This is a genomic window from Paenibacillus oleatilyticus, from assembly GCF_018998565.1.
Classification (GTDB): domain Bacteria; phylum Bacillota; class Bacilli; order Paenibacillales; family NBRC-103111; genus Paenibacillus_G; species Paenibacillus_G oleatilyticus.
On the sequence record NZ_JAHNZO010000008.1, the window covers coordinates 1 to 113,243 of the forward strand.

Here is a 113,243-nt window from a genome sequence, read left to right on the forward strand (position 1 = left end):
CCGCAGCCGGCCGCCGCTGCGCCGGTGGCGGCGCTGGGCGCGTGCCCGCGCGCGGGCTGCCGCGGCAGCATCATCCGCGGCAAGCGCGGCTACGGCTGCAGCGCGTATAAAACCGGCTGTACCTTCGTGATCTGGAAGGACAGCTTCGGGGCTTCGCTGACGGACGCCGCCATCGCGTATCTCCTGAAACACGGACGCACCGCACTGATGAGGCTGGTCGACGAGCAGGGACGGCCGGTCGAAGGGCGGCTCGTGCTGCAGGACCCGAATACGGGGCAGCTTAGGCTGGAAGCAGTATCCTTTTAGAAGTCTTGCCTGCGGCAAGCAGGCGCCGACCAGGCAGACTTCCGATCGAGTAAAGCTATTTTTATCGTGGGGTGAATTCGAGCGCTTATGAAAGAAATTCCCATTCCGTACGTCCGCGCGAACCAGGCTGGCATTGTCCTGCTGGTTGCGCTTGCGGTAGCGCTTCGCCAGCCGGCGCTGATCGCCGCCTTGTGGGCGGTTCAAGTGCTCGGCTTATGGCAGGGCATTCGCGCCAACCTGATCGTGCAGCTCGCCGCCCCGCTGCTTCGCAGCCGTGTCGCAGGAGCCCGCACCGAATCGCGGGAGCTGCTGCGGTTCAACAGCGCCGTAGCCGTCCTGCTGCTGACCTTGTCGCTGCTGGCGTTCTGGGTGAATCCGGGAGGCTGGCTCGGATACGTCCTCGCCGGCATCGTGGCGTTTGCCGCGCTCGCGGCTTTATGCGGTTTTTGCCTCGGCTGCTTCCTGTATTACCGGTTCAAGCGTCTCCGCAAATAACGGCCTCCGCTGAATAAAAAAAGCTTTCACCGCAGCGTCTGCGTGAAAGCTTTTTTGCCGTTATAGACGGCCCGATATTACCAGGGCAGCACGTAGAAATAGACGGAGCAAAAGTGGCAGATGCTTCCTCCCAGCACGAACACGTGCCATACGGTGTGGGCATAAGGGAGCTTGCGCCATAAATAAAAGATCGTGCCGACCGTGTACAGCAGGCCTCCGGCCACCAGCCAGCCGATTCCGGCTGCGGGAAGCTGCTCCTGGAGCGGACGAAACGCGAACATGACCATCCAGCCCATCGCGATATAGAACAGCGTCGAGAGGACATTAAATCGCTTGACGAAAAACAGCTTGAACACAATGCCCAGCAGCGCAAGTCCCCACACGACGCCGAATAAGCTCCATCCCAAAGGGCCGCGAATCGTCACGAGCAAGAAAGGGGTATAGGTGCCTGCGATAAGCACGTAGATGGCCGAGTGGTCCATAATTTCGAACAGATCGATCCAGCGCGCCTTGCGGGCGCTATGCAGCAAGGTGGAGCAGACGTACAGCAGAATGAGCGAGACGCCGAAAACGGTGAAGCTGACGATATGCCAGACCGTGCCGTTCTGCAGCGAATGAAGCAGCAGCAGAACGAGAGCCCCGACGCTGAGCGCGGCGCCGATGCCGTGGCTGATGGCGTTGGCCCGCTCTTCTTTCCAAGACGATAAAGTCAACTTGCATTCATCTCCCGTCGATTGGTGGATTTCTTCCATTATAACCCGCGACCGGAGAAATGACCAACTCTTAGTACCAGCCCGTAATCCGTACCGGAAAGCCTCGGGGCGATTCGTTCCCCCGCTCGTGGGGAATAAGCAGCAGCTCGGGAGTATCGCGGATTCCTTCCGCGAACAGCTCGAACGATACGCGGGGAAAATCCGCTTGCAAGACAACAACGTTACCGTCTGCTTGAATGACGCGGATCGCAAGCTCCAGCGGCTGGCCGCCGGCGACGCAGCGGTAATGCGAAGGCTCTGCGGCGGATTCGGCATCGATACGCTTGCAGAATTCCAGCACGACGAGCTGGCGGTCTGGACGGTGGACCCGCAGCACCCGGGGCGGTTCCCGATACATCGGCAGGCCGATGGAATACTCGTAGGCCGTCCAGAACCGGTAGCCGAGCTCGCCCGACGATTTCGCGAACTCGCGGATCCAGGCCCGGCTGCGTCGCATCCGGGCCTGCGAGCCGATATCCGTCTGGATGCCCAGCGGAATGCCCGGATGAACGGTTCGGATACTTTCCACGAAGGGCCGATAATGTCTTATGTAATCGGGCGGCAGATGCATGCGCATCCAGTCAGGCCAATGGGTCTGGAGGATGTGGGCGTCCGGGCGGACCGTCCGGATCATTTCAACGGCATCCACACCCTGGTACTCGCGAAGCGCTCCGACGGGGTCTTGGCCGGCGTCCACCGCAAGGGACCACGTCGCGATTTTGATATCGGGTCTCGCTTCGCGGACCCCGCCGACTCCGTTGATCAGCTCGTTCAGAAATCCGTTCACCGCCTGAACCCGAAACTCGATCCATAGCAAGTAGCGGCCGCGGTCCTTTTTGTAATACAGGGGCGAGGAGGAGTAACGAAATTCCGGCATGTCGCTGCCGCTGAACTGTTTGAATGCCGCCCTGGCATACGGGCCGACATCGCCGTACACGCCGCTTGCCAGTCCGTTCCATTCGGGAAAATACGGCTCGGCTACCTCAAAGCCCGTAAACGGGTGCGTGCGGACGAGATGGGCGGCCGCCGCTTTTTTCCAGGCCACATAGCGATGGCTGAAAGGAGATAGCCGGGTAAACCCGTCGTTGACCGGCTTCAGCAGCGTCATTTGCCACTCCGGCCAATCTGGAGGCAAATTTTCGGTCGTGTACGTCCCGTTGCCGATCACCATCGCCCAGACGTCCATGCCGCGCTCGCGAAGAGCCGCTACGAGCCTGCCGTTCACCCGGGTTTCATCCGTTACAAAATAGCGCACGGTACGGAATCCGGCCAATTCCAGCTCGGAGGCGACGCTTTCGGGAGAACGGCCGAGATAATAAGCAAAGGTCGGATCGATTTGAATCGTAGGCCGACTCGGAGTTCCGACAGACATGCGTATCCCTCGCTTTCCTTCATACAAGCGGTAATCGCTTAATCGATTTCTTCTTAATTAGAAACGTTTCCTCCCATAGTACGCTTCATGTTCCGCAGATTCAAATTTGAAGTCCGGGGAGCTTACGGAGCATGCTTTCAAAGTCTTCAGAGTTATTTATATGAGCCGGATAGCAGAAAAATTTGCCAAAAGGTTTATTTATTGCCGCCATGCACATATTCCATCGTATAACCCCAAAAAAAGAAACGCCTCTCGCATGCGAGGGCGTTAAGTCCGCGGAGATCGGATGGTTATACGGTGCCGTCTTTCGGTTTGCCATGATCAACAATAATGCCGACGAGAACGAGAACGGCGCCGACTCCATTCGCGATATCGTTAATGAGATTATCGGGGATGTCGTATCCGAAGCTGCCCAAGGCAAGCTTCGCGCCACCAAGAATACCTAGAATGAACGCTGGCTTTTTCCATTTATTACGCATAGGCCCAACCTCCTTTTCGATGGACTCCATATATTCATATGAGTCTTCAAAAAAAAGGAGTGGACTACCGGAGAAACGGGGTATTGTCCAAGTTCATGCCGGCGTCAAGCGCCGGGTCAGTCCCCAGAACAGCAGCGCGAGACCGCTTATGGCGGCGCCCAGCAGACAGACGCCGGTCCAACCGGCCCGCGCGTACATGAGCGTCGAGGAAATCGAGCCGACGGCGCTGCCGATCGAATAGAAGATCATGTACGCCCCGGCGAGACGGCTGCGGGCTTCCGGGCGCACGTTGTAAATCATGCCCTGATTGGTGACGTGCACGGCTTGCACCGCCAGGTCGAGGAGGACCACTCCGGCGATCAGGGCCCAGAGGGAGCGTTCGGTCAGACTGATCGGCAGCCACGAAACCAGCAGCAGCGTCAGCGCGATACCGGTGGTCCGCTGTCCGAAGCCGCGATCTGCGAGCCGTCCCGCACGCGCCGCCGCCAACGCTCCCGCTACGCCTACGAGCCCGAACGATCCGATCACGGTATGGGAAAGCGACAGCGGCGGCGAACTGAGCGGCAGCACAAGCGAGGTCCACAGCACGCTGAACGAGGCGAAAATAAGCATCGCGAGAATACCGCGAATGCGCAGCACCGGCTCCTGCACGAATAAAGCGAATACGGAGCGCAGCAGCTGCGGATACGTCATCGGCACCTTCCCGTGATCTTCCCGCGGCAGCACCCGGAACAGGAGCCCGGCCATGAGCACCGTCAATCCGGCGGAGACGAAATATACCGAACGCCAGCCCGCGAGATCGGTCAGCGTCCCGGCGACGGTTCGGGCGAGCAAAATGCCGATCACCACACCGCTCGTTACCAGACCGACGACCCGGCCCCGCTCGGCAGGCGCCGCCAACGTCGAGGCGTAGGCGACGAGCGCCTGCGTCACGACGGCAAGCAGGCCGACCAACCCCATGCCTGCGAGCAGTACGGCGGCGGTAGAGGCGGTGCCGACCACAATAAGCGCCAATACGGACAACAGCATTTGGCCGACGATCAGCTTCCGGCGGTTCACCAGATCGCCGAGCGGGACGAGCAATAGCAGGCCCAGCGCATAGCAGATCTGAGTGGCCGTGATGACAACCCCTACGGCTGCGCGGTCAATGCCAAGCTCGCTTGCCATCGCGTCGAGCAGCGGCTGCGCATAGTAGACGTTGGCGACAGCGAGCCCGCAGGCGATGGCAAACAATAGCGCGGCGGAACGGGACATCGCCGGCGCAGAAGCCGGTTCTTCTGCGGCCAAGCCTCCATGCGGCGCCTTCGGCCTTGCCCCGCTGCGGTCCTCAGCAAGAACCCCCGCCTTTTTTTCTAGCCTATCCATCGTTTTACCCTCCTGACAAGTAAGAATAATTTGTACCAAAAAGTATATTATACCGATTGGTATGTAATTTGCTTCGTAAATATAACTCTCGCGCAGGCTGCTGTCAAGAGGCCGGTTGTCCGGAGAGCGGGCCGAATTTCTCGGAAAGACTCGTCTGCGGAACGCCGGCCGAATTTGACAACGGCGGTTTCAAGGCCTAAAATTATAATATACTAATCGATATGAAATGAGGCTATTTTTATGGTACGGCCAAGAGCGTTCGATGAAGACAAGGCTTTGAATGCCGCGATGCGGCTATTTTGGGAGAAGGGGTATGAAGCGACTTCTTTAAGCGATCTCACGTCCGGAATGGGCATACAGCGCCCAAGCCTTTATGCGGCCTTCGGAGACAAGAAGGAGCTGTTCGAAGCTGCGCTCCGCAAATATACGCGCGCTCACTCCTCCTACGTCCGGTCCAAGCTGCAAAACGCTTCTTCCGTCAAGGAAGCGTTCCGGTCCTATTTCGAAGGGATTGCGGCGGAAGCGGACGAGGAAGGGCCCAACAAGGGATGCTTCTGTATCAACGTCATGGTGGAGCTTGCGCCGCATGACGTCAAATTCGAGGTTCTCACCAGGGAGCATCAGATGTACCTGGCTGCCCTGTTTCAAGAAACGATCGAACGCGGCATACGGTCGGGAGAGCTGAAGCAAGTCGGCAGCGCCAAGGCGCTGGCTCACACCTTGCTTGTGTCGGTCATCGGACTCACCGTGCTGATGAAATCCCGTCCCGAACGTTCGGTTGCGGACCATTTTATCGCGACGATCCTCGAATTGCTGAAGTAACTTGACCGGTCAAGATTTAATAATAAAAATTACGATTAATTGACAGAGCCGAGCGGACGGAGTAAAATTTGAAAAAAAGTAGGGCAACAACCTAACTTGCGAACATAAACGGAAAGCGGTGTAGCGATTTGAAGAAAGAACGAACGGTTCCGGTTCATATTTTGACCGGATTTTTGGGCAGCGGCAAGACGACGCTGCTGACCCGGGCGCTGGACTATTATAAGCTGAGCGGCAAAAAGCCCGCCGTTCTGATGAACGAGCTGGGCGACGTGAACCTGGACGGGATGCTCGTGGACGAGGACGTGCCGATGACCGAAATGCTCGGCGGCTGCATCTGCTGTACGATTCGCGGCGATCTGGGCATGGAGCTGAAGCAGCTGATCGAGGAGCACCGGCCGGACGTTGTGTTCGTGGAATGCACGGGAGCGGCCAACCCGATCGAGATGCTGGACGGCGTGACGGACGCCTCCCTTCTTACGAAGGTAGAGCTGAAGTCGGTCGTTACGGTCGTCGATGCGGCGCAGCTCAGCGAGCGCTCGCACAATCCCGTGGGCAAGACGTACCGGCTCATGCAGGATCAAATCCGCTGCGCGACGCGCATTTTGCTCAACAAGACGGATCTCGTGCCCCCGGCGGAGCTCGTTCGTCTGGATACGCTGATCCGGGAGCTGAATCCCGCAGCCCCGATCCTGCCGACCGTGCGCTGCGAGATCGAGCTGTCCTTGTTCGACCGCCTCGAAGGCGGCGTAGCGGAGCGGCACCAGGCGGCTTCCGCTTGCGGCTGCGGACATGAGCATGCGGCGGACGAAGGCTGCGGAACCGGAGGTCATGATCATGAGCATGGAAGCGATGCGCATCATCACAGCCACGAGCATGTGATGGTCTATACGCATTACTTCGCACACCCGGTGGATAGCGAGCAATTTGAAGCGCTGATCGGACGGCTCCCGCAGGAAATATACCGGGCCAAAGGCATTTTGCGGTTCACCGATACAGTTAGTCCGTTTTTGTTCCAATACGCGTATCGCGAGATGGATTTCGTGAAAATAGCGCCGAAGGAAGAGCTGCCCAGCGTAGCGGTGTTTATCGGCGAGCACTTTGACCGGTCCTTTCTGAAGGCCGAGCTGGCGGCTCTGGAAGGCCGGTAACCTTGACTCCCGCTGCGGATTCAGGCATTATTAGTAGTATCCGATAGCGTATTCATAGGGAAGAGGTAGGTATGGGAAATCACGAGCATGAGGTTCAGTCGACCGTTCAAGATATTTTGAAGGCCATGTCGGCCAAAGGCTGGCGCATTACCGACCAACGGAAGAGCCTTGCCGCCTTGTTCGCCGAATCGACCGGCTATTTGTCCCCCAAGGACGTTTATGATTATATGAAGCAGCCTTATCCCGGTGTCAGCTTCGATACGGTGTACCGCAACCTGCGCCTGCTGAGCGAGATGGGCGTTCTGGAACAAATTTACTTAAACGACGGACTGAAGTTCCGCGCCCGCTGCCAGTCGCATCATCATCATCATCTTATTTGCATGAACTGCGAGAAAACGGTGCCTTTCGAATTTTGCCCGATGAAGCAGATCGACAATCTGCCGTCCGATTTTCAAATCGTCAATCACCGGTTTGAAATTTTGGGCTACTGCGGCGACTGCGCGCCGGCGGAATCCCGCGAGACAGGAACGCAAAAGCATTAATACAGCCAGGCATCATGGAAGACAGTGTACCCACGAAGGGGCGCTGTCTTTTGTTTGAAGAGAAATGAAAAGGAGAGTGAGTTCGTCTATGCATTTCCGGCATGTGCTCGAATCCGATTACACTTCTGTTATCTCCGTGATCGACGATTGGTGGGGCGGCCGGCCGATGACCGACATGCTGCCAAAGCTGTTTTTTAAGCATTTTCAAGATACAAGCTTTGTAGCAGAACAAGACGGTCAAATCGTCGGCTTTTTAATCGGCTTTGTCTCCCAGACGTACCCGGAGCAGGCCTATATCCACTTTATCGGCGTGCATCCGGAGCATCGGAAAGACGGCGTCGCCAAGCGGCTGTACGGGATGTTCTTCGACAAGGCTCGTGAGAAGGGATGCCAGATCGTGCGCTGCGTCACCTCGCCGGTAAACAAAACGTCCATTGCCTTTCACACCCGCATGGGCTTCCGGATGGATCAGGGAACCAGCGAAGTAGACGGAGTGCAGGTGACGGCCGATTATGACGGAAAAGGGCGTGACCGGGTGTTGTTTGTCAAGGAATTGCAGCCGTAAAAGCGGAATTGCAGGGACTGGAAGGGGAAGCGGACTTGTCATTGTATTGCGATTATCCGAAGCATTCACGGCATAACGTATTTTCGCGGGATGCGAAGGGGAACTATTTTGCATATTTGTCCAATCGGGGAAAATGCCTGTCCTATCTTTCGGACGATCTAAGCGATTTTGATTACCACAACCTTGAGTTGTCCAAAGCGATGCCTATGGGGTACACCGGGCTGACGATCTTGGAACGGGCATTTTTGATGGATTCGGACGGGCATCAAGGGTGGTCTGTGAACCATACGGGAGAAATGTACGTTCTCCGGAACGAAGCCGTGCCTATGGAATATTGGAAGCCGGAAACACAAGAATACCATCTACACTTGGCGTCCTTTTCAGGCCCGACGGGAGCTGCCGAGGCGAAAAACTATTGCGCAGCAATACTTGAAAAGATGAGTCGGAGCCAGATCGATTTAAATGGTGCAATCTTGGTAGGGGCTGTCGTTGTGGAGCAATATTATTGGCACTAGTCTGGAAAGAGCGGCAGCACAGGGACGATTCCAAAATTTCAAAGTTCAAGGGGAACGGGGAGCAATCTGGCTCCTCTTTTTTTATGCCTAAACAGTGAAAAAATCCCAAAAAAATCGATTGACAGGACACAGGGCCGATGCTAATATACTGACATAACTAAGTAAGTTTATCGGAATTATTAGTTAGTCACCGGACAACCGGAACGCCATATAATGTGCTGTGGGCGATTGACCCGCCCCTCCGATCCGATAAACGGAAATTATAAGCAGAATTGATAAATGGGGAGAGAAAAGGTTATGCGCGCACACACAAATCACGTGCTACGGTTGTTCGGTAAATGGTCATTATTCAGCGTACTTACGATATCGCTCGTCGGGCTGACGGCTTGCGGCGGAGCCAAACCGGATTCGGGCGGAGCTGCCCCGGCTTCTGGTGACGGCACGAAGCCTGCGGCTTCTGCGGCAAAGCCGATCGAACTGCTTAACGTCTCGTACGACCCGACGCGCGAGCTGTATCAAAGCTACAATAAAGCGTTCGCCGCCTATTGGAAGAAGACGAAAGGGCAGGACGTCACCTTCAAGCAATCGCACGGCGGCTCCGGCAAACAGGGCCGTTCGGTCATCGACGGGCTGGAAGCGGATGTGGTGACGCTTGCGCTGGCCTACGACATCGACGCGGTTCAGCAAGCGGGGCTGATTCAAGCGGATTGGCAGAAAAAGCTGAAAAACAATAGCTCCCCGTATACTTCGACCATCGTCTTCCTCGTGAAGAAAGGCAACCCGAAGGGCATCAAGGATTGGGACGATCTGATCAAGCCGGGCGTGCAGGTCGTTACGCCGAACCCGAAAACGTCCGGCGGCGCCCGTTGGAACTATGTGGCCGCTTGGGGCTACGCCTACCAGAAGAACAATAAAGACGAAGCCAAGGCAAAGGAATTCGTGCAGCAGTTGTTCAAAAACGTCCCAGTGCTCGATTCCGGCGCTCGCGATGCGACCACAACCTTCGTCCAGCGCGGCATCGGCGACGTGCTGATCGCCTGGGAGAACGAAGCGTATCTGTCCATCAACGAGTTCGGCAAAGACAAATTCGAGATCGTCACGCCATCGATCAGCGTGCTTGCCGAGCCTCCGGTCGCCGTCGTCGACAAAGTGGTCGACAAGAAAGGCAGCCGGGAAGTGGCGCAGGCGTATCTGGACTATTTGTACTCGGAGGAAGGGCAGGAGATTGCGGCCAAAAACTATTACCGTCCGCGTCTGGAGTCGGTTGCGAAGAAATACGAGAACCAGTTCTCCAAAGTAAACCTGTTTACCATCGATGACGAGCCGTTCGGCGGCTGGGCGAAAACGCAAAAGACGCATTTTAGCGACGGCGGCGTATTCGACCAAATCTATAAACCGTAACAGACAGGGAGAGAATAGACGATGGCCAAAGCTTGGAAAAAGCGCAGTATTTTACCCGGATTCGGTTTATCGATGGGTTTTACTGTTTTGTACTTGAGTTTAATCGTTCTGTTCCCTTTGTCGGCCATCTTCATTAAAAGCTCCGGGATGGGCTGGGAGGCGTTCTGGCATACGATTTCCGACCCTCGGGTCATCGCTTCCTATAAGATCAGCTTCGGCACGGCGTTCGGCGCCGCCCTTGTGAATTCGGTTTTCGGCTTCATCGTCGCTTGGGTGCTGGTCCGGTACTCGTTTCCGGGCAAAAAAATCGTCGACGCGCTCGTCGATTTACCTTTTGCGCTGCCGACGGCCGTCGCCGGGATCGCCCTGACGACGATCTATTCGCAGAACGGCTGGGTCGGCAAGCTGCTGGAGCCGCTGGGGATCAAAATCGCCTTTACGCCGCTCGGCATCATGCTTGCGCTGACGTTCATCGGCATTCCGTTCGTCGTCCGGACGCTTCAGCCGGTGATGGAAGAGCTGGAGAAGGAGGTCGAGGAGGCGGCGGTGAGCCTCGGCGCGAGCCGCTGGAAGACGTTCGTCCGCATCCTGTTCCCCGAGCTGCTGCCTGCGCTGCTGACCGGTTTTACGTTGGCGTTCGCCCGGGCGGTGGGAGAGTACGGTTCGGTCGTGTTCATCTCCGGCAATATGCCGATGAAGACCGAGATCGCGCCGCTCCTGATCATGACGAAGCTGGAGCAGTACGATTACGCCGGTGCGACGGCAATCGCCTTGGTCATGCTGGTCATTTCCTTCGTGACGCTGCTCATCATCAATCTGCTGCAATGGCGGGCGAACCGCCATGTCACATCGGCATAAGCCGGGGAGGAGAGGAAGACTATGGCCGGTTACGTAGCCACCGCAGTGAAATCGGGTTCGGCCGCCGCCGAACGTCCGCGTCACATTACCGAGCCCCGGATCGTGAAATGGGCGCTCATTACCGTCGCGTTGTTGTTTTTGGGATTTCTGCTCATTCTGCCTTTGGTCAGCGTCTTCGTCGAAGCGTTCCGCAAAGGCTGGGAGGTGTATGCGGCTTCGCTGATCGAGTCCGATGCGGCCGCTGCCATTCGTTTGACGCTGCTCGTTGCCGTCATCGCAGTGCCGCTTAACCTGCTGTTCGGGCTAGCCGCAGCATGGGCGATCACGAAGTTCCAATTTAAAGGGAAAAATCTGCTGATCACGCTCATCGACCTGCCGTTTGCGGTGTCCCCGGTGATTTCGGGCCTGATCTTCGTCCTGCTGTTCGGCGCGAAAGGCTGGTTCGGCCCGTGGCTGCAGGAGAACGATCTCAAGATCATTTTCGCATTGCCGGGTATCGTGCTCGCCACGGTATTCGTTACCTTCCCGTTCGTCGCCCGGGAGCTGCTGCCGCTGATGCAGGCTCAAGGGACGCTGGAGGAAGAGGCGGCGGTGACGCTCGGTGCCAAAGGGTGGCGCATCTTCTGGAAGATCACGCTCCCCAACATCAAGTGGGGGCTGCTGTACGGAGTTATCCTGTGCAACGCCCGCGCCATGGGAGAATTCGGCGCCGTGTCGGTTGTCTCCGGTCATATTCGCGGATCGACGAACACGATGCCGCTGCATATTCAGATCTTGTACAACGAATATAATTTTGCCGGCGCGTTCGCCATGGCGTCTTTGCTCGTCCTGCTTGCGGTGGTCACTCTGGTCGTCAAAAGCGTCATCGAGTGGAAGCACCATCAGCAGCAGCTCAGCCGGGAAGGAGAGACCTGATCATGCATATTGTGGCCAAACATTTGACGAAAAGCTTCGGCAGCTTTCAAGCGACCAAAGATGTCAGCTTTGAGATTGAAAAAGGGAAGCTGATCGGTCTGCTCGGACCGAGCGGAGGAGGGAAAACGACGATCCTTCGCATGCTCGCCGGACTGGAGGAGCCGGATTCGGGCGACATCCTCTTTCACGGGCAGAAGGTCAACTCGCTTCCGCCGCAAGCGCGCGGCATCGGCTTCGTGTTCCAGAGCTACGCGCTGTTCCGACACATGAGCGTATTCGACAACATCGCCTTCGGGCTGACGGTTCAGAAGCGCAGCAAGGCTCAGATCAAGCAGCGCGTGCAGGAACTGATCGAGCTGACCGGCTTGGGAGGGCTTGAGAAGCGGCTGCCGCACCAGCTTTCCGGCGGACAGCGGCAGCGTGTCGCTTTTGCCCGCGCCATCGCACCCGAGCCGCAGCTCCTGCTGCTGGATGAGCCGTTTGCCGCCATCGACGCCAAGGTACGCAAAGAACTGCGTACCTGGTTGAAGGAAATGATCGACCGCGTCGGCATTACGACCATCTTCGTCACGCACGACCAGGAGGAAGCCGTCGAGGTGGCCGATCAGATCATGATTATCAATCAAGGCCGTCTGGAGCAGCAGGGCACGCCGATTGAAATTTACAAGCAGCCGGAAACGCCGTTTGTGGCGAATTTCATCGGCGAATCGAATCAGCTCGAAGATGCCACGGCGCTCAAAGGCTTTCCGGCTGCCGGGGCGATCGAGGGCGCGAAAGCGATTATCCGCCCGGAATTTATCGAGGTCGGTTTGCCCGGCGAGCTGCCTTTCCCGTCCGCAGCCGAGCAGGGCGTCGTCAAGAACGTCTACTTCCGCGGAACGAATTGGCAGATCGAAGTGGCGCTCGGCAGCGAGAAGCTGTTCGCTTACCGCTCGCTGGAGCTGCCGCAGCTTCATGCCGGAAACCGGGTGAGCGTGTTGATTCACCGCTTGTACCTGTTCAACGAAGAGGAACATTTGACATTGGAAAACACTTTGAAAACCGACCCGATGCCGGTGCATATTTAATTGAAAGAGGTCCGCAGAAAGGGGTAGTCGATGATGGAACACCACATTACGATACGAAGCGAACAATACGAACTGGCGGCCACCCTCCATTATCCGTCGGCGGAAGAGGAGGGCGGAAAAGGGTGCGGTTCGGGCCGTTATCCGATCATCGTCATATGCCACGGGTTCGTCGGCACGCGAATCGGCGTCGACCGCTTGTTCGTCCTGGCGGCGCGGGAATTTGCCCGTCATGGCTACATGGTGCTCCGTTTCGACTACGGCGGCTGCGGCGAAAGCACGGGCGACTACGGCGCCGGAGGGCTGAACGCATTGATCGACCAGACACGTACCGTCCTCGATTACGCACTCGATATCGACTGCGTTGACCCGCAGCGGGTCGTGCTGCTCGGACACAGCCTCGGCGGAGCCGTCGCCATCCTGACCGCCGCCCGGGACAAACGGGTGAAATCGCTCGTGCTCTGGTCGGCCGTCGCGTATCCGTTTAACGATATCGTGAACATCACCGGAAAGAAAACGTACGAGACGGCCGTTCAATGCGGCTCGGCGGATCACCTCGGGTATGCGCTGCAGCCGGTTTTCTTCGAATCCTTGTCGCAGCACCAGCCATTCGAGCAGCTTCGCAAATTTAACGGCGACGTCCTGCTCGTTCACGGTACGGCAGATGACGTGATTCCCGTCGATTACTGCTTTTTGTACCAGAAGCTGTTCTGGCTGCGCAGCCAGGGACAGTGCGAGAAAGAAGTTATTTTCCAGGCCGATCATACGTTTACGGGCAGTCTGGCCAAAGAGCAGCTGTTGACCAAAACAAGGGATTGGCTGCTGTACATCGACAAACGCAAAAACGAGTGGAACGATTGGACGATTTGACGGGTATGCGCATTTTTTTAACATACAAAACCTACTTAACACATAGGAATAAAAAACATTAAATCTGGAGGGATTAGGATGGCTAAACCGCTCGATGTGGATGAACTTTGGACGAAACGCATCCTTCAAAGTGTCAACGGACTCGAATACGGTACGGTGCAGATCGTCGTGCATGACGGACGGATCGTGCAGATCGAACGTACGGAACGCAAACGTTTTGAATCGGATTCGGCATCCCAGCGCCATCTGCCCGAACAAAAACAACATAAGCGCACCCCTTGATGCGAACGGGTCCACCGAACCGCTGGAGACCTCCCGAACTGCTTTGGCACATTGCCGTGCGGTTCGCCGGAGGTCTCTTTCTTTTCTTTTTTCGCTTTAAAACAAGCAAAAGGAGTGTATGACCATGGCTAAACTTGTTATTATTTCCGGCAGTCCGTCCCCGGCCTCCCGGCTGAACGGCGTACTGCAATCGCTTGAATCGGTGCTGCAGCAGGAAGGGCTGCGTCCGGAGTGGATTCGCGTCCACGAGCTGCCGCCCGAGGATTTGGTGTACACCAGGTTCGACAGCCCCGCTATTAGTGCGGCGAACCGGCTCATCGAGCAGGCAGACGGCCTCGTCGTGGCCACTCCGATCTACAAAGCAGCCTACACCGGCGTATTGAAAGCTTTCCTGGATCTGATTCCGCAGCGGGGACTCGAAGGGAAAGTGATTCTGCCGGTTGCCATCGGCGGTTCGGCCGCACACCTGCTGGCGATCGATTATGCGCTGAAGCCGGTGTTGTCGGCGCTCGGGGCGCGCAACCAGCTGCAAGGCGTGTACGCGCTCGATACACAGGTGAAGCGCAAGGAGGAAGGCGGGTTCGAGGTGGCCGAGGAGCTGGAAGCACGACTTCGCCAGTCCGCGCTGGATTTTACGCGCGAAGCGCGGTTGTACGTGGAACGGACCCCGGGAGCCGTCGTATGAGACGGAAGCTGGGGGCGAGACCGTTCGCTTTGGCTTTGCTGGCAGTTCTGCTGGTGGCCGTTGCAGCCGGCTGCGCGACAGCGGCTAAATCCGGACCGGGCGGAACCGCGGGAGCTGTCGACGAGAAGGATGAAAAAGTGAAGCAGGTGCGGATCGGGTACCAGAAGTACGGCACCGTGAACTTTCTCAAGGCGCAAGGGAAGCTTGATCAGAGGCTGCAAGAGGCGGGCTACACGGTGACGTGGACGGAGTTTCCCGGCGGTCCGCAGCTGCTAGAGGCGCTCAATGTAGGCAGCATCGATTTCGGGCATACGGGCGAAGCGCCCCCGATCTTCGCGCAGGCGGCCGGAGCGCCCTTGGTTTATTTGGCGTATGAGCAGGCAAGGCCGGCCAGCGAAGCGATCGTCGTGCCTGAATCGTCGCCGATTCAAAGCGTCAAGGATTTGAAGGACAAAAAGGTCGCATTAAACAAAGGGTCCAACGTTCATTATTTGCTCGTGAAGCTGCTTGAACAAGCCGGTTTGAGCTATTCCGACGTTCGCACGGTGTTTCTGCCTCCGGCTGATGCCAGGGTCGCTTTCGAGCGGGGCAGCGTGGACGCTTGGGTCATCTGGGACCCGTATTTTGCCTCCGTGCAGACATCCGCCAAGGCCAGAGTATTAGCGGACGGGAAAGACGTGGTGTCCAACTACGAGTTTTATTTGGCATCCCGCCCGTTTGCCGAACGGAACAAAGAGATCACCGCCATCCTGTTGGAGGAATTGAACAAGGCCGGCGCTTGGGCGAAGGCGAATCCGCAGGAAGTGGCGCAGCTTTTGTCGCCGCAGCTCGGCATCGATATTCCGTCGCTGGAGCTCGCCATGGGAAGGCGTGAATACGGCTTGCTGCCGATCAACGGGCAAGTGATCGCCGAGCAGCAGCGCGTGGCGGATACGTTTCTGCAAATCGGCCTCATCCCCAAAGCGATCAAGGTGAGCGAAGCATTGTTAGACTCGTAACAACAACCCGGAAAGGAGGACGGACGATGGAAGTGTTCTGGTTTATCCCGACACACGGAGACGGACGCTACTTGGGCACGCTGAAGGGAGCCCGCGCCGTTGATTTATCCTATATGAGTCAAATCGCCCAGGCGGCCGATCGGCTCGGATACGGAGGCGTGCTGCTGCCGACGGGGAAGTCGTGCGAAGACGCATGGATCGTCGCCTCGGCGCTCGTGCCGGAGACCAAGCGTCTCAAGTATCTGGTTGCTATTCGCCCGGGACTGATGTCGCCGATGCTGTCGGCCCGTATGGCTGCGACGCTGGACCGTCTGTCCGGCGGGCGGCTGCTGATCAACGTGGTCACCGGTGGGGATCCGGTCGAAAACGCCGGCGACGGCTTGTTCCTCGATCATGCGTCGCGCTATGAGCTGACGGACGAATTTTTGCACATATGGCGGAAGGGGCTCGAGGACGGGGAAGTCACCTTCGAGGGCGACTATTTGACCGTCAAAGGCGGTACGCTGCTGTACCCCTCGCTGCAAAAGCCGCATCCTCCGCTTTATTTCGGCGGCTCCTCCGACATCGCCCAGTCAATCGCAGCGGAGCATATTGACGTGTACTTGACCTGGGGCGAGCCACCGGCTCAGGTCGAGGATAAAATCAAGCGGGTGCGCAAGCTGGCCGAAGCGAAGGGACGGCAGGTGAGGTTCGGCATCCGGCTCCATGTTATCGTCCGGGAGACGGAGCAGGAGGCTTGGAACGCAGCCGATGAGCTGATCCGCTATGTGGATGACGAGACGATCGCGCAAGCGCAGCAGGTGTTCGCCCGTTTCGACTCCGTCGGCCAACGCAGGATGGCGGAGCTGCATAGCGGGAAACGAGAAGGGCTGGAGATCAGCCCGAATCTGTGGGCGGGTATCGGCCTGGTGCGCGGCGGCGCGGGAACGGCGCTCGTCGGAGACCCCGAGACAGTGGCGGCCAGGATGAAGCAATATGCGGAGCTGGGCATCGACACGTTTATTTTATCCGGTTACCCGCATCTGGAAGAGGCTTACCGGATGGCGGAACTGGTGTTCCCGCTGCTGCCGTTGAAGCGCAATCCGGCGGGGAGCTTCGGTGAATCGGAAGCCGCAGTCGCCGGCGTTTCCTCGGCAAGTCCGTTCGGCGAAATTATCGCCAACAACGACCTGCCGACGAAGCAAGCCCCCTTATTTGTCACAGAAAACGAGGTGCAAGCCGATGAAGGCCGCATTCCGCGACTCGCGCGCTAAAGGCTGGCTGCCCTGGCTCGTTCCGGTCGCCATTGTGTTGATATGGCAGACGCTAGGACAGATCGGGCTCATCTCGACCCGCATTCTGCCGACGCCTTTGCAGGTCATTCAGGCATTTATTCCGCTTGCCGAGAAGGGCACGCTGGTTCAACATATCGGGATCAGCGCGAAGCGGGCATTGCTCGGCTTTGCTGTCGGCGGGGGGATCGGCCTGGCGCTCGGACTCGCGAACGGGGTGTCGCCGCTGCTGGAGAAGCTGACCGACTCGTCCATGCAGATGATCCGCACGATCCCGCATTTGGCCCTCATTCCGCTCGTCATTCTATGGTTCGGCATCGGGGAGGAGGCGAAGCTGTTTCTGGTCGCGCTGGGCTGCGCCTTTCCGGTTTACCTCAATACGTTTCACGGTATCCGCACTGTCGATCCGGGCTTGATTGAAATGGGCAAAGTATACGGCTTGCAGGGCCTCCCGCTGTTCTGGCAGGTCATCCTGCCCGGTGCGCTTCCCAGCATTCTGGTCGGGGTGCGTTACGCGCTTGGGATCATGTGGATCACGCTGATCGTCGCCGAGACAATCTCCGCAGATTCGGGCATCGGCTATATGGCGATGCATGCGCGGGAGTTCATGCAAATGGACGTCGTGGTGCTCAGCATCATCATCTACGCGTTGCTTGGGAAGCTGTCGGACGCGATGGCCAAAGGGCTCGAGCGGCGCTGGCTGCAATGGCATCCGAATTTTAAGAAAGCCTGACCTTGAACCGAAGGAGGGTTCCGTATGAGTGTAAGACAAGGCGGCATCCAACTGAATATCCGCCGTGTGACCAAGCGGTTCGGAGATCGTGCCGTACTGAAAGAGATTACGCTAGATTTAAATGCGGGCGAGTTTGTGGCCGTCGTCGGCCGAAGCGGCTGCGGGAAAAGCACGCTGCTGCGGCTCGTGGGCGGGTTGGAAACGGCCGACGAAGGCACCATGCTGTTGGACGGGAGGGAGCTTGAAGGAATCGACCCCGACACGAGGCTGCTGTTCCAGGAAGCCCGGCTGCTTCCGTGGAAAAAAGTGCTGGCGAACGTGCAGATCGGCGCGAAGTCGGGGGACCAGGGGAAGGCGCGCGAAGCGCTTCGCTTGGTCGGCTTGGAGGAGCGGGCCGGCGAATGGCCCGGGGTATTGTCCGGCGGACAGAAGCAGCGAATCGCGCTCGCCCGGGCGCTGGCCGGCGCTCCGCGCCTGCTGCTGCTTGACGAGCCGCTGGGCGCGCTTGATGCGCTCACCCGCATCGAAATGCAGCGGCTGATCGAACGGCTGTGGCTGGAGCAGGGCTTCTCCGCCGTTCTCGTCACGCACGATGTCAGCGAAGCCGTCGCGCTGGCCGACCGGGTCGTGCTCATCGAGGACGGCGCGATTGCCCTGAATATCCCGATATCTTTGGCCCGGCCTCGGGAACGAGACAGCGGCTTTGCCTACTACGAAAAGATGATTCTGGATCGCGTGATGGGATCGGAACCGGAAAAGGTCCCGTCCGGCGTTCCGGCGCTGAGGCAAGATTATTCGTTTACCATTTAAAGAAAAAACAAGGAGTGAATGTGAATGCTTACCTATACCTCCCTTTCCGGGCAGTTCGATGAGGATGACGTGCTTCAGCTTCCCGATCACCGGTTCGTCACGCATTGCTTTGAACGCTATGGCCTCAATCGGGGCATTTACAATACGATTGACGAGTGGCTGTACCGGTTCGGCGTGCGGGATATTGTCCAGCGCCGCCAGGCCCTCCTGGCCTTTCTGGCCTCGCTGCAGCCGCAGGATCGGACGAAAGGAACGTATTTGAAATTCGGCAAGGGCGGCTTGACCAAGCAGCTGTTCGATTTTATGACGAAGCCCAAGCTCGTTGGATAAGCGTCATCCCCGCCACACCGCGGCCGTTGAGCGGAAGACTCAACGGCTTTTTGCTGTTGCCGCCACTTGAGCGGGCTTAATCGCGAACAGCGCAACGAGCACCCCGACGAATACGGTACCTGCAAGCAGCCCGAACAGCACGGCCGACGGCCATTTGATTCCGACGGAGATGAACGGCGGTCCGGCAGCCACCCCGATAAAGCGCATGCTGCTATACACCGCACTCACCGTACCCCGCTGCTCCTTTTTGATTCCTTCCGTAATCAAAGAATCCAGACAGGGGAGAGCGATGCCGATTCCGATGCCGCCAAGGCCGACCCATACAAACAGCAGCCAGAGACTGGTTATGCCGGGCAACGCCATACAGACAAGCGCCGCTCCTAGAAGAACGAGCCCGGCCACCGTCAGCCATTTCATCCGCGGTTTATTTTCCCCGATCGCTTTGCCGGCCAGAAACGACGCCAGACATAAAGCCGATAAAGGCACGGCGAGCAAGCACCCTTTGGCCAGTCCCCGAATTCCGAACTGTTCCTCCAACGTTTCCGACAAGTAGAACAGGATGCCGAACAAGACGAACATCGCAATGACCCCGATGACAAATATGGCGGCAAGCCACCGTCCCTCGTTGCGGGCGATCATCCTTAACATGGCGGCAAAGCTGCGGAAGCTTGTGTCTTGCTTGCTCTCGGATTTCGGTGTCCGGACCAGGCAACCGACCATCAGGACCGAGACGAGACACAGTGCCGGAATCGCGTAAAAGACGGCGACCCAAGTCCATAACGCAAGCAGCGAGCCTATAATCGGACTGAGCACTTTACCGAACGTATTCGAGGTTTCGATCATCCCAAGCCCGCTGCTGACGTCGCTTTCTTTTTGGAACATGTCGCCCACCAGCGGCATGACGATCGGGGCGGCTCCTGCAGCGCCGATTCCTTGGATGAACCGGCCTGCCAGAATGAGGGGGTAGGCCGCATTCTCATTGAGCCACGGCGCCAAGGCGCAAAGCAATCCACCCGCTCCGGCGATCAAGAGGCTGGGGATGATGATTTTTTTGCGTCCGAAACGGTCCGACAAATAACCGGCAATCGGAATCAGGACGATAGCGATGACGGAATATACCGTGATCAGCAGACTGATTTGAAGGGAGGTTACGTGCAGCGTTCGCTCTAAGGCGGGTAAAATGGGAATAAGCATGGAATTGCCCAAAGTCATGATGAGCGGAATGGAGGAAACGGCTGCCAGATCCCGCGTTTTTTTCGCTTCCAAGCCTGTCGAACCACCTTTCCAGGAGAGAGGGTTAGGTCTTTGGGATAGAAGAAAGCCTCCGGTAGTCCGGTCGACATGTGAATGTTATTTTGTTCCATAATTCCTAGTTCTATTCCATGCTTTATTCATGAACATGCATATACGGATTGTAAATGGCGAACGTCTATTATATAATGTACAAGTTAAAGAGAAAGGAGATTTGACCAGTGACTAAAAACAAAGCCATCATCTTCATGCTCCTCTGCTTTACGCTGATCGTATCCGCATGCGGCACGAAGCCTGCAGCTACGACCGCCGACAAGCCGGCAACCGGGGGAGATGCGGCCGCAACGACACCGGCGTCCAAGGACTCCAAGCTTGAACAAATCAAAAAAGCGGGCAAAATCGTATTAGGCACGAGCGCCGACTATCCACCGTACGAGTTCCACAAGGAAATCAACAAAAAGGATGAAATCATCGGCTTTGATATCGAGATCGCCAAAGAGATTGCCAAAGACCTCGGTGTTACGCTCGAAATCAAAGATATGAAATACGAAGGTCTGCTTGCCGCTCTGGATTCCGGCAACATCGACTTTATTCTCGCCGGTATGACGCCGACGGAAGAACGCAAGAAGAACGTGGATTTCTCCAAAATCTACTACACCGCTATCCAACGCGTGGCTGTCCGCGCGGAGGACAAGGATAAATACAAGTCCATCGACGATCTGAAAGGTAAGAAAGTCGCCGGCCAAAAGGGTGCGACGCAAGAAAAAATCATTAAAGAACAATTGCCAGGTTCCGAGCTGAAGGCGCTCGGCAAAATTTCCGACTTGATGCTGGAGCTGAAAAACAAGAAAGTCGAAGCTCTCGTCGTTGAGCAGCCGGTAGCCGAAGCTTACCTTAGCAAAAACAAAGATCTGGTTCTTGCGGACATTAAGCTGAGTACGGAAGACAGCGGATCGGCCATTGCCGTGAAAAAAGGCAGCTCTGATCTCGTGGAAGCGATGAACAAAACGTTGGACCGCCTGATGAGCGCCAAGTCCATCGATAAAATGGTAGCGGACGCGAACGAGCAAGTCGATACGCAATAAGCAAGAGGGCACGGGACCGTCCGTCCTTGCAGCACTCCGACAAAAACCTGAGCGGAATTCTCCGGCGGGTTTTTGTTCGGTTATAACGCTTATTTGATAGAAAGGGGGGGAACGCATGGATTTTTCATTTTTATCCAAATACTACATGTTTTTTATCGACGGAGCGAAGATGACGCTTATTTTGTCCATCTTCACCGTCATTTTCGGGGTGCTGCTCGGCATGGTCATTGCCTTGATGCGCATGTCCCGCTTTTGGCCGCTTAAAGCGTTCGCGGTTTCCTATATCGAGTTCATCCGCGGGACGCCGATACTTGTGCAGCTGTACATTTTTTATTACGGGCTGCCGAAACTGGGCATTCAATTTCCCGAGGTGCCGGGAATCGGTTCATCATTTCCCGATATGATGGCGGCAATTATCGCGTTGTCCATCAACAGCGCCGCATACGTGGCGGAGACGTTCCGCGCGGGAATTCAGTCGATCGACAAGGGACAAATGGAAGCGGCCCGCTCCCTCGGAATGCCGCACGCGATGGCGATGCGCTTTATCATTTTGCCGCAGGCGCTGCGCAACATTCTCCCGGCGCTCGGCAACGAATTTATCGTGGTGATCAAGGAAACGTCTATCGTTTCCGTCATCGGGATCGGCGAGCTGATGTACAAAGCCGATACGGTGCGGGGCAATACGTTCCAGCCGTTTGAGCCGCTCATCCTGGCGGCGATCATTTACTTCATCATGACGTTCACGCTGACTAAGCTGCTCGGCGTTGCGGAAAGGAGGATGAAGTCCTCTGATTAAAGTAACCGGTTTACAAAAGTCGTTCGGATCTAACCATGTATTGACCGGAATCGATATCGAGATCGCGAAAGGCGAGGTCGTCGTCGTCATCGGACCGAGCGGATCGGGCAAAAGTACGTTTTTGCGCTGCCTGAACCTTCTGGAGATGCCGACGGGAGGGGACATCGAATTCGACGGCGTGTCGCTGCTGCGCGGCAAGCACGATATCAATCAGCTGCGGCAGCGGATGGGCATGGTGTTCCAGCAGTTCAACCTGTTCCCGCATATGACCGTGCAGGAGAACATCACGCTGGCTCCCCAGAAGCTGAAAAACGTCAGCAAGCCGGAGGCGGACAAGATTGCGCAGCAGCTTCTGCGGCGCATCGGACTGGCGGACAAAGCGTCCAGCTACCCGTCGCAGCTGTCCGGCGGACAGAAGCAGCGGATCGCGATTGCTCGGGCGCTTGCGATGTCGCCGGCCGTCATGCTGTTCGACGAGCCGACCTCGGCGCTCGATCCGGAAATGGTCGGCGAGGTGCTGGACGTGATGAAGGAGCTGGCAGCCGAAGGCATGACGATGGTCGTCGTCACGCATGAGATGGGCTTTGCCAGGGAAGTCGGCAAGCGCCTCATCTTCATGGATGGCGGAAAGATCGTAGAGCAGGGCAATCCGGCCGACATCTTCTCGAATCCGCAGCATCCGCGGACGAAAGAATTTTTGGCCAAGGTGCTCTAACCATAGTCTTATTAAAAAGTAAAGCCGCGAACGTCCGGTTCGAAACCGGGTCGCGGCTTTTTGGCGTTTCGTTTATTCGGCAGCGTTCACACTGCGTTCGAATTCGTCGCGGATCGACTGCAGCAGGGCAGGGTCGGCCAGTACATCGTAAGCGGTGTACGCCAGCGCTTTGGCGCCGAGCAGCATGCCTTCGAAGGCCCGGGGCAGCATGGCCAGATCGCGGAATTCCTTCGTGTGCAGCAAATGCTTTTCGTCGACGACCTTGACGTACGGGTGGATCGACGGGCAATGCCGCGATACGTTCCCCAGATCGAGAGAACCGTGGTCCTTGCCATATTCGATCTCGTCTTCCCGGATGCCCAGACCGACGAGATTGCGGGTAAACGTGTCCGACAAAGGGGTATTCGTTATCAGTTCGTCATAGGAGTACTCATAATTAGACCATTTCATCGTACAACCGGTTTGCAGTGCGGCGCCTTCCGCACAGCGGATTACCTTTTGCACGGTTTCGTCCGTGTAGGGACGGTTTGCGGATCGTACATAAAACTGCGCAGCCGCGTAATCCGGAATAATGTTTGGGGCTTTGCCGCCCTCGGTGATGATGCCGTGAATCCGCGCATGGCTCCGAAGCTGCTGCCTCAGTGCGCCGATCGATTGGAACAGGAGCAGCACGGCGTCCAGCGCGTTGACGCCTTCATACGGGCTTGCCGCGGCATGGGCCGCCTTGCCGAAAAACTCGAATTCCAGCGCATCCATGGCGAGCGAGCTCCCCGATTTCTCATACGCATAGTACGGGTGAGCCATCAAGGCGACGTCGACGTCGCCGAACAGGCCGGCGGCCGCCATATCGACCTTCCCACCCTTTGTCTCCTCAGCAGGTGTGCCGTAAACCCGGATCGTTCCGCCGAGCTGGTCGATGACCGCTTTCAGCCCGACGGCCGCCGCAAGGCCCATGACGCAGATCAGGTGATGTCCGCAAGCATGTCCCAGCTCCGGCAGCGCGTCGTACTCGCACAGGAAGGCGACGGTCGGGCCCGGCTTGCTTGCGGCGTACGTCCCGAGAAATGCCGTCGGCAGACCGGCGTAAGGAGCTTGTACGGTGAAGCCGTGCTCCTTCAACGCTTCGATCAGGCGTGCCGACGCCTTCCATTCCTCGTGGCCCAGCTCGGGGTTCTCGCCGATATAGCGGGAAATCTCCGTGAACGACGGGGCGTGCAGATCGATGGTCGAGGCAATGTGTTGTTTCATCTTCAGTTCTCCTTTACTTCTCTGTAGCATGACCTTATTATAACGAAAAAAGCGGGGCAAACAAATAAAGACCCCGCTGCAAGGGCTTGCAGAAACGGGGTCCGGATGTCGTTTCACAATTCTGTTCGGTTATTGCAGGTTACGGCGCTTGTCAATGATTTGCTCTTCGAGCTGCTTTTTAATTTTTTGCATCGCATCGACTTCCAGTTTATGGTTTTGCCGGAATCGAACGCCGGTCAATGCCAAAGCTTCGTTCAAGGTCAGCTCGACGGAAATTTTTTTCTCCTGCGGCTCGCGTACTTCGTAACTCATGGTGCATCGCTCCTTCTCATTAGGGTTTGAGAGTGCATCAATAAGCTGTATTTGGCAGGGAACTTAAGTGTAGTTGTCGGAAAAATCCTTGATTTTCCTTGGTTTCAATATAACATACCATGTAACCTATTGCAAGTGCAGGGCACAAAAAAGAGGCCTGTTCGGCCCCGGTTATTTTATCCGTTCCTGCATCCGAAGACGTTGGATGGACAAGATCAGACGATCTATTTTTTGGCTAAGCTCTACTACCCGGGGATCGACGAAGCTACCTTTTTCTTCCACGAGTGAGTAAAGCTGCATCTGCATTCGCTCCAAATGCCGTCTCATTTCCGCTTCTTCCATCGGTTTCAGACCCCATCCTAACGCTGTAAAAATAGTAAGTCTATGATCAGTCTATTATAATTCAATCCGGTTGTAAAATATGTAAATGATTGTCGAGTCTATTATTAAGTTTTCTTTAAGGAAAATCGGCGGTCCGTATAATTCCGTCCGGGAAGCGGTATATTACGGTCGATTGGAGGTGAGCCGAACATGGACAGCGCCAAGGCGAATACGAAAAACAATCCGAATTTCAAGGAGAACAAATTTACGGAAGAAGAAGCAATCATGCATGCCGGGAAAGCGGCGGACCGGCCTCCGAACTTGAATGAAATTCCGAAGGAGACGAATCCCCAGTAACGGAAGAACGGCACCGACGGGGATGTGACAAAGAGCTGCAAGCAAAAACGGTAAAACCCCGGGGAACGGGCAGTTTTACCGTTTTTCGCATTTGCTAAGCTTCGGCGTCGTTATTGTGCCCGACGGCCAGGTTGGCGATTTCATCGTTCATTTCGTCCGGGAGGCGGGTTTTGAAATAACCGACGACCGCTTTGTCCGCCTGCCCTTCGGTAATGCCCGCTTGATCGGAGACGAGCTTGACCAATTGGTGCTTCACGCGTTATTCCTCCTCTTCGGGATCTACGGGATAAGCATTTAATAGGATGTGCTCCTTTATGGTTTTTATGTGGCAGAACATGTTATATTTATACCAAGACACAACAAGCCTGCTATTGCTTTGGCTCGAATAAAGGAGACTTCGGACGGATGATCATCGTACGCAATCTAACCAAATCGTTCCCATCCGGGCAGCGCGTTCTGGACCGCATCAGCTTTCAGGCGGACGAGGGGGAGCTGGTGGCGCTGCTCGGCGCAAGCGGGAGCGGCAAAACGACCTTTTTCCGGTGCCTGATGCTGAAGGAAAAATGGAACGAGGGCCAGTATATTTACGACGGAAGGGATATTTCGGGCGCCGGAGCCTGGGAGAAGTTTCAATTGAACAAACAGTGGGCCTATCTGGAGGAAAAGCCGAGCCTGAATCTGAAAAAAACGGCTTTGAAAAATGTGCTCGGCGCGCTGCTGTTCAAAAAATCGTGGTGGCGCTTTCTGACGAATACCGTTTCGGAAGACGACCATATGGAAGCGATGGATTACCTTGATAAAGTGGGACTGCTCGACAAAGCGCACGAGCCGGTGGAGAAGCTGAGCGGAGGGGAGAAGCAGCGCGTCGCGATCTGCAAGGCGCTGATCAAGGGAGCCAAGGTCATATTTGCGGACGAGCCGGTATCCGGTTTGGACCCGGAGGCGGCCAGCCTCGTCATGCAGGATTTCAAGTCCATCTGCCAGAAGCATAAGCTTCTCGTGTTTTGCAGTCTGCATCAGGTGGAGCTCGCCGAAAAATTCGGCTCGCGCATCTGGGGGCTGTCGGACGGGAAGCTCGTGGTCGATATTGCGGGCCGGCGGTTGACGCAGCGGGAGAAGGAACTTATTTTTTAATTGAAGTATTACATACGCGCAATAAAAAGGTCGGCCCAGAACATCGATGTCCAGGTCGACCTTTCTTTAGTTAACCGCAGGATCGCAAGCCGCGATTCGCTTTGCAATCAATCCGCCGTGCAAACGGCCGGTCTCGATAAACACTTCGTTGGCGTTCGCGCCCGAAGCGATGACACCGGCGACGAACAGCCCGGGAACGGTCGTTTCCATCGTGGCCGGATCGTACTGGGGAATCCCGTCCGACTCCGACACGACGGCCCCTGCTCCCGCCAACAGACCGCGGTCCGGACGGAAGCCGGTCAGCGCCAGAACGAAGTCGTTATCGAATTCCTCTTCGCGTCCTTCGCGAGATACGGTAACGGATGTTTCCGTGATGCGGACGACCCGGGATTGAAACAGCATCCGAATGCGGCCTTTATTGACCATGCTTTCGAAGATCGGCTTAACCCACGGCTTAATGACCGGCGAATAAGTTTCGCCCCGATAAACGACGGTCACCTCGGCGCCTGCCCGCAGCAGCTCCATCGCGGCGTCGATCGCGGAGTTGCTTCCGCCGATAATCGCGACTTTTGTGCCGGTATACGGATGAGCTTCGCGGAAGTAGTGCGTCACCTTGCTTAATTGCTCTCCTGGGATGCCGAGCATATTCGGCTGCGAGAAATAGCCGGTGGCGACAATGACATGACGTGCCGCTATCGTTGTAGCTGCGCCGAATCGATTCTGGACCGTCAGCTCGAAGGTTCCCCCCGGCTGTACCGCGAGATGGGTTGCCGTATGGTAGGGACGAATGCGCACGCCGCTGCGTGCCGCCACATTCCGGTAATAATTCAACGCTTCCAGCCGATAAGGCTTATCGTTAGGCGTCGAGAACGGGTAACCGCCGATCTCAAGCAGCTCCGGCGTGCTGAAAAACTGCATGTACGTCGGATACAAGTATATCGAATGCACCACGCACTCTTTTTCGATAATGAGAGGATCGATGCCGATCTTCTGGAGCTCCAGGGCCGCGGACAAGCCGCAAGGGCCGGCCCCGATAATGACGACTTCTTCCATTGGAATGCTTCACCCGCTTTTTCGAAGGTATGGATAGAGAATTCTGTTAATCCTCTACCCATAGTACCTTATCGGGACGGCGGATGCCAACGCTTTGTTTATACGGGAGCACTTTGGCTGTGCACCGGACGATCTATGCGGACGAGACCCGCGTCAGGGTGGCGGCCTTCGGTAATCAGGCCGGCTATCATTTGCGCTGCAATCATACTGTAGACGGTACCGTTCCCTCCGTATACCATCGCGAAGTAGCAATGGGGAAATTGTTCCATGGCGCCGATCATCGGCAATCCGTCGCGGGTTCGCCCATAGGCGGCGGACCAGGCGTATTCCGCCCGCAAGCTGCCGGCTTCCTGAAAGAGCTCCTGCACGGCCTGAAGCAGTTGATCGCGCTTCGAGCTCAAATGCCGCTTCCGTTCCTCCGGGGCGTTCGTGTTCTCATCTTTGCCGCCGATAACAATACGATTGTCCGCGGTCGTACGGATGTAGACGTAAGGGCGGGCACTTTCCCAGATGAGACAGCGGTTCGGCCATCCGGGGAAGACGTCCAGCGGCTGCGTGGCGATGACATACGAACTGGTGAATACGGTGTTGGGATGCCGTATGATTTCCATGGTTTCGAAGCCGGTGGCAAAAACGGCATTGCGTGCTTTAATCCGGCGGTTATCGTTCGTATAGAACACGATGTGGTCCTTTCCGGTCTGATGCTGCAGCACTTCCGTCTCTTGAAATACGCGCATTCCTTGCCGGTGGGCAGTGCGGATTAAAGCGTTTGCGTATTTATAGGGGTTTAGCTCGGCGTCAGACTGGGACAGGATGGCGCCCGGCTTGCGAAAGGAGTACCGTGCTGCGATCGTTTCGTCTTCCAGATACTGTACCGGAAATCCGTGTTTTGCCAGCGTTTCGTATTCCTGCCTAAGCTTCGGCACATCGTCTGCGCTCGAAGCGTAACATAAGCTGTCGCGGCGGATAAAATCCGGGGAAAAATCAAGCTGCCGTGTGACAAGTCCGATCTGCTGCACGGCCTGCTCGCACAGCTTATAGAAGCGGACGGCCTTCTCTTCGCCGAACGAATGAATCATGGAAAGCAGCGGCGTATCGTTCATCCACTGCAGGAGACCGGTACTGGCCGATACGGTGCCCGAAGCGATCCTTCGTTTGTCGACGACGACCGTATCTACGCCCCGGTTGAACAGCGTATACGAAATAATCGCCCCGGTTTCGCCTCCGCCGATGACGATACAGTCGCATTCGATATCATCTTCCAGCCTCGGATAGGCGGGCGGATCCGGCATTGTGTCCGGCCACAGCAGCTTGCCTGTTGTCAGATTCATAGGGACGACTCCTTCGTCTTAAGCGATCGAATGGAATTAGTATGGGAAACGGTGCTATTTTTTAATCGACCGTTTTGCCACTGTAACCGTTGACAAAAACTGGCCTGCTGCCCTAGGATTAGCTTGAACGCCGCGATACGGCGGCGCGAGACTAGCCCCTTGGAGGTACGGACATGTTAAAAGGCATTCCTTCGATTCTTTCTCCCGAATTGTTCAAAATTATGATGGAAATGGGACACGGCGACGAATTGGTACTGGCCGATGCCAATTTTCCGGCGGCGAGCCATGCGCAGCGTCTGGTGCGCTGTGACGGACATGGCGTACCCGAACTGCTCGATGCGATATTGACCTTTTTTCCATTGGATTCGTATGCGGAGCATGCGGTCGCTTTGATGGCCGTCGTTCCCGGTGATCCGGTGAAGCCGGTCATCTGGGACGAATACCGCGCGATTGTCAAGAAGCACGCGCCCGAGGCCACCGAGCCGGCATTTGTGGAGCGGTTTGCGTTCTATGAGCGCGCCAAACAAGCGTATGCCGTCGTTGCGACGGGCGAAGGGGCATTGTATGCGAACATCGTGCTTAAAAAAGGCGTCGTGAAGCCTTGAGGTCAATCATAATCCGTCCCTGAATCTCATAGATTAAGACTACGAATCTATGACTATGATTTCCGATGAAATGGGGATGCGCCGATGATAGCCGTGCTGAGAAACCGTCTGGCCCGCGGAAACGAACGTCAGCTCCAGCTTTTGCTTGCGGGATTTTTGCTGGGCAATTTAATTGCCGTCATTTTGTCCGCCTATTGGACAACCCCTCGGGAAAAGCCGGGTCCCGTTCATTATACATACGCCACGTATGCGGCGGCGAACGGAGTGAAGCTGCATGCGATGCGGACGGCTCCCGACAATATCGAGCTGAAGCACATCGTGACCAACGTGACTGCGACGGCCGATTACGGGATTAACGGAGGCTTTTTTTGGAACGGCGACCTGCTCAGCATTGCCGTTGTCAACGGCAAGCCGCTGAAGGGCGAACCCCACGATTACGGCTCCGGCTGGTACAACATCGATTATCCGAAAGGGACGCTCGTCTGGGACGAAGTGACGCGGTCGTTCTCCGTGCAGGTGGCGATAGAGGCCGAGGAGCTGAAAATGACCGACCCGAACCGCTACTGGGCGCAAGGTGGGGTCAGCATGTCGCTTGGGGCGGAGGATCGCTGGATCGAGCAGGCGAAAAAGGAGGACATGCCGGCGTTTGACGAGCCGAGACTGCGCTCGGGAGCCGTGTTCGACCGGCAGCAGAACCTATGGCTGCTCGTCTCGGACAAGCCGTGCACCGTCGAACAATTCCGCCAAGCGGTGCTTGAGACGGTTGCGCCGGGATTGTTAGTCGACGGCATTTTTCTGGACGGCGACGGCTCCTCGCAGATGCAGAACGGACAAGTCCGTCTTAAGGGAGACTCCCGGGAGGTTTATCAGATGTTAGCGCTTAAGTCGAAGTAAACGCGACCGTGGGAATGAGTTCCAAATAACGAGATAAAAAGCCGACCCTTAAAAAACAAGGAGTCGGCTTTTTACACTTATGGATTACGGATTTGTTTGAACATAACCTTTTGTCTTTTTGTCGCCCCGGTTCGAAATGTGGATATAGTGCTTTTTATCGGGGTCAACATTAAATACTTTCGACAGCTTCTTGTCCGTTTTATCTCCAGTTACAACGATGCTGCCTATCGATGTTTCCTTGGACCCGTTGACTTCGAATACTGTATATTTCACCTCAGTATCTCCCGAGCTGGATTGGGAAACCGTTAGAGTCAATTCGTCTCCGTTCGGCCAAAAATTGCTTGTTCGGTCATACTTGCTTGACGAACCTGTTCCAAGTTCAAAATGATACTGATAAGAGAATGTGCCAACATCGCCGGCTTGTACTTTTTGAGGAGCATTGTACGTTTCTTGTGCGAAAGCGCTGACTGGAGCGGCGGACACCAACATTGCTAAGGCTGAAACCATCATCAAAGACTTTTTCATTAAAGGTTCTCTCCTTCATTTTATGTTTGGTTGAATCAGACGTCTGAACATTTGTGATTATATACCAATCGGGATCTTATGTTATTCGTTTGATTTATCTGGCTGAAAAGCTGCTTTTTCTTGCGCGGAATTTGTCGTTTTTACAAGAAAATGTAAACGAAATGTTAAGTGATCAATGCGTGCCGCGTCACTTCCTGATTTTAAATATATAAGGAAAATAGAGGCAAAAAACGAAACTTTTATGCGTATGATGCGTATTACGAATGGAGTACATAACCCTAGACGGTTAGGAGGGAAGGACATGCTTGGAGTGTATTGGGGGCTGCTGATTACCGGCGTCCTATTCGCCTTGGTGACGGTGCTGCTCGGCGACTTGCTCAGCAACGCGCTGGACGGGATGTTCGATTTCATGTCCGGCGACGTGCTTCACTGGCTGCAGCCGATGGTGCTCTTCAGCGCGATTACGGTGCTCGGCGGGGCCGGGGTGCTGCTGACGGGCTATACGTCTTTGGTCGCGGGGGCGGTCTTTGTCCTATCCCTGCTGGCCGCTGCCGCATCTGCCGTGCTGATTTATTTTGTCTACGTGAAGCCGATGGAGCGAACCGAAAATTCGGTCGCCTTCTCGATGCAGGACTTGGTCGGCCGCATCGGCGAGGTGACCGTGCCGATCCCCGCGCGGGGCAGCGGCGAGGTCGTGGTGCGGATCGGCGGCGGCGTGACGAATCAAATTGCGGAAAGCTTCGACGGAACGGAGATTGCGGCAGGTCTCAAGGTTGTGACGGTGGAAGTGAAGGACGGCGCACTGCTTGTGTCTTGTCTGGACTCCAATCATTAATTACTTATCGAAGGAGCGGTGCAGATGGATGGAATAAGCGATGCCTTGTTGGTTCCTGTGATTGTCGTTGCCGTTATCGTCGTGTTAGGCCTGGCGTTCTGGGCGCGGTACAAAACGGTCAGCCCGGACGAAGCGATGATCGTGACCGGTTCGTTTCTGGGCAGCAAAAATGTCTTGACGGACGACAGCGGACGTAAAATCAAAATCGTACGCGGCGGCGGTTCGTTCATTCTTCCCGTGTTCCAGCGGGCCGAGTTTTTGTCGCTCCTGTCGCATAAGCTCGATGTCTCAACTCCCGAAGTATATACGGAGCAAGGGGTGCCGGTGCTTGCCGACGGCGTGGCGATCATCAAGATCGGCGGGTCCGTCGAGGATGTCGCTACCGCGGCGGAGCAGTTTATGGGCAAGCCGACGGAAGCGCTTAAAGGAGAGGCACAGGAAGTGCTGGAAGGCCACCTTCGGGCCATTCTCGGCTCGATGACGGTGGAGGAGGTGTACCGTAACCGGGATCGCTTTGCGCAAGAGGTTCAAGGTGTGGCGGCCAAGGATTTGAAGAAAATGGGCCTGCAAATCGTTTCCTTTACAATTAAGGACGTTCGCGACAAGCAGGGTTATCTGGAGGCGCTCGGGAAGCCGAGAATTGCCGCCGTGAAGCGGGATGCGGAAATCGCCGAAGCGGAAGCGCTCCGCGATTCGCGGATTCAGAAGGCGCGCGCCGAGGAGGAAGGGCAGAAGGCCGAGCTGCTGCGGGACACGAACATCGCCGAGGCTTCGAAGGAGAAGGAGCTGAAGGTAGCCGCCTTCAAGAAGGATCAGGATATGGCCCGCGCGGAAGCGGATCAGGCGTACCACATCCAGGAGGCGCGTTCGAAGCAAAGCGTCGTCGAGGAGCAAATGCGGGTGGAGCTCGTGCGGAAGGAGCGCGAAATTGACCTCGAAGCGAAGGAAATTCTTCGCCGCGAGAAGCAGTATGACGCCGAAGTGAAGAAGAAGGCGGACGCCGACCGGTATGCGGTCGTTCAGGCGGCGGAAGCGGAGAAGGCGAAGCAGATCACGCAAGCGGACGCCATGCAGTACCGCATCGAAGCGGAGGCGAAAGCGCAGGCGGAGCAGAAGCGGCTTGAAGGTCTGGCGATCGCGGATGCCGAGAGGGCCAAAGGGACGGCGGAGGCGGAGGTGATCCGGCTGCGCGGCTTGGCCGAAGCGGAAGCGAAGCAGAAGCTCGCGGAGGCGTTCGAGAAGTTCGGCGAGGCGGCTGTCCTCGACATCATCGTCAAAATGCTGCCGGAGCTGGCGGGCAAGGTGGCCGAGCCGATCAAATCGATCGACAAGCTTACGGTTGTCGATACCGGTCACGGCGAAGGCGCGGCGCGGGTTAGCAACTACGTGACGCAGCTGATGGCGACGGCCCCGGAGATGCTGAAGAGCGTCAGCGGGCTGGACGTGGAGAAGCTGGTGAAAGGCTTGACGAATCGCACAAGTCAGCAAAATTCCGCGCCGAATCAACCGGCTCTCGTTCCGGCCCCTGCCACCGATTCGGCTGCAAAGCCGGAAGCGTAAGCGGGGTTAGGCGGGCAGTCCGATTTACGCGCGACCTGTTCTGGATTATAATGGAGAAAGCGGCACGTTTCACGTGTGCGCATCGAGGGCGGCCTCCCGGGCCGCTTTTCTTTTCTCCGGAGGGATTACCATGCCTAAAACAAACGCTGCAAGCGTCAATTTGACGGAAGGCCCGATAGCCAAGAAGCTGTTACTGTTCGCTCTGCCGGTGCTGATGGGCAACGTGCTCCAATCGTTGAACGGAACGATCAACTCGATCTGGGTTGGTAATTATCTTGGTGAGAGCGCTTTCGCTGCGACTTCCAACGCGAACAATATTATGTTTTTCCTGCTTAGTCTTGTGTTCGGCATCGGGATGGCTTCCACGATTTTGATCGGACAAAGCATCGGCGCGCAAAATGAAGAGCAGGCCAAGCGCGTGGTCGGTACGAGCGCGCTGTTTTTTGTTACTCTGGCGGTGATTATCACCGCGATCGGTTTTATTTTCTCGTCAATGATTCTGGAATGGATGCAGACGCCCAAAGATGCGATGCCTTATGCCATCGCGTATTTACGCATTATTTTTGTCGGCGTGCCGTTCATGTTCTTTTACAATTTCGTGATGATGATCATGCGGGGCGCGGGAGACTCCAAGACGCCGTTCTACTTCTTGCTGCTGTCGACCGTGATCGATATCGTGCTGAATCCCGTGTTCATCTTCGGATGGGGGCCGATTCCACGGCTCGAAACAGCGGGCGCGGCCGTAGCCACGGTCATCGCACAGCTGGTAAGTCTGGTCGGCCTGATCGTCCATTTGTACCGGACCCGCTATTTTTTGCGCCTGACCCGTGCGGACCGGCGATATATTCGGCTGGACCGGCAAATTATCGTTTCGCTTGTCAAAAAAGGGCTGCCGATGGGCTTGCAAATGATGGTCGTCTCGACCAGCGCCATAGCGATCGTCAGTCTGGTGAACAGCTTCGGCTCGATGGCGACCGCAGCGTTCGGTGCAGCGATGCAGCTTTCGAGCTATGTCCAAATGCCGGCGATGGCGATCGGCGGCGCCGTGTCGACGCTGGCTGCGCAGAACGTCGGAGCGGGCAAATGGGACCGGGTGCATAAGACGACGATGCTTGGGATTGCATTCAACTTCGTGATGACGGGCGCGCTCGTCGGACTGATCTATGTGTTCAACCGGCAAGCGCTGCAATTGTTTCTGCAGGACGAGGCGGCCATTGCCATCGGAATGAACATCAACCATATTACGCTGTGGGCGTTCGTACTCTTCGGGATTACGTTCGTTGTGTCCGGGGTCGTTCGCTCAACCGGCGCGGTCATGGTGCCGCTGCTTACCGCCTTCCTGGCGCTCTGGTGCATCCGTGTGCCGCTTGCCTACTATTTGGGTAATACGTTCGGGCTGGAAGCGCTCTGGTGGAGCTTTCCCATCGGCTTTTGCATCAGCATTGTGATTTCCGTCGCTTATTACGTGTGGGGGAATTGGCGCAGCGCCAAGATGCTGACTCCGGAGCCGGGTCAGACGGAGTAGTTGTAACGAAAGTTTTCGTATAACGAATTCCTCCCTTGGATTACAGCGGAACGTTATGGTAAAGTGAATTCAACTTATCCTTGTGAAACCGGAGGACTTGTGCGGCGATGATATGATAACACGTTATCCCAGGAACAAATTGCAGGAATGCAACGTTTTTCCCCCGGGGAAAAGCGGACGGGATACGTGTGCCCACGAGAGTCCATTCGATAGAACGACGAACGGTTAGCAAGCTGCCGGGCCGGACGGTTTTTTCCGTATGCGCCTGCGCTGCTTGTCCTCTCTTATGCATGCATATGACCGTAAGCCCCGGGCTGCGGTTTTTTTGTTGTCATGAAACGGAGGAATGCCACAATGCTAATCGTAAAAGCAACGGATTTGCGCAAGGAATGGGACGGCACGGTTTTGTTCGAGAACGTGTCCCTAGAGATTGCCGAAGGGCAGCGCATCGCGATTTTCGGACGGAACGGTACGGGCAAAACGACGCTTCTAAAAGGACTGCTGGGTCAAACGGCGTTCGATCACGGAAGCGTGCATCGGCATCTGCCCTTGGAGGAGTGGGGATGGCTGGAGCAGCATCCTGCAGGAGTCCGGGAGAAAACGGTGCTGGACTTCGTGCTGTCCGGCTCAGAGAGCCGTTATGCGCTGAAGCTTCGGTTGGAGGGGCTGCAACGGCGGATGAGTCAGGAGGAATCGGCGGAGCTGCTGGAACTCTACGGAGAGCTGCACGAACGCTATATGCAGCAGGGCGGCTACGATTGGGAGCTTCAAGCGGACAAATGCTTGCACCGGGTGAAGCTTGATCCAAGCTTATGGCAGCAGCCTTTTCATTGTTTGAGCGGGGGACAGAAAACGAGGGCGCAGCTTGCGAGGCTGATGGTTCGGGAGCCGAAATTCATTGTGCTCGACGAACCGACCAACCATCTCGACGAAGAAACGTTAAGCTGGCTGGAGCAGTGGCTGCGGCAGTACGCAGGCACCGTGCTGTTCGTTTCGCACGACCGGTATTTTCTGGACCGAACGGCGTCGGCGATTTACGAGCTGACCGGGCAGGGCGGCCGGATGTACCCAGGAGGTTATTCGGATTACCGCAAGCAGAAGGATATTGAATGGAAGTCGCAAGAAGCGTTGTATAAAAAGCAGGAGCAGGCCCGCGAGAAGCTTCTGGAGAGCATCCGGCGATACCAGCAGTGGTTTAACCAAGCGCACCAAGCTGCGGGGCAAAACGATTTTTTGCGCTCGAAGGCGAAAAAGAACGTTTCCCGGCTCAAGGCGAAGGAAGCGGCGCTCGAACGGCTTGACCGGGACAGGGTACGGAAGCCCCGCGATGAAGGGAGTCTGCATATGCAGCTTCAGGACCGGCCGTTTGCGGCTGGGACACTGCTGCGGATCGAGCATGTTCGCTTTGCCTACGATGACGGCAGACAGATCTTTCAGGCACTGAGCGCGAGCGTTTATCGAGGGGACCGGGTCGCAGTCATTGGACCGAACGGGACAGGCAAAACGACGCTGCTGCGGCTCATGACCGGGAGCTTAACTCCGGCCTCGGGCGAAGTCAAGCTTCATCCGCAGACGAAAATCGGTTACTTTGCGCAGGAACTCGACCAATTGAACCTGGACGAGACGATTCTGGATAGCCTGCTGCGGCTGCCGGATATGACCCAGTCCTACGCACGGACCATTCTGGGCTGCTTCCTGTTCAGCGGGGACGAGGCGTTTAAACGGATCGGCGACCTGAGTATGGGCGAGAAATGCCGGGTCGCGTTTCTCCATCTGTATTTTGGCGGGTTCAATCTGCTTGTACTGGATGAGCCGACGAATTATCTGGATATCGATACGCGGGAGAAAGTTGAGGAGGCGCTGCTCGAATACCAAGGGGCGCTTGTCCTTGTTTCGCATGACCGGTACCTGCTGCGGAACATCGCAAACCGGCTGCTGATCTTGGACGGTACGGGGGCAAAAGCTTTCCCGGGAACGTATGACGAATATATGGCCAAGCGAAGAGCTGCCGATACCTCGGCGGAAAACCAGCGGCAGGAGAACGAAATCGGCCGGTTGGAGCTTAGGCTGACCCGGTTGATGTCAGAACCGGAGCCGGAGCTTGAAGCGGACCGACAGCGGTTGATAGCCGACATCAAGCGGCTGAGCGCGCTGCTTATGAGCTTGAAGCAATCGTAAGCACGACGAAAAAAAGATGCCTTTCGGGACGGAATAAACCCATCCTGAAGGGCATCTTTCATTACAGCTGACGGATCACCTGAAATTACACCGTTGGCAGCGACTCTTTCTTGGCCATGCCCGCCTTCGTCTCCGGCTCGTTCGTCATCTGTTCAGAAGGGAATGACAATTGCAGGCTGATGCAGGCGGCGGCAGCGACAAGCGCGGCGGAGATGAAGAACGTAGTCATCAACGAGGTCGAGCTCATCAACAGCCCGGCGGCTCCCGAGCCGATCAAGACGCCCCCGGTCATGAGCGGAGCCAGAATACCGTTCGTTCGCCCGATGTAATCGGCATGCACCAGTTTAATCATGAACGTGCTGAGCACGATTTGCAGGAAAGCTTCCGTAATCCCGACGAAAAAGCGCATGGAGGCCGTGACGAGGGCCCATCGGGACAGCACTTCAAAAGCGATCGAAACGGCCAGAATCAGCAAGCCGATAAACGTTACCGACTTCGCGAACCGTTGGATACGGGAGGAAAGCGCTGCGGCCAGCAGCCCTCCAAGAAGCATCCCGATCCCGGAAACGGCATAGAACCACTGTAAATTTTCTTTGTGGAGGCCGAGCCGTTCGATCAGAATATAGACATCGAGCGGTTGAATGATCCCGACAGCGAGACCGATCAAAGTGAAGATAGCGGAGATAACGACCAAGTTCCGGTTCTGCTTGACGTAGCGAAAGCCCTCGGCCATGTCCTGCATGATCGTGCTGTGAGCCGATTCCGTAGAACGCTCCGATGATGGGAGCCCGATTTGGATGATCGCCGCAAGCAAAAATAATCCGATCAGCACGAACAACGAATACTGGATGCCCAGCGTCGTGTAAATCGCCGTGCCGATCATCGGTCCGACAATAACGAAGATCGACATCAAGCCTTGCGTAATGCTGACGGCCAAGCCGACCTGTTCCTCGGGAACGTGCTTTTTGAACAGGATGGAGGAGGACGGCTGCGAGAATTGGCTGACCACCGCGGATACGATCGTCGCTACGAAGACGGCCTGCCACAGGCCGGACATCATACACAGCGCAATGATTCCGATCGAGATCGCGCTCAAGGTATCGCCGGCGATAACCGTTTTCTTCGGGTTCCAACGATCCGCGAAGGTGCCGCCGATGAACGAGAAGATAAAGATCGGCAAATATTCGAACATCGTGAGCAGAGAGACGGCAACCGGATCGTTATTGGTCATCTCCATGACATAAAAGAGCAGGGCGATATTGCGCGTCCATATCGCAAGCTGCTGCAGCAGGTCGGCGAAAGCTACGATTTGGAATACGCGGTTTCGCCATAAGGGTGGATGAGTTTGAGGGATAGGCGAATGACTCATAAATAAATCCTCCTTCATAATAAACTGACCGTCCGGTTTAATAAGGCTCGAAAAAAAAGACGGAAAACCGCTCAGTCAGGCCGAATTCCGTTCAAAATCGTGTTGATCGCCTTGCGATGAATGGCAATTAATTGGTCCATCGAATAATTTTCGTAATAAGTGGCGCCCAAGCCGCCAAGCGTTCCCATGACGATGAAAGTTAATTGCTCGGGGTCGTCTTTTTTGAATTCTCCCTTATCCATACCGGCCTGCAGCACGTTCTTGACATGCTGGTGGGGCGTCTTGGCAAGTGTCAGCAAATAGTTCAAGATGTCGGGATCGGCGGTTTGACTGCCGGAAAATTCCTCTGCCGCTTTCATGAGAGGATTTTGAAGATCGAGCGCAAAATGATCGGCCAGCGCGTATAGCCGTTCGGTTTCGCTCGTCAAGGAAGCGGACAGCTTCGTCCATTGCTCAATCCATTCCTGCATGTTCTCGTCCAGCAATTTCAGGAACAGAGCTTCTTTGCTTTTGAAGTGATAGTAGATGCTGCCTTTGCTCATGCCGGAGTTCACGCGAATATCGTCAATCGACGTGGCACTGTATCCTTTTTGGACAAACAGCTCCTTGGCGGTGGCGAGTATGTGTTTGCGGGTCTGTTCCGCTTCTTCGGGACGTTTGCGTGCCATCGTGCACCTCAATTATTAATCTGACCGTCCGGTCTAATTGTTAGAATAAAGGAAACGGAGCGAAATAGCAAGTCGCTCAAACGCAAATCATCTTTGAACATTTCGTGAACAGAATGAGCAAAATGCGCACAATGCGAATTATTCAACTTATGAGCAGAAGCTAGGCTCATGAAAGCGCTTAATGCTACAATGACGAAGCAATCGATAAGAAAGCGCTATCAAAAAACAAAACAAATATGGAGGTCCTCACTTATGATATTAAAAACGCTATCGAACACATCTTGGAAAATCGCGCTTACCGGCGCGCTGGCGCTCAGTTTAACGGCATGCGGTGCGGGCGGGGGCGCTCCACAATCGAATGACGGAGCCAAGCCGGCCGCCTCCGGCAAATCGTCCTCGTACCCTGAGAAGCCGATCGTCATCGTCGCTCCTTCCGGCGCAGGCGGCGGCTGGGACAAGACGGCGCGGTCCGTCGCCAAGACGCTTGCCGAGAGCAAGGCGGTCGGTCAGCCCATCACCGTGGAAAATAAGCCGGGCGGCGGCGGAGCGGTCTTCATGGCCGAATATGCGACGAAGGACAAGAAAGACAATTACAAGCTGTTCGTCAGCTCGCCGCCAATTCTGATCAACAACTTGAAGAAGGAAGGCAACAGCCCGTACGGGCACAAGGATACGACGCCGCTGGCGCAGCTTACGAAGGACTACGGCGCGCTTGTCGTTAGCGCGAACTCGAAGTTTAAAGATATGAAATCGGTGATCGAAGCGCTGAAGACCGATCCGACGAAGGTAACGGTTGCGGGAGGCTCGGCGCCGGGCTCGATGGATCATCTGATTGCCGTGCTTCCGGCCTACAAGTCGGGGATCGATCCGAAGAAAGTAAAGTACGTTTCGTATGACGGCGGCGGCGAAGCGATGACCTCGCTGCTTGGCGGCAACGCGGACGTGATTGCGACCGACGCTTCCAGCGTAGGTGAATATGTCAAAGCGGGCAAAGTGCGCGTGCTGGCCGTGACGGCGCCGAACCGGCTCTCCGGCGAGCTGAAAGATGTCCCGACGCTTAAGGAGCAGGGCATCGACGCCGAATTTAACATTTGGCGCGGCATCTTCGGTCCGAAGGAAATGGGTAAGGACGAGCTGGCCTTCTGGGATGCCAAGCTGAAAGAAATGTCCGATTCCGAAATCTGGAAAAAAGAGCTTCAGGCGAACGTGTGGGAGAAAGATTACAAGAACGCGGCCGATTTCAAAGCATTCCTCGCCCAGCAGGAATCGCAGGTGAAGGACATGCTGACGGCGCTCGGCATGGCGAAGTAAGGACAAGGAGGTTGGTCCGATGAGCAAAACATTTGACCGCACGATGTCGATCGTTTTTCTCGCGGTCGGAACGGCATTCGCTTATGGCAGTTTATCGATTTCCAGCAGCGCCTACGGAAGCCACGTGGGGCCGAACATCTTTCCTCTCGGTCTTGGCATTCTGCTGATGCTGATCAGCTTGAGGCTGTTCTACGAAACGTTGAAATACCCGGTAGCTTCTAAAGGGGAAGGCCGCGGAGCAAGGCTGGACTATAAGCGGTTTCTCGTCATTTTGGCTTCCGCGATCGGCTATATTATGCTGCTTGAAGAAATCGGCTATGTGATCAGTACGTTTATTTTTCTGATGATCGGCTTTCAAACGATGGAACGGGGAAAATGGCTGTACTCGGCCATGATTTCCGCAGGCTTTTCCATCGGCGTCTATTACGTCTATGTCGAATTGCTGAAGGGCACTTTGCCAGGCTTGCCTTCTTGGCTGGGCCTCTGAGCGAATGCTTTCGATACGGCAATCGTTCGGATTGCTAGGGAGGGTAGGGCTTCATGGATACGTTACAATATTTGCTCAGCGGGTTTACTACGGCGCTGATCTGGTACAACTTGCTGTTTGCCTTTGCCGGCGTATTGATCGGGACGATGGTCGGCGTTCTTCCGGGGATCGGGCCTATCAGCGGGGTCGCTTTGCTGATCCCGGTCACCACCTCGCTTACAAGCGGACTGCCGCCGGAAGCTGCCGCGACCAGCTCGATCATCCTGCTGGCCGGCGTTTATTACGGAGCGATGTACGGCGGCTCGACCACCTCGATCCTGCTCAATACGCCGGGGGAATCGTCCTCCGTCGTTACCGCCCTGGACGGTTACCCGATGGCGAAGCAGGGCCGGGCAGGGGCGGCGCTCTCAATTGCGGCCATCGGCTCCTTCTTCGCCGGTTTGATTTCCTTGATCGGACTGGTGCTTCTGGCTGAGCCGCTGTCGAACGTGGCGCTCAAAATGGGCCCCGCCGAAGAATTTTCGCTTATGGTGCTCGGGCTGTGCGCGCTAAGCGGACTGGCGGGGAAATCGATGACGAAAGCGCTGCTGATGACCGTATTCGGCCTGGCGCTGGCAACGATCGGAATTGACGCGGTGTCGGGCGTGGCGCGCTTTACGTTTGACATTCCCGAGCTGTATCAGGGCATCGAGTTCTTGACCGTCGCCGTCGGGATGTTCGCCCTTGGGGAAGTGTTCAAAACCATACTTGAGAAGGATGCGGACACCGGCGAAATTGCCAAAATCAACCGCATCCTGCCGACGAAGCAGGACTTGAAAGACAGCGCGATGCCGATCGTGCGCGGCTCGCTCGTCGGCTTCTTCAAAGGCATCGTCCCCGGCTCCGGGGCGACCTTGGCCTCGTTCCTCTCGTACCTGCTCGAGAAAAAAATCAGCAAGCATCCGGAGAAATTCGGCAAGGGCGCTATCGAGGGCGTCGCCGGTCCGGAATCGGCCAATAACGCCGCTTCGGGCGGCGCGATGATTCCGCTGCTGACGCTCGGCATTCCCGGAACGGGCACGACCGCCGTGCTCATGGGGGCGCTTATCATGTACAACGTGCAGCCGGGTCCGCTGCTGTTCGAGGAGCATCCGAGCATCGCTTGGGGACTTATCGCCAGTATGTTTATCGGAAATGTGATGCTGCTGCTGCTCAACATGCCATTGGTGAAGGTGTTTGCCAAAATTATCGAAACGCCGGCGAAATACTTGATTCCTATTATCGTGACCATTTCTATCTTCGGCGTATACGCCGTGCAGATGTCCGTCTTTCATTTGATGCTGCTGCTTGCGTGCGGGGTTGCCGGCTATTTTCTTTCGAAAAACGACTACCCGATCGCGCCGCTCGTTCTCGGGCTGGTCCTCGGACCGATGATCGAAAACAACATGCGGCGGGCGCTGACGATTTCCAGCGGCGACTTCTCCATCTTCGTCATGAAGCCGGTATCTTTGATCTTCCTGATCATCGCCGTGCTGTGGCTCGCCATTCCGTTTGTGATGAAGCTGCGCGGCAAAAAAGTAATCGTCAACGAAGAAGTATAAAGCGGGACGAATCCCGTTTCAAAACCATCCCCGGGCAGGTCCAGCTTATTGGACTCCCGGGGCTTTGTGTCGGTTGAGGCCGGATGTGGTATCATAGGAAGAAGGGGGAGTTTATGCGCTTACAAACGAAGCTGATTTTGCTCATATGCACGCTCCTTTTCTCCGTGCTTACGTTAGCGGCGGGAGTTGTCGAATATATGGTGACTTCCATGATGGAAGACCAGATCGGAACCCGGGCGCTCAAGGTGGCGGAGACGGTGGCGGAAATTCCCGAAATCCGCCAAGCGTTCAAGCTTGCGGAGCCGTCGTCCGTCATTCAGCCGCTTGCCGAGCAAATTCGCGAAAAGACGGGGGCCTTGTACTTGGTCATCGGCAACCGCGAAGGAATACGGTACTCCCATCCGGTGCCCGAGCGGATCGGCAAAGAAATGGTCGGTGGCGATAACGGTCCGGTGCTCGAAGGCAAGTCGATCATCTCCAAGGCGGAAGGGTCCATGGGGCCTTCGCTGCGCGGAAAAGTCCCGATCCGGGGCGAGAACGGGGACGTGATCGGCATCGTATCGGTAGGCTTCCTCCTGGACGATATTAACCGATGGGACGATGTGTACCAGCGGCGGCTTTTGCTTATTTCCCTTGCCGCTTTAGCTGTAGCGATGGCCGGAGCCGTCGTGATTGCGAGAGGCGTCCGGCGTTCGATTCACGGTCTGGAACCGGAAGAAATCGGAACGCTTTATATGGAGAAGAAAGCTATTCTCGAATCGATCCGCGAAGCGATACTCGCGGTGGACCGCAACGGCTTGATCACCTTGGCGAACCAGCAGACGCTGCGCATTCTGGGCCTTCCCGACGATACCAAGCTGATCGGCAAGCCGATCCGGGAAATCGTTCCGAAATCCCGGCTGCTCAAGGTGGCTCGCACCGGCCAGTCCGAATTCGACGTCGAGATGATTATGCACGGTCAAGAGGTTGTCGCGAACCGGGTTCCGGTGTTCAATAGGCAAAATGAAGTCATCGGCGCCGTAGTCAGTTTCCGCAGCAAGTCGGAGGTGTACAGGCTCGCGGAGGAGCTGTCCCAGGTCAAGCGGTTCGCCGAGGGGCTGCGGGCGCAAACCCACGAATATTCCAATAAGCTGTACGTCATCTCCGGACTCATCCAGCTCGAATCGTATCAAGAGGCCGTCGAGATGATTTCCAAGGAAACGGATGTGCATCAAAATTTCATTCAGTTTATTATGCGGGAAATTCCCGACCCGGTGATCGGAGGATTGTTAATCGGCAAATACAACCGCGCCCACGAGCTGAAAATCAAGTTCGAGATCGACCCCGAAACCTCGTTCAAGGATGTGCCCGCCCGGGTCGACCGGGATCTGCTCGTGACGATCATCGGCAATTTAACGGACAATGCCATGGAAGCGCTGCTTGAATATTCTGCCGCCGATGAGAAGAAGGTTACCTTGTTTCTGAGCGATTACGGCGAAGACCTGATGATCGAATGCGAGGACAACGGTCCGGGCATCCCTGACGAATGGGCGGAGAACATTTTCCAGAAAGGCGTATCGAGCAAAGAGGGCGAGCATCGGGGCATCGGCCTTGCGCTCGTCAAGCATGCCGTGGATAAGCTCGGCGGTCGGATCTTGCACGAACCGTCGGGGGAGGGCGGCACCGTGTTCTCGGTTGTCATTCCGAAACGGGTCGAACCGAAGAAAGGGGAAGGAACTTGAAGGCTGATGCTGCGAATGCGACCCCGCCGATCCGCGTGCTGATCGTCGAAGACGATGAACGGATCGCGGAGATTAACCGGCGCTTCGTCGAGAAAGTGCCGGGGTTTGGCGTCGTCGGCATAGCGACCGACGAGCCGCAGGCGCTTGAACTGTTGAGCGTGCTGGAGCCGGATTTGGTGCTGCTCGACATTTATTTTCCGGAGACCAGCGGGCTTGAGCTGCTTCGTACCATCGGCCAGCAGCACCGGCAGGCGGACGTCATCATGATTACAGCGGCCAAGGAGGTCGAAGCCGTCCGCGAAGCGATCCGCGGCGGCGTCTTCGATTATATTATTAAGCCGGTGCTCTTCAACAGAATGCAGGAGACGCTGCAGCGGTACGAATCGTTTCATCGGACGATCAAGCAGCTGCGTCAGGAGAACGCCTCGATCGGCCAGGACGAGATCGACCGGCTGCTTCAAGGCAGTGCAAAAAAAGAAGCCCCCGGTCCGGGAGCTTCCCTGCCCAAAGGCATCGACAAGCTGACGCTGGATAAAATCGTCCAGGCGATTTCCGAGGCGAACGCGCCGCTCACCGCGGAAGAAACGGCGAAGCGGGTCGGCGTCAGCCGCTCTACGGCCAGGCGCTACTTGGAGCATTTGGCGGAAGACGGCAAGCTTCGCGCCGATTTGTCATACGGAGATGTCGGACGACCGGAGCGGGTGTACTTTCGGGAAAATAAATGAGGTAAATTATTTATTCCATTAAATACTTTTCCGTCAAAATCGACAGCAGCTGGATGCCGACTTCATTGTGCCCGCCCTCGGGGATGATGAGGTCGGCATATTTTTTGGAAGGCTCGATGAAGGCTTCATGCATCGGCTTGACCGTCGTCAAATATTGGTCGTATACGGATTGGATCGACCGGCCGCGCTCCTCGATATCGCGAAGCACTCGGCGCAGAATCCGTACGTCCGGATCGGTGTCCACGAACACCTTGATATCCAGAATGCCGCGAAGCTGCTCGTCCGACAATACATGGAGTCCCTCGATCATGACGATTTTGTTCGGCTTCAGTTCCACGGTTTGAGTGGTTGACCGCGCATGCTTGGAAAAATCGTAGACGGGTGCGGTCACAACCTCGTGGTTCTTGAGCTGCTTCAAATGCACCAGCAGCAATTCGTTATCGAAGGCGAACGGGTGGTCGTAATTGATCGATTCCCGTTCCGTGAGGGATATATGCGAGTGATCCTTGTAGTAATTGTCCTGCGAAATAAACGTCACTTTGTCGGATCCGAGCCGGTCGATAACGGAGCGTGCGACCGTCGTTTTGCCCGAACCTGTGCCTCCTGCGATACCGATGATTAACATAAAGGGGAAAATGCCTCCTGCCGCGTAAGATCAAACTTCAATTTTAGTATTGTAGCACAAATGCCCCCGGAACACGAGTCCGGTCGAACCTTGTCACATATTCTTCGGAGCTTTTGGCAAAATAACGCTATTGCCGAACATTACACGACAAAGGGGCGAGAACGGATGAGTGTACAGACGCTGCAACAACCTAACATGACGCTTCCGGGGCTTAAAGACAAAGTCGCAGTCGTCTCCGGCGCCGGCTCGGGGATCGGCCGCGCTGCCGCCATAGCCTTAGCGAAGCAGGGAGCGAAGGTATGTCTGCTCGACCTGCTGAACGACCGCACCGAGCAGGTGAAGCAGGAGCTGACAGCCATGCAGGCCCAGACGATCACGGTCGACGTGGACGTTTCCGACCCGCTGCGGGTGAAGCAGGCGATCGATACGGCGGCAGGAACTTGGGGACGGCTCGATGTCGTCTTTGCCAATGCGGGCATTAACGGTGTGCTGGCGCCGATCGAGGATATGAAGCCGGAAGATTGGGACCATACGCTGTTCGTCAATCTGAAAGGGACGTTTCTGTGCGTGAAATACGCGATTCCTCATATGAAGCAAAAGGGCGGAAGCATCATCGTTACCAGCTCGATCAACGGCAGCCGCGTCTTCTCGAACTTCGGGATGTCGGCGTACAGCACGTCCAAGGCGGGTCAGATCGCTTTTGCGAAGATGGCGGCGCTTGAGCTTGCCCGTTATAAAATCCGGGTGAACGCCGTGTGTCCGGGCTCGATCAAAACCCACATCAATCAAAGCACGCATCCGTCGCCGGAGCTGGAGAAAGTCAAGATCAAGGTCGAATATCCGGAGGGTAATCAGCCTCTGGAGCACGGTCCCGGACAGCCGGAGCAGGTGGCGGATCTGGTCGCTTTTCTCGCCTCGGACGCTTCGAGCCACATTACCGGAACGGAAATCTTCATCGACGGGGCGGAGTCGTTTATTTGATGCTCTGGCGACAGGACTATAGAACCCGAAAAAAGCAAAGGAGGTTACCAAGTGATCGTAGAAAGCCAGTTGCAAGCTGCTAGGGAGAAGCTTTTCCCTTTGCATGATATCGCTCCTTTGTCGTCTGATGATTTTCGCGATTTGGTAAGACGGAGAGCCGTTTCGGTTTTACGTCTGACACCCGATGAACAGGAATGGGTTACCAACGAAGAGCTGAGAAGAGAAACCGAGCGGCTACTGCTTGAGAAAATCAATCGGGAGAGTAATCTTCTGCCTGTTGATTTTTTAATTAAAGGAGTGGAAAGGGCGAAGGCGGTCGGTCGCATCATTACCCCATCCGGTTTGGGAACAGGGTTCCTTATCGATCGGGGAGTGGTCATGACGAACAATCATGTTCTTCACGATATCGAGGAGGCCGGATTAAGCTTCATCGAATTCGACTACGAAGAACACAAGAATGTTGTTAAGGTCAAGCTGAAGCCAAGCGAATTATTCCTTACGGTTAAGGAACTGGACTTTACGATCGTTGCTTGCGAGTCCGCAGGAATCGAGCAAATCACGCCGGTTAAGCTGGTAAGAAATCCAACCACGATTACGCGCGGCGAATACGTCAATATTATTCAGCACCCCAGAGGCCGAAAAAAAGAAATTGCCCTGCAGGACAATACCGTAAGCTACGTGTATGATAAAGTTATTCATTATTCAACGGATACGGAAGCCGGCTCGTCCGGTGCAGCCGTATTCAATAACAAATGGGAGCTGGTCGCCCTTCATCGCTCCGGCTTGAACGAAGCGACGCCGCTAAACGAAGGAGTACGCATTTCCGCTATTGTGAGCAAGCTGATCTCGATGACCCAAAGCGGAGACGCCGGAGCTGCCCGCATCACGAGTACGCTTGAGGACCGCTCGCCTTACTTGGGTTATTACGATGTGGCAGGGTTAATCGATAGTCAAGAAGCGCTGCTCGAAGTCGAAGTGCCTACCTACAAAGGGGATAAACGATTCGCCGACATCGGATTTTGGAATATCGAGCACTTTAACAACACCTCGAATGAGCAAAGAGTCAAGGACGTAGCACGGGTTGTGGGCAATCTGTCCATGGACGTTCTAGGCTTGGTGGAGGTGGAAAGAAGAGCGCTGGACCGCCTTATTGAAGCTATAAAACAACTCAACGGCACGGTAATGAAATATGTTTATCTGGATTCGACCGGAAATCAGGATTTAGCTGTTCTGTATGATACGGCTACGACGGTAGTGGAGCTGAGAGACGATATTAACCGTAAATATCATAATCTGCTTCATTCCACCGTTGCAAACAGGCCTGCTTTTCCACAGCAGCGGGAACCGCTGTTCGCGAAGTGTACCGTGAAGGAAGAAGGCAAGGATGTCGAGTTTCTCATGATTGTCGTTCATCTGAAAGCGATGAGAGACCCCGAAAGCACGGAAAGACGCAAGTTAGCGGCGGAGGTTATATCCGTGATCATCGAGGACTTGAAACGCGACGAAGCGTTTCGGCATCTTCCTATCGTGCTTGGCGGTGATTTGAATGATGATGCAGGCAGTGTTTCTTTATCGCCGATTATGAATTCTCCATCCTTGGTTACGTTAACGCGTGATGATGCGGATGCCGGTCACATTTCTTATTTGGAAGATCCGTTTTCCTTAATCGACCATATCGTCGTGAGCCGGGATATGAACGTCGGCTCTATCCAGCAGGATGATGCGGCCATCGTCAGACTGGACCAAAGCGTGCAGCAGTTTGTAAGAGACATTTCCGACCATGCGCCATTGGTTCTGAGGGTGATTTATCGGGACGAGGAAATGCTGGCGCTGCCGGGATTGCTCCCGCCGTTGCCGGGCGTTCAATTTATGGCCGGCAGCACGCTTGATCGGACGCTGCTTAAACTGCAGTTAAGCCGAAGCCGCCTGGAAAGCGAACGTGTTTATTATGACGAAGAGAAAGACAGGCTGAGTATCGTAGATTATTACCGTTCCGTCAACCTGCGGTCCGGCAGCGGGGAGGAGCTGTTCCGAGATCTTCATCGCCTTCTGCTTCACTCGCATACGAACGTTTTATCTTATGACCGAAGCCGGTCTGAACTGTATTCGCGGGTCGATTTAAGGGAGAACGGAAAGCTTCGGAGTCTCTACTCCAGCCGGGATTTGGATCCCGAACGCTTGATCCTGGAAGACTTTGCATTCGAACAACAAAAGAAGGGGTTTATCGAAACTTTGCCTGATTTTGAACGGATGAATGCAGAAGAACTGCAGCAAATGTTGGACGAAAAGTTCCAATTTAACGTCGAGCATGTCGTGCCCCAGTCCTGGTTCGATAAACGAAACCCTATGCTCGGCGATATACACCACCTGTTCGTCTGCGAAGCGGATTGCAACAGCTTTCGAGGCAACGTCCCGTATTTCGATTTTGCCGACTACACGCCTGAAGCGTATCAAGAAACGATTCGAAACGAATGCGGCAAAAGGGGCGGATTGATCAGATTCGAGCCGGAAAACGGAAAAGGCGAAGCGGCGAGAGCCGTGCTCTATTTCCTGCTCCGCTACCCCGGCAAAATCAACGGGAACCAACGGATCCGGATCGATATCGAGATGCTGCTTGCCTGGCATAGGGAGCATCCGGTTACGATGTATGAGAAGCACAGGAATCGTGCGATCTTTGAGCTGCAAGGAAACCGCAATCCCCTAATCGACTTTTCCGAAGCGGCCGATCGAATTCGTTTTGAGCTGGGGCTCTAAGGCTTCCGTCTTCCCCTAAACGGAAATCCGTACTGATCGGACAGGTGGCGCGGGGAAGCCTTTTATGATATGCTCGCTTCAAGGTCTAAGCTCCGTTCGGATCGGAACGTTCGAGGCAATCCGCCGAACAGCTGCCTACGGCTCTGGGAGGGGGAGAGAGCATGAACGAATTTATCAAGATCAAGGAGCTGGAAGGGGATCTGAAAATTTCTCATAAAAAGAGGGATTTCGGACTAACGGTCTCGACCAAAGAGCTCGTTTTCCAAAAGCCGCATACCAATTATCATATCAAGCTTGAAGATATCATCAGCATCTTGCCGTACGAGCCGCCGTCCGGCGTCCGTCCGATTACGTTCCAAAAAAGCGGCGCCTACGGAAGCGAAACCGTCAGCATGCACTCCGGGATGCCGCATTACCGCCTGTACGTGAAAGAAGCGACGGTGCATAACCGCAGCGGCATATTTCGGCTTGACGGCGCGCAGTTTGTATTGCCGATCTTGCGAGACTTGCTGCTCGCGATTTCCCAGTACGGCGGGCTCAAGAGCATTACTTGACAGCTTTTTCATGCCCGGTCCTGTTGCAGTGCTATGCTGGCAGCAGGGCTTTTTGTGCTGGGGAAAATGGCGAAAACCCGCCGGAACGGGGATTCCGCGGGTTCTGGCGAGCAGATTGTTTTTGAAGCTTAATCTGTCACATAAATAACGTATTCCTTGACCGGTTTTCCGTTCTTTAGCTGGATCAACAGCGAATCGCCATGTACGGTTGCTTCCAGATACCATACGCCTTTCTTTTTGTACACCTTGGCGTTTTCTCCCTGTACTTTGTAGGTATACCCCGAAGCAGAGTATAACTCTCTGACTTCGCCTTTATTCATGTACCAAGGATCTTCGTAGTATGCTTGGCTTCCTGCCGACGGGGAAGCAAAAGCAGGCTCGGTTGCTGCAAAGCTCGCCGTAGGCGAGAGAGCGCTGGCGAAAACGGCTGCGGTCAAGGTTAAGATTGTGAGTGATTTTTTCATATGTCGTTCCTCCTTGATTAAGTGATGTTCGATTGACAATTGCATCATACACCAATTCATGGAAAATTATAGGGTTCTGGAAAATCTTGCAGAAAAGCGGGCATTTCTTGTGAAAAGAATGTCGAATTTCGTATGCTAGTACTGCGGTTCGGTACCTAGTATAATATATAGAATGCATAAGTATTGAAGGAGGAATGACGATGAATTCGTTTGATTTTCATAATCCGACCAAAATCTTGTTCGGTGCGGGCAAGCTGGAGCGGCTGGGCGAGCAGGTAGCGGCCTGCGGCAGCAAAACGGTACTGCTCGTTTATGGCGGCGGAAGCATCAAAAAGACCGGCCTGTACGACCGTGTTCTCGCGCAGCTTGCCAGTGCGGGTGTTCGAACCGTTGAGCTGCCCGGCGTCGAGCCGAATCCCCGGGTTACGACAGTACGCAAGGGAATCGAGCTGTGCCGCGCGGAAGGCGTCGATTTGATTCTGGCCGTAGGCGGGGGCAGCGTAATCGATGCAGCCAAAGCCGTGGCTGTCGGCGTTCCGTATGAAGGAGACGTCTGGGATTTTCTGATGCGAAAAGCGAAAATTACGGCAGCGCTGCCGCTTGGCACGGTGTTGACCTTATCGGCAACGGGCTCCGAAATGAACGGTAATGCCGTCATCACCAACTGGGAAGAAAAGCTGAAGAAATCGTTCGCCAGCATTTATGCTTATCCCAAATTTTCCATTCTGGACCCGACGCTGACGTACTCGGTGCCCGCGGATCAAACGGTGAACGGGATCGTGGACATGATGTCTCACGTCTTCGAGCAATATTTCAGCCTCACGCCGGATACGCCTCTGCAAGAGCGGCTCTGCGAATCGATCCTGCAAACGATCATCGAGAACGGCGAGCGGGCTCTCGCCGAGCCGGAGCATTACGAAGCTCGCGCGAACTTGATGCTGTGCGGCACCTATGCGCTGAACGGCGGCATGATCAGCGTCGGCGTACAGACCGACTGGGCGACGCACGCCATCGAGCACGAGGTGAGCGCAATCTATGATATTGCGCATGCGGCGGGGCTTTCCATTTTGTTCCCGAACTGGATGAAGTATGTGTACCACAGCCGTCCGGACCGGTTCGTGCAGTTTGCCGTCCGGGTGTGGAACATCGATCCCGCAGGCAAAAGCGAAGAAGAAATCGCGTTGGCCGGCATTCAGGCGACGAGGGACTATTTTACGCGCATCGGTGCGCCTGCCCGGTTGGCCGATCTCGGTATTGGAGAGAGTGAAATCGGCCGAATGGCGAAGGAAGCCGTCAAGTTCGGTCCGATCGGATCGTTCAAGGTGCTGCATGAGGACGATGTGAAGGCTATTTTGCAACTAAGCTTATAAGAGGGAAGAAGACTCATCATGAAATCGACAACCGCAGAGCGAATGAACCATACGATCTTTGTGCTGGTTACCTTGCTGTATTGGTGCTCGCTCTATGTTTACGTTCCAATTCTGTCGCCATACCTCGACCATCTGGGCGCCTCCTACACGATGGCCGGGATCGTACTCGGCAGCTACGGTTTGACGCAGATCGTGCTGCGTCTGCCGCTCGGGATCACGTCCGACCGTCTCAAGAGCCGGAAGCCGTTCATTCTGCTCGGTATGCTGTGCACCGCGGCCAGCTGTCTATGCTTCGCCTTGGGCGAGCAGCTTGGCTGGGCGTTCGCCGGCCGCGTGCTATCGGGGGTAGGCGCTTCGACCTGGGTTGCTTTTACCGTCATGTATGCCGGTTTATACCGCGGCGAGCAAGCGACCCGGGCGATGGGCACGATCAGCCTGCTCACCGTCGCCGGGCAGCTTTTCGGCATGAGCATGAGCGGCTACTTGGTTAAATTCGGCGGGTGGAACGCCGCATTCTGGACCGGAGCGGTCATCGGACTGGCCGGACTGGCGCTCGCCTTCCTGCTGAAGGAACCGAAGGAAAGCGGCGACCGGTCGCCGATGCGTTTCACCGACCTCGTGCCGGTGATGAAGGACAGGCTGCTGCTCAAGGTTTCTTCGTTGTCCATTTTGGCGCACAGCGTCTTGTTTATTACGATGTTCGGTTTTACGCCTTCGTACGCCTTATCGCTGGGGGCGGACGAGGCCGGGCTGACGCTGCTTGTATTTGCTTTCATGATTCCGCACGCGGTCAGCTCGTTTATGACCGGCAAAGTATTTGCTCCGCGCTTCGGAGCATGGAACGTCGTGCTGCTCGGCTTTGCGGTCAGCGCCGTATGCTCGGCGGCTACGTCGCTGGTGCCCGGCTTCGGGCTGCTGCTGCTGACGCAGGCGGTTAACGGATTTTTCCAAGGGCTGCATTTCCCGCTGCTTCTGGGGCTCTCGATCCAGCACATTCCGGAACAAAAGAGAGCCACAGCGATGGGGCTGTACCAGGCGGTGTACGCGATCGGCATGTTCGCGGGGCCGTTCTTGGCCGGCGGCTTAAACGAGTTGGCGGGTCTCAAAAGCGGTTTTTATTTGGCCGGGGTATTCGGAGCGATCGCCGTGGGCTTGACCTTGTTCTGGTTCAGGCCCCGCCGTCAGCGGTCGGACGCCTCGCAGCCATCGCTTAGCAGATAGCGCGTATAGAAATCAGGCTGTCGAGAAATTTTCGACAGCCATTTTTATTAGATGAAAAGGAGGGCCAAGCGTCTTTTAGAAATATGCTACCGCATCCGGACGAGTAACTACACTTTTTATACAAGCTGCGCATCTACTAACTAATGGAAAACTTCCGGAAGAGGTGATTCTATGGCTTGTGGTTGTGGCCGTTCAGTGCGAAAAGGGAAGGCTAAGGCAGCGAAGCGGGTAACCGCTCAATCGAGTTCTTGTCCTTGTCAAGTCAATAATGCGGGGCTCAGGTTTCGAAGCAAAAAAGGGAATCTGCTTACGTTTGAAGTCATCTTTAGCTCCAAATGCACTCCATGTACGAGCAGCCCCCTCATTACGTTCTCGATTCCCAAAGTGTTCCGCGGCAAAGCGCGTATCGTTAAAGTTAATCAAGTGTTCGTTACTGTAGCTGCAACCTCTCTTGCCGACTTTGTGCTGGCGGCCAAAGTTCAGAACCGCTGCATCAGACCATTGTCCGAACGAAAATGCGTGTTCAAAGTCGTGTCATCTTGCTCGCAAACCAGAAAGCTCCGAATCATTAACGGACAACGGGTCGACGGTTTTTGCCTGACCTAGAACGAGTTTGAAAATACAACGAAACGGGCAGGGGAGACCCTGCCCGTTTGTCGTACCGTCTGTCATATAAAGCGCGTGGATATTGTCCGGCCTTCCTTCACATAAACCCGGGGAACCCGGGCGCCGATGCCGCATACAATCTCGTAATGGATCGTATGAGAATGGCTTGCGACATCGGCGGCGGTCACTTTGTCTTCCGGCGTACCGAAAAGCAAGACTTCGTCGCCGGGCTTCGCGTCCGGAATCGCGGTAACGTCGAGCATCAACTGATCCATGCAGATCGTTCCGGCGATCGGCGCAGACTGCCCGTGTACTGTTGCGCTTCCTTTGTTGGAGAGCGCCCGCGGCATACCGTCTGCATATCCGATCGGCACCGTAGCGATTCTGGTATCTTGATCGGAGGCAAACGTGCACCCGTAGCTGACCGGCTCCAACGCCGGAACATCCTTAAGCGATACGATTCGCGATAGGAGCCGCATGGCCGGCTTGAGGGGAGCGCCTGCGATAACGCCTCTTACCGACGGCTTCAAGCCGTACAAGCCGATTCCGACACGCACCATGTCCAAGTGCATATGCGGATAAGCAATGGTTGCGGCGGTGTTGCAGCAATGCCACAGAGGAACGGGGATACCGGCTTCCTCAAAAGCACCGCGAAATTCGAGAAACCTCGCAAATTGCAGTTCCGTGTATGCCGGACTCGGATGGTCCGCATTGGCAAAATGCGTAAATACACCCTCCAGCGTCACATAAGGGCTCTCGTTCGCACGGCGGGCGAGTTGCAGCGCAGCATCTGGCGTCGTAACCCCGAGCCGGTTCATCCCGGTCTCGATCTTGAGGTGAATCCGGGCTGCCCGACCCAAGCTCTCCGCTTCGCGCATCACCGTGTCGAGCGCCTCGTCGCTAAATACCGTCAGCGTCACATCGGCCGCCACGGCCTCCCGGATCGCTTCCGGGGGCGTGTAGCCGAGCACAAGGATCGGGGCGGCAATGCCCGCCGACCGCAGGCGGAGAGCCTCATCCAGAAAAGCGACTCCGAGGCGGTCCGCACCGGAGCTCAGTGCCGTCCTGGCGGTTTCCACCGCGCCGTGGCCGTACCCGTTCGCTTTGACCACCGCCATCCACTGGCAGCCGGGCTGGAGAAGCGACTTGAAATACGTCGCGTTCGAGGCGATGGCGTCGAGCGAGATTTCCGCCAGCGTCGGACGGTGACTGAAGCTGCCGTCCCAATCGGCGTAGTCCGGCTCGGGCATAATCGAACGGGGGAGCTCTTCGTGCGGATTCATAATCCTATCGTTCCTTGTGTGCATGGTGTGCTGCTCCTTCGTGGTGATTTGCTGAATAAATAATAATCTCCCCCGAGGGCGGGGGAGTTTTGCTTATTTATCGGCTGGATACGGTTTCCAACGCTTTGTCTGCAGGCACATAGTCGTAATTCAGATCCTTCGCTACCGCTTCGTACGTGATGGCGCCGCCTGCTGTGGTGAGACCTTTGGCCAAGGCCGGGCTGTCGGCAATCGCTTGTTTCACGCCTTTATTCGCGATTTGCAGCGCGTACGGAATCGTCACGTTCGTCAGGGCGATGGTGGAGGTGTTCGGAACCGCACCCGGCATATTGGCTACCGCATAGTGGACTACGCCGTGCTTGACATACGTAGGCGCATCATGGGTCGTGATCCGGTCAACTGTTGCGAAAATTCCGCCCTGATCAATGGCAACGTCGACAACAACGGAGCCCGAAGACATGCTGCGCACCATATCTTCGCTAACCAGCTTAGGCGCTTTGGCTCCCGGAATGAGCACCGCTCCGATGACGAGATCGGATTGACGGACCGCTTGGGCAATGTTATACGGATTGGACATAAGCGTCTGAATTTGCGGACCGAACTGATCGTCAAGCTGACGAAGCCGGTCTGCGCTCAAATCGATGACCGTTACATCCGCGCCTAAGCCGACAGCGATTTTCGCCGCGTTCGCGCCGACTACGCCGCCGCCGATGACCGTCACTTTCGCCCGCTGTACTCCGGGCACGCCGGCGAGCAGCACGCCTTTTCCGCCATACGGCTTCTCCAGGAACTGCGCTCCGATTTGCGTTGCCATCCGGCCGGCAACCTCGCTCATCGGCGTCAACAGCGGGAGCGTACGGTTGACTTCAACCGTTTCATAAGCAATGGAAACGACACCCGATTTCGTCAAGGCCGCGGCCAATTCCGCATCGGCTGCCAGGTGCAGGTAGGTGAATAAGATCAAGCCTTCCCGGAAATATCCGTATTCGGAAGAAAGCGGTTCTTTGACCTTGATAATCATTTGGGATTTTTCCCAAACCTCTTGCGCGGCATCGGCGATCAAGGCTCCGGCTGCCGCATATTGCTCGTCCGTAAAGCCGCTGCCAAGGCCGGCTCCTTTTTCAATATACACGCTATGACCCGCCTGCACAACTGTAGACACGCCGGCAGGCGTAATAGCCACGCGGTTTTCATTGTTTTTAATTTCTTTCGGCACGCCGATAATCATTATTGCCATCTCCCTCGATATTGTGATTGGAACGTTTCGGTAAGCTGAGTATATCGAACAAATCCGGCGTTTTTCTTCGTGAAACGAGCTGAAAAGAATTGGATGCTTTTGTGTTTTTTCACAAAACGTAAGCGTTTTCTAAGGTGGGACGGGCCATTTTGTGTAATATCACAAATCGGTTTGATCATTTTTGAGCAACAAGACAAATGCAGACGGGAACGAGTGTGCTACGATTTAGACATTAATTCGTCACAAAAGCGAATGTAAGCGCATACTGTTGTTCCGGCGTAAGTTTTTGGTAAAATAATAGGCACAGTCTTTTCGCCGGGCGTATCGGCTTGCGGCAGATTCATAAGGAGGGAAACAACAGACAGAAGCAAGTCTCTATCCTTTGAGGCACGAATCATGCAAACACAAGCCTGGAAATTAACTATGGAGGAGATTTTTTGTGAAAAACAACAATGAATTGAAACGGGGACTGGAGCAAAAGCACATTACACTAATGTCGCTTGGCGCGGCAATCGGCGTCGGCTTGTTTCTGGGGTCCGCATCGGCAATTAAGGTAGCCGGACCTGCGATACTGATCGGCTACATGATCGGTGGGCTGGCGATGTTCTTCATTATGCGGGCGCTGGGGGAGATGGCCGTTCAGAAGCCGGTGGCCGGTTCGTTCAGCCGCTATGCCCGGGAATATATGAGTCCTGTATTCGGCTTTTTGACAGGATGGAACTATTGGTTTATTTGGGTCGTGACGTGTATGGCCGAAATTACCGCCGTCGGGATCTATATGGAGTATTGGTTCCCGGGAGTGCCTAGGTGGATTTGGGCGCTGGCGGCGCTGGTCATCATGAGCCTGGTCAACCTGATTGCCGTTAAAGTCTACGGCGAGCTGGAGTTTTGGTTCGCTTTGATCAAAATCATCACCATTATCTTCATGATCGTTGTCGGCGTGGGCATGATCGTATTCGGTCTGGGGAATGGCGGCATCGCCGTTGGAATCAGCAACTTGTGGAGTCATGGAGGCTTTTTTGCAAATGGCTGGTCGGGTGTGCTGCTGGCTATGCAGATGATCATGTTCGCTTATTTGGGAATCGAAATGATCGGGGTAACGGCCGGTGAAGTCAAGGACCCTGCGAAAGCGCTCACAAGAGCGATCGACAACGTGTTCTGGCGCATTCTCATCTTCTACGTCGGCGCGCTGTTCGTCATCATGTCGATTTATCCGTGGACGGAAATCGGTCTCAAGGGCAGCCCGTTCGTCATGACCTTCGAGAAGCTGGGCATTCCATACGCCGCAGGCATCATCAACTTCGTCGTGCTGACTGCCGCGCTTTCGTCTTGCAACAGCGGCATTTTCAGCAACGGCCGCATGCTGTACAATTTGGCGCAGCAGGGGGAGGCGCCTGCAAGCTTTGAGAAGGTATCCCGTTCCGGTGTTCCGGCTCGTGCGATTGTTGTATCCGCGTTCTTCCTGTTGATCGGCGTCGTGCTCAATTACATCGTTCCGGAAAAAGCGTTTACCATGGTTACCAGCATCGCTACATTTGCGGTCATTTGGGTATGGGGGGTCATTCTGATCTCGCAAATCCGCTTCCGCAAGAAGCTTTCGGCCGATCAAGCCGCCAAGCTGATTTACAAAATGCCGTTTGCGCCGTACAGCTCTTACCTCGTGCTTGCATTTCTTGTATTCGTGGTCGGGATCATGGCTTACTCCCCGGATACCCGGATTGCACTGATAGTCGGTCCGATATGGTATGCGATTCTGCTCGTGGTTTATTACGTGAAAAAGAAAAAAAGCGCCTCCCCGGCCGGAACGAACGGCATGGAAGGACGCGTAGATGACGGCGCGACGCAGGTATAGTCTAATCGAACGGAATGGATCAGGAGGACATGAGCTTATTGGTCTTTAGATCGATGTAAAGCGCCACCTTCTGGTCCATGCTTTTTAAGTCGATCTCGCCAATTTCGGCAATCCGGGACAGACGATAGTTCATCGTATTTGTGTGGATATGCAGTGCGGCAGCGGCCTCCTTGGCATTGCTGTCGTGCATTAGAAATGTCTCCAGCGTGTCCAGCAGATTCGTATGATGGTCCCGGTCGTATTCTTTAAGCCGCTGCAAATGGCGGTTCACCATCCGGTGGGACTGCTTGTATTCAAAAATAGGGGGCAGGAACCGGTAAAAGCCCAAGTCTTCGTAATGGTGAATTTTCGTTTGGTTCGGGAACAGCTTCTTCAGGCGCAGCAGCGTGAGCGCTTCGCGGTAGCTCGTCTCGACCTTGCCGTAATCCTCGTACAGAGAGCCGCAGGCTGAGGCCATGGCAGACACGCGAAACCGATCGTGCATCTGCTTGCCAAAATGATTGATAAAGCTGCCGGCATGCTCTTTCCAAGACGTCGATTCGGAAGGGGAAGCGAGCAGAATGAAGTGATGGTGATCCGCGGCATGACATACGACGGAAATGCGCTGCGTCACCGACATCAGATAGCGGATTTGCTGGAGCCGATGATCATCGATCGATTCGGGAAATTCGAACACCATGACGTAAAAAGCGGGTGGCAGCGTCAAATGGATTTGATCCGCTTTGTCCCGGACCGCCGCTTCGGTGGTCAGATGTCCCGTAAGCAGCTGCCAGAAAAACTCCTGATAGCCTTCCTCCTGCTTGCGCTTGCGCGTTTGAATCTGCAGGAGCTTTTGTTTGGCCGTTTGCGCGGCCTTTTTTAATTGCTGTATGCCGTTATCGTCGATGGGCTTCTCCACTTCAAGCGCCCAAATATATCCAAGAACTTCCTCGTCTTTGCGAATGGCGACGGCGACGCGGTCTCCAAGGCCGATATCCGTAATGGACGCGATCCGGACCGGCTCGTCGCTCTTCATGAGCTGCGGAATAACCCCTTGCCTCCACAAGCTTTGCACGACCTTCTCGGGCACCCGCCGGCCGATGATGGTCGCGATGCGGGCTTCGTCCGTCTGGCGGTCGTGCGTGCTGTAAGCGACAAGCCGATGATTGGCGTCTTCAATCGTAACCGGGCAGCGAAGCACCTCGCTAATGGTTTCGGCTAACGTTTCCAGACTGTCGAAATGCTGATCGAAGGGCCCTTTTTCGGCGGTCATGCTTCATTTCTCCTTTTTAAAGTTTCGGGTGGCAGCGGTACCATTTTAACTATAAACAAATTTTTTTGTCATGGGAATCCCCGAAGGGGGATCAAAATTTAACTGTATCGTGATATAATGGACGAACACACATTCTCATAGAAATAGAAAGGGATTTTTCATGTCGTTTCGTCAGCTTGTAATCATTGTAGGAATTACCGTGCTTGGCATCGCTGCGGCTTATATGGTCCAAATTCCGGTCGTCTTCGGCTTTTCGGCAGGGCTGCTGGCCCTTATTCTGATTTCGCTCCACAGCGGAATCAGAGGAAAGGAGCTTGGCGCCGGAATATGGGAAGGCGTTCGCCGCACCAAGGAAGTCGTCTGGCTTCTGCTGCTCGTCGGCATGATTCTTCCTTGCTGGGCGGTCAGCGGCACGGTGGACGAACTGGTTCGATGGGCGCTTGCCGTCGTACAGCCGCAGTTTGCGCTGACCTTTTCGTTTCTGATCTGCGCGTTCGTGTCGATGATTCTCGGGACTTCGACCGGGACGCTCAGCGCGGTCGGCGTTCCGCTCATCGGGATGGCAATCCATGTGGGCGTTCCGCTGCCGTACGTGGCCGGGGCCGTCGTCTCCGGCATTTTTGTCGGTGACCGTACGTCGCCTTTTTCCAGTGCGCACCAGTTGATCGCGGCTTCGACGGAAACGTCCATCCCGCGGCAATGGCGGGCGATGGCTCCGACCTCGGCGCTTGCTGTGCTTGCTTCGCTGGCCTTCTACGGGTGGCTCGATCTGCGGACGGCGAAGGGTCCGGTGGAGCAGTCGGCTAACCTCATTCCTTCCGATCTTGGTGAATCGCTCGTGCTGCTGATCCCGATTCTCGTTCTTCTCGGCTCGATCGTGCTGCGGCTGAAGACGAAATACGGATTTCTGTTATCGATTGCCGCCGCTATTATTGTAGGAAGCCTGCAAAAAGGGGTAGGGCCGGCCGCTTGGCTGAAAGCGATGTGGAGCGGGGCGGAGCATTCGATTGTCGAAGGCAAGGGATTGCTGAGCATGATCAGCCTTGTCTCGCTTATTGTGCTGGCCGGTGCGTTCAACGGCATTCTGGAACGGTCGAACCTGATTGGCGCGTACATCGAGCGGATGATGGGGGAAATGCCTTCGCTGGCTTCCGCCACATGGCGTACAGGAGCGTTCGGTTTGGTCCTTTGTCTGATCTCCTGCACGCAGACGCTGCCGATTATCATGTCCGGCCGTAACATTTTGCCGCTGTGGAACCGCCGGTTCAGCTCCGCGCACCTCTCGCGCGTCATTGCCGATACGAGCGCCGTTCTGGCCGCGGCCGTACCGTGGAATTTGCTGGCCGTGCTGTGCAGCACGTTTGTCGGCGTGCCGGTGGAGCAGTATTTGCCTTTTGCGATTTTTTTGTGGAGCCTGCCGCTATGCACTTATTTATATTCCGGTTATCTGGATCGTGCGAAAGTAAGTGTAAAAGCCTGAGTTATCAGGCTTTTTTGTTAATAATTGTTAAGAAGCTTTTCTTATAAATCTTGCGAGAGACGCACCATATCGATCACCTGCATCCCGTTCTCATAAATCGGCTCCTCGTAATGCCGGATGAAAAAGTCTCTGTCGATCCAGGTCATGCGGAAGCCGCACTTCTGATACAGAGCGAGCTGACCGACGCTTGAATTGCCGGTGCCGATTTCAATCGTTTTATACCCAAGCTGCCTCGCGGTTTCGATCGCGTGGTTGACCAGCTTTTTGCCAATGCCTTGGCCTTGATGGCGCTCATCAACGGCGATATTGACGATTTCGACGGTTTCGGGTCTGGTGGGCAGAAGAACGTAGACGCCGAGAATAAGCTCTTCCGCTTTGGCGACATAGCATTGGCCTCTTTGAATGTATTCTTCAACCAGCTTCGGGGAAGGGTCGGCTAATAACAGCAAATCCATTGGAGGCTGCTCATGGGATGCTAGGTTTACAATATTCATACGATCACTCCTGGAAAGTTAAAAAATAGCAGTTTCTTCACATAACATTCGGTAAGCCTCCGCCCGGTTCCTTCTTTTTGCTCATAATTGGTTGAAAGTTTCCGCATACTAACGAATAAATAAACAAACAGCCTTATGGTAAAGGAGAACCTATGACGGAACCGAAAACGGATCAAGCAATTGAAAATCCATTGGACCACCGGTACATTCCGATCACTTCCGTCAAAAGCGGAGCATTGCAGACGGTGGCGGAGCGGGTCTCCTGTTTGACCGTCCAGGTGGTGAATGTATGCTTCATCGGGAATCGCGAACCGGCTGACGGATGGGTACTCGTAGACGCCGGAATGCCGGATTCCGCCGAAACGATCCAACAAGCGGTTCGGGAGCAGTTCGGAGAACACAGCAAACCGAAGGCAATCGTGCTGACTCATGGTCATTTCGACCATGTGGGCGCCGTTGTCGAGCTGGCGGAGGCCTGGCAGGTTCCGGTATACGCCCATGAGCTGGAGCTGCCATATATAACCGGACGACAAAGCTATCCGGACCCCGACGCGTCCGTCGAAGGCGGACTGCTTGCCAAGCTGTCGCCTTTGTTTCCGAACGAGCCGGTCAACTTGGGCAAGCATGTCCGAACGCTTCCCTCCGGCGGTATGATTCCCGGACTGCCGGAGTGGCGCTGGATTCCGACGCCCGGTCATTCGCCCGGCCATGTTTCGCTGTTCCGGGAAGCCGACCGCACGTTGATCGTCGGCGACGCTTTCGTCACGGTACGGCAAGATTCCCTGTTTAAAGTGATTTTGCAATATGAAGAGATTTGCGGCCCTCCCCGTTATTTTACGACGGATTGGAAGGCGGCTAAGGAATCCGTACAGAGACTGGAAGCGCTGAAGCCCACGGCCGCTGTGACGGGGCATGGGGTGCCGGTATTCGGCGACGAGCTTGCCAGGGGGCTCGCGAGGCTGTCCGATCAATTCGATCGTGTGGCTGTTCCGGATTATGGACGCTATGTTGACCGGATACATTGAACGTATCGTTGTGGCTGGCAGACGGATCAAAGAGAGCCCATCCCCTTATGGCGATGGGTTTATTTACTTTTCATAATTTGGAGCAGAGTCAGAAATCCGCGGTTGGAGACCATGGATTAATGGTGGCGAGATTATCAACCGGGGCATCCTCACGACTTTATTAATTCGATCTATTTAGCTAAAACCTGTTACGCGATCTGATTCATGAAACAGACAATCTAGTGAAAAGTAAAGGTCTGTTGAACTAAGAGCAGGATAGTTTAAATATAAGCGTATTCTACATTTTAAGAAACAGCGATAACATGTAGACTGATGATGATACAAAATTCATGCCAAAGTAGGATGATATGTGGATTATCTTGAAGATGGAAGTACCGATTGGCAAATGATCGTTAGGAAGCTTCGCGCTGCCGGTTGTGTTTTTGCAGAGGAGGAGGCCAGGTTGCTTATGTCTTCTTCGAACAATTCCAGTGAGCTCGCCAAACTGGTGGATCGCAGAATTGCTGGTTTTCCTCTTGAACACATTATCGGGTGGGCGGATTTCTGTGGTTTGCGGATTAAGTTGGAACCCGGCATCTTCGTGCCCCGGCAACGGACCGAATTTTTAGTCCGGCAGGCCGTGGCCCTTACTCGACCAGGAGACGTCGTAGTAGACATGTGCTGCGGTTCCGGAGCTTTGGGCGCAGCATTAGCCGCTTTTACGGAACGTATTGAATTGCATGCGGTTGATATCGACCCTGCTGCAGTACGGTGTGCCCGTCGTAATATTCATTTGGACAAGGGCTTTGTGTATGAAGGGGATCTCTACGATCCGCTCCCTGTTCAACTTTATAACCGCGTCAATGTTATTATAGCTAATGCCCCATACGTACCTACCGAGGCAATAAAATTCATGGCGACGGAAGCCCGCGTCCACGAGGCACGCATTGCGCTTGATGGAGGAGCCGATGGACTTGAAATCCAACGAAGAATAGTAGCGGAAGCTCCTCTCTGGCTTGCAAAGGGCGGCTATCTACTAGTCGAAACGAGCGAGAAGCAAGCGCCGTTGACGGCCGAACTCTTTGCTCAATACGGATTGATTTCAAAATGGGTTCGTTCCGAAGAACAGGACGCCAATGTTATCATCGGATGCCGAACAGATGGGGTTTTTCTGGAATATTGACCGACGACTTTCGAAAGCACTGACAGAAAGGAAAGTGGGGAAGACATGACGGAAGAAGAAGCAAAGCGGCTGCTGATGCTGCACGGTTTCTTAATTGACGAGGCGATCGATCATCCGAAGGGTCAAACCGGATTTCTGATGTCGCTTCGCCCGTACCGCGGCTTGATCGAAGAGAACTTGCACGAGGTCATGTACGCTCTGTATATCCTGCAAAAGAGGCTTGGGCCGGACGCTCCGCATCTGGATCGGGATATTGTCACCGCCGTATGGGGGATGTGCCACTTAAGCCGGGCGTGGGGCGTTCATCCGGACGGCATGCTCCGTTCTAACCGGTTGATCGCGGAAGAGGACGTTCGCCGCTTGGAGGAGTGGATCGACATGATTTCGTATGCGTTCCTGAATTTATTGGAAGGCAATGGGGATGAGGCCTTTTTCGAATATTTGGAAAGCTACGGCGCATTCCGGGAGCCGAAACTTGAAGAGGAAGGGTAACCCGTCGATGTCCGGCAATGATATTTGCCATAGAGCTTGCCCGAGGCGAGGCGCAATTCCTGCAACTGAAAGGGTGCGGCTCGGGCTCGGGGTACACAACTGAACTGAATTACGATTTAAAACGGCATTTCAGCAGATAAACTTCATCGTACGATTTGATTAATTCGTCAGGTTCTGGTCTGAAAGTTATCGAACCCAGCTCTTTCTTCAGCACGATCGCACTCAAAGTAATAGGCTCCTCCGGTACGATCTTTTGGCTGCCAATCATCGAGCCCCACGTGGATGAAGCAAAAGCTTCTCTAGCTATGGAGCCCTTGCTGGAGGAGAAGCTGCCTCCGTCCCGCACTGAAACAATCCACATTTGTTCCTTATCGTTTACGCTGGTCAGGCTCCAGTACAGCTTATTTTCCCGCTTGGACCTCATGCTCGTCCCCATCGATGCCAGAGTCTCCTTATACGATCCATTCACGTAGTGCTCCATCCAGCAATCGATCCAGGCGATATTCTCGTCATCCGTTTGAAACTTATAGATGAATAAACTGTCCGCGCCTGAGGCGCTTCGGATGGAGGCATATTCATCATCCGTTGTCGGAACATAGCTTATCGCATTTGCTTTTTCACCCGGAAAAACGGTTGAACTCGCGCTTATATTGACCAGCTTCGCAAGGTGCTTCTTCGGTGCGTCATTCCAGATCCCGGCCGCGAAGGCAAGCGCAAACAAACAAGCAAGAAATATTTTTAGTTTCATCGGATAAGACCTCCATACGTATTCGTGCAAACGGAACGTTCCAGCATCAACATACCATATTTTGGTTTTTTGTTCCAGTTGGAACCCCGTAGTCGTCAATCCTGCGAGCAAAAGTGTGGGCTTTGCCAACTTGATTTAAAGACAAATTAAAGATTTGTCTCTAAATATCCTCTGGCGCTATGATGTAATTGAAATCGCTATCAAACGTGACGAAGGGAGCTGTTTTGATCGATGAGAACCGTGGAGGAACTGGAGCATAGGCTTGCCGAGCCGTCGCCTGCTTTGGTGCAGGAGCTGAAGTCGCTGGAGGGGGACATCATGCTGCTCGGCGTAGGCGGCAAAATGGGACCGAGTCTCGCCAAGCTGGCGATCAACGCGATCCGGGAATCGGGGGTCAGCCGCAAAGTATACGGCGTGTCGAGATTTTCCGAACAAGGGCTGAAGGAAGAGCTGGAGAGCTTCGGCGTCGAAACGATCGCGTGCGATTTGCTGAACGATGAGCAGCTTCAAAAGCTCCCTGACGTGAAAAACGTCGTTTATATGGCCGGTACGAAATTCGGCACCACGGGCAGAGAGTATTTTACATGGGCGATGAACGCTTATTTGCCGGGCCGCGTGGCCGAGAAGTTTCGCCATTCCCGGATCGTGGTATTCTCTACCGGCAACGTCTACCCGTTGACTCCTGTCCTTCAGGGCGGAGCGAGCGAATCGACAGCTCCGTCGCCGGTCGGCGAGTACGGGCAGTCGTGTCTCGGGCGGGAGCGGGTGTTCGAGCATTTCTCCCATCAATACGGAACACCAGTGTTGATCTACCGTCTCAATTATGCGATCGATCTGCGGTACGGGGTGCTGCTCGAAATTGCAAAATCGGTGAAGGAAGGCCGCCCGATCGACGTGTCTATGGGGCATTTCAACTGCATCTGGCAGGGCGATGCCAACGAGATTGCGCTTCGATCGCTGCTGCGCTGCAAGCAAGGGGCGGAAGTGCTGAACGTGACCGGCCCGGAGACGGTTTCGATCCGGTATGCGGCTGCGGAGCTCGCCAAGCGGCTTGGAACGGAAGCGGTGTTCACCGGACAGGAGGCGGACACGGCGCTGCTCAGTAACGCTTCGAAATGTATGCAGCTGTTCGGGTATCCGCGGGTATCGCTTTTGCAAATGATCGATTGGACGGCCGAATGGGTGCTGCACGAAGGCAAGACGATCAACAAGCCGACGCATTTTCAGGAAAGAGAGGGGAAATTTTAACGTATGGGCGTTAGAAAACCGTTGTCACCGGAACAATCCCGGGCGCTGCACGAAGGGCTGGTCATTCCCGCTCACCCGCTGGCGCTGGACGAACAGCGGCGGCTCGACGAACGCAGCCAGCGCGCTTTAACCCGCTATTATATCGCATCCGGCGCCGGGGGTGTCGCAGTGGGCGTGCATTCGACGCAGTTTGAAATTCGCGAGCCGCAGTTCAATCTGTTGGAAAAAGTGCTGCGGATGGCCTCCGAGGAGGTAGACCGGGCCAACATCAAGCGTCCGTTCCTGAAAATCGCCGGCCTTTGCGGTCCGACCGAGCAGGCGCTGAGCGAAGCGGACACGGCGGTCGGACTCGGGTATGATGCCGGGCTGCTGAGCATGGGCGGACTGCAGAGCTTGAGCGAGGCGCAAATCCTCGAACGCACGGCGCGGGTCGCCGAAAAGCTGCCGGTGGTCGGCTTTTATTTGCAGCCGTCCGTCGGCGGGAAAGTATTCAGCTTCGACTTCTGGAAGGAATTCGCCACCATCCCCGGCATTGTAGCGATCAAAATGGCGCCCTTCAACCGGTACCAAACGATCGACGTGGTGCGGGCCGTCTGCTATTCGCCGCGGCGCGACGAGATTGCGCTGTACACCGGCAACGACGATAACATCGTAAACGATCTGCTGACCACATACCGCTTTATGGTAGATGGTAAGCCCGTGGAAAAACGGATCGTCGGCGGGCTGCTCGGGCATTGGGCAGTGTGGACGCGCAAAGCGGTCGAGCTGCTAGAGGAAATCAAGCAAGTGCGGGAATCGGGGACGATCGGCAGTGAGTGGCTGACCCGGAACGTAGCGGTGACGGATGCGAATGCGGCGTTTTTCGATCCGGCGCACGGGTTTGCCGGCTGCATCCCAGGCATCCATGAGGTGCTTCGCCGTCAAGGGCTGATGAAAGGCATCTGGTGCCTGAATCCTCACGAAACGCTGTCCCCGGGACAGGCGGAGGAGATCGACCGGGTGTACCGGGACTACCCGGAATGGAATGATGACGCGTTCGTTCGCGAGCATTTAGCGTCTTGGATGGCTTGACTTACCAGGGAAAGGGGTGAACGAATGAATGCGAGCTATGAACCACATCAAGAGCTGCTGGCAGCCGCGGAGCGGCTTGCGGGCTCTTTGGTAGCATTTCGCCGCGACCTGCACGCCGAGCCCGAGTTGAGCTTGGACGAGCGGGAAACGTCCCGAAAGGTGGCGGAGCAGTTGACCGGACTCGGGCTTGCGGTGCGGACCGGCGTCGGCGGCTACGGCGTGACGGCCGAGCTTCGCGGCAGCGGACCCGGGCCCGTCATTGCGCTGCGCGCCGACATGGATGCGCTGCCGGTGACGGAAGAGACCGGCCTGCCGTTCGCCTCGCGCCGTCCGGGCGTCATGCACGCCTGCGGCCATGACGGGCATACGGCGATTTTGCTCGGCGCGGCCCGGCTGCTTATGGAGCGGAGGGAGCGGTTGAACGGCAGCGTACGGTTCCTGTTCCAAGCGGCGGAGGAGATCAACGCAGGGGCCAAAGCGATGATCGCGGACGGCGCGCTGGACGGCGTCTCGGAAATTTACGGGCTGCACAATTTGCCGACGCTTTCGGCAGGTAAAATAGCGACTCGCGCCGGTGCGCTTATGGGCTCCGTCGACCGTATCGAGATCGACATCGAAGGGAAAGGAGGGCATGGGGCCATCCCCGATCAGTGCATCGATCCGATCGTGGCGGCTTCGGCCGTCGTTTTATCGCTGCAAACCGCCGTAAGCCGCGAGCTTTCGCCGTTCGCGCCCGCCGTCGTGACCGTCGGCAGCCTGCAGGCCGGAGAAGCGAACAACGTTATCCCGCACCGGGCTCGTCTGACCGGGACGGTACGGACGTTTGCGCCGGAGGTGCAAAGCGGCATGCCGGAGCGGCTGGAACGGCTCGTGACGCGGATCGCCGAAGGCTATCGTTGCCGAGCCGAGCTGCGTTACATTCCGCAGACCCCGGTGCTTGTCAATCACGACGACTGCCTGGCCCACGCCGAGAGCGCCATGGACAGGCTTCTGGGGCGCGAACGGCGCGTACAGGCGGAGCCGACGATGGCGGGCGAGGACTTTTCCGTCTATTTGCAGCGGATGCCGGGCTGCTTTTTTTGGCTCGGCTCTGGCCCCGAGACGGGAGCGGAGCAGGCTTTCGGGCTGCATCATCCCCGGTTTACGCTTAACGAAGCGTGTCTCCCGGTTGGGGCGGCGGCGCTCGCCGCCATCGCTTTGGAGCGTCTGGCGGCGGGGCAGGCATAAATGAAGCTCTTCTTTGAAAACGTCATCTTTTTGCAATTGGCAGATTCCTCCTGTCAGGTATAATGGAGATAGATTGAACACAAGCATGGGTAAGGCGGGGTTGTCATGTTCGGGACTTATCGTCCGTCCACCGAAGAAAAAGGAATTCCGATAGCGCTGATCGGACCGGAGCCGATGATTCCCGTCATGCTGCAAGCGATGAAATCGTTTCCGTCTTTCGTCCCTGTCACCGGGGCGTACGCGAATCTGGAGGAAGCGGTCCAACGGACCCGAGACCTGATGGACCGCGTCGAAGTGATCTTATATTCGGGACCGCTTCCATATCAGGTATGCCACGACCGTGTCCAACTGCGCGTACCCGCTCATTTTGTTCCGTTGAACGGCTCGGGACTGTACCGGTCGTTGTTTCGGGCGGAGCGGATGGGGCGGCTCGGTGCCATGTCCGTCGATACGCTGACCCGTCAGCCGTTCGTGAAGACGTTCCGCGAGCTGGGCCAATCGCTGCCAGAACTGACGTTCTATGCAGGCCGAGATCCGCTGGATGCGGAAGCGATGGTTCGTTTTCATGCGGAGCAATATGCTCAGGGAAATACGGTGATTGCGTTAACTGCGCTCCGTTCCGTGTCGTTGAAGTTAAGCGAGCTCGGCGTGCCGAACGAATGGGTGCTGCCGACCGAACAGGATATCATCGTCGCGCTTGAACGGGCGCTGTTGTCTACCGAATCCCGCCGCAGCAAGGAATCGCAAATTGTGGTGGGCTTGATCGACGTGGACGGGTTCCGCAAAGCGGCCGATCTCCGGAAGTCGGAGCATGACGTGCAGCGGCTGAAGCTGGACATTCACCGGATGATGCTCGAGTATGCCGAAACGCTTGAAGGCCACTTGACCCCGCTCGGCGGCGACGAATTTTTGTTCGTCACGACGCGGGGGACGTTCGAGCGCCATACGGGCGGGTACAAGTATATCCCGCTGGCCAAACTAGCGCAGGATACCTTCACCCTTTCGCTGAGCATCGGCATCGGCTTCGGCCGGTCGGCCCACGAGGCGGGCTCGCATGCCCGGATGGCGCTGCGGCGGGCCAAAGACGCGGGCGGCGGCATCAGTTTCATCGTCCGCGAGGACGAGAGCGTCATCGGTCCGCTGGAAATGGCCGAGCCGCTCAGCGCCGGCCTGTCGCTGCTGGACGCCGCCTTGATCCGGAAAGCGGAGGAGGCCGGCTTGACCCAAACGTATATGAGCCGGGTAGTCGCCCAGCTCACCCGTACGGGCAAGACGGACTACAACGTTCACGAGCTGGCGTCGGTTCTCGGCGTGACCGTCCGCAGCACCCACCGGCTGCTGACGCAGTGGATGGACGCAGGACTGGTCAAGGTGGCCGGAGAGGAACGGGGCAGAGCGAAGGGGAGGCCGAAGCAGATTTACCGCTTTTCCTTCCTGGACGACCTGCTGCGCCGTTAAAAAGCATGCTTGTCGTTTATATCGGACTTAGCTGAGGAGGATGTACGCATGAAATTGGGATTAAGCACCTACAGTTTATACCGGGCTATCGATAAGAAGGAATTAACCGTAACGGAAGCCATCCGCTGGATTGCCGACAATGGAGGCGAGCATGTGGAGATCGTACCGATCGGGTACGACTTGACCGACAATCCGGGGCTGATTGAAGATATCCGCAAGACCGCAGACCAAGCGGGACTTGACATTTCCGGCTACGCCGTCGGCGCGAATTTCGTGCAGGCCACCCCGGAAGCATACGAGTTGGAGATTGAGAATACGATGCGCCAGGTCGACATCGCCCGCGACCTTGGAGTGAAGCGGATGCGTCATGATGTCGCGTCACGTCCGATCCCCGAAACGTCGATCCGCCAGTTCGAAGCGGACTTGCCCCGCCTAGTCGAAGCGTGCCGACGTATCGCCGATTACGCAGCGCAGTTCGATATCGTCACGAGCGTAGAAAACCACGGCTTCTACCTGCAAGCGAGCGACCGGGTGCTCCGGCTCGTGCACGAGGTGGACCGTGCTAATTTCAAGACAACGCTGGATATCGGCAATTTCCTGTGTGTGGACGAGGACCCGGTCAGCGCCGTTTTGAATAACATTCCGTTTGCGTCCATGGTGCATTTGAAAGACTTTTACCGCCGTCCGTCGTACCGCAATCCGGGCGAAGGCTGGTTCAAGTCGACCCACGGCAACTTCCTGCGGGGCGCCATCGTCGGACAAGGTGACATCGATATGCCGGAGGTCATCCGGGTGCTGAAGGCTTCGGGATACGACGGGTATTTGTCTGTCGAATTCGAAGGTATGGAGGACCCGAGAACCGGTTCGCGAATTGCCATGGATAACGTCCGCCGGTTGTGGCAGGAAGCCGTAGTGTAAATCGAAAACAACAGGAGAAGCAGGAGGAACAGGGGAACGATGAGCAAAATCAAAATCGGAATTATCGGAGCGGGCTCCATTTCGGAGCAGCATTTCAGAGCCTATAGACATCATCCTGAAGTGGAAATTTATGCCGTATGCGATTTGAACGAGGAACGGGCAAAAGCGAAGGCCGAAGCGTACGGCGCAGCCAAAGTGTTCACCGATTACCGTGACCTGCTGGCGCTGCCGGACATTCACGGCGTCAGCATCTGCACTTGGAACAACTCCCATGCCGAGATCAGCATCGCGGCGCTCGAAGCGGGCAAGCACGTGCTCGTGGAGAAGCCGTTGTGCCAGACGGTGGCCGAAGCGTTGAAGGTTGAAGAAACGGTGCGTCGGACGGGCAAGCTGCTGCAGGTCGGCTTCGTTCGCCGGTACGGCAGCAATACGGAAATCTTGAAAAAATTTATCGATGCGGGCGATCTGGGCGAGATTTATTACGCCAAAGCCTCTTGTCTGCGCCGTCTCGGCAACCCGGGCGGCTGGTTCTCGGATATCAAGCGCTCCGGCGGCGGTCCGGTCATCGACCTTGGCGTGCATATTATCGACATTTGCTGGTACCTGATGGGCAAGCCGAAGGTCAAGTCGGTCTCGGCCAATACGTACAACCGCCTCGGCAACCGCTCGAACGTGGAACACTTGGATTTCTACAAAGCCGCCGATTACAACGCGGCGCTCAACACGGTTGAGGACATGGCCAATGCGCTCATCCGCTTCGAGAACGGGGCGAGCCTCATGGTCGATGTCAGCTTCACGCTGCATGCGAAGAAGGATGAGTTGTTCGTCAAGCTGTACGGGGACAAGGGCGGAGCGGAGCTGGAGCCGGAGCTTGCGATTATCGCGGAGAAGTACGATACGATTCTGAACGTCGCGCCGCAGGTAGACCATCCTTCGTTCGATTTTATCGCCGGGTTCCAGCAGGAGATCAACTATTTTATCGACAGCTCGCTCGGACGAACGGAAACCCGGAGTCCGGTGGAAGACGGCGTCGAAGTAATGAAAATGCTGTGCGCCATTTACGAATCGGCCGCCCAAGGTCGCGAAATCGAGCTCTAAGGAGGAGCGAAGGTTATGGCATTGACGAACAAGATCGGAGTTATTTCGGACAGCTTCAAGCTGCCGCTGCGTGAGAGTCTGCTGAAGTCCAAGGAGCTCGGCGCCGACGGCGTGCAAATTTGGGCCACCAAAGGGGAAATGGACCCGGCGAATCTAAACGCTGACGCTCGGAAAGACCTCAAGGCTTATCTCAATTCGATCGGGCTGGAGATTTCCGCTTTGTGCGGCGATTTAGGCGGACACGGCTTCCAAGATAAGGAGGCGAACCCGGCCAAAATCGAAACATCGAAGCGGATTCTCGATCTGGCGCTTGACTTGGGTACGAATATCGTGACGACGCATATCGGTCTGGTGCCGGAGGACCCGGCCGATCCGATCTATGCCGAGATGCAGGACGCTTGCGGCCAACTGGCCCGCTATGCTTCGTCCGTCGGCGGGTATTTTGCCATCGAGACCGGTCCCGAGACCGCCGCACATCTGAAAAGCTTCCTGGACAGCCTCGGCTCCAAAGGGATGGCGGTCAACTTCGACCCGGCCAATATGGTCATGGTGACCGGCGACGACCCGGCCAAAGGCGTTCATACGTTGAAAGATTATATCGTCCATACGCACGTGAAGGACGGACTCCGGCTGCGTGAAGCGGACCCTCGCGCCATCTACGGCTCCCTCGGGTACAAGCCGATGGATCATGAGGAGATTGCGCGGATGGTGAGCGCGGGCGAATTTTTCCGGGAGCTGCCTCCCGGTGAGGGGGCCGTCGATTTCGACGCGTACTTCCAAGCGCTGCAAGACATCGGGTATACGGGCTATTTGACGATCGAGCGCGAGGTCGGCGATCAACCGGAGGAAGATATCCGCAAAGCGATTCAATTCATCGAAGCTTACCGGAAGCGGGGCTAAGTGTATGGATGCGGCGCTGCGCATAGGCATCATCGGGCTCGATACGTCGCATGTAACGGCGTTCACGAAGCTGCTGAACGACCCGTCGGATGCCAACCATGTGCCGGGAGGACGGGTGATCGCCGCTTATCCTGGCGGCTCCGCCGACTTCCCGCTCAGCATTGGCCGGGTCGGCGGTTTTACGCAAGAGCTTCGGGAGCAATACGGCGTGTCCATCATGGAAACGCCGGAAGCCGTAGCGGAATCGGTCGATGCGCTGCTGCTCGAGTCGGCCGACGGAAGAGTACATTTGGAGCAGTTTCGCGTCATCGCGCCATACGGCAAGCCGGTATTTATTGATAAGCCGCTCGCGTTGAGCTCGCGGGAGGCGTATGAAATCGCCGAGCTTGCGCAGCAATACGACATTCCGGTCATGAGCGCTTCCGCGCTGCGGTATTCCGAAGGTCTTGTCAGCGCTCTGGCGGAAGCCGACGGAGCCATTACGGGAGCCGATGCCTTCGGACCGATGCATCTCGAACCGACGCAGCCGGGGTACTACTGGTACGGAATTCATACGGCCGAGCTGCTGTACCGCGTCATGGGAGCAGGATGCCGGGAAGTGGCCGTGTCGGCGAACGACGATTTCGATGTCATTACCGGCGTCTGGCAGGACGGCCGGATCGGTACGGTACGGGGCAGCCGGCGAGACGGTCAAAGCTTCGGCATCACGCTCCAGACCGGCGGAGGACCGCGCCTGATCGACGTGTCCAAGGACAGCAGACCGTTTTATGCCAGCTTGCTGGTCGAGGTCATGAAGATGTTCAGGACCGGCGAACCGGGCATTCCGCTGACGGAGACGCTGGAGATCATCCGTTTCCTCGAAGGGGCCAACGAAAGTCGGGCGTCAGGACGGCGGGGCCTGCTGTAGCCGCAAGCGAAGTGGGGGGACGCGTTATTCCCCTCAAGCCATATTTTTCTTGCCGCATTGTTGAAACCGAAATCGCATCCTTGCGTATTAGTATCGTAACGTTAGCTATCCTTGGAAAAATTAAATAGGAAATACCTGGAGGAGCCTGTCACCTTAGCATTGCTATGTTTATTTTAGCAGCTATGGTTGATGGGCTTCTTTTTGTATGTTTTTGCCTGAATATCCACAGGATAAGCACGATAACAACAGAGGGGCGGTCGGTCATTATGCTTATTTTTCAACTGGCTATCATCTTGCTTGCTTCCAAAATTGCGGGGGACCTCAGCGTTAAATTAGGACAGCCTTCCGTGCTCGGGAAGCTGCTGATCGGGATTGTCTTGGGACCGACGGTGCTCGGACTCGTCACGAATACCGATATTTTAACGGAAATTAGCCAAATCGGCGTCATTCTGCTGATGTTCATTGCCGGACTGGAAACCGATGTCGAGGAATTCAAGCATACGGGGAAGCCTTCCGCTTTTGTAGGGGTTGCGGGGATTATTGTGCCGCTGATCGCAGGTTTTTTGGCCGGGCAAGTGATGGGGCTGCCGACGATACAGGCCGTATTCCTCGGATTGCTGCTGTCGGCCACCAGCGTCAGTATTTCGGTGCAGGCGCTGAAGGAAATGGGGCAGCTGAAGTCCCGGGCTGGGGCAACGATTCTTGGCGCCGCGGTCATCGATGACGTACTGGTCATTATTGCGCTGGCGTTTGTGATGAGCTTTGCAGGAGGAGACGTGAATCTGGGTATCGTTGTCCTGAAAAAAGTAGTCTTTTTCGCCGGAGCGATTCTCGTCGCATGGAAGGTCGTTCCCTGGGTGCTGAAAAAGTTCGCGCCTCTCCGTGTGACCGAAGCGGTCATATCGGCCGCTCTTATCATCTGCTTTGCTTACGCCTATTTGGCCGAATATGCCGGGGTTGCCGCCATCATCGGAGCTTATATCGCCGGTGTGGCGATCAGCGTCACGAAATACAAGCACGAGGTGTTCGAAAAGGTCGAAACGATCGGCTATTCGATTTTCGTTCCGGTGTTCTTTACTTCCATCGGCGTGACGGCGGAGTTCACGGGAATTGCCGGCAATCTTGGCTTGATCGTCGTATTGAGCGTCCTGGCGATTCTCACGAAACTGGTTGGCTCGGCACTGGGGGCGAAATTCGCCGGCTTTGCCTGGAGACCTTCCTTGGGCATCGGAGCTGCTATGGTCTCGCGGGGCGAAGTCGCGCTGATCATCGCCGCCATGGGGCTGGACGCCGGTTTGCTGAGCAAAGAGATGTTTGCCGTCCTCATTGTCGTCGTCTTGGTGACGACCCTCGTGACGCCACCGATGATGAAATGGTTTTTCAAGGAGCCAAGGACTTCTCAATCCATGGAAAAGTGAAAATTGGAAAAAGAGTCCCGGACAACGATCTGGGACTCTTTGTGTCTAAACCTGCATTACTTCCACTGCGGGCCGGAGTAGCCATTCGCCTTGAGGCCCTCGTTCACTTCCTTGATGATCTGGGCGCCGCCTTTGTCGGACCATTCCTTGACCATTTTATCCCAATCGGACAGCGGCTTTTCGCCGAAAATCATTTTCGTTTGTTCCGTGTACAGGAACTTGGACAGCTCGGTATCCTTCGAGGCCTTCGTCTCGGAGAACACGGAGTAGGCCGGATTGATCAGATGCTTCGTCTCGCCGTGCATTTTCTCCAAGCTGGCCGCCAGATCGCGCAGCAGCGGAACGTTATACTCCTTCGAGTAGCCGTTGGCCGCGTCGTTCGGAGCCCACATCGTTTTGTCCGGCAAATAGTTGATCGGCGCAAGACCTTTTTCCTCGACCTCGCGGCGCACGCTGCCGTTCTCGATATTGTAGCCTTGGCCTTCCTTGCCGTTTAGCCAGTCAAAATCGGCATTGCTCGCGTTGCGCTGCTCCAGCGGCACAAACTTCCGGCCGTAGTCGAGCATCTCCATAATTTTGTTTACCTTGTCCGGGTCCTTTGCCAGCTTCGCATTCAGCATGACGATGCCATAGAAGCCGGGGGAGGAGGTGAACCCTTGCGACCCGTCCGGCGCTTGGAACGGGGGAATCGGCACGATTTTGGCGTTCGGGTTCACGTCAACCAGGCCTTGCATAGAGGTCGGGTTCATACCGCGCGGTGTGCCGATGAAGATGCCCGCTTTGCCGGAATAGAACTCCTTGTTCGTCTGCGTCCAGTTGAGCAGGGCAAAGTCTTTTGTAATCGCGCCTTCCTTGTACAGGTCGGCCAGCCAGCCGATGTGCTCTTTCCGCGCTTCGGAGATAATGCCGGGGATCACTTGTCCATCGGCGTTTTTATGGTACCAGGCATCGAGATCCCAATAAGCCCCCATCCCGAAGCTCGGGTTAATGTTCGCGGACATGGCGAGCCCGTACGTATCGTTCTTGCCGTTGCCGTCGGGGTCGTTTTGGGCGAAGGCGATCGCCACTTTTTTCAGCTCGTCGTAGCTTTTCGGAACCTCCAGCCCCAGCTTGTCCAGCCAATCTTTGCGGATGATCGGGGTCAGCTGGTAGTTTTCGGTTAAGTATTTTTGGACCGCGTATATTTTGCCGTTCACCGTAACGGCTTTGCGGGTATTTTCCGGAATTTGCTTCATCGTCGGGTACTTGTCGAGCAGATCGTTCAGCGGCAAAAAGGCACCTTGCTTCGCCCATTTATAGAAATTCGAATCCGGTCCTTCCATGACGATGATGTCGGGAATTTCGCCCGAGGCCACGACGGCGCTCAGCTTCTGGTCGTAATCGGAGCGGACCACGTACTGCGGCTTGAAATCGACGTTGAATTTCTCGTTGATCATCTCCAGGCCCTTGCCTCCGGTCGGAGGAAACGCCCCGTAACGGAAGTCGATCATCGTGATCGTCTGTTTCTTCTGGCTATCCGTTGCGGCTCCGGCGCTTCCGGCGTTCGGTTGATCGGTCTTCGCGTCACTGCCGCCGCTGCAGGCGGACGTTAACGTGATGGCCCCGACGAGCGCGGCGGCCGTCCATGTTTTTCCTCTGTAATTCATTGACAAAGCCCCTCCCATGTTTGGATCATACTCTGAATCCTTGGTTTATACAAGTTCGTGCGTCTGACAGGATGTCCCAAGTCAGCCTTTAACGGACCCAAGCATCACCCCCTTGGCAAAATGCTTTTGCAGGAACGGATACACAACGAGAATCGGAACCGTCGCGACGATGATCGCTGCCATTTGGATCGTATCCGCCGGCGGAGCGTGTTCGAGCAAAATCTGACCGCTGCCGAGCGCCGTCTGCGCTTCTCCGACGACGACCATTTGCCGCAAAATGACTTGAATCGGCCATTTTTCCGGTTCGTTCAAGTACAGGATGCCCGTGAAGTAATTGTTCCAGTGCAGCACCGCATAGAACAGGGCGAAGGCGGCCAGTGACGGTTTGGATAGAGGCAGCATGATGTTCCAGAACACCTTCAGGTCGTTGGCGCCGTCGATGACCGCCGCTTCGTGCAGCTCGTTCGGGATGCCGACGAAAAACTGCCGCATGACGATCAGGTTGAACGGATTGATGGCGATCGGCAGGATAAGCGCCCAGATCGAGTTCAAGAGGTGCGTTTCCTTCACGATCAGGTACGTCGGAATCATGCCTGCGCTGAACAGCAGCGTGAAGAGGACAAGCACCAGCATGATCCGTTGGCCGATGACCGGACGGGCCAGCGTATAAGCGAAGGTGGACGTAAACGCCAGGTTGACCGCCGTGCCGATCACGGTCACAAGCACGGTCACGCCGACCGAACGGACGAACGACTCCGAAGCGAAAATATATGCGTAGGCGCTGAGCACCCATTCCTTCGGAAACCAGATGATGTCATGCTGCAAAAACTCTTTGTACGAGGCAAAAGAGACGGCCAGCACGTACCAGAACGGCGCCAGCATAATCGAGGCGATGAGGCCGAGCAGCAGGACGTTGACGATATCGATGAACCGGTCTCCCAGGGTTCGATGATGCATGCGGATCATCCCTTCTGAAGCGGACGCAGCCTAGAATACGCCGTCGTCGCCGAGTTTTTTGGCTATATAGTTGGCCGACAGCACGAGCACGAGCCCAACGGCTCCTTTGAACAAGCCGACCGCTGTCGCGAAGCTGTAGTCCGACTGTCCGATTCCCTTGAAGAACACGTATGTATCGAGGATGTTGCCGATTTCCATATTGAACGGATTCAGCAGAAGGAAGATTTGTTCGTATCCGGCATCCATGACATGTCCAAGCCGCAGGATGAGCAGGATGACAATCGTATTGCGTATGGCCGGGAGCGTGATGTGCCACATTTGGCGGAACCGTCCCGCGCCGTCGATGACCGCCGCTTCGTAGAGCTGGGGGCTGACGCCGGCGAGCGCCGCAAGGAACAGAATCGTTCCCCAGCCTGCTTCTTTCCAGATCACCTGAAGGATGACGATCGGCTTAAAGTAGCTCGGATCGGTTAAGAACGGAACCGGTTGCGCAAGGCCGAATCCTTGCTTGAGAAGATCGTTGACGACGCCGTTTCCTTTCAAAAAGATCGTGCAGATCCCGATGACAACGACCCATGACAGGAAGTGGGGGAGATAAATCACCGACTGGACGACGCGCTTATAGACTTGATTGCGCAGCTCGTTCAGCATCAGGGCCAGCACGATCGGAACCGGGAAGGCGAATACGATTTGCAGAAACGAGATCGACAAGGTGTTCCACAACACCTGCACGATTTCCGGATCTTCGAAGATCCGGGCAAAATGCTTCAAGCCCGCCCACTCGCTGCCCGCAATCCCTTGAAACGGGCTGTAATCGATAAAGGCCATATACAGCCCCGCCATGGGGACGTAGCGGTAAATCAGGAAATAGGCGATGCCGGGCAAGCCGAGCAGCAGCAGGTACCGGTCCTTCCATAGCCGGGCCCGCAAACGTCCGAGACGGCTCGTGGAAGAGGTCTTACGGATTGCGGGTGAGGAGTGGGGATGGGGGTTCAAGGTGCTCAAGCGCATTCCTCCTTGGGGCCGCAACGAACCGGAGGCGTTTACATTCCGACGGTTGCGAATCGTTGTTGTTGATCCGATTATCCGGGAAGGGGACAAGTCACGGCAATTCTCCATTTTTCATGGATAAGACAAAAAAGGATAAAGATCCGCAAAAAAAGAAAAAAGCCGCGGAAGCGCGTCAGGACGGGGTTTATCGCTATAGGGGAGCGGCGGGGACAATCAAAAAACGCCGGTTCGGAAGGGCCCGAAGCATCGGCGTTTGAAGGAAAACAGCGGAAACGGAAGAGCTTCAATCGCCCCGAAATCGCTTGCGGTATTCGCCCGGCGGAAGCTGTTCGTGCTGCTTGAACACGCGGGTAAAATTTTGAACGGAGGTGTAGCTGAGTCTCTCTGCAATATCTTTGATCGGCATTTCCGTGTGCGCCAGCCATTCTTTGGCTTTGTCTATTCGGAACCGGATGAGATAATCGATAAAGTTCATCCCCGTCTCTTCCTTGAACATCCGGCTGAGCTGGGAAGGAGATACGCGAAGCCCGTCGGCCAATTGCTGAAGCGACACATCCGTATCGAAGTGGTTATGGATAAACCGGATGACCTCGGCGGTCATGCGCTGTTGTTTGCCTGTCTGCGCCAGCTCCAGCCGTTCGGCGATGGAGGGGAATACCGTGCCCGCCAGCCATTCCGCTACTTCGCTCATCGTCGTCATTTCGTAAAGCCGCTTGTAAGGATCTTCCCCGAACACCTCGTGTGGGGCTAGTTCCAGTTCCTGCATGTAGAGAACCAGCTCGCCGATCAGGTGGGCGAACAAGCCGAGCGCCGCATTGAAATGCCGGACGAATTGCGGCATGTCCTGAACCCATTCGTGCAGCAACTCAGTGCCTTCGTCCGCTTTTCCCTGCATAACGGCGGTAACGATCTGCTTCTCCCGTTTGATGATATCGCTTGCAAGCTGGTTTTCGGCCGGAACGACCTGCTGCGGCGTCAGCAGCTTGCCCGGTCCGTACAGGAGCCTGTAGCCGAGCAGGTCCCGCGCCTCCCGGTAGGCGTCGTTAATATCGCGATACGTCAGGACGGGATGAGAGCAGGCGATCGTGACAGTAAATTGAAAATATTTGGCGGCGGTCTCGAGGAACTTCTGTGCGGCAAGCAGCAGGTTTTCCAGTGCGGCGTCACCTTTTTCGAGTCCGGCGATCAGGGCCATTTGGCCTGGCATGGTAATGCCGGATGCGCAGGAAAACGACTCCTCGAACACTTCCTCCGTCATTTTGCGCAGGGCGAACATCATGAGGGACCGGTCTTTGTCTTGGTACTGCAGCTGAAAGCGGGCGTAGTCGTCAATATCGATCAAGCACACCGCATACCGGCTGCCCCGGAGCTGGAATCCGAACGTCTGTCGGACCCGTTCCGCCTCGCTGCTGTTCATTTCACCGCGCAGCAGCTGATGCACGATCGTTTCTTTTAGATATGGCGATTGTTCGGTTAGCTGCCGACGCAGCTGCTCGTTCGTTTGGAGCATCCCGGTCACGTAGGCATCGAGCACGTGCCACTCGTTGCCGGTCCCGGCATGGGAATTCTCGCGAGACGGGGGCAGAAGCCGCTGCAGCAGATGCTGTACGGGACCATACATCCGGGTTGAGCCGAAGCGGGCAATCAACACCCAAAAAGCGGCGAGCAGCAGTACAATCCCAAAGGTCGTCACTTGAATCCGGTCAGCTTGACGGGTCAGCTCCTTCTTGGGCGTCATGGCCACGTGCGTCCATCGCGTATAATCCGACTGCCGGACGGCAAGCTGGTACGTTTCTCCGCCGATGTCCGTCTCTGCGGGCTCGCCGGAGTAGTAACGGGGCAACCCGCCGGCGAACAGGGCAGGCCGGGTGCCGATTTCCCCTGGCGTCCTGCTGATCAGGACGATGCCCTTCTCGTCGAAGACGTACAGCTTGCGGTTCCCTCCTAAGGGAACATGTGTGGCAAAGTCGGCCAACTTGTCCTTCTGGATGTGAAGCATCAGGATTCCGCTCCCCTGTATGTCGGAGAAAATCGGCACCGGCCTTAAATAGAGCAGCTCGTTCTGTCCAGGATAGGTGTCGGGCGCTACGATCTCGGAGCGAAAATGAGGCGGAATCCGGTCTATAATATTGCGGTAAGCGAATTCATTAAGCTCGATGAATCCGTGCTTACTGGAATATACTTTGCCGAATTTCAAGAAGATGACGGAAACGTCATATTGAAACTCGGAGATGCTCCGCTGTTTTTGAATCGTATCGGCCAGCTCCTGCATTTCATCCAAATATTTGCCGGAAGGCCCAAGCTTCACCGCTTGCTCCAAAGCCCGGTGATTGGCGAGCTGAATGGAAGCTTTATCGAGCCCGGCCCAGAACAAATCGACCTGGCGCTGCATTTCTTGTAAAACGATCTGATGGTTTTGGTTGACCTCGTCTTGAATGGCTGCGGCGGCCATGCGCGCAAGGACGGTTCCGGTCAATATGACGGGCAGCAGGCTGATGACGAGGGAGTAAACGAACAGTTTCCTTTTAAAAGACGTATTGCGAAACCATGGGAACGGTCTCCACATGGACTTGCACCCCCGCTGGCCTAAAGTTGTTCTCTCTTTGTCTCTATATGTTACAGTTACATTAAGAGTAGTCTGTCCGGATGCGGACTGTCAAGGAAGGTATGGGAAAATTTCTCCAAAAAACAAAAATAATAGAGGAGAAATCCTCCATTTTATGATATAGTAATGGAGAATGCAGTCAGAGGAGAGTGAGTCATGGATTCCATCGTTTCATCCTTGGTTCGAACTTTAACGACCTATTTTACGGATTTGCTGGAACAACAAGCGGACGGCAGCCTCGGCATCCGGGATGACGAGCTTGGCGCTTTGGCGAGCTGCTGCACGACGGGCCAGGTTGCGGCCTTCTTCGTCCTGGATTATCGTTTGCATGGAGGAGAGGGACTTGCCATTGCCTCGGGCTTAGCGGCGAACGTGCTCTTGCGACAGCGGCCGGACGGGGCGTTCGGTCAGCCCTATTACGTCAAGTACGGCGACCCGGAAACGGTCGATATCGCGGAGATCGGTGCGGTGGCGAACAGCCTGTACCTGCTGCACCGTCATACGGGCTCCGAAGAAGCGAAAGAAAGCCTGATTCGGTCAGCCTATTATTTGCTTACGGAGGTCGCGGCGGAGAAGCCCGGGGCTGTCTATAAAAATCCGAATGCGCGGCATCATGACGTGCTGAACGGGGATATGTACGCGGCGCATACGTTCGCCCGGGCGTATGAGCTGAACGGAGACGCCCGCCTGCTGGAGCAGACCGTCCGCGTATTTCGCCACTTGATCGAGCGGTTCGGCAAGCACGAGCCCGATTGGTGGCCTTACATCGAGCACTGGGATGGGAGCGTAGCGATGGGTAACAGCGTCAGCTATCAGGGCATCATCGTCGCCTTTGCCGTCACGGCGCTGCCACTGCTCCCGCAGGAGCTGCAGCAGCAGTGGCGTGAGACGTCGGAAGCGGCGGTGCGCCGGATGCTGGCCGCCATGAAGGAGGGGCCGAACGACGGCAACGAAGCGCCGTGGTGGTGCAGGGATTGGAGCAATGTATGGGAGATTGACTTGGCGTTCACCCGTTACGCTCATCTCCCCGAAGCCGGCGATTATGCCGAAGGCCGTTTGAAGGAACTGGACGACCGGCTAACGCGCGAGGGCTGGTCGGTGTTCGCGCCGAAAGGCTTGCAGCACGATCCGGAGCGGGCTCCGGTCAGCACGACGTTCCGGAAAGCGGCGACGTTCGCCGGTATTTTGGCCTCCATGAAGCTGGACGATTCTTGGGGCATCGGGAGGGAAAACCAATGACATCTATCAGACCAAAGCGGTTGCCTATGCCGCCCGGATTGATCGTATCTTGCCAGGCGCTTCCGGGGGAGCCGCTGTACGGCGAAGGGATTATGGCCCGCATGGCGAAGGCGGCGGTTATCGGGGGAGCGGTGGCGATCCGCACGAATGGCATAGACGATATCCGCAGTATTAAGGCCGCGGTACAACTGCCCGTGATTGGGCTGCTTAAGCGGGATATTCCGGGCTCGGAGATTTATATTACCCCTGAGCTGGAAGACGTGGAAGCGGTGCTTGCGGCCGGAGCCGATATCGTCGCGCTCGACGTGACGAACCGGGAAAGCCGGCTGGAGCGGGTCGTTCCGCTGCTGGAGCGGATTCGCGAAGCGGGAGCGCTTGCGATGGCCGACGTGTCCACGGAAGACGAGGGGCTTGCCGCCGAGCGGCTTGGCTTCGACATCGTATCGACGACATTGTCCGGCTATACGCCGTACAGCCCGCAGACGAAGAAGCCGGACCTGGAGCTGGTCCGGCGGTTGTCGGCCCGGCTGACCGTGCCGCTTGCCGCGGAAGGGCGTATCTTCAACGCCGAAGAAGCGGGAGCGGCGATCGAAGCGGGGGCGACGTTCGTGGTCGTCGGCGGAGCCATTACTCGCCCGCAGCTCATCACGCAGCACTTCGCCGAGGCTGTGAACAGCCGTTTGGATGCAAAGCCTGCCGTGGCCGGAAGTGGGGAAGCGCAAAGGAGGTCTGGGCTATGAACCGGCAGTGCGGATGTGACATTGCCGTGATTGGCGGCGGCATCGGAGGCTGTGCCGCAGCGGTTGCCGCGGCCGAAGCCGGGATGCGGATCGTGCTGACGGAGGAGACCGATTGGATTGGCGGACAATTCACGAGTCAGGCCGTTCCGGCGGACGAGCACCGCTGGATCGAACAGTTCGGCAGCACCCGCAAGTACCGGGAGTTCCGCAACCGCGTTCGCGGGTATTACAAAGCGAACTATCCGCTGACTGCGGAAGCGATGCGCAGCGACCGGTTCAATCCGGGCAAGGCCAGCGTCAGCCGTCTGTCCTGCGACCCGCGCGTCGCTCTCACCGTGCTGCAGGATATGCTCGCTCCGCATATCCATGCGGGACGAATCACACTGCTGCTCAACGTTCGCCCGATAGCGGCGGAAACGGACGGCGATACGGTCCGCTCCGTCACGCTGGAGCATACGTTGTCCGGCGACCGTGTCGTCGTCGAAGCGCGGTATGTGCTCGACGCGACCGAATGCGGCGATCTGCTGCCGCTGACCGGAACGGAATATGTGACGGGGGCCGAATCGCGCCGGGACACCGGGGAGCCGCATGCGCTCGAAGGGGAACCGGAGCCGCTCGACATTCAATCGGTGACGTGGTGCTTCGCTCTCGATTACCGCGAGGGGGAGGACCATGCGATCGAGAAACCGGCGGCGTACGAGTTCTGGCGGAGCTATCAGGCTCCGTTTCAGCGGGACCGGATGTTTAGCTGGACGCCGCTGAAAACGAACGAGGCGGTGAAGCGTTTTTCGCTGTTTCCCGAGCCCGGAGCTTTTTCGTTATGGGATTACCGGCGGATTGCCGACCGGTCGCAGTTTGCGCCGGGGACGTTTGACAGCGACTTGACCCTCGTCAATTGGCCGCAGAACGACTACTGGCTCGGCAATGTTTATGAGGTGCCGGAGGAAGAGCGGCGGCGCCATTTGGAAGGAGCTAAGCAGTTGAGCCTTAGCCTGCTGTACTGGCTGCAAACCGAAGCGCCCAGGCCCGACGGCGGGAACGGGTATCCCGGACTGCGGCTGCGCGGCGATGTGACAGGGACGGCGGACGGACTGGCTAAGGCGCCGTACATCCGCGAATCCCGCCGCATCCGGGCGGAGTTTACGGTCAAGGAGCAGCATATCAGCCCTGAGGTACGCGGTGCGAACGGCGCGGAGCCGTTCCGCGACAGCGTCGGCATCGGCAGCTACCGGATCGATCTGCACCCGACGACAGGCGGCCGCGAAGGCTTCTATATCCCGAGCCTGCCGTTTCAAATTCCGCTCGGCAGCCTGATTCCGGTGCGGATGGATAATCTGCTGCCCGCCTGCAAAAACATCGGCGTCACGCATTTGACGAACGGCTGCTACCGTCTGCACCCGGTGGAGTGGAATATCGGCGAAGCCGCCGGTGCGCTGGCCGCATACTGCTTGCAACGGGGAGTTTCGCCGCGTCAGGTGCGCCGCGATTCGGCGCGGCTTGCTGATTTCCAAAGCGCGCTGGTCCAGCGTGGGGTGGAGCTGGCGTGGCCTGTTATGGGGCCGGTGTAGCCTGGGGCAGGGGTGGAAGCTTGTTAGGTGGGACGAGGCACGCTTATGGGGGGAGCGGGCTCTTGCTGCAAACCGGTTATCGACCGGTTGCAGCGATAGGGGGGCGCTGTGTTTGGAGCGGACCGATCTATCGAGAGATTGGCATATGGCGGTCTGCCTTGTGCCTACCTCGGCACACATTTAACGGCGCTGATGGCGGGGGGGCAGTCTCCATCCCGTTGAGGCTATCGGTTCAGACATTTTAAGGAAGGGTACTTACGAATGAGCCGTTACGAGCTGTGCTACCACAGTTTAACTGGTTCCCATTATTAACTTGACGGTAATTCTTCTTCCGGTTCCACTCAGAACTTCCTCAACCGAGCTTCCTCAGAACACACATTGTCGATCAAAACGATGATCTTCTTGTATATTTTATATGTTTTTTTCAGCAAACGTCCGGATGAAATTGTAGCTATTTATAAAATTAATATGGTTAATAATTCATTTCATTAATCATATAATTCCACATTTGTGTGCCATGATTTTCCAGAAAAAATGAAATACCGTGCGAGCCACTCCGCTGCGTAAGTCGGGAAAGCTCGCTTTTTTCTTGGACATCGTCCAAAAGAACATGAAACGGACCAACAAGAAGTTGGTCCGACAAAGGCTGAAAATAAAGGAAAAGCGGTGCGTTATTGGAAGAGTTAGAACGATTGTGAGAGCATAGAGGAGATCAGGTGCTTTAAGCGTGTCGAAAAAAGTTATACTCCTTCAAGATGGCGGCGATAAGTGATCACAGGTGCTCTATTACGATTAGGCAAGCCAAATTTAGGTGGAATAACACATGCCAGTTCCTCTAAATATTCAGAAGGGACTAGAAAGGTTGAGAAAGGCAGCTTCCGCAAGCGCCGCATCGGCCAATCGAGCCATCCCATGCAAACTCCAGCTGCGGTTCCGGCTTCTCCGAAGGATGAAAAGGGAATGCCCCTTATTCATCCAAGCGGAGTAGGTCAAGAGTGTAGCCTTCTCAACCAAGCGGAGTAGGGCAAATAGTGCTACCCTTCTTCATCCAAGCATAAGCGGCGGTCTAACGGCTCCGGCCCGGTTTTCTTCGCTCAAGCATCCTTAAACGTCCGCGTCCGGTCCGCTGCTGCCGCTCAGCCGGTCCCATGCAAGCTTGGCTGCCCCGGCGACACCCGCCGCGTTCCCGAGCTCGGCCGCAACGATAGGCGTTTCGCGGTATACCGGCATGGCGCGCTCGCGGACGATCCGGCGGATTCGTCCCAGCAGCGCATCGCCTTGGGCGGTGACGGCCCCGCCGAGCACGATCGCCTGCGGATTCAGCACGTGCGCGAGGCTGATCAGTCCGACCGCCGTGTATTCGGCGTATCGCTCGATGACAGCCGGCGCGGCAAGATGTCCTGACGCTGCCAGGTCAAAAATCGATTTGGCGCCGTCCGGCAGTTCTTCGCCGCGAAGTCCCGCTTCGGCTGCGAGCCGAAGCAGCGCCGTTACCGAGGCGTACTGCTCGTAGCAGCCGGACAGGCCGCAGTTGCAGGGCTGGCCTCCCCAAGCGATAACCATATGGCCGAAGCCTCCGGGAAAGCCGCTGCCGCCGTAATCCGGCCGTCCATCGATAATGCGCGAGCCGCCGACGCCGGTACCCAGCGTGACGCAGATGAAGTCGCGGTAGGGCCGCCCGGCCCCGAGCCAGGCTTCACCGACGGCCATCGCGTGCGCGTCGTTCGCCACGGCGACCGGCAGGGAGGAAGCCTGCTCCAGGGCTTCGCGCAGCTGCAGGCCAGTCCAGCCCGGCAGGTTCGGCGTGGCATAAGCAACCCGGCCGCTCAGCGGCTCGACGTAGCCGGCTGTGCCGACGCCGATGCCCAAGGGCAGCAGGCCGGTCGATGCGGCGTGCGCCCGGAAATCTTCGATGATGGCGCGCAGCCTGCCCAGCAGCGCATCGCGTCCTTGTTCGGCCTGAGTCGGAGTAACCGTATGCTTCAGCACCTCGCCGCTATCGTCTACAATTCCCGCTTTGATGTTCGTGCCACCCAAATCAATCCCCAAAACAACCTTACGCATGAGACGAACGCTCCTTACCAGGCGTACCCAGACCGTACCGGTCCAGAAACGCCATATAGTCTTCGTATAGTTTGACGGACGATTCATGCCCTGCATGAACAGGGCTGCCGGGCTTGTTCATCATGCCCAGATATTGATAGCCCAGCACTTTGTCCACCCAGGGCGATACGGTCTGCAGCTGCCGCTCGATCCGTTCGAAGGCGGGAGGGTAGAGCACCTTCCCTTGAAAACGGAATAGCTCCACATCCGCCCAAAGCGGCTTGCCTGCCCGGTCATGCGCTTCCCGCAAGGAGGCGAACGTTCGCTTCGCTTCCTCGTGGGTGGTCCGATTGACGCCGAGCTCGTCCTGATAGGCGATATAATCGACCTCCAGCGAACGAAGCTGCGCGACGAAGCGGTCGTCGGCTTTTACCGTGCGGGTGCCGTATGGCGCGATCAGCACCTTGCTCGGGCCGTGCTTGCGGCACCGATTGGCCAGATCGTTCGCATACGCGATATAGTTGTCCGGAAAATATTCGCGGATGGCCGCTTCCACCGGGAAGTACCATCCGGCAAAGGAAGGATGGTGGGCGTATTTCTCCGCCAGCTCCTTCGCGACATCGATGCGCAGGCGGGAGTAATCGCCGTCGAGCGACAGCTGACCCATAATCGGCGTTGTGAAAAAGCCAAGCCCGAGGTACAGCGAGACGTTCAGCTTATCTCCCGCAGCCAGCACCGCTTCGAGAGGATCTTGGCAGACGGTATCCCAGCGCCAAGGCATCACTTCCGACGGATAAAACGCTTTGCCGTACAGCGCTACGCTGAGCAGGACGAAGGTATCCATGCCGGCTTCCGCCATTTCCGTCATTTTCAGCTCCCAATCGTGAGCTGTGAACTGCTGGGTCGCCGCATTCCAGGTGTCGCCTTCATACGGATTGCAATGGTAAAAATCAAACCACGTGCCCGTGATCGGTTTCATCGGCCGTTCCTCGCTTTGCTTGAGATAGGGGGGACTCTATAGCCTCGTAAAAACGCTTATCGCTCCGCATGCAGATTACGCTTCCTCCCGCGCGAGCCGAAGCGCCTCCCGCACGCTGCCGCCCGCCTCTCGAAGCAGGCGGCTTGCCCGTCCGGCATCCGTAGCCGGACCGAGCAGCATAACGATGGCGGTCTTCACATCGCCTCCCGTCTGCCACAGCGTGTGCGCCGCCATCTCCGGCTTGACGCCGGTCGCCATCTCGACGATTCGTTCCGCCCGGCGCAGCAGCTTGCCGTTCGTCGGCTGCATATCAACCATCAGGTTGCCGTAAACCTTGCCGAGGCGAATCATCGTTACGGTGCTGAGCATGTTCAGCACCAGCTTCTGCGCCGTACCCGCCTTCAAGCGGGTGGAGCCGGTGACGACCTCCGGTCCGACGGGCACTTCGATAGCGGTGTCGGCCAGCGCGCCGATTAGCGAGCCGCGAACGCAGCTCACGGCAACGGTGGCGGCGCCGACCTCGCGCGCGTAACGCAATGCGCCGGCGACATACGGCGTCCGGCCGCTGGCGGCGATGCCGACGACGACGTCCCGCGGCGAGAGCCCGCGGGCTTCAAGATCCGCCGCGCCGCCTTCGGCGCGGTCCTCGGCAGCTTCGTCGGCCTGCAGCATGCCGCTTCCTCCGGCCATGACGGCCTGCACGAGGTCGGGCGGGGTGCCGAAGGTCGGCGGACATTCGTAGGCATCAAGGAGCCCAAGCCTGCCGCTCGTTCCCGCTCCGACATAGAACAGCCTGCCGCCGTCGCGAATCGCTTCCACAATAACGTCCACCGCAGCGGCGATGTCGGCCAGACTTTCTCCGACATGACCGGGCACTGACCCGTCGGCTTCATTCATATAGCGGACCAAGTCCGCCGTTGTCATCAAATCCAGCTCGGGAGCTTGCGGGTCCCGGGTTTCGGTTTCGAGCCGGTCCGTCTCGTGCGCGTTCATAGGTCACCTGCCATCGGGTTCGATTTGAAAAAAAACTCCTTAAATGAACTTCAGTATGGAGATCAATTCCATTATATAAGGAGAAAATGCTTTCCGTAAACCTTTTTTCGGAGGAAAATTCCTCATCTGTCCAAAAAAATGAAGATAATCTCTATCTCGTATAGTATAATGGAACTAGTACTCGCGAACATAGGAGGTTCCTGTCATGATCCGCATTTCCGCCATTGACGTATTCCCGCTCCGCCTCCCGATGAAGCAATCGTTCCGGATCTCCCAAGGAACGGTCGGCGCCGTATCCGTCGGAGCGCCGCATGTCTATGTCCGCATCACGGGAGACAACGGCGTCGAAGGATGGGGGGAAGCGCGCCCGAGTCCCCGCTGGAGCTACGAAACGCCCGAATCCGTATGCAGCGCCGTTTCCAACTATATGAGGCCGGTGCTGATCGGGCAGCGCGCTGACGACTTGCCAGCCGTTCACCGGATGATGAACCGCGAGCTCGCGGGCAGCCTTCACCCGGGCCAGCCGATCGCCAAGGCGGCGGTGGATACCGCGCTTCACGATCTGATCGCCCGCAGCTACGGTCTGCCGGTAGCGGCACTATGGCAGTCGGGCTCCTCGCTCCCGGTCCGCTTGTCTTATCTAATCAGCACCGACAGTCCTGAAGAGGCCGCGCGCAAAGCGCGGGAGGCCGTGGCCGAAGGCTACACCGGCGTCGATGTGAAAATCGGGCTGAACCCGGCGAATGATCTGGATATCGTCGCGGCGGTGAAGCAGGAAGCGCCGAAGTTATTTTTCCGCGTGGATGCGAATCAGGCATATCGCCTGACTCAGGCGGTTCAACTGGCCAAAGGCCTCGAACGCATCGGCGTCGACGTGCTTGAGCAGCCGCTGCCGGCCAACCAGCTTCATGCACATGCCGAGCTGCGCCGCAAAGTGTCCATCCCGATTGCGCTGGACGAGAGCGTCTGGTCGCCAAGCGGCGTCCTGGAAGCTCTGCGGAGCGAAGCTTGCGATATCATCGTGATCAAGCTGACGAAAATGGGCGGCCTCCGCGGCGCCAAGCTGTGCGGCGAGCTCGCGCGGGAGAGCGGGCTCGGCTTGCTCGGCGGCGGGCTGACGGAGTCGAAGCTGGGACTGGTCGCTTCGGCGCATCTGTTCCGTTATTTGGAGCTGACAGACCCGGTCGACCTGAACGGCCCGATGTTCCTGAAGGACGATGCCGTCGAAGGAGACTGGCCGATTCGCAGAGGCGAAGTCGTCCTGCCGGAAGGACCGGGGATCGGCTGCCGCATTTCGGAAAACAAGCTGCAGGACTACGCAGCCGACGCTACGTAAGCCGGGCAAACTCAACATAAAGTCTGGCCGCCCGTCGTACAGTGCCGCCAAGAGTACGGGGGCTGCATATTGAAACGGAACCAGCCATTATTACGACCTGCAAAGGGGAGCAACGCATGAAATTTTACGTCAGCTGCGATATGGAAGGGATTGCCGGCGTGACGCTGAGGGAACAACTGGTAAGAGGGGAGCCGCTGTACGAAGAGGCGCGGCGGCAGCTGACGCTGGAAACGAATGCCGTGACGGTTGCGCTGCTGGATGCGGGAGCGACCCGGATTATCGTGAAGGACGCCCACGGAAGCGGCTTTAACTTCATTCCCGAGCTGCTGCATCCGGGGGCGGACTACGTGATGGGCGCGACTCGGGTCGAGAACCGGTTTCCCGGTCTCGACAAAACGTTTGACGGCGCGCTGTTGATCGGGTACCATGCGATGGGAGGGACCCCTCTGGCCGTGCGGGATCATACGATGACCTCGCAGGGCTGGCAGTCGCTCCGGCTGAACGGCCGGCTGATCGGCGAGATCGGACTGGATGGGCTGTTGTTCGGCTTGCAGGGTGTCCCGGTGCTGTTCGTCTCCGGCGACGACAAAACGTGCGCGGAAGCCGCAAACGAGCTTCCCGGCGTCGTCGCGTACGAGACGAAGACGGCGCTCGGCCGTCATGCCGCCTTGATGAAAGCGCCGCAGCGGGTACGCAGCGAGCTGCAGGCAGCAGTGCGTCGCGCCATAGAGAACGAGAACCGTCCGAAGCCGCTCCGCCTTGAAGGGCCATACGAGCTGACGATCCGTTTTCTTCATACCGAACAAGCCGATGCGCGCAGATATGACGGAATAACAGCCGAGAGGACGGACGGGTTGACCGCCGTTTATAAAGCAGACCATTTAACCGGACTGCTGGCAGCAGCCTTCTGAACGATGAACGAATACGATAAAAAAGGTGGTTTGTTATGAACAAACAATCAATCGGCGCGAAGGCGCTGCTATGGATCGAAAGCAACTACAATTCACTGACGAAGGCCGAGAAGAAGGTCGCCGACGTCGTCCTGCAGGATAAAGAAAAAGTCGTGTACAGCTCCGTGACCGATTTGGCCGAGATGGCGGCGACGGGGGAGACGACCGTGCTGCGGTTTTGCCGGAAGCTTGGCTTTCGCGGCTACCAGGAGTTTAAGCTGGCAGTTGCCCAAGACCTCGTCAGTCCGAGCGAGAACGTGCACGGGGCCATTGACGAGAACGACAAGATCGGCGAAATCGCCCAGAAAATCACCTCCAGCAACAGTCAGGCGTTGAAAGATACGATGAGCCTGCTGCAGGAAAAAGAACTGCAAAAAACGGTCGATGCGCTGCTATCGAAAAAACGAATTTTCTTTTTCGGTGTCGGGTCGTCCGGCGTGACGGCCATGGACGCGCAGCACCGCTTCATGCGGCTGGGCTTCCAAGCCTTCTGCGCGAACGATGCCCACATTATCACGATGAACTGCGCTTTGACGGGGCCGGACGACGTGGTGGTCGGAATTTCGACGTCGGGAAGCACGAAGGATCTGGTCGATGCCGTTCGGATCGCGAACGAAAATGGCGCCACGATCGTCTGCTTGACGAACCACGCTCGCTCGCCCATCACCCAATACGCCGACGCTGTGCTGCTCGCTTCGTCGAAGGAAACGCCGCTGCAGGGAGGAGCCTTTGCCTCCAAGCTTGCACAGATTCATGTGCTTGATATTTTATCGACCATTGTGGCGCTGCGGCGCAAAGCGGAAGCATTCCAAGCGATAGAGAAAACCGCCAAATCCGTCGTCGACAAGCTGTATTAGAAAATAAATTCATAAAAATAAATAAAAAAGGAGGAAATCTCCGCCTGAATGTTGTATAGTTTAGTTAGAGGACAGCATGAAGGGGGGATTTTCTTTTTTTCGGCTATCCGGACTTAACCATAGAAAAAAATAAACAAACAATCGGAGTAGAGAGAGCCACCTGAGACACGATGGAGGTGGCACAAAATGAAAGCGTTTCACAAAACGGGTGTCGCAGCATTTTCCCTTATCTTGGCCTCGATGGCCGGGCTGGCCGGATGCTCCGGCGGAACGGCGAAGCCGCAAGGCGATGGCGCGGGCAAGACCGATGCCGGAGGCGGCAAGCCGAAGGATAAGGTGGAGATCACCTTCTGGCATGTGTGGACCGATAAAGACGCCGGTCCGATTACCGCGCGGGTCGATGCGTTCAACAAGAGCCAGGACCGCATTACGGTCAAGGTGCTGGGCAACCAGGATGCAACGAAGCAGCTCACGGCGATTTCCGGCGGCAATCCGCCCGACGTCGCACTGACGTACTGGAACAATATCGGCCCGTGGGCGCATGCCGGCGCGGTGCTGCCGCTTGCCGATCACCTCAAGAAGAGCAAGCTCGATACCGCGAACTTTATTCCGGCGGCTTTGGAACGGATGAAGGTGAACGATCAATATTACGCGCTGCCGTTCACGGTCAGTATGGCCAGCACGCTGATGTACAACAAGAAAGCGTTCCAGGATGCGGGCATCGCGAAGCCGCCGGAAACGCTCGAAGAGCTGTTCGATACCGCCAAAAAGCTGACCAAGCGCGAAAACGGCGCGATCTCGCAAATCGGCTTCATTCCGGATTATCCCTGGATCGATAACGTGTTCTGGCCGATTATTTTCGGCGGCGGTTGGGTGGATGCGAACGGGAAAATAATTGCCAACCAGGAAGCGAATGTCAAGGCGATCGCCTACCAGCGCAAATTTTACGAGGAGTTCGGAATGGACCAGATCGGCAAATTCCGCTCCGGTATGGGACAGCGGGGGACGCCGAACGATCCGCTGCTCACCGGCAAGCTGGCGATGATGATCGGCTGGGAGTACAACTTCCCCGACGAACGGAAGCCGGACGGCCCGATCGGCATCGCTCCGTTCCCGCATCCTGCGGACCGGCCCGATTTGAAAGGTTCGGGGATGGTCGGACCTCGCGCGGTGTTCATTCCGAAGAAGGCGAAGCATCCGGAAGAAGCGTGGGAGTTTATGCAGTATTTGATCGGTCAGGAATCGCAAGTGGAATTCTCCATCGAATCGAAGACGATCCCGAGCTGGCTCCCGGCGCTCGACGATCCGAAGCTGCGCAAGAACGAGAAGCTGGTCATGATGCTTGATTTCTATGACCGGGCGAAAAGTAAAACGCTGCAAGGGTTCCCGAACAGCGTCTACATTAACGAATATTTGCAAGCGCTGACCGAAGAGACGGAAAAAGCGCTGAAAGGGCAGGCGACGCCGCAGGAAGCGATGGACCGCGTCGTGACGAAAATCCAGCCGCTTGCGGACAAGGCGAAGAGCAAATAACAGGGCGCGGAGGAGGGAGCAGCCTTCCCTTTTTCGAAAAACCTGATACGAAGGGAGTGAGGCCGCAATGGCTCGCGTCGCTGCCGCAACGGCCGGATTCCGTCACCGGAGGAATAAAGCGTTATGGACAGGATTACTATTTATCAGCCCGTGGATTGCCGGCTTTCTTTTGTTTCAACTCTACCCGATTGCGATGTCGTTTTATTATAGCTTGTCAGAATATAACTTATTTTCCAAGCCCGAATGGGTAGGCCTGCAAAATTACAAGAATTTGTTCGCAGACAGCAAGTTTTATTTGTCCATGTACAATACGGTTTACATCACCGTGTTCGGCCTGCTGCCGCATCTGGCGTTCGCGCTCGGCATGGCGATGCTCCTGAACATGAGCGTGCGCGGGCAGTCGCTGTACCGCACGATCTACTTCCTGCCGACGCTGGTGCCTGCCGTAGCCAGCTCCTTGCTCTGGATGTGGCTGCTCAACGCGCAGTACGGGCTCGTGAACAAGCTGCTGGCCGCCCTCGGCCTGGTCGAGCCGAACTGGCTCGTCGACCCGATGTGGACGAAGCCCGCTTTGGTGCTGATGGGCTTCTGGGGCACCGGCACGCAGACGGTGATGTACTTGGCGGCGCTGCAGGACGTGCCGAAGGTATTCTATGAAGCCGCCGAAATCGACGGCGCCGGCCGGTGGAGCCGCTTCCGCCACATCACGCTGCCGGCTATTTCTCCGATGACGCTGTTTTTGCTGATCAACGGTCTGATCAACTCGTTTCAGTTTTTCACGCAGGGGCTTATTTTCGCGGAAGCGTCCCAATCGGTGGGTGGGCCGGAAAACTCCATGCTATTCTACGCGATTTATTTGTACCAAACCGCCTTTTCGTTCCTGAACATGGGGTACGCCTCCAGCATGGCGTGGATTTTGTGCGCGATCGTGCTCGGTTTGACGCTGCTTATTTTCCGCTCGTCCGCCCGTTGGGTGTATTATGGAGGTGAGAAATAATGGCGCAAACGATGGTCGCCCGCTCCGGCTCGGGGACAGGGGTTCGGAGAAAGCCGGGAATGCGCTACGTTCGCAAAACCGTGCTGCCGCATATTGGCTTGGCGCTCGCTGGCCTGCTGTTTTTGGCCCCGTTTGCATGGCTTTTCATTACTTCCATCAAGTCGGAGCAGGAAATTTTCGCGATCCCGACGGTCTGGTGGCCCGACAAAATCCAATGGCTGAACTACGTGCAGGCGGTTCAGACGATTCCCTTCATTCAGTATACGCTCAACACCGTGTTCGTCTGCGTGCTGTCTGCGGTCGGGCAGCTGTTCGCTTCGCCCTTGGTGGCGTACGGTTTCTCGCGGATTGCGTTCCGTGGGCGCGACTTTTTGTTCTTCGTCATGATGGGGACGATGATTTTGCCGTTTCAGGTGACGATGGTGCCGATCTACGTCATGTTCAACCAAATGAACATGCTCGATTCGTATTGGCCGCTCATTTTGCCGAATTTTTTCGGCGCCGCCTATTATATTTTCCTGCTTCGCCAGTTTTTTATGAACATTCCATACGAGCTCACGGAATCGGCCAAAATCGACGGAGCGTCCGAGTTCCGCATTTATTGGCAGGTGATTCTGCCTTTGTCCCGGCCGGCGCTGTATACCGTGGCGCTGCTTACGTTCCTGCACGCTTGGGGCGATTTCCTGGGACCGCTCATTTACTTGAACGACCCGGAGAAATGGACGCTGTCCGTCGGCCTCCGGTCGTTTATCGGAGAATACAAAGTGTCATGGGGCCTTCTGATGGCCGCTTCGACGCTCTTCACGGTCCCGATCATCGCGCTGTATTTCTTCGTGCAGAAGCAGTTCATTCAAGGCATTACGCTGACAGGCTTTAAGTGAGACAGAGCATCCGGGAAATGAACATAAATGATTCGATTCCAATTCACCCATCTGGAGGAAAGCAAATGAAAAAACGATCCAACATTACGGCAGCCATTCTGTCTTTGGCATTGGCCGGGGGGATGGTCATCCCTGCTGCGGGTGCATCCGCAGAACAAACCGCACAGACGATTGCGCCTCTGGAAAATTTGGCTTTGAACAAGCCGTATACGTTCGAAACCCCGTATCCGCGCGACTCGCATTTCGGGCCGATGGAAGACGCTTATCCGGACGATACGGGCAAGCAGCTGACGGACGGCGTTTACGGCGGGACATCCTTTTCGGACAAAGCGTATGTCGGCAAGCTGTGGCAGGGCTACCGTACCTTCAAGCTCGATCTTGGCGAGCCGGTGACGATCCAGGACATTAAGGTCAGTACGCTGCAGGATTTGCCGAACGGGATCTTTTTCCCGGACGAAATCTCGTACTCGATCTCGGAGAACGGTAAGACGTGGCAGCATCTCGGTAAAGTAAAAAGCGCGCTGCCGACGACGGAAAAAGGCCCCGTGAAGCAAACGATCGCCAAAACCGGCGTCAATACGGTCGCCCGCTACGTCTATATGGACATTCCGGCGGAATCCTGGCTGTTCGTCGACGAGATCGAGGTCATGGGCACGCGCGACAAGTCGGGCAGCAAGCTGAAGCCGAACAAAGCGCCGAAGCCGGATCAAGGGTATCCTCGTCCGGGCTCAAATCAGACGGGAGGCATTCGCGATGAAGTGCTCATTTATACCGGAGAATGGCAGTACCAGCCAAGCGACTGGGTTTCGTTCAAGAAAGAGGACTTCAAGCCGTATGTCTCTTATGTGGATCAAGACATGAAGCGCAAGGACTTTATGTTTGACGGCTTCTTATTTTTGCCGCTCCCTGCTTTGTTAGACGGCACCAATTACGGTTCGGCGGGGAAGCCGACAAACAAAGGTCACTTTGAAAAGTTTCTTGACCGCGTGTTCCGCGACGATTACGAGCTGGGGGCGCTGAACGAAGCGGTGAAGGAAGCGAAGGCGGATATGCCGAGAAGGAAATACGAGGCGAAGGTCGTTATCGCAATCCCATATCCGCGTACGGATCAGAGCGATTTCGGCGATGTAGACGGCGACGGCATCAGCGAGAACTTGAACGTCAAGGAGGTCGGGGAAGCGGAAGCTACGAAAAACCGGCTTAAGGTGACCAAGTGGTACGTCGACGAGGTGTACAAGCGCTGGAACGCGAAAAATTACTCCGACCTGAAGCTCGTCTCGTTCTATTGGTTCAATGAATACATTGGGCATCAGTTAAGCGCGATGGAGCATGAGGTGTTAAAGCAGACCGGCGATTATGTCCGCTCCAGAGGCGCGACGTTCCAATGGATCCCGTATTATTTCGCCCGGGGCTGGAACGATTGGAAAGAAAACGGATTCGATGCGGCAGCCATGCAGCCGAACTATTATTTCCATCCTGATGCTAACGTCGACCGGATGAACACGATCGCTCAAGCCGCTTATGATAACGGCATGGGCGTCGAGATCGAGCTGAGCGACGCGGCGCTGACGGACGAGAAGCTGCGTAACCGCTACTACGCATACTTGGACGCAGGAAAAGAACACAAGTTTATGAACAAATCGTACAACGTGTTCTATCAACAGGTGAAAACGCTCTGGAAGGCTGCACAATCCAAGACGCCAATTGAGCGCGAAGTGTACGACCGCACGTATCAGTACATTAAAGGCAAGTATAAAGTAACGAATCCGCAAGAACTTCAAGCGTTAGAGCAGGAAGAGCAGGACGCGGAGTAACGAAATCGAAGAAAAAGGGGAATGAAGCATGAAGACGATCGTCACTTGCCAAGGCGAGGTGCGCCTCGAAAACCGGCCTGAGCCATCTGTGAAGGAGCATCCCAAGCGCGTCCTGGTGAAGGTGAATTACTCTTCGATCAGTCCGGGAACGGAGCTCGGCCTGCTGGCGAATCCGGCCATCCCGGACGGCTTCGCGCTCGGCTACAGCGCCGCCGGTACCGTGCTGGAGGTCGGCAGTGCCGTGGAGGGGCTGAAGCCGGGCGATTTCGTCGCCTGCTACGGCGGACCTTACGTTTATCATGCGGAGCTGTTGTCCGTGCCGGAGATGCTCTGCGCGAAGCTGAGCGGTCCCGAATCGATGCCGACGGCTTCGTTCGTCGGGCTCGGCTCCGTCGCCGTGCACAGCACGCGCAGGCTGGCCCGCCAGTTCGGCGAGACCGTCTGGGTCGCCGGACTCGGCGTGCTCGGCCAGTTGATCGCGCAGCTCGGTGACCGGGCCAACTACCGGGTGTTCGCCACGGATATGAAGGACGAACGGCTGCAGCTTGCGACCGCGTGCGGCATTGGCGACGTTCACCGTGCCGACGATCCGCTGCTTGCCGAGCGGATTGCCGCTTATACGGAAGGTCACGGCTTCGACAGCATCGCCTTGTGTGCGCACGCCACGTCCTCGCAGCTCATCGAGTCGTGCATGCAGCATCTGGCGTTTCGCGGCACTTTTGCTTTGATCGGTAACGTGCCGATTCAGTTCTCACGCGATCTGTTTTTCGCGAAGGAAGCGGATTTCGTCATTGCCCGGGGAGGCGGTCCGGGGCGATATGATCGCCAATACGAGGAAGAGGGGCTGGATTATCCGAAATCGTACGTCCGTTGGACGGAAGGGCGCAATATGCAAGAATTCGTCCGCAACGTGGAAAACGGGCGTCTGGCGATCCGGCCGATGATCACGCACGAATTCGCGCTGGCTGATGCCGTCGAGGCGTATGAGGTGCTGAAGCGTGAGGCGTCCTCGGCGCTTGGCGTGCTGATCCGATACGATTCATAGAGAGGTGAAAGAGGATTCCGTGGAATTTTACGGGAATTCTCTTTGGCTTGTTGAGAAAATAAAGGTAAGAGGTTACGAGGGGGCGGGGTATCTACTTCCGGTCGCTCTTGTCTGCAGGAAATTTGATTGAAGCCGCTTAAACAGCGGATATTTCCCGCAGACAAAGGCGAACGCTATCGCTCCTCCAGTAGATACCCCGCCTCCGTATGTTTCTCTATTCTTTTCTAATGACCACTTTCTCCACAAGCTCGGGAATCCCGTGATATTCTATAGGAATCCTCTTTTTATTAGAGGCAAGGGGATCAGGTCGGAAGATTTAACGCCGTTTGAATATTTGTCCGATCCAGCTCGATTTGTTCGGGAATATGATACGGACGGTAATACCCTCTGCGCATCATGTAATTCGTGATCTCCTCGTGGGTGGAGATCGCTTCGTCCAGCTGCTTGCGCAGGACGGTTTTGATATCGGGACTGGCGGTTTCCGTAAGCGCGATGGCGTAATTTTGGATGCCCGTTTTGGCAGCGATTAGGAAATCCATAGCAATCACTTGATCGGTCATCGTGCCCATACCGGTTAAATTTTTGATTAGCGTGTTCATGCGTCGCTCCTTTTCTACGCGTTAACATTGGCCAGCAAAGCATCCAGCTCTTGCAACTGCCGGGTCGACAGCTGAACGTCCTGCTCCAAAAGCTGCCTCAGGTCCTCATCTGATACCAGACCCCGCATCGTTGCCGATTTGGTCACGCAAATTGTTTTGAAGGCCGCGATTTCGTGCAGATCCAATGTTTCATGCAGGCCGTACGTATTTTTCACGATGGTTACCCTCCACTTTCAGCTTGGTATTGTTCAGGGCTTCAGAATGACTTTGATGCAGCCGTCCGTTTTGGTATCGAATACCTCGTAGCCGTGCTTCGCCTGATCCAGCGGCAGCACGTGTGTGATAATATCCCCGGGATCGACCTTGCCTTCGGCAATCAAATTGTACATATGCGGCATGTAATGGATCACCGGTGCTTGTCCCGTACGGATGTTTACGTTCCGCTGGAAAATATCCCCGAGCGGAAAGGCATTATAACGGGCTCCGTAAACGCCGGTAATTTGAATTGTTCCGCCCTTGCGAACGGCTTGGGAGGCGATGACGACGGCACCCAGCGAACCGCCCTGGAGCTTGAGGCCCGATGCCAGAAACTCCAGCGGGGTCATTTTTCCATCCATCCCTACGCAGTCGATGACGACGTCGGCTCCGCCGTGAGTGATTTCTTTCAAATGGCTGCCGATATTTTGTTCCTGCTCGAAATTCACGGTTTCCACTTGATTGTGCCGCTTCGCATGCTCCAGCCGGTAATCCACGTAATCGACGGCGATGACGCGCTTCGCCCCTTTGAGCCAGGCGAATTTTTGCGCCAGCAGCCCGACCGGGCCGCATCCCAGCACGATCACCGTATCCCCGCTCTTTACTCCAGCGTTGTCTACGCTCCAAAAGGCCGTCGGCATAGCATCGGCGATCAGACACAGCTTCTCGTCTTCGACCTCGCAGTTTTCCGGAAGCCGGAAGGGGACGAAGTTGGCGTAAGGGACCCGCATATATTCGGCTTGCCCTCCGGGATAGCCGCCGGTCGTTTCGGAGTAGCCGAAAAAACCGCCCATGTCCCCGTTCGGATTCGAATTGTCGCATTGGCTTTCCAATTGATTTTTACAATAGTAGCATTCGCCGCAGCTTACATTAAACGGGATGACGACCCGGTCGCCTTTTTTGACTTTGGTTACTTCGGGACCGACCTCTTCCACAATGCCCATTGGTTCGTGACCGATAATATAATCCGTAGGGAGATTAGGGATCATACCGTGAATAAGGTGCAGATCCGATCCACAGATGGCCGTGGTGGTCAGCTTGACGATGATGTCGTCCGCTTTTTGGAGCTTGGGGTCTTCCACCTGCCTTACCTGCACGTTCTTGATACCTTGATACGTAACGGCTTTCATGGTGTAGCTCCTTTAAGGATTATTTTTCGGGGGTCGCAAACAAACCTAAGCGGGAAGTGTCCTTCGGGAAGAGCTGCATTTCCGCGATTTGCATCGTCGTCTTCGCCGATGTCAGATCCAGCTTGAATTGTTCGTTCAGCCGATTGGGATACAGCCATTTTTTGCGGATCATGAGCTGCGAAATTTCTTCATGCAAATCCAGAGCTTCGAACATGAGACGGCGCAGCAGTGTTCTTACCTCGGCTGTTGCTGTCTCCGACAAGGCGATCGCGCAGTTGCGAACGCCGGTCTTCGCGGACAGCAAGAAATCGAGCGCAAACGCCGAGTCGGCCAAATTCGGCATGCCTTCGGCATTGATCGGGTCCAAGTAGTCTTTATTCATCGTATCGTTCACCACGCTTATTGAATTGGGGTTGCCGGATAAAGGCTCTGCAAATCCTGGAGCGCTTTGATGGATTGTTCGACATCCTTTTGCATCAAGGCTTTCAGCTCTTGGTCAAAAACGAGCCCCTGCATCATTTTCGATTTGGCCAGACAGATCGTTTTAAAATTAAGCATTTCGTGAATCTCCATCATTTCATGAGGAGCCAGTGTCAATGGGGTCATTGGGAATCACCTCCGGTTGCTTGAACACGGATAGGGTTTCCTTAACAGTTTCCGCCTATACCCGGGCAGCATTCCAAGCGGCGTAGAACTCGGCAACCGAAGCGTAGCGTTCGTTACGTTCGGGCCGAACCGCGCGCAGAGCCGTTTCGTAGAGCTTCTCGCCCGCTTCCCACTTCGAGTAGGAGCGATCGCGTTCTCCGCCCAGCAGGCCGAAAGCCATCGCCCCCATATTAAAAACATTGGTTCGTGCGTCAATGTTCGCGCCGAGCTCGAATTCTTCGGGCGACATAAAGCGGGAGGAGCCCCATAGCCGGCCCATCGTATTGATAAAAGGCTTTTTCTGATAAAGGTCGATATCGCAAATTTTCGCCACGTTATTTTTGAAATCGTACAAGATGCTGCCGTCGTAAAAATCGACAGCGACATAACCGCTCGCTTCGACATGTACGTGGAACGAAAAGATACAATCCAACGAACGGAGCCGTTCCTCGACAGGAAGCTGACGGAAACGGAAAAACGGAGAATCCGGATGCGTGTATTTTTGCGGCGGGGGAAAGGACCAATGCGAATGCAGACATTCGCCGTTAAACCAGTTGAATACGGCCGCATACCCATTTTGTACTTCGAAATGTTCCTCCAACGTGATGAGATGGGGATGATTCAAGGCTTCATAAAGCGGGAGCGCCTGCTTTAATCGGATGATAGTCTCTTGAGGGGTTCCGGTGTAGGCCACAGTTGGTGCTCCTGCGTACTTCACGAACTTCTTGCGGCCGTGCCGTTCGATGCCGAAGGACAGGTTTCCTGAGTCCTGCTGGTCAAAGACGCAAAATACCTGGCCTAGATCCCGCAGCCACTCGAAGGGATGAGGTTCTTTTAATTGAAATGATATGTCGTCTATGTTTACGGTAATGGAATGGTTCGTCATGGCAAGCCTCCATGGATTCGAAATGGGTAAAAGCACTCCCACATTTTAGCACACGTCTTGAGTGATTCCATGGCATGCTTTCGGTAAATCCAAATTTTCCGGGATGTTTGGCATACTAGGATATACACATTCACCCAATTCTGCATAGACAATCACCTAAAAAGTATAGAACCAAATATAATATCGGGAAAATTAAGATTCAAATAAGGGGTGAGTTTTGTTGCATCGACAAAATTGTATCCGTGTCCCATACACCTATGAACAATGTATGGCGGACTGCACAGCCGGACCTGATGGAGGGTATCCTTATGAGTGCAGGGTACCATGCAGGCAGTATAAAACAAAGCCTTGGTATCTAGCGTGTACAGCACCTATGGCATATACACCTAGAATACCTTTGGCATATACCTATGTAACACCTAGCTACTGGTACCATCCCTACTCATGGTAAAATTATACCGCAAAAGGAAAGAGAGGCTGCAAAAACGCCTCTCTTTCTCATGTAAACCTTAATCTATCGTGCGTGTACTTTCTTCTTCCGGAGCAACAAGGGCTATCGTACCGTCCGTTTCGTCGCCTTCGACAAAACGCTGCAGCGCCAGCAGCTTGTTGTCCCAGTATCTCTCGTAGTACGCCAGCCACCGCTTCAATTCGAGCAGCGGCTCGGGCTCCAGCCGGTACCGCGTTTCGCGGCCGATTTTACGTTCTTTGACCAGTCCGGCATCGGCCAAAATGCGCAAATGCTTGGAAACGGCCGTCCGGCTCATCGGAAAGTGGCCGCTGATCACGGTAACGGGCATTTCCCGCTCGCCCAGCATGCTTAACAACTGGCGGCGCGTCGGATCGGCAATTGCTTGAAAGACGTCAGTCTTGCGTGAAGGGGTGGCCATATCAGCCCTCGACGAAGGTAACGAGCTTTTGCACAATGCCGGCCCAGCCTTTGTCCATTGTTTCGCGAACGACTTGATGCGGCTGCCCGAATTCGGTAACCTTGTCGGCGTCCCAGCCGGAGTGAATGAGCGTAAATTCCGTCTGTCCGTCCTTCTCCGTCAGCTGGAACACAATCGTCCAATCTTTGCCCCAACGGAACGAAAGGCGGTTCGGAGGGTCAAGCTCCGTTACTTTGCAAGGGGACATGCCGAACGGACCGGCGTTCAATTGGAATTCATAACCGAGTACAGGCTGAAAATCGTTGGGCATAAACCACGTGGCGATGCCTTCCGAGGTGGCAACGGCGTCCCATACTTTTTGAATCGGCGCTTTGAGCAGGGCGGTTCTGCGAATTTCCGGCAGCGTATTTTGCGAATTGTTTTCCATATGATTTCATTCCTCCGATTGAATGGGTTAGGTTACTTCGAGGACTTTACTTTATCTTGATGGCGAAAACGCAACGCGGACCATTTGTCGTCAACGGCCACGTTGCTGACCGGGCGGTAGGCTGTTTTTGCCTGCACCATCGCGGCCAAGCTGTCGCGGTTAATATCCGTTTTCACCTTCGAACTTTGCTTCGGGTAGGTGATCCAGAATACCGCATCTTCGTTCAAGAGCGGGATGACTTTCGGTACCCAGACGTCCGTTTCTTGCGCATTATGGACGAACAGCTGAATAAAATCATAGGTCTTGTCCGGCTCTGTCTCGCTTTCGATGCCGAGCCGGTACCCTTCGGGAGCATTTATGACTAATGCCGCTCCTTCTTTGTACCGCAGTTTTTTCAACAACGCTTCCACCAGCTCATCCCTTTCTTTGTATAGCATGTCCTTGAAACGATCATCCGTATTATATGAAACCAAAAGGTTTCATGTCAAGGTGCAGAAAAAACTGGTTATAAAAAGCCCGAATACCTATCGACTCATCGAAAGGCTCCGGGCTTTGCAGACGTTTTGCTGCTTTTATTTCATCTTTATACGGGCGGCTTCGCGCACCATGTCGGGGGTGACATGGACCCGGGTCGGGGAAATGCCGTTCCGGGCGTGCCGGTTGATGCGGTCGGTCGCCGCGTTAATGGCATCGACGCTGAACGGTTCGCCGGCGATACATAAGGCGATCGCTTCTTCAATCGCAGCCTCCCGTTCGTTTTCCAGTTCAAGAAAACGTTCCAGGTGCGCGTTTTGTTTACGGGTATGGTTCGTGATGGCTTCATGGACATTCATCAAGATCAGCAGCTCCTTTTAGCAGACCGGAATTTCGATAAAATTTATGATACTATAAGGGGCTTGGCGTGACAATGCCGCAAAATCAAACGGACGGTGTTTCCTGCGGATCCGGCAAATAGATTATGATTATTTAATGACATTAAGTAAAAAGATTAACCACATTAAATTTAATTTTGTGAAGAATATTGCGCTTATCTGCCGTATTTTAGAGACGAAGGATGGAATCAATAAAGAAGCTCTACAATTTTGGTGCGGTGAATATCCGGAGTTAAGCGGCCAGTAAAGATGCTTGTAAGGACGATACTGTAATCAGGGATTTATTCTCCCGCGCAGAATTGGATTGATCATAGTACGGAGAAGCTGCCGCCGACAGCTACTTTTTCACTTTCGCCGAATATGCATGCCTTTACACATTGTCGCCTTCCGGTTCGAGCAGAAGCAGCAGCTTCTGAATAGCGGGGGCATGCTTAACGTTGCCGTTCATAATCGCGGTGAAAACAGGAACCGCATCCTTCAGCAGCAAATAACTGAAATAATAATAGTGGTATGCTTCTAATTAAAAGGAATGACCGTCTATGGGAGGGATTCATTTAGCAATAGCTTTTTAAACTAAAGAAAATCTCATTTAATTTATAACAATCGGATATAGAACAAAAATGGTATATCCGTAGACAATTCCGCCGGCATGAACTAAGATTTGAACACAAACTATTCACAAAGCCGGGGTGCGGGACCATCATGAGGATCAAATCCAGCTTGCTTCATTTCACTTTAAGGACGCGTCTGACCGCTTCTTTTATCGCCTTGATCATTCTGGTCTTGACCCTTCTCGGCATCGGCTATTACTACAAAAGCTCCGAGGTGATCCTGAACAATGCCAGCGAAACGCTGCTTGGTCTGGTCAAGATGAGCAATCAGTCGCTGAACGCCAAATTCGCGAGTGTGGAGCAGAATGCGATCAATATGCACTTGGACGAGGATTTGTACGACTTTTTCAATACCTCCGACCTGCAGAAGCGGTACTTCAATTACGAGAATGACCGGAGGATCGCCCGGATTATTCAGAAATATTTTCCTTCCTCCGAGGACCTGTACTCCGTGAATTTGGTTACGAAGAAATATACGTTCGGGGGCAACCCGAATTTCTGGATTCCCAAGACGGAGTATTCAAACTCGGACATTTACAGCATCGGGCTGAGCTCGACTGAGAATACGAAGTGGGTTCCGACTTACAATTTGCTGGAAAAGTTTTATGCCTCTTCGCCAGCTCCGGTGGCCGGCGACCAATATGTGTTTACGGCCACACGGCTGCTCAATTTGTCCGAGATTCAAAGCAACCTGCTGCATCAAATGGAGGAAGACGCCGAACGTCCCGTACTAATCGTCAATTTCCAGGAATCGATGATCCGCAAGGCTTTTGCCAAAAGCTTATGGGTGAAAGGCTCCTACTACGAGGTATTTACGCCGGAAGGGCAAATCGTATCTGCTTCGAGGCCCCGGAACGTGCCTCCCTCCGTCGGCAGCGACTGGATTGATTACGCCTTGAAGAAGCACAGCGGCACGGAATATATCACGATCGGCGGCAAGAAAATGGTGGTCTGCTACGATACGATCGACGTGACGGGCTGGCTGTCCGCCGTGTTCATCCCCTATGACGAGCTGCTGGTGACCGTGCCGAACATGCTGAATTATACGATTTACTCCACCATAGCAATCCTGTTAGCGGCGGTTGTGCTGGCGTCGATCATTTCGGGCCGCATCACCCTGCCGTTCAAAAGGCTGCTCTGGGGCATCAAGCAGTCCGGCGAAGGGAATTTCAGCGCCAAGATCGAAGCTGTGGGAACGGGCGAATTCAGCGTCATTATCCATAAATTCAACCAGATGAACGATAAAATCCAGTCGCTGATCGTCGACAACTACGAGACGCATGTGAAAGAGATGGAAGCGGAACTCAAGGCACTGAATTTCCAGTTTAACCCACATTTTCTGTACAATACGCTGAACATCATCAACTACCTGGCTATCGAAAACAACCAAACGCTGATCAGCAACATGCTAGTGGAGCTGTCCGAAATGCTGGAATATACGGCTAAGAATCCGGGGGAAGTCGATTTCGCGGAGGATGTGAAATATTTAAAAAATTACGCCTACATCATGGACCGGAGATTCGAGGGGAAATTCCAGGTGGAATACGATCTGGACCCGGCCTTATACCAGTATACCGTGCCCAAATTTTTTCTGCAGCCCTTCATTGAGAATGCGCTCATTCACGGGCTGGACGAGATGGAAGCGGGGGGAGCCATCAAGGTATCCGGGCGGATGGAGGAGGGCCGAAGGATCTTCACGATCGAAGATAACGGGAAGGGCATGGACCCGGAGACGATCCGGCGCGTGCTGGAGACGGACGGGGGCATACGATCCATTGGCATCGAGAATGTGAACAAACGAATCAAGCTGCTGTACGGGGAGCCTTACGGCGTACGGATTGAGTCGCAGAAGAACGCAGGCACGAAGATCACCATCATACTGCCGGTTCCATCCGGCTGATTTCAAGAACGGCGAATTTCGAAACGGAGCTCCTTTCGTTTCATCGAAAGGGCGGTAACTACAACGAACGCTGCGGAGATGAAGGGCGAAGGCATCATTCCCCGAGTGAGGACGGTTCTACCAAGAGCGGACGCTTGAGCGATTCCGAACAAAGCGAATGCCAATATTCTTGCGCTTTTTATAACCGAATATGATCCACGAGAAAAGGCCCCGTTCACGAAATCGTCGTTGAGAGCTGGCAGCATATTATATTTTCCGACCTTTGTTGTGGAATAGGTTACTGCGGCATTCGGCAGCTGCGCTACCGGTGACGATTTGTGCAATTGATTTTTCATGCCCCCCCTCTCATGAAAGTGTTTTCAATATAAAAGTCCACTTTTTCACGATAATTAGAGTAGGATTCCTTTTTCAATCCGAGTATCCTGAAAGCGTAAACAAAATATATTATCCAACTATCAATTTCAGGAGGGTGTCTATGAAAAAGAGATGGGTTTCGGCCGTATTAGCTGTATCGCTCCTTGCCGGATGTTCGCCGGGAGGACAGACCGATCAAGCCGGTTCCGGGGATACCAGTGGAGCATCCGGCGGGGAAGCGGAAATTACGTTCTGGCGTCCCCAGGCGAGCGGCCCGGAGGATAACTTTTATGTCAAGCGGATCGAAGAATTCAACAAGGCCCACGAAGGGAAAATCAAGCTGAAGATGGAGGCTATCACGCGGGGCAATTCTTTTGCCTACGAGGATAAAATCAATGCGGCCGTAGCCTCGCACACCCTGCCGGACCTCGTCGCGATGGACGGGCCGAACGTGGCCAACTATGCCGCTTCCAGCATCGTTAGGCCGCTGGACGAATATTACACCAAGGAGGAGCTGTCCGACTTCGTGCCTTCCATCCTTCAGCAGGGGACTTACAACGGGAAATTTTACGCAGCCGGGTTGGCAGAGTCCTCCGTCGTGTTATTTTACAACAAGAAGATCATGAAGCAGTACGGTATCGAGCCTCCGACCAAGATGGAAGACGCTTGGACGTGGGATCAGTGGTACGAGGTCATGAAAAAGACGGCCCAGAACGGCGTGTTTGGAACGAACATGATCAATGACAAAGGGGAATGGATGACCTACGCGTTCGAGCAGTTCTGGATTTCGAACGGGACGGACATCGTGAATAAGGAAGGCACCTCAGCGAAGGGCATGGTCAATAGCGACAAGGGCATCGAGGCGGCAAGCTTCCTGCAGAAGCTGGCGAAGGAAAAGCTGTTCAACATCGATCCGAAGCCGACGGAATTCGAGGAAGGGAAGGCCGCGACCAAGCTGGGCGGACCTTGGAACATTCCGGGCTTCAAGGACTATCCGGACCTGGAGTGGGGTATCACGTATTTTCCGAAGAAGGCCGGAGGCGTTCAGACCGCACCTTCCGGCAGCTGGGCGATCGGCATCTCAGCGGACAGCAAGCATCCGAAGGAAGCGGCGGAGGCACTCAAGTGGCTGACGAATAAAGACAGCTCGACGCAGCTCGCCAAAGCCATCAGCATGCCGGCCAGCCGCAAGAGCGCCTACGATAGCCTGCCGGAGTACAACGACCTGCCGATGCGGGTGATCAAGGATCAGGTGACCACGGTATCGCACGCTAGGCCCGTAACGCCGGCTTATCCGGTACTCACGCAAAAATTCGCCGAAGCCTTAACGGACATCATGATGGGCGCTGACGTGAAGAAGTCCCTCGATAACGTTGCGGCCAGTTACGACGAGGAATATAAACGGAATTTTGTCAAGTAATCCATGGGTAACCCATACTGCGGCATTCGGATGAGCTTCCTTTACCGGTTTCGGGGAGGGTATTGCAGGGCGTGGGTCAGAACCTAAGCCGCGGGTGCCGCACATCCTTCTTCACGGAGAGGAAGGCGTGAGGGACGGAACGATTCTTGAGAGGGCGGATCCATCATGCAAACGATAAGCAATTCGTTAAAGAATAACCCTGGGGCGGCGGCTCCGGCCTCCATGCGAGTGCAGAGAAGAAGAGAAACGGTGGTCGGCTACTCTTTTGTGCTGCCGGCGGTGATCCTGCTGATCGTCTTTCTGCTGCTGCCGTTTGTTTTTGCCGTCATCTTCGGCTTTACCAAGTTCAATCTGCTGCGCCCGGATAAAATCCAGTTCATCGGTCTGGATAACTACATTACGCTGTTTAAGGATAAGTTGTTTTACAAATCGCTGTTCAACACGCTGTATTTCTCCGTCATCGTAGTGCCGGTTCAATCGGCGGTAGCTTTAGCGCTGGCGCTTCTCGTAAATAATCAGTTGAAAATGAGAAACGTGTTCCGGATCGCTTACTTTAGCCCGGTCATCACGTCCATGACGGTCATCGCGATCCTGTGGATTTATCTATATAATCCGAATGAGGGGCTTGTCAATTCGGCACTCCATTTGTTCGGCATCCCGAATCAGCCTTTTCTGCGAAGCGCGGGTCAGGCGATGAACTCCATCATCTTCATGTCCGTGTGGCAGGCGGCCGGTTACCAAATGATGATCTTCCTGGCCGGACTGCAGAGCATCCCGAAGGATCTCTACGAAGCTTCTGCGATCGACGGCGCAAACAAATTTCAGCAGTTGAAATTCATCACCATTCCAAGCCTGTATAACGTGATCGTCTTCGTGCTCACCATTACCACGATCCAGGCGGTCAAGCTGTTTACCCAGCCTTACATTATGACGAACGGCGGGCCGGAGAATTCGACAAGGACGCTCGCGCTGCTCATCTACCAGCAGGGCTTCCAATTCCGAAACGCCGGGTATGCGTCCGCCGTATCGGTGATTTTCTTTGTGATCGTCGTGGTCATCTCCTTTTCCATGAAAAAATTACTTAAAGACAAGTAAGAAGGGGGCCCAAGGATCATGGCCGACCGGAAATCAACGGTGTTCCTCTATGCGGCGAATCTCGTCGTATCGCTCTTGTTCATTACGCCTTTGCTCTGGATGATCGTATCGTCGTTCAAGCCGGAGAACCGGATTTTTGCCGATTTGAGCTCGTTCAACGCGATTCTGCCGACGAGTTTTACGCTGGAAAATTACGTGAAGGCTTTTCACCGGATTCCGATGATGAAGTACGTGTTCAACAGCTTGTTTTATGTCACCGTCATCTGCATCAGCGGGCTCGGCGTCAATTCGATCTGCGGTTATGCGTTGGCGAAGCTGCAGTTTAAGGGGCGGGAATTCATTCTTACAGCCATCATTGCGCTGATGATCGTTCCGTTCGAGAGCATCATTATGCCGCTGTACTTCGTAGTCAACAGCCTGCACTGGGTCAATACGTGGTACGCCTTGATCGTGCCTTTCGTCGCCAACTGCTTCAGTATCTTCATGTTCCGCCAGTTCTTTATGGACATTCCGAATGAGCTGCTGGAATCCGCCGCCATCGACGGCTCTTCGCCGATCCGGACGTTCGTGTCCGTCGTCGTTCCCTTGTCGGGTCCGGTTTTTACGACCGTGTTTATTCTGGATTTCATCAACCATTGGGGCGATTTCATGTGGCCGATCCTGGTGACGACGGGGGAGTCGCTGCGGAACGTACAGCTCGGTATCCAGACGTTCTTCACCTTGCCGCCGGTGTATTACGGGCAAATCATGGCGACGCTGACGTTCACCACCGTGCCGATTGTACTCTTGTTCCTGTTCCTGCAAAAATATTACGTCCAAGGGATCACGAGCACCGGGATCAAAGGGTAAGTAGCCGGGACCCAAATCATACGTTTCGGAGGATGCTGCAATGCGAGATAAGTACAGACCGCAGTTTCATTTTACGCCGGAAAAGAACTGGATGAATGACCCTAACGGGCTCGTGTATTATAATGGGGAGTACCATCTGTTTTACCAGTATCACCCGCATGGGACCACCTGGGGCCCGATGCATTGGGGTCATGCGGTCAGCGGGGATCTGGTTCGTTGGGAGCACCGGCCGGTGGCTCTGGCAGCCGATGAGCACGGGGAAATCTTCTCCGGCAGCGCCGTTGTAGATTGGCAGGATACCTCCGGCTTCTTCGGCGGGAAGCCCGGTCTGGTTGCGATCTTCACGCACCACCGGAACCCGGATTCGGATGGAGGCCGTCCCGTAGAGCGCCAGAGCCTGGCGTACAGCGGCGATTTCGGCCGGACCTGGACCAAGTATGAAGGAAATCCGGTGCTTGCCGACGGCAGCCGGACCGATTATCGCGATCCGAAAGTGTTCTGGCATGAGCCTACGAAGCGCTGGAACCTGATTCTGGCCTCCGGCCAAACCGTTTGCATCTACTATTCTCCCAATCTGAAGGATTGGACGTTCGCCAGCGAATTCGGCGAAGGGGAGGGCGCCCATCTCGGCGTCTGGGAATGCCCGGATTTATTCGAGCTGCCGGTTGACGGAGACGAAACCCGGACGAAGTGGGTGATGTTCGTCAGCGTGGGCAGCTCGCCGGAGCATCCGGAGGGCTCGAGAACGCAGTATTTTATAGGGAGCTTCGACGGGACCGTGTTCCGGAATGAGAACGCCCCTGAGACTGTCCTCTGGCTGGATTACGGCAGAGACAATTACGCAGGGGTCAGTTGGTCGGATGTTCCGGCCGAGGACGGACGCCGCATCTATATCGGATGGATGAGCAACTGGAAATATGCGCAGGTGACGCCGACAGAAAGCTGGCGAAGCGCCATGACCGTGCCGCGGGCTTTGTCGCTGAGAAGCGGTGGGGAGCGCGTGACCCTGACGCAGCAGCCCGTTCGGGAGCTGGAGAGGCTTAGAACGGAAGTTTACCAATGGAGGGATCATATTTTGGGTGAAGGCGGTAATCCGCTATCCGGTATGCGGCTGGGGTGCTTCGAGATGATAGCGGAGTTCGAGTCAGGTGAAGCGGACGAATTCGGCTTCAAGGTTCGTGCTTCGGATGCGCGCGAGACGGTCCTCGGGTATGATACCCGGAAGCAGGAGTTGTTCGTGGACCGGACCCGTTCGGGGGAAGCCGGGTTCCACGAGGGTTTCCCCGGCCGGCATGCGGCCAAGCTGGAGCTGCGGGAGAATCGGTTGAGACTGCACATATTGGTCGACACCTCATCGGTGGAAGTGTTCGGCGGCGACGGGGAAGCCGTGATCACCGATTTGATTTTCCCGGAATCGGAAGATCAAGAGCTCGTGGTGTATACGAAGGGCGGGAGCGCAAAGCTGCTTTTTCTGGACATTTTTCCGCTGCAATCGATTAGGGACGAATAGGCATCGTTGCCGCAGGAGGGGACGATGATGAACAACATCTTGGTAGTAGATGATGAAGCGATTCAAAGAAGAGTGCTGGCCTCCATGATCCGCAGAGCGCTGCCTGCAAGCCAGGTATGGGAGGCGAACAACGGCAAGGCCGCGCTGGAGCTCATGCATTCGCAGCCGATGGATGTCGTCTTCACAGATATTAGAATGCCGATCATGGACGGCCTCGACTTTATCGAGAAGCTGAAGCAATCCTTTACCGGCGTCAAAATCATCATCCTCAGCGGATTCCGCTACTTCGAGTATGCCCAAAGAGCGATTCAGCTCGGGGCTTACGATTATCTGCTGAAGCCGATTAAGGAAGAGAGTATTACCGAAATTCTTGCACGGGTAAGAGAAAGCATCGACCGCGAACGGGCCCGGCAGCTCGAGAACGAAAGGATCAAAAGGCAGCTGACCAGTACCATGTCCGTCTACTATGATCAGTTGCTTCGCGACTGGGTCACGCATGGAATCGGCGGGGCGAAATTTCAGGAGATGAAGGAGCATTTTTCGCTAAGGGCCCGTGGTACGGTACTCGTATCCCGGCTGATCGGGGAAGAGCTGCTCATAGGGCAAGAGGACAGCGCAAGCCGTGTATCAAGCATGATGATCAGCCGGATGGAGAGCTGTCTGCAGCAGGTAGGCTTGTCGGTCTCCTTTTTCAAGAAAGATAAGAGCCATATGATTACCGTGCTGACGTACGATGGGCCGGGTCCTGCCTTGGAGTCTCTGACGGAGCTGGCGCATCGGTTCAGAGAGCAAATGCTGGCACAGCAGGGAATCGTGCTGACCATCGGGATCGGCGGTCCTTGCGGCGAATTGTCCGGCAGGGGAAGGGATTCGTATAGAGAAGCGGTCGAGGCTGCTTCTTTTCGCTATTTTCTGACGGCGGATAGCGTCATCCCGTATTCGGCCGTTGCCGGGCGGATCCGGTCCATGCATTACGATCTTCTGAAGGAGGAAGAGGCGCTGAAGGAAGCGATCCGGATGATGAAGAGCGATCTCATCACGGCCACGCTGGACAAATTGTTCTCGCGCTTATTGGAAGGCGGCTTCCCTTACCCGGACCAGTGGCTCAAGTCGTTCCTTCGGATGGTCTACGGCATTGCGACGGTGATCAAGGATCTCATGGAGGAGCGGAAGTATAAGCAACTGCTTTCGGAAACCGAAAGCAGCCTTAGCCGATGCGCTGATGTTCTGGAGTTCAAAGACCGGCTGACCGCGATTTTGCTCGAGTTCATGAACATCCTGAGAAGCAACCGATCGAACCTGCACGAATCGATGATCGAGAAGTGCATCGCCTATATCGATTCGCATTATATGGAGGACCTCTCCCTGGAGCTCGTCGCGGGGCGGTTCTTCTTCAGTCCTAATTATTTAAGTTCCTTTTTCAAGAACCACCTGGGCATGACGTTCAGCAAGTACCTCTCCCACATCCGGCTCAAGAAGGCCGTCGAGCTCTTGAAGAGCACGGACATGAAGGTCTACGAGATTGCCTCCCGCGTCGGCTTCAAGGACGACAAGTACTTCTACCGCGTCTTCCGCGGCCGCTTCGGCCTGACGCCGGATGAGTACCGGAGGAACTTGCTGGTGGAGGGGAAGGTTCGGGAGTGAGGTGTTAATTAGGGGAACGAATGCTGCCAGATCAAGGAACGTTAGAGAGCGGCTTGACAATGATTGCACGGTGCAAGCAGGAAACGGGGGATATATGGCACCCACTTCGGTTGCCTCTTATTTTTTTGCGAAGGAAAACCGGTTGTCCGACCTGACGCTGCGCAGCCTGACCGATCAATGTGAAGCGATGATCAAGAAGCATTTGCGGACTCCGGCCATCCTCGAAGCGAACGGGTGTTCTGCTCGGCAAACCGAAGCGGCCATTCGTTTAAATTTGCTTTCAGCTTTTACAACCATTTGAACCGGTCGCCCAAGGACAAGGAAGCATCCGTCGAGAACTTTCGGTATCTCATTCACGGATAAGACGGGAGGGGAGCTGGGCAAAAAATCGGACCTGCGCGCCGCAGTTTGCAGCACTTTCGCCGAGCGGTTATGATAGAAACGTTATTTGCAAAAAAGAACGGACGGAGTGACGGGCTGCATGCAGATTCACAACATTATCTTTACGGGCCGGATGTACCGGGAGCTGAATGCCGCATGGCCGGGAATCGCGGACAAGCAAGTCCGGTTTCTCGCCGAATCCGAGGTGAGCGAAGCCGATATGGCATGGGCCGATGCGTTTGTCGGCTTCAAGCCTGTTCCGGCGTTTCATCTGGAATCGGTCCGTTGGGTCCACGCGCTCGGAGCGGGCGTGGATGCATTCGTGTACCGCAAGCCATGGAAGCCGGACGTGCTGCTCACCCGTACAACCGGCTCGTTCGGACAGAAAATAGGCGAATATTGCCTCGCTCATATGCTTGCCGATCTCCAGCATCACGAAGCGTTCGCGCGCAGCCAGTCGAACCGGAGCTGGAACCCGGTTCCGCCTCTGCCGCTGTCCGGAAGCCGGGTGACGGTGATGGGTACCGGCTCCGTCGGGCAAGAGCTTGCCCGGATGCTGCAGGCGCTGGGAG

The 113,243-nt window shown here is 55.6% G+C and carries 112 protein-coding genes (1 of these 112 running past the window's edge); 73 read left to right on the forward strand and 39 right to left on the reverse strand.

The annotated features are described in order from the left end of the window. Window positions 1–126 precede the first annotated feature (126 nt). Both KQX66_RS12185 and KQX66_RS12190 read left to right on the forward strand, forming a co-directional pair. Window positions 127–306 (forward strand): hypothetical protein, encoded by a 180-nt coding sequence (locus tag KQX66_RS12185; RefSeq protein WP_216792729.1) that lies wholly within the window; start codon window positions 127–129, stop codon window positions 304–306. Between the two features lie 87 nt (window positions 307–393). Continuing rightward, window positions 394–801: a DUF4395 domain-containing protein gene (locus tag KQX66_RS12190; RefSeq protein ID WP_216792730.1), complete on the forward strand. Its 408-nt coding sequence runs from the start codon at window positions 394–396 to the stop codon at window positions 799–801. 77 nt (window positions 802–878) lie between these two features. Here the strand turns inward: KQX66_RS12190 and trhA are convergent, their stop codons facing one another. The 4 genes from trhA to KQX66_RS12210 all read right to left on the reverse strand — a co-directional run bounded on the left by trhA (window position 879) and on the right by KQX66_RS12210 (window position 4,658). Then, a complete protein-coding gene (gene trhA / locus KQX66_RS12195) occupies window positions 879–1,553 on the reverse strand; it encodes a PAQR family membrane homeostasis protein TrhA (protein WP_216792731.1) in 675 nt (224 codons plus the stop codon). A gap of 31 nt (window positions 1,554–1,584) precedes the next feature. Continuing rightward, the gene (locus KQX66_RS12200; protein WP_216792732.1) at window positions 1,585–2,925 is read right to left on the reverse strand and encodes an N-acyl-D-glucosamine 2-epimerase; all 1,341 of its coding nucleotides are present in this window, start codon (window positions 2,923–2,925) and stop codon (window positions 1,585–1,587) included. A 290-nt stretch (window positions 2,926–3,215) separates the two neighbouring features. After that, on the reverse strand, window positions 3,216–3,404 hold the full coding sequence (locus tag KQX66_RS12205; protein WP_216792733.1) for a hypothetical protein: 189 nt from the start codon (window positions 3,402–3,404) through the stop codon (window positions 3,216–3,218). A gap of 93 nt (window positions 3,405–3,497) precedes the next feature. Further along, a complete protein-coding gene (locus tag KQX66_RS12210; RefSeq protein WP_438804191.1) occupies window positions 3,498–4,658 on the reverse strand; it encodes an MFS transporter in 1,161 nt (386 codons plus the stop codon). 351 nt (window positions 4,659–5,009) lie between these two features. Between KQX66_RS12210 and KQX66_RS12215 the strand changes: the two genes are divergently transcribed. The 17 genes from KQX66_RS12215 to KQX66_RS12295 all read left to right on the forward strand — a co-directional run bounded on the left by KQX66_RS12215 (window position 5,010) and on the right by KQX66_RS12295 (window position 18,578). Further along, window positions 5,010–5,591, forward strand: coding sequence for a TetR/AcrR family transcriptional regulator (locus tag KQX66_RS12215; protein WP_216792735.1), 582 nt, complete (start codon window positions 5,010–5,012; stop codon window positions 5,589–5,591). 128 nt (window positions 5,592–5,719) lie between these two features. Then, entirely contained in the window at window positions 5,720–6,739 is a 1,020-nt protein-coding gene (locus KQX66_RS12220; protein ID WP_216792736.1) for a CobW family GTP-binding protein, read from the forward strand. A 71-nt stretch (window positions 6,740–6,810) separates the two neighbouring features. Next, window positions 6,811–7,281 (forward strand): Fur family transcriptional regulator, encoded by a 471-nt coding sequence (locus KQX66_RS12225; RefSeq protein ID WP_216792737.1) that lies wholly within the window; start codon window positions 6,811–6,813, stop codon window positions 7,279–7,281. 88 nt (window positions 7,282–7,369) lie between these two features. Then, on the forward strand, window positions 7,370–7,846 hold the full coding sequence (locus tag KQX66_RS12230) for a GNAT family N-acetyltransferase (RefSeq protein WP_216792738.1): 477 nt from the start codon (window positions 7,370–7,372) through the stop codon (window positions 7,844–7,846). Between the two features lie 35 nt (window positions 7,847–7,881). After that, window positions 7,882–8,361: a hypothetical protein gene (locus KQX66_RS12235; RefSeq protein ID WP_216792739.1), complete on the forward strand. Its 480-nt coding sequence runs from the start codon at window positions 7,882–7,884 to the stop codon at window positions 8,359–8,361. A 297-nt stretch (window positions 8,362–8,658) separates the two neighbouring features. After that, a complete protein-coding gene (locus tag KQX66_RS12240) occupies window positions 8,659–9,762 on the forward strand; it encodes a sulfate ABC transporter substrate-binding protein (protein WP_216792740.1) in 1,104 nt (367 codons plus the stop codon). Window positions 9,763–9,783: 21 nt separating this feature from the next. Then, the gene (cysT, locus tag KQX66_RS12245) at window positions 9,784–10,620 is read left to right on the forward strand and encodes a sulfate ABC transporter permease subunit CysT (RefSeq protein ID WP_216792741.1); all 837 of its coding nucleotides are present in this window, start codon (window positions 9,784–9,786) and stop codon (window positions 10,618–10,620) included. A 21-nt stretch (window positions 10,621–10,641) separates the two neighbouring features. Beyond that, window positions 10,642–11,535, forward strand: a complete 894-nt coding sequence (cysW, locus tag KQX66_RS12250; RefSeq protein ID WP_063180655.1) for a sulfate ABC transporter permease subunit CysW — start codon at window positions 10,642–10,644, stop codon at window positions 11,533–11,535. Window positions 11,536–11,537: 2 nt separating this feature from the next. Next, window positions 11,538–12,602, forward strand: a complete 1,065-nt coding sequence (locus KQX66_RS12255) for an ABC transporter ATP-binding protein (protein ID WP_216792742.1) — start codon at window positions 11,538–11,540, stop codon at window positions 12,600–12,602. A gap of 33 nt (window positions 12,603–12,635) precedes the next feature. After that, complete coding sequence (locus KQX66_RS12260) at window positions 12,636–13,469, forward strand: alpha/beta hydrolase family protein (RefSeq protein ID WP_216792743.1); 834 nt, start codon at window positions 12,636–12,638, stop codon at window positions 13,467–13,469. 78 nt (window positions 13,470–13,547) lie between these two features. After that, on the forward strand, window positions 13,548–13,751 hold the full coding sequence (locus tag KQX66_RS12265) for a YezD family protein (RefSeq protein WP_010495331.1): 204 nt from the start codon (window positions 13,548–13,550) through the stop codon (window positions 13,749–13,751). Between the two features lie 124 nt (window positions 13,752–13,875). Then, complete coding sequence (gene ssuE, locus KQX66_RS12270) at window positions 13,876–14,436, forward strand: NADPH-dependent FMN reductase (protein ID WP_216792744.1); 561 nt, start codon at window positions 13,876–13,878, stop codon at window positions 14,434–14,436. Further along, window positions 14,433–15,434 carry a sulfonate ABC transporter substrate-binding protein gene (locus KQX66_RS12275; protein ID WP_216792745.1) on the forward strand — a complete coding sequence of 334 codons (1,002 nt, stop codon included), beginning with the start codon at window positions 14,433–14,435 and terminating at the stop codon, window positions 15,432–15,434. The genes ssuE and KQX66_RS12275 overlap by 4 nt, the downstream gene beginning before the upstream one ends. A gap of 26 nt (window positions 15,435–15,460) precedes the next feature. After that, window positions 15,461–16,687 carry an FMNH2-dependent alkanesulfonate monooxygenase gene (gene ssuD, locus KQX66_RS12280; RefSeq protein WP_216792746.1) on the forward strand — a complete coding sequence of 409 codons (1,227 nt, stop codon included), beginning with the start codon at window positions 15,461–15,463 and terminating at the stop codon, window positions 16,685–16,687. Further along, window positions 16,656–17,438 carry an aliphatic sulfonate ABC transporter permease SsuC gene (gene ssuC / locus KQX66_RS12285; protein WP_216792747.1) on the forward strand — a complete coding sequence of 261 codons (783 nt, stop codon included), beginning with the start codon at window positions 16,656–16,658 and terminating at the stop codon, window positions 17,436–17,438. The genes ssuD and ssuC overlap by 32 nt, the downstream gene beginning before the upstream one ends. A gap of 24 nt (window positions 17,439–17,462) precedes the next feature. Then, window positions 17,463–18,248: an ATP-binding cassette domain-containing protein gene (locus KQX66_RS12290; RefSeq protein ID WP_216792748.1), complete on the forward strand. Its 786-nt coding sequence runs from the start codon at window positions 17,463–17,465 to the stop codon at window positions 18,246–18,248. Window positions 18,249–18,272: 24 nt separating this feature from the next. Further along, complete coding sequence (locus tag KQX66_RS12295) at window positions 18,273–18,578, forward strand: RNA-binding protein (protein WP_216792749.1); 306 nt, start codon at window positions 18,273–18,275, stop codon at window positions 18,576–18,578. Between the two features lie 39 nt (window positions 18,579–18,617). On the opposite strand, the gene KQX66_RS12300 is transcribed toward KQX66_RS12295, so the two are convergent. Beyond that, the gene (locus tag KQX66_RS12300; protein ID WP_216792750.1) at window positions 18,618–19,844 is read right to left on the reverse strand and encodes an MFS transporter; all 1,227 of its coding nucleotides are present in this window, start codon (window positions 19,842–19,844) and stop codon (window positions 18,618–18,620) included. Window positions 19,845–20,050: 206 nt separating this feature from the next. Between KQX66_RS12300 and KQX66_RS12305 the strand changes: the two genes are divergently transcribed. The 3 genes from KQX66_RS12305 (at window position 20,051) to KQX66_RS12315 (ending at window position 22,425) form a co-directional block, all read left to right on the forward strand. After that, window positions 20,051–20,914 (forward strand): transporter substrate-binding domain-containing protein, encoded by an 864-nt coding sequence (locus KQX66_RS12305; RefSeq protein WP_216792751.1) that lies wholly within the window; start codon window positions 20,051–20,053, stop codon window positions 20,912–20,914. A gap of 115 nt (window positions 20,915–21,029) precedes the next feature. Beyond that, a complete protein-coding gene (locus KQX66_RS12310; protein WP_216792752.1) occupies window positions 21,030–21,710 on the forward strand; it encodes an amino acid ABC transporter permease in 681 nt (226 codons plus the stop codon). Beyond that, window positions 21,703–22,425 carry an amino acid ABC transporter ATP-binding protein gene (locus KQX66_RS12315; RefSeq protein ID WP_054977566.1) on the forward strand — a complete coding sequence of 241 codons (723 nt, stop codon included), beginning with the start codon at window positions 21,703–21,705 and terminating at the stop codon, window positions 22,423–22,425. Before KQX66_RS12310 ends, KQX66_RS12315 begins: the two co-directional genes overlap by 8 nt. 72 nt (window positions 22,426–22,497) lie before the next feature. Here the strand turns inward: KQX66_RS12315 and KQX66_RS12320 are convergent, their stop codons facing one another. The 3 genes from KQX66_RS12320 to KQX66_RS12330 form a co-directional block, all read right to left on the reverse strand. Next, entirely contained in the window at window positions 22,498–23,673 is a 1,176-nt protein-coding gene (locus KQX66_RS12320; RefSeq protein ID WP_216792753.1) for a M20 family metallopeptidase, read from the reverse strand. A gap of 129 nt (window positions 23,674–23,802) precedes the next feature. Further along, window positions 23,803–23,985: a hypothetical protein gene (locus KQX66_RS12325; RefSeq protein WP_163856323.1), complete on the reverse strand. Its 183-nt coding sequence runs from the start codon at window positions 23,983–23,985 to the stop codon at window positions 23,803–23,805. A gap of 171 nt (window positions 23,986–24,156) precedes the next feature. Beyond that, entirely contained in the window at window positions 24,157–24,327 is a 171-nt protein-coding gene (locus KQX66_RS12330) for an aspartyl-phosphate phosphatase Spo0E family protein (RefSeq protein ID WP_010495356.1), read from the reverse strand. 189 nt (window positions 24,328–24,516) lie between these two features. Between KQX66_RS12330 and KQX66_RS12335 the strand changes: the two genes are divergently transcribed. Next, the gene (locus tag KQX66_RS12335; protein ID WP_164827846.1) at window positions 24,517–24,663 is read left to right on the forward strand and encodes a hypothetical protein; all 147 of its coding nucleotides are present in this window, start codon (window positions 24,517–24,519) and stop codon (window positions 24,661–24,663) included. 94 nt (window positions 24,664–24,757) lie between these two features. Here the strand turns inward: KQX66_RS12335 and KQX66_RS12340 are convergent, their stop codons facing one another. Beyond that, a complete protein-coding gene (locus KQX66_RS12340) occupies window positions 24,758–24,919 on the reverse strand; it encodes a hypothetical protein (protein ID WP_216792754.1) in 162 nt (53 codons plus the stop codon). Window positions 24,920–25,068: 149 nt separating this feature from the next. On the opposite strand from KQX66_RS12340, the gene KQX66_RS12345 reads away from it, so the two are divergent. Beyond that, a complete protein-coding gene (locus KQX66_RS12345; protein ID WP_216792755.1) occupies window positions 25,069–25,797 on the forward strand; it encodes a phosphonate ABC transporter ATP-binding protein in 729 nt (242 codons plus the stop codon). 66 nt (window positions 25,798–25,863) lie between these two features. Here the strand turns inward: KQX66_RS12345 and KQX66_RS12350 are convergent, their stop codons facing one another. Then, entirely contained in the window at window positions 25,864–26,850 is a 987-nt protein-coding gene (locus KQX66_RS12350; protein ID WP_216792756.1) for a YpdA family putative bacillithiol disulfide reductase, read from the reverse strand. 98 nt (window positions 26,851–26,948) lie between these two features. After that, the gene (locus KQX66_RS12355; RefSeq protein WP_216792757.1) at window positions 26,949–28,181 is read right to left on the reverse strand and encodes an NAD(P)/FAD-dependent oxidoreductase; all 1,233 of its coding nucleotides are present in this window, start codon (window positions 28,179–28,181) and stop codon (window positions 26,949–26,951) included. A 173-nt stretch (window positions 28,182–28,354) separates the two neighbouring features. Between KQX66_RS12355 and fucU the strand changes: the two genes are divergently transcribed. Further along, window positions 28,355–28,786: an L-fucose mutarotase gene (fucU, locus tag KQX66_RS12360; RefSeq protein ID WP_216792758.1), complete on the forward strand. Its 432-nt coding sequence runs from the start codon at window positions 28,355–28,357 to the stop codon at window positions 28,784–28,786. An 84-nt stretch (window positions 28,787–28,870) separates the two neighbouring features. After that, on the forward strand, window positions 28,871–29,680 hold the full coding sequence (locus KQX66_RS12365) for a hypothetical protein (protein ID WP_216792759.1): 810 nt from the start codon (window positions 28,871–28,873) through the stop codon (window positions 29,678–29,680). A gap of 84 nt (window positions 29,681–29,764) precedes the next feature. On the opposite strand, the gene KQX66_RS12370 is transcribed toward KQX66_RS12365, so the two are convergent. Then, window positions 29,765–30,205, reverse strand: a complete 441-nt coding sequence (locus KQX66_RS12370; RefSeq protein ID WP_216792760.1) for a hypothetical protein — start codon at window positions 30,203–30,205, stop codon at window positions 29,765–29,767. A 301-nt stretch (window positions 30,206–30,506) separates the two neighbouring features. On the opposite strand from KQX66_RS12370, the gene KQX66_RS12375 reads away from it, so the two are divergent. The 4 genes from KQX66_RS12375 (at window position 30,507) to abc-f (ending at window position 36,303) form a co-directional block, all read left to right on the forward strand. Next, window positions 30,507–31,040 (forward strand): NfeD family membrane protein, encoded by a 534-nt coding sequence (locus KQX66_RS12375; protein WP_216792761.1) that lies wholly within the window; start codon window positions 30,507–30,509, stop codon window positions 31,038–31,040. A 24-nt stretch (window positions 31,041–31,064) separates the two neighbouring features. Next, on the forward strand, window positions 31,065–32,600 hold the full coding sequence (gene floT, locus KQX66_RS12380) for a flotillin lipid rafts scaffold protein FloT (protein WP_216792762.1): 1,536 nt from the start codon (window positions 31,065–31,067) through the stop codon (window positions 32,598–32,600). A gap of 130 nt (window positions 32,601–32,730) precedes the next feature. Then, complete coding sequence (locus KQX66_RS12385; protein ID WP_216792763.1) at window positions 32,731–34,125, forward strand: MATE family efflux transporter; 1,395 nt, start codon at window positions 32,731–32,733, stop codon at window positions 34,123–34,125. A gap of 354 nt (window positions 34,126–34,479) precedes the next feature. Further along, a complete protein-coding gene (abc-f, locus tag KQX66_RS12390) occupies window positions 34,480–36,303 on the forward strand; it encodes a ribosomal protection-like ABC-F family protein (RefSeq protein ID WP_216792764.1) in 1,824 nt (607 codons plus the stop codon). An 85-nt stretch (window positions 36,304–36,388) separates the two neighbouring features. On the opposite strand, the gene KQX66_RS12395 is transcribed toward abc-f, so the two are convergent. Both KQX66_RS12395 and KQX66_RS12400 read right to left on the reverse strand, forming a co-directional pair. Then, the gene (locus KQX66_RS12395) at window positions 36,389–37,672 is read right to left on the reverse strand and encodes an MFS transporter (protein WP_216792766.1); all 1,284 of its coding nucleotides are present in this window, start codon (window positions 37,670–37,672) and stop codon (window positions 36,389–36,391) included. 71 nt (window positions 37,673–37,743) lie between these two features. Further along, window positions 37,744–38,340, reverse strand: a complete 597-nt coding sequence (locus KQX66_RS12400; protein ID WP_216792768.1) for a TetR/AcrR family transcriptional regulator — start codon at window positions 38,338–38,340, stop codon at window positions 37,744–37,746. 252 nt (window positions 38,341–38,592) lie between these two features. Here KQX66_RS12400 and KQX66_RS12405 point away from each other — a divergent pair, with 252 nt between their 5' ends. From KQX66_RS12405 to KQX66_RS12425, 5 genes are all read left to right on the forward strand, one after another. Further along, on the forward strand, window positions 38,593–39,651 hold the full coding sequence (locus tag KQX66_RS12405; RefSeq protein ID WP_216792770.1) for a Bug family tripartite tricarboxylate transporter substrate binding protein: 1,059 nt from the start codon (window positions 38,593–38,595) through the stop codon (window positions 39,649–39,651). A gap of 19 nt (window positions 39,652–39,670) precedes the next feature. After that, window positions 39,671–40,138 (forward strand): tripartite tricarboxylate transporter TctB family protein, encoded by a 468-nt coding sequence (locus KQX66_RS12410; protein ID WP_216792772.1) that lies wholly within the window; start codon window positions 39,671–39,673, stop codon window positions 40,136–40,138. A 53-nt stretch (window positions 40,139–40,191) separates the two neighbouring features. After that, a complete protein-coding gene (locus KQX66_RS12415) occupies window positions 40,192–41,718 on the forward strand; it encodes a tripartite tricarboxylate transporter permease (protein WP_216792774.1) in 1,527 nt (508 codons plus the stop codon). Between the two features lie 113 nt (window positions 41,719–41,831). Next, window positions 41,832–43,439, forward strand: a complete 1,608-nt coding sequence (locus tag KQX66_RS12420) for an ATP-binding protein (protein ID WP_216792777.1) — start codon at window positions 41,832–41,834, stop codon at window positions 43,437–43,439. Further along, window positions 43,436–44,164, forward strand: a complete 729-nt coding sequence (locus KQX66_RS12425; protein ID WP_216792779.1) for a response regulator — start codon at window positions 43,436–43,438, stop codon at window positions 44,162–44,164. The genes KQX66_RS12420 and KQX66_RS12425 overlap by 4 nt, the downstream gene beginning before the upstream one ends. A gap of 10 nt (window positions 44,165–44,174) precedes the next feature. Here the strand turns inward: KQX66_RS12425 and udk are convergent, their stop codons facing one another. Further along, window positions 44,175–44,789, reverse strand: coding sequence for a uridine kinase (gene udk / locus KQX66_RS12430; RefSeq protein ID WP_216792781.1), 615 nt, complete (start codon window positions 44,787–44,789; stop codon window positions 44,175–44,177). A gap of 165 nt (window positions 44,790–44,954) precedes the next feature. Between udk and KQX66_RS12435 the strand changes: the two genes are divergently transcribed. The 3 genes from KQX66_RS12435 (at window position 44,955) to KQX66_RS12445 (ending at window position 49,078) form a co-directional block, all read left to right on the forward strand. Further along, window positions 44,955–45,770 (forward strand): SDR family oxidoreductase, encoded by an 816-nt coding sequence (locus tag KQX66_RS12435; RefSeq protein ID WP_216792783.1) that lies wholly within the window; start codon window positions 44,955–44,957, stop codon window positions 45,768–45,770. A gap of 51 nt (window positions 45,771–45,821) precedes the next feature. Then, window positions 45,822–48,524 (forward strand): endonuclease, encoded by a 2,703-nt coding sequence (locus KQX66_RS12440; RefSeq protein ID WP_216792785.1) that lies wholly within the window; start codon window positions 45,822–45,824, stop codon window positions 48,522–48,524. Between the two features lie 161 nt (window positions 48,525–48,685). After that, complete coding sequence (locus tag KQX66_RS12445; protein WP_216792787.1) at window positions 48,686–49,078, forward strand: hypothetical protein; 393 nt, start codon at window positions 48,686–48,688, stop codon at window positions 49,076–49,078. A 128-nt stretch (window positions 49,079–49,206) separates the two neighbouring features. Here KQX66_RS12445 and KQX66_RS12450 read toward each other — a convergent pair whose 3' ends face one another. Then, window positions 49,207–49,542 (reverse strand): hypothetical protein, encoded by a 336-nt coding sequence (locus KQX66_RS12450; RefSeq protein ID WP_216792789.1) that lies wholly within the window; start codon window positions 49,540–49,542, stop codon window positions 49,207–49,209. A 200-nt stretch (window positions 49,543–49,742) separates the two neighbouring features. Between KQX66_RS12450 and KQX66_RS12455 the strand changes: the two genes are divergently transcribed. Both KQX66_RS12455 and KQX66_RS12460 read left to right on the forward strand, forming a co-directional pair. Continuing rightward, complete coding sequence (locus KQX66_RS12455) at window positions 49,743–50,912, forward strand: iron-containing alcohol dehydrogenase (RefSeq protein WP_216792791.1); 1,170 nt, start codon at window positions 49,743–49,745, stop codon at window positions 50,910–50,912. A gap of 18 nt (window positions 50,913–50,930) precedes the next feature. After that, window positions 50,931–52,133, forward strand: coding sequence for an MFS transporter (locus KQX66_RS12460; protein ID WP_216792793.1), 1,203 nt, complete (start codon window positions 50,931–50,933; stop codon window positions 52,131–52,133). Window positions 52,134–52,801: 668 nt separating this feature from the next. Here KQX66_RS12460 and alr read toward each other — a convergent pair. Continuing rightward, a complete protein-coding gene (gene alr, locus KQX66_RS12465; protein WP_253957105.1) occupies window positions 52,802–54,046 on the reverse strand; it encodes an alanine racemase in 1,245 nt (414 codons plus the stop codon). Window positions 54,047–54,119: 73 nt separating this feature from the next. After that, the gene (ald, locus tag KQX66_RS12470; RefSeq protein ID WP_216792795.1) at window positions 54,120–55,250 is read right to left on the reverse strand and encodes an alanine dehydrogenase; all 1,131 of its coding nucleotides are present in this window, start codon (window positions 55,248–55,250) and stop codon (window positions 54,120–54,122) included. 448 nt (window positions 55,251–55,698) lie between these two features. Between ald and KQX66_RS12475 the strand changes: the two genes are divergently transcribed. Continuing rightward, on the forward strand, window positions 55,699–57,111 hold the full coding sequence (locus KQX66_RS12475; RefSeq protein ID WP_216792797.1) for an amino acid permease: 1,413 nt from the start codon (window positions 55,699–55,701) through the stop codon (window positions 57,109–57,111). Between the two features lie 19 nt (window positions 57,112–57,130). Here KQX66_RS12475 and KQX66_RS12480 read toward each other — a convergent pair whose 3' ends face one another. Then, entirely contained in the window at window positions 57,131–58,363 is a 1,233-nt protein-coding gene (locus KQX66_RS12480) for a PucR family transcriptional regulator (RefSeq protein WP_216792799.1), read from the reverse strand. A 160-nt stretch (window positions 58,364–58,523) separates the two neighbouring features. Here KQX66_RS12480 and KQX66_RS12485 point away from each other — a divergent pair, with 160 nt between their 5' ends. After that, window positions 58,524–59,843 carry a Na+/H+ antiporter NhaC family protein gene (locus KQX66_RS12485; RefSeq protein WP_216792802.1) on the forward strand — a complete coding sequence of 440 codons (1,320 nt, stop codon included), beginning with the start codon at window positions 58,524–58,526 and terminating at the stop codon, window positions 59,841–59,843. Window positions 59,844–59,884: 41 nt separating this feature from the next. On the opposite strand, the gene KQX66_RS12490 is transcribed toward KQX66_RS12485, so the two are convergent. Beyond that, on the reverse strand, window positions 59,885–60,337 hold the full coding sequence (locus KQX66_RS12490; protein ID WP_216792804.1) for a GNAT family N-acetyltransferase: 453 nt from the start codon (window positions 60,335–60,337) through the stop codon (window positions 59,885–59,887). A gap of 152 nt (window positions 60,338–60,489) precedes the next feature. Here KQX66_RS12490 and KQX66_RS12495 point away from each other — a divergent pair, with 152 nt between their 5' ends. From KQX66_RS12495 to KQX66_RS12505, 3 genes are all read left to right on the forward strand, one after another. Then, entirely contained in the window at window positions 60,490–61,362 is an 873-nt protein-coding gene (locus tag KQX66_RS12495; protein ID WP_216792806.1) for an MBL fold metallo-hydrolase, read from the forward strand. Window positions 61,363–61,747: 385 nt separating this feature from the next. Further along, window positions 61,748–62,524, forward strand: a complete 777-nt coding sequence (locus tag KQX66_RS12500; RefSeq protein WP_216793082.1) for a putative protein N(5)-glutamine methyltransferase — start codon at window positions 61,748–61,750, stop codon at window positions 62,522–62,524. A gap of 45 nt (window positions 62,525–62,569) precedes the next feature. Further along, complete coding sequence (locus tag KQX66_RS12505) at window positions 62,570–63,016, forward strand: hypothetical protein (protein ID WP_216792808.1); 447 nt, start codon at window positions 62,570–62,572, stop codon at window positions 63,014–63,016. Window positions 63,017–63,125: 109 nt separating this feature from the next. On the opposite strand, the gene KQX66_RS12510 is transcribed toward KQX66_RS12505, so the two are convergent. Continuing rightward, a complete protein-coding gene (locus KQX66_RS12510) occupies window positions 63,126–63,764 on the reverse strand; it encodes a YgaN family protein (protein WP_216792809.1) in 639 nt (212 codons plus the stop codon). Window positions 63,765–63,995: 231 nt separating this feature from the next. On the opposite strand from KQX66_RS12510, the gene KQX66_RS12515 reads away from it, so the two are divergent. The 9 genes from KQX66_RS12515 to KQX66_RS12555 all read left to right on the forward strand — a co-directional run bounded on the left by KQX66_RS12515 (window position 63,996) and on the right by KQX66_RS12555 (window position 74,009). After that, entirely contained in the window at window positions 63,996–65,012 is a 1,017-nt protein-coding gene (locus tag KQX66_RS12515; protein WP_216792811.1) for an NAD-dependent epimerase/dehydratase family protein, read from the forward strand. A 3-nt stretch (window positions 65,013–65,015) separates the two neighbouring features. Beyond that, window positions 65,016–66,083: a dihydrodipicolinate synthase family protein gene (locus KQX66_RS12520; protein ID WP_216792813.1), complete on the forward strand. Its 1,068-nt coding sequence runs from the start codon at window positions 65,016–65,018 to the stop codon at window positions 66,081–66,083. Window positions 66,084–66,107: 24 nt separating this feature from the next. Beyond that, entirely contained in the window at window positions 66,108–67,310 is a 1,203-nt protein-coding gene (locus KQX66_RS12525; RefSeq protein WP_216792815.1) for a M20 metallopeptidase family protein, read from the forward strand. Between the two features lie 105 nt (window positions 67,311–67,415). Next, window positions 67,416–68,768: a nucleotidyl cyclase domain-containing protein gene (locus KQX66_RS12530; RefSeq protein ID WP_216792817.1), complete on the forward strand. Its 1,353-nt coding sequence runs from the start codon at window positions 67,416–67,418 to the stop codon at window positions 68,766–68,768. Window positions 68,769–68,816: 48 nt separating this feature from the next. After that, entirely contained in the window at window positions 68,817–69,686 is an 870-nt protein-coding gene (locus KQX66_RS12535) for a sugar phosphate isomerase/epimerase family protein (RefSeq protein ID WP_216792819.1), read from the forward strand. A 39-nt stretch (window positions 69,687–69,725) separates the two neighbouring features. Next, window positions 69,726–70,784 (forward strand): Gfo/Idh/MocA family protein, encoded by a 1,059-nt coding sequence (locus tag KQX66_RS12540; protein WP_216792821.1) that lies wholly within the window; start codon window positions 69,726–69,728, stop codon window positions 70,782–70,784. Window positions 70,785–70,799: 15 nt separating this feature from the next. Next, window positions 70,800–71,684, forward strand: a complete 885-nt coding sequence (locus KQX66_RS12545) for a sugar phosphate isomerase/epimerase family protein (protein ID WP_216792823.1) — start codon at window positions 70,800–70,802, stop codon at window positions 71,682–71,684. 4 nt (window positions 71,685–71,688) lie between these two features. Further along, window positions 71,689–72,591, forward strand: a complete 903-nt coding sequence (locus KQX66_RS12550; RefSeq protein WP_216792825.1) for a Gfo/Idh/MocA family protein — start codon at window positions 71,689–71,691, stop codon at window positions 72,589–72,591. 266 nt (window positions 72,592–72,857) lie between these two features. Beyond that, window positions 72,858–74,009 carry a cation:proton antiporter gene (locus tag KQX66_RS12555; protein WP_216792827.1) on the forward strand — a complete coding sequence of 384 codons (1,152 nt, stop codon included), beginning with the start codon at window positions 72,858–72,860 and terminating at the stop codon, window positions 74,007–74,009. 56 nt (window positions 74,010–74,065) lie between these two features. On the opposite strand, the gene KQX66_RS12560 is transcribed toward KQX66_RS12555, so the two are convergent. The 4 genes from KQX66_RS12560 to KQX66_RS12575 all read right to left on the reverse strand — a co-directional run bounded on the left by KQX66_RS12560 (window position 74,066) and on the right by KQX66_RS12575 (window position 80,189). Continuing rightward, complete coding sequence (locus tag KQX66_RS12560) at window positions 74,066–75,655, reverse strand: extracellular solute-binding protein (RefSeq protein ID WP_216792829.1); 1,590 nt, start codon at window positions 75,653–75,655, stop codon at window positions 74,066–74,068. A gap of 81 nt (window positions 75,656–75,736) precedes the next feature. Then, entirely contained in the window at window positions 75,737–76,612 is an 876-nt protein-coding gene (locus KQX66_RS12565; RefSeq protein ID WP_216792832.1) for a carbohydrate ABC transporter permease, read from the reverse strand. Between the two features lie 30 nt (window positions 76,613–76,642). Then, on the reverse strand, window positions 76,643–77,623 hold the full coding sequence (locus KQX66_RS12570; protein ID WP_438804190.1) for an ABC transporter permease: 981 nt from the start codon (window positions 77,621–77,623) through the stop codon (window positions 76,643–76,645). 283 nt (window positions 77,624–77,906) lie between these two features. Further along, on the reverse strand, window positions 77,907–80,189 hold the full coding sequence (locus tag KQX66_RS12575; protein ID WP_216792834.1) for an AraC family transcriptional regulator: 2,283 nt from the start codon (window positions 80,187–80,189) through the stop codon (window positions 77,907–77,909). Between the two features lie 195 nt (window positions 80,190–80,384). Between KQX66_RS12575 and KQX66_RS12580 the strand changes: the two genes are divergently transcribed. The 3 genes from KQX66_RS12580 to KQX66_RS12590 are packed head-to-tail and all read left to right on the forward strand — an operon-like array spanning window position 80,385 to window position 83,775. Next, complete coding sequence (locus tag KQX66_RS12580) at window positions 80,385–81,467, forward strand: hypothetical protein (protein WP_216792836.1); 1,083 nt, start codon at window positions 80,385–80,387, stop codon at window positions 81,465–81,467. Beyond that, on the forward strand, window positions 81,464–82,207 hold the full coding sequence (locus tag KQX66_RS12585; protein WP_216792838.1) for an N-acetylmannosamine-6-phosphate 2-epimerase: 744 nt from the start codon (window positions 81,464–81,466) through the stop codon (window positions 82,205–82,207). Before KQX66_RS12580 ends, KQX66_RS12585 begins: the two co-directional genes overlap by 4 nt. Continuing rightward, the gene (locus tag KQX66_RS12590) at window positions 82,204–83,775 is read left to right on the forward strand and encodes an FAD-dependent oxidoreductase (RefSeq protein WP_216792840.1); all 1,572 of its coding nucleotides are present in this window, start codon (window positions 82,204–82,206) and stop codon (window positions 83,773–83,775) included. The genes KQX66_RS12585 and KQX66_RS12590 overlap by 4 nt, the downstream gene beginning before the upstream one ends. A 1,104-nt stretch (window positions 83,776–84,879) precedes the next feature. Here KQX66_RS12590 and KQX66_RS12595 read toward each other — a convergent pair. The 3 genes from KQX66_RS12595 to murQ form a co-directional block, all read right to left on the reverse strand. Next, window positions 84,880–85,839, reverse strand: coding sequence for an ROK family protein (locus KQX66_RS12595; RefSeq protein ID WP_216792842.1), 960 nt, complete (start codon window positions 85,837–85,839; stop codon window positions 84,880–84,882). Next, on the reverse strand, window positions 85,832–86,797 hold the full coding sequence (locus tag KQX66_RS12600) for a DUF4434 domain-containing protein (RefSeq protein ID WP_216792844.1): 966 nt from the start codon (window positions 86,795–86,797) through the stop codon (window positions 85,832–85,834). Before KQX66_RS12600 ends, KQX66_RS12595 begins: the two co-directional genes overlap by 8 nt. 75 nt (window positions 86,798–86,872) lie before the next feature. Next, window positions 86,873–87,790 (reverse strand): N-acetylmuramic acid 6-phosphate etherase, encoded by a 918-nt coding sequence (gene murQ / locus KQX66_RS12605; RefSeq protein ID WP_216792846.1) that lies wholly within the window; start codon window positions 87,788–87,790, stop codon window positions 86,873–86,875. Between the two features lie 205 nt (window positions 87,791–87,995). Between murQ and KQX66_RS12610 the strand changes: the two genes are divergently transcribed. The 8 genes from KQX66_RS12610 (at window position 87,996) to KQX66_RS12645 (ending at window position 97,203) form a co-directional block, all read left to right on the forward strand. Continuing rightward, a complete protein-coding gene (locus tag KQX66_RS12610; RefSeq protein ID WP_216792848.1) occupies window positions 87,996–89,126 on the forward strand; it encodes a mandelate racemase/muconate lactonizing enzyme family protein in 1,131 nt (376 codons plus the stop codon). A gap of 116 nt (window positions 89,127–89,242) precedes the next feature. Then, a complete protein-coding gene (locus tag KQX66_RS12615; RefSeq protein WP_216792851.1) occupies window positions 89,243–90,037 on the forward strand; it encodes a M55 family metallopeptidase in 795 nt (264 codons plus the stop codon). Between the two features lie 35 nt (window positions 90,038–90,072). Beyond that, window positions 90,073–90,933 (forward strand): MurR/RpiR family transcriptional regulator, encoded by an 861-nt coding sequence (locus KQX66_RS12620; RefSeq protein ID WP_010495463.1) that lies wholly within the window; start codon window positions 90,073–90,075, stop codon window positions 90,931–90,933. A gap of 186 nt (window positions 90,934–91,119) precedes the next feature. Next, a complete protein-coding gene (locus KQX66_RS12625; protein WP_216792853.1) occupies window positions 91,120–92,466 on the forward strand; it encodes an ABC transporter substrate-binding protein in 1,347 nt (448 codons plus the stop codon). Window positions 92,467–92,533: 67 nt separating this feature from the next. After that, complete coding sequence (locus KQX66_RS12630) at window positions 92,534–93,463, forward strand: carbohydrate ABC transporter permease (protein ID WP_010495466.1); 930 nt, start codon at window positions 92,534–92,536, stop codon at window positions 93,461–93,463. After that, a complete protein-coding gene (locus KQX66_RS12635; protein WP_216792854.1) occupies window positions 93,463–94,344 on the forward strand; it encodes a carbohydrate ABC transporter permease in 882 nt (293 codons plus the stop codon). Before KQX66_RS12630 ends, KQX66_RS12635 begins: the two co-directional genes overlap by 1 nt. A 65-nt stretch (window positions 94,345–94,409) precedes the next feature. After that, window positions 94,410–96,158 (forward strand): DUF4855 domain-containing protein, encoded by a 1,749-nt coding sequence (locus KQX66_RS12640; RefSeq protein WP_216792855.1) that lies wholly within the window; start codon window positions 94,410–94,412, stop codon window positions 96,156–96,158. Between the two features lie 28 nt (window positions 96,159–96,186). Beyond that, entirely contained in the window at window positions 96,187–97,203 is a 1,017-nt protein-coding gene (locus tag KQX66_RS12645) for a zinc-dependent alcohol dehydrogenase (RefSeq protein ID WP_216792856.1), read from the forward strand. Window positions 97,204–97,505: 302 nt separating this feature from the next. On the opposite strand, the gene KQX66_RS12650 is transcribed toward KQX66_RS12645, so the two are convergent. The 10 genes from KQX66_RS12650 to KQX66_RS12695 form a co-directional block, all read right to left on the reverse strand. Continuing rightward, window positions 97,506–97,802, reverse strand: a complete 297-nt coding sequence (locus tag KQX66_RS12650; protein WP_216792857.1) for a spore coat protein — start codon at window positions 97,800–97,802, stop codon at window positions 97,506–97,508. A gap of 14 nt (window positions 97,803–97,816) precedes the next feature. Beyond that, on the reverse strand, window positions 97,817–98,017 hold the full coding sequence (locus KQX66_RS12655) for a hypothetical protein (RefSeq protein WP_216792858.1): 201 nt from the start codon (window positions 98,015–98,017) through the stop codon (window positions 97,817–97,819). Between the two features lie 33 nt (window positions 98,018–98,050). Further along, window positions 98,051–99,187 carry a zinc-dependent alcohol dehydrogenase gene (locus KQX66_RS12660; protein ID WP_216792859.1) on the reverse strand — a complete coding sequence of 379 codons (1,137 nt, stop codon included), beginning with the start codon at window positions 99,185–99,187 and terminating at the stop codon, window positions 98,051–98,053. A 19-nt stretch (window positions 99,188–99,206) separates the two neighbouring features. Beyond that, complete coding sequence (locus KQX66_RS12665; RefSeq protein WP_216792860.1) at window positions 99,207–99,569, reverse strand: spore coat protein; 363 nt, start codon at window positions 99,567–99,569, stop codon at window positions 99,207–99,209. Between the two features lie 17 nt (window positions 99,570–99,586). Beyond that, complete coding sequence (locus KQX66_RS12670) at window positions 99,587–99,793, reverse strand: spore coat protein (RefSeq protein ID WP_216792861.1); 207 nt, start codon at window positions 99,791–99,793, stop codon at window positions 99,587–99,589. A 55-nt stretch (window positions 99,794–99,848) separates the two neighbouring features. Continuing rightward, entirely contained in the window at window positions 99,849–100,718 is an 870-nt protein-coding gene (locus KQX66_RS12675; protein WP_216792862.1) for a serine/threonine-protein kinase, read from the reverse strand. Window positions 100,719–101,227: 509 nt separating this feature from the next. Further along, window positions 101,228–101,608: an ArsR/SmtB family transcription factor gene (locus tag KQX66_RS12680; protein WP_216792863.1), complete on the reverse strand. Its 381-nt coding sequence runs from the start codon at window positions 101,606–101,608 to the stop codon at window positions 101,228–101,230. A gap of 1 nt (window position 101,609) precedes the next feature. Then, window positions 101,610–102,035, reverse strand: coding sequence for an SRPBCC family protein (locus KQX66_RS12685; protein WP_216792864.1), 426 nt, complete (start codon window positions 102,033–102,035; stop codon window positions 101,610–101,612). A 32-nt stretch (window positions 102,036–102,067) separates the two neighbouring features. Beyond that, entirely contained in the window at window positions 102,068–102,445 is a 378-nt protein-coding gene (locus KQX66_RS12690; protein ID WP_216793087.1) for a hypothetical protein, read from the reverse strand. 162 nt (window positions 102,446–102,607) lie between these two features. Next, entirely contained in the window at window positions 102,608–102,868 is a 261-nt protein-coding gene (locus KQX66_RS12695) for a YpbS family protein (RefSeq protein WP_216793089.1), read from the reverse strand. Between the two features lie 741 nt (window positions 102,869–103,609). Here KQX66_RS12695 and KQX66_RS12700 point away from each other — a divergent pair. Continuing rightward, the gene (locus KQX66_RS12700) at window positions 103,610–105,418 is read left to right on the forward strand and encodes a cache domain-containing sensor histidine kinase (protein WP_216792866.1); all 1,809 of its coding nucleotides are present in this window, start codon (window positions 103,610–103,612) and stop codon (window positions 105,416–105,418) included. Between the two features lie 2 nt (window positions 105,419–105,420). On the opposite strand, the gene KQX66_RS12705 is transcribed toward KQX66_RS12700, so the two are convergent. Then, on the reverse strand, window positions 105,421–105,753 hold the full coding sequence (locus KQX66_RS12705) for a hypothetical protein (RefSeq protein ID WP_216792868.1): 333 nt from the start codon (window positions 105,751–105,753) through the stop codon (window positions 105,421–105,423). Between the two features lie 140 nt (window positions 105,754–105,893). Here KQX66_RS12705 and KQX66_RS12710 point away from each other — a divergent pair, with 140 nt between their 5' ends. The 7 genes from KQX66_RS12710 to KQX66_RS12740 form a co-directional block, all read left to right on the forward strand. Beyond that, window positions 105,894–107,192: an ABC transporter substrate-binding protein gene (locus tag KQX66_RS12710; protein ID WP_127460984.1), complete on the forward strand. Its 1,299-nt coding sequence runs from the start codon at window positions 105,894–105,896 to the stop codon at window positions 107,190–107,192. Between the two features lie 165 nt (window positions 107,193–107,357). Further along, complete coding sequence (locus KQX66_RS12715; protein ID WP_216792870.1) at window positions 107,358–108,287, forward strand: carbohydrate ABC transporter permease; 930 nt, start codon at window positions 107,358–107,360, stop codon at window positions 108,285–108,287. Between the two features lie 18 nt (window positions 108,288–108,305). Then, window positions 108,306–109,136 (forward strand): carbohydrate ABC transporter permease, encoded by an 831-nt coding sequence (locus KQX66_RS12720; protein ID WP_127460983.1) that lies wholly within the window; start codon window positions 108,306–108,308, stop codon window positions 109,134–109,136. A gap of 40 nt (window positions 109,137–109,176) precedes the next feature. Beyond that, window positions 109,177–110,646 carry a glycoside hydrolase family 32 protein gene (locus KQX66_RS12725; RefSeq protein ID WP_216792872.1) on the forward strand — a complete coding sequence of 490 codons (1,470 nt, stop codon included), beginning with the start codon at window positions 109,177–109,179 and terminating at the stop codon, window positions 110,644–110,646. Window positions 110,647–110,673: 27 nt separating this feature from the next. Further along, window positions 110,674–112,290, forward strand: coding sequence for a response regulator (locus tag KQX66_RS12730; RefSeq protein WP_216792874.1), 1,617 nt, complete (start codon window positions 110,674–110,676; stop codon window positions 112,288–112,290). A gap of 94 nt (window positions 112,291–112,384) precedes the next feature. Then, window positions 112,385–112,591, forward strand: a complete 207-nt coding sequence (locus KQX66_RS12735) for a hypothetical protein (RefSeq protein ID WP_216792876.1) — start codon at window positions 112,385–112,387, stop codon at window positions 112,589–112,591. Window positions 112,592–112,771: 180 nt separating this feature from the next. Continuing rightward, window positions 112,772–113,243: the 5' portion of a D-2-hydroxyacid dehydrogenase gene (locus KQX66_RS12740; RefSeq protein WP_216792878.1), read on the forward strand. 461 nt of this gene lie beyond the right edge of the window; 472 of the gene's 933 nt are visible here — the first part of the coding sequence; its start codon is at window positions 112,772–112,774; its stop codon lies off the right edge, out of view.

Excerpts from the sequence above, each read along its gene's own strand:
- KQX66_RS12190 (WP_216792730.1), top strand. The coding sequence starts at position 394 with ATGAAAGAAATTCCCATTCCGTACGTCCGCGCGAACCAGGCTGGCATT.
- trhA (WP_216792731.1), bottom strand. The coding sequence starts at position 1,553 with ATGGAAGAAATCCACCAATCGACGGGAGATGAATGCAAGTTGACTTTA.
- KQX66_RS12200 (WP_216792732.1), bottom strand. The coding sequence starts at position 2,925 with ATGTCTGTCGGAACTCCGAGTCGGCCTACGATTCAAATCGATCCGACC.
- KQX66_RS12205 (WP_216792733.1), bottom strand. The coding sequence starts at position 3,404 with ATGCGTAATAAATGGAAAAAGCCAGCGTTCATTCTAGGTATTCTTGGT.
- KQX66_RS12210 (WP_438804191.1), bottom strand. The coding sequence starts at position 4,658 with ATGTCCCGTTCCGCCGCGCTATTGTTTGCCATCGCCTGCGGGCTCGCT.
- KQX66_RS12215 (WP_216792735.1), top strand. The coding sequence starts at position 5,010 with ATGGTACGGCCAAGAGCGTTCGATGAAGACAAGGCTTTGAATGCCGCG.
- KQX66_RS12225 (WP_216792737.1), top strand. The coding sequence starts at position 6,811 with ATGGGAAATCACGAGCATGAGGTTCAGTCGACCGTTCAAGATATTTTG.
- KQX66_RS12230 (WP_216792738.1), top strand. The coding sequence starts at position 7,370 with ATGCATTTCCGGCATGTGCTCGAATCCGATTACACTTCTGTTATCTCC.
- KQX66_RS12240 (WP_216792740.1), top strand. The coding sequence starts at position 8,659 with ATGCGCGCACACACAAATCACGTGCTACGGTTGTTCGGTAAATGGTCA.
- cysT (WP_216792741.1), top strand. The coding sequence starts at position 9,784 with ATGGCCAAAGCTTGGAAAAAGCGCAGTATTTTACCCGGATTCGGTTTA.
- cysW (WP_063180655.1), top strand. The coding sequence starts at position 10,642 with ATGGCCGGTTACGTAGCCACCGCAGTGAAATCGGGTTCGGCCGCCGCC.
- KQX66_RS12255 (WP_216792742.1), top strand. The coding sequence starts at position 11,538 with ATGCATATTGTGGCCAAACATTTGACGAAAAGCTTCGGCAGCTTTCAA.
- KQX66_RS12260 (WP_216792743.1), top strand. The coding sequence starts at position 12,636 with ATGGAACACCACATTACGATACGAAGCGAACAATACGAACTGGCGGCC.
- KQX66_RS12265 (WP_010495331.1), top strand. The coding sequence starts at position 13,548 with ATGGCTAAACCGCTCGATGTGGATGAACTTTGGACGAAACGCATCCTT.
- ssuE (WP_216792744.1), top strand. The coding sequence starts at position 13,876 with ATGGCTAAACTTGTTATTATTTCCGGCAGTCCGTCCCCGGCCTCCCGG.
- KQX66_RS12275 (WP_216792745.1), top strand. The coding sequence starts at position 14,433 with ATGAGACGGAAGCTGGGGGCGAGACCGTTCGCTTTGGCTTTGCTGGCA.
- ssuD (WP_216792746.1), top strand. The coding sequence starts at position 15,461 with ATGGAAGTGTTCTGGTTTATCCCGACACACGGAGACGGACGCTACTTG.
- ssuC (WP_216792747.1), top strand. The coding sequence starts at position 16,656 with ATGAAGGCCGCATTCCGCGACTCGCGCGCTAAAGGCTGGCTGCCCTGG.
- KQX66_RS12290 (WP_216792748.1), top strand. The coding sequence starts at position 17,463 with ATGAGTGTAAGACAAGGCGGCATCCAACTGAATATCCGCCGTGTGACC.
- KQX66_RS12295 (WP_216792749.1), top strand. The coding sequence starts at position 18,273 with ATGCTTACCTATACCTCCCTTTCCGGGCAGTTCGATGAGGATGACGTG.
- KQX66_RS12310 (WP_216792752.1), top strand. The coding sequence starts at position 21,030 with ATGGATTTTTCATTTTTATCCAAATACTACATGTTTTTTATCGACGGA.
- KQX66_RS12320 (WP_216792753.1), bottom strand. The coding sequence starts at position 23,673 with ATGAAACAACACATTGCCTCGACCATCGATCTGCACGCCCCGTCGTTC.
- KQX66_RS12325 (WP_163856323.1), bottom strand. The coding sequence starts at position 23,985 with ATGAGTTACGAAGTACGCGAGCCGCAGGAGAAAAAAATTTCCGTCGAG.
- KQX66_RS12330 (WP_010495356.1), bottom strand. The coding sequence starts at position 24,327 with ATGGAAGAAGCGGAAATGAGACGGCATTTGGAGCGAATGCAGATGCAG.
- KQX66_RS12335 (WP_164827846.1), top strand. The coding sequence starts at position 24,517 with ATGGACAGCGCCAAGGCGAATACGAAAAACAATCCGAATTTCAAGGAG.
- KQX66_RS12345 (WP_216792755.1), top strand. The coding sequence starts at position 25,069 with ATGATCATCGTACGCAATCTAACCAAATCGTTCCCATCCGGGCAGCGC.
- KQX66_RS12350 (WP_216792756.1), bottom strand. The coding sequence starts at position 26,850 with ATGGAAGAAGTCGTCATTATCGGGGCCGGCCCTTGCGGCTTGTCCGCG.
- KQX66_RS12355 (WP_216792757.1), bottom strand. The coding sequence starts at position 28,181 with ATGAATCTGACAACAGGCAAGCTGCTGTGGCCGGACACAATGCCGGAT.
- fucU (WP_216792758.1), top strand. The coding sequence starts at position 28,355 with ATGTTAAAAGGCATTCCTTCGATTCTTTCTCCCGAATTGTTCAAAATT.
- KQX66_RS12365 (WP_216792759.1), top strand. The coding sequence starts at position 28,871 with ATGATAGCCGTGCTGAGAAACCGTCTGGCCCGCGGAAACGAACGTCAG.
- KQX66_RS12370 (WP_216792760.1), bottom strand. The coding sequence starts at position 30,205 with ATGAAAAAGTCTTTGATGATGGTTTCAGCCTTAGCAATGTTGGTGTCC.
- KQX66_RS12375 (WP_216792761.1), top strand. The coding sequence starts at position 30,507 with ATGCTTGGAGTGTATTGGGGGCTGCTGATTACCGGCGTCCTATTCGCC.
- floT (WP_216792762.1), top strand. The coding sequence starts at position 31,065 with ATGGATGGAATAAGCGATGCCTTGTTGGTTCCTGTGATTGTCGTTGCC.
- KQX66_RS12385 (WP_216792763.1), top strand. The coding sequence starts at position 32,731 with ATGCCTAAAACAAACGCTGCAAGCGTCAATTTGACGGAAGGCCCGATA.
- abc-f (WP_216792764.1), top strand. The coding sequence starts at position 34,480 with ATGCTAATCGTAAAAGCAACGGATTTGCGCAAGGAATGGGACGGCACG.
- KQX66_RS12395 (WP_216792766.1), bottom strand. The coding sequence starts at position 37,672 with ATGAGTCATTCGCCTATCCCTCAAACTCATCCACCCTTATGGCGAAAC.
- KQX66_RS12400 (WP_216792768.1), bottom strand. The coding sequence starts at position 38,340 with ATGGCACGCAAACGTCCCGAAGAAGCGGAACAGACCCGCAAACACATA.
- KQX66_RS12405 (WP_216792770.1), top strand. The coding sequence starts at position 38,593 with ATGATATTAAAAACGCTATCGAACACATCTTGGAAAATCGCGCTTACC.
- KQX66_RS12410 (WP_216792772.1), top strand. The coding sequence starts at position 39,671 with ATGAGCAAAACATTTGACCGCACGATGTCGATCGTTTTTCTCGCGGTC.
- KQX66_RS12415 (WP_216792774.1), top strand. The coding sequence starts at position 40,192 with ATGGATACGTTACAATATTTGCTCAGCGGGTTTACTACGGCGCTGATC.
- KQX66_RS12420 (WP_216792777.1), top strand. The coding sequence starts at position 41,832 with ATGCGCTTACAAACGAAGCTGATTTTGCTCATATGCACGCTCCTTTTC.
- udk (WP_216792781.1), bottom strand. The coding sequence starts at position 44,789 with ATGTTAATCATCGGTATCGCAGGAGGCACAGGTTCGGGCAAAACGACG.
- KQX66_RS12435 (WP_216792783.1), top strand. The coding sequence starts at position 44,955 with ATGAGTGTACAGACGCTGCAACAACCTAACATGACGCTTCCGGGGCTT.
- KQX66_RS12445 (WP_216792787.1), top strand. The coding sequence starts at position 48,686 with ATGAACGAATTTATCAAGATCAAGGAGCTGGAAGGGGATCTGAAAATT.
- KQX66_RS12450 (WP_216792789.1), bottom strand. The coding sequence starts at position 49,542 with ATGAAAAAATCACTCACAATCTTAACCTTGACCGCAGCCGTTTTCGCC.
- KQX66_RS12455 (WP_216792791.1), top strand. The coding sequence starts at position 49,743 with ATGAATTCGTTTGATTTTCATAATCCGACCAAAATCTTGTTCGGTGCG.
- KQX66_RS12460 (WP_216792793.1), top strand. The coding sequence starts at position 50,931 with ATGAAATCGACAACCGCAGAGCGAATGAACCATACGATCTTTGTGCTG.
- alr (WP_253957105.1), bottom strand. The coding sequence starts at position 54,046 with ATGCACACAAGGAACGATAGGATTATGAATCCGCACGAAGAGCTCCCC.
- ald (WP_216792795.1), bottom strand. The coding sequence starts at position 55,250 with ATGATTATCGGCGTGCCGAAAGAAATTAAAAACAATGAAAACCGCGTG.
- KQX66_RS12480 (WP_216792799.1), bottom strand. The coding sequence starts at position 58,363 with ATGACCGCCGAAAAAGGGCCCTTCGATCAGCATTTCGACAGTCTGGAA.
- KQX66_RS12485 (WP_216792802.1), top strand. The coding sequence starts at position 58,524 with ATGTCGTTTCGTCAGCTTGTAATCATTGTAGGAATTACCGTGCTTGGC.
- KQX66_RS12490 (WP_216792804.1), bottom strand. The coding sequence starts at position 60,337 with ATGAATATTGTAAACCTAGCATCCCATGAGCAGCCTCCAATGGATTTG.
- KQX66_RS12495 (WP_216792806.1), top strand. The coding sequence starts at position 60,490 with ATGACGGAACCGAAAACGGATCAAGCAATTGAAAATCCATTGGACCAC.
- KQX66_RS12500 (WP_216793082.1), top strand. The coding sequence starts at position 61,748 with ATGATCGTTAGGAAGCTTCGCGCTGCCGGTTGTGTTTTTGCAGAGGAG.
- KQX66_RS12505 (WP_216792808.1), top strand. The coding sequence starts at position 62,570 with ATGACGGAAGAAGAAGCAAAGCGGCTGCTGATGCTGCACGGTTTCTTA.
- KQX66_RS12510 (WP_216792809.1), bottom strand. The coding sequence starts at position 63,764 with ATGAAACTAAAAATATTTCTTGCTTGTTTGTTTGCGCTTGCCTTCGCG.
- KQX66_RS12515 (WP_216792811.1), top strand. The coding sequence starts at position 63,996 with ATGAGAACCGTGGAGGAACTGGAGCATAGGCTTGCCGAGCCGTCGCCT.
- KQX66_RS12520 (WP_216792813.1), top strand. The coding sequence starts at position 65,016 with ATGGGCGTTAGAAAACCGTTGTCACCGGAACAATCCCGGGCGCTGCAC.
- KQX66_RS12525 (WP_216792815.1), top strand. The coding sequence starts at position 66,108 with ATGAATGCGAGCTATGAACCACATCAAGAGCTGCTGGCAGCCGCGGAG.
- KQX66_RS12530 (WP_216792817.1), top strand. The coding sequence starts at position 67,416 with ATGTTCGGGACTTATCGTCCGTCCACCGAAGAAAAAGGAATTCCGATA.
- KQX66_RS12535 (WP_216792819.1), top strand. The coding sequence starts at position 68,817 with ATGAAATTGGGATTAAGCACCTACAGTTTATACCGGGCTATCGATAAG.
- KQX66_RS12540 (WP_216792821.1), top strand. The coding sequence starts at position 69,726 with ATGAGCAAAATCAAAATCGGAATTATCGGAGCGGGCTCCATTTCGGAG.
- KQX66_RS12545 (WP_216792823.1), top strand. The coding sequence starts at position 70,800 with ATGGCATTGACGAACAAGATCGGAGTTATTTCGGACAGCTTCAAGCTG.
- KQX66_RS12550 (WP_216792825.1), top strand. The coding sequence starts at position 71,689 with ATGGATGCGGCGCTGCGCATAGGCATCATCGGGCTCGATACGTCGCAT.
- KQX66_RS12555 (WP_216792827.1), top strand. The coding sequence starts at position 72,858 with ATGCTTATTTTTCAACTGGCTATCATCTTGCTTGCTTCCAAAATTGCG.
- KQX66_RS12560 (WP_216792829.1), bottom strand. The coding sequence starts at position 75,655 with ATGAATTACAGAGGAAAAACATGGACGGCCGCCGCGCTCGTCGGGGCC.
- KQX66_RS12565 (WP_216792832.1), bottom strand. The coding sequence starts at position 76,612 with ATGCATCATCGAACCCTGGGAGACCGGTTCATCGATATCGTCAACGTC.
- KQX66_RS12570 (WP_438804190.1), bottom strand. The coding sequence starts at position 77,623 with ATGCGCTTGAGCACCTTGAACCCCCATCCCCACTCCTCACCCGCAATC.
- KQX66_RS12575 (WP_216792834.1), bottom strand. The coding sequence starts at position 80,189 with ATGTGGAGACCGTTCCCATGGTTTCGCAATACGTCTTTTAAAAGGAAA.
- KQX66_RS12580 (WP_216792836.1), top strand. The coding sequence starts at position 80,385 with ATGGATTCCATCGTTTCATCCTTGGTTCGAACTTTAACGACCTATTTT.
- KQX66_RS12585 (WP_216792838.1), top strand. The coding sequence starts at position 81,464 with ATGACATCTATCAGACCAAAGCGGTTGCCTATGCCGCCCGGATTGATC.
- KQX66_RS12590 (WP_216792840.1), top strand. The coding sequence starts at position 82,204 with ATGAACCGGCAGTGCGGATGTGACATTGCCGTGATTGGCGGCGGCATC.
- KQX66_RS12595 (WP_216792842.1), bottom strand. The coding sequence starts at position 85,839 with ATGCGTAAGGTTGTTTTGGGGATTGATTTGGGTGGCACGAACATCAAA.
- KQX66_RS12600 (WP_216792844.1), bottom strand. The coding sequence starts at position 86,797 with ATGAAACCGATCACGGGCACGTGGTTTGATTTTTACCATTGCAATCCG.
- murQ (WP_216792846.1), bottom strand. The coding sequence starts at position 87,790 with ATGAACGCGCACGAGACGGACCGGCTCGAAACCGAAACCCGGGACCCG.
- KQX66_RS12610 (WP_216792848.1), top strand. The coding sequence starts at position 87,996 with ATGATCCGCATTTCCGCCATTGACGTATTCCCGCTCCGCCTCCCGATG.
- KQX66_RS12615 (WP_216792851.1), top strand. The coding sequence starts at position 89,243 with ATGAAATTTTACGTCAGCTGCGATATGGAAGGGATTGCCGGCGTGACG.
- KQX66_RS12620 (WP_010495463.1), top strand. The coding sequence starts at position 90,073 with ATGAACAAACAATCAATCGGCGCGAAGGCGCTGCTATGGATCGAAAGC.
- KQX66_RS12625 (WP_216792853.1), top strand. The coding sequence starts at position 91,120 with ATGAAAGCGTTTCACAAAACGGGTGTCGCAGCATTTTCCCTTATCTTG.
- KQX66_RS12630 (WP_010495466.1), top strand. The coding sequence starts at position 92,534 with ATGGCTCGCGTCGCTGCCGCAACGGCCGGATTCCGTCACCGGAGGAAT.
- KQX66_RS12635 (WP_216792854.1), top strand. The coding sequence starts at position 93,463 with ATGGCGCAAACGATGGTCGCCCGCTCCGGCTCGGGGACAGGGGTTCGG.
- KQX66_RS12640 (WP_216792855.1), top strand. The coding sequence starts at position 94,410 with ATGAAAAAACGATCCAACATTACGGCAGCCATTCTGTCTTTGGCATTG.
- KQX66_RS12645 (WP_216792856.1), top strand. The coding sequence starts at position 96,187 with ATGAAGACGATCGTCACTTGCCAAGGCGAGGTGCGCCTCGAAAACCGG.
- KQX66_RS12650 (WP_216792857.1), bottom strand. The coding sequence starts at position 97,802 with ATGAACACGCTAATCAAAAATTTAACCGGTATGGGCACGATGACCGAT.
- KQX66_RS12660 (WP_216792859.1), bottom strand. The coding sequence starts at position 99,187 with ATGAAAGCCGTTACGTATCAAGGTATCAAGAACGTGCAGGTAAGGCAG.
- KQX66_RS12665 (WP_216792860.1), bottom strand. The coding sequence starts at position 99,569 with ATGAATAAAGACTACTTGGACCCGATCAATGCCGAAGGCATGCCGAAT.
- KQX66_RS12670 (WP_216792861.1), bottom strand. The coding sequence starts at position 99,793 with ATGACCCCATTGACACTGGCTCCTCATGAAATGATGGAGATTCACGAA.
- KQX66_RS12675 (WP_216792862.1), bottom strand. The coding sequence starts at position 100,718 with ATGACGAACCATTCCATTACCGTAAACATAGACGACATATCATTTCAA.
- KQX66_RS12680 (WP_216792863.1), bottom strand. The coding sequence starts at position 101,608 with ATGGCCACCCCTTCACGCAAGACTGACGTCTTTCAAGCAATTGCCGAT.
- KQX66_RS12685 (WP_216792864.1), bottom strand. The coding sequence starts at position 102,035 with ATGGAAAACAATTCGCAAAATACGCTGCCGGAAATTCGCAGAACCGCC.
- KQX66_RS12695 (WP_216793089.1), bottom strand. The coding sequence starts at position 102,868 with ATGAATGTCCATGAAGCCATCACGAACCATACCCGTAAACAAAACGCG.
- KQX66_RS12700 (WP_216792866.1), top strand. The coding sequence starts at position 103,610 with ATGAGGATCAAATCCAGCTTGCTTCATTTCACTTTAAGGACGCGTCTG.
- KQX66_RS12705 (WP_216792868.1), bottom strand. The coding sequence starts at position 105,753 with ATGAAAAATCAATTGCACAAATCGTCACCGGTAGCGCAGCTGCCGAAT.
- KQX66_RS12710 (WP_127460984.1), top strand. The coding sequence starts at position 105,894 with ATGAAAAAGAGATGGGTTTCGGCCGTATTAGCTGTATCGCTCCTTGCC.
- KQX66_RS12715 (WP_216792870.1), top strand. The coding sequence starts at position 107,358 with ATGCAAACGATAAGCAATTCGTTAAAGAATAACCCTGGGGCGGCGGCT.
- KQX66_RS12720 (WP_127460983.1), top strand. The coding sequence starts at position 108,306 with ATGGCCGACCGGAAATCAACGGTGTTCCTCTATGCGGCGAATCTCGTC.
- KQX66_RS12725 (WP_216792872.1), top strand. The coding sequence starts at position 109,177 with ATGCGAGATAAGTACAGACCGCAGTTTCATTTTACGCCGGAAAAGAAC.
- KQX66_RS12730 (WP_216792874.1), top strand. The coding sequence starts at position 110,674 with ATGAACAACATCTTGGTAGTAGATGATGAAGCGATTCAAAGAAGAGTG.
- KQX66_RS12735 (WP_216792876.1), top strand. The coding sequence starts at position 112,385 with ATGGCACCCACTTCGGTTGCCTCTTATTTTTTTGCGAAGGAAAACCGG.